88 protein-coding genes (1 of these 88 running past the window's edge) are annotated in these 115,343 nt (G+C 54.8%); 48 read left to right on the top strand and 40 right to left on the bottom strand.

From position 1 onward, the window contains the following. Positions 1 to 157, top strand: partial view of a hypothetical protein gene (locus OHL19_RS10960; protein ID WP_263357736.1) — the 3' end only. 332 nt of this gene lie to the left of the window's left edge; 157 of the gene's 489 nt are visible here — the last part of the coding sequence; the start codon falls outside the window, past its left edge; it ends in the stop codon at positions 155 to 157. 61 nt (positions 158 to 218) lie between these two features. On the opposite strand, the gene carB is transcribed toward OHL19_RS10960, so the two are convergent. Beyond that, complete coding sequence (gene carB / locus OHL19_RS10955; RefSeq protein WP_263357735.1) at positions 219 to 3,503, bottom strand: carbamoyl-phosphate synthase large subunit; 3,285 nt, start codon at positions 3,501 to 3,503, stop codon at positions 219 to 221. A 351-nt stretch (positions 3,504 to 3,854) separates the two neighbouring features. Further along, positions 3,855 to 4,988 (bottom strand): glutamine-hydrolyzing carbamoyl-phosphate synthase small subunit, encoded by a 1,134-nt coding sequence (gene carA / locus OHL19_RS10950; protein ID WP_263357734.1) that lies wholly within the window; start codon positions 4,986 to 4,988, stop codon positions 3,855 to 3,857. 268 nt (positions 4,989 to 5,256) lie between these two features. Here carA and OHL19_RS10945 point away from each other — a divergent pair, with 268 nt between their 5' ends. The 9 genes from OHL19_RS10945 to OHL19_RS10905 all read left to right on the top strand — a co-directional run bounded on the left by OHL19_RS10945 (position 5,257) and on the right by OHL19_RS10905 (position 14,111). Then, the gene (locus tag OHL19_RS10945) at positions 5,257 to 6,570 is read left to right on the top strand and encodes a tyrosine-type recombinase/integrase (RefSeq protein WP_263357733.1); all 1,314 of its coding nucleotides are present in this window, start codon (positions 5,257 to 5,259) and stop codon (positions 6,568 to 6,570) included. A gap of 1,024 nt (positions 6,571 to 7,594) precedes the next feature. Beyond that, complete coding sequence (locus OHL19_RS10940; RefSeq protein WP_263357732.1) at positions 7,595 to 7,876, top strand: hypothetical protein; 282 nt, start codon at positions 7,595 to 7,597, stop codon at positions 7,874 to 7,876. After that, the gene (locus tag OHL19_RS10935) at positions 7,869 to 8,789 is read left to right on the top strand and encodes an AAA family ATPase (protein ID WP_263357731.1); all 921 of its coding nucleotides are present in this window, start codon (positions 7,869 to 7,871) and stop codon (positions 8,787 to 8,789) included. Before OHL19_RS10940 ends, OHL19_RS10935 begins: the two co-directional genes overlap by 8 nt. Continuing rightward, on the top strand, positions 8,786 to 9,259 hold the full coding sequence (locus OHL19_RS10930; protein WP_263357730.1) for a lytic transglycosylase domain-containing protein: 474 nt from the start codon (positions 8,786 to 8,788) through the stop codon (positions 9,257 to 9,259). The genes OHL19_RS10935 and OHL19_RS10930 overlap by 4 nt, the downstream gene beginning before the upstream one ends. Positions 9,260 to 9,266: 7 nt before the next feature. Further along, positions 9,267 to 10,235 carry a hypothetical protein gene (locus OHL19_RS10925; protein ID WP_263357729.1) on the top strand — a complete coding sequence of 323 codons (969 nt, stop codon included), beginning with the start codon at positions 9,267 to 9,269 and terminating at the stop codon, positions 10,233 to 10,235. 11 nt (positions 10,236 to 10,246) lie between these two features. After that, positions 10,247 to 11,539 carry a TrbI/VirB10 family protein gene (locus OHL19_RS10920; RefSeq protein WP_263357728.1) on the top strand — a complete coding sequence of 431 codons (1,293 nt, stop codon included), beginning with the start codon at positions 10,247 to 10,249 and terminating at the stop codon, positions 11,537 to 11,539. 862 nt (positions 11,540 to 12,401) lie between these two features. After that, positions 12,402 to 12,836: a hypothetical protein gene (locus tag OHL19_RS10915; protein WP_263357727.1), complete on the top strand. Its 435-nt coding sequence runs from the start codon at positions 12,402 to 12,404 to the stop codon at positions 12,834 to 12,836. Between the two features lie 13 nt (positions 12,837 to 12,849). Next, on the top strand, positions 12,850 to 13,332 hold the full coding sequence (locus tag OHL19_RS10910) for a hypothetical protein (RefSeq protein ID WP_263357726.1): 483 nt from the start codon (positions 12,850 to 12,852) through the stop codon (positions 13,330 to 13,332). 41 nt (positions 13,333 to 13,373) lie between these two features. After that, positions 13,374 to 14,111 (top strand): hypothetical protein, encoded by a 738-nt coding sequence (locus OHL19_RS10905; RefSeq protein WP_263357725.1) that lies wholly within the window; start codon positions 13,374 to 13,376, stop codon positions 14,109 to 14,111. Between the two features lie 269 nt (positions 14,112 to 14,380). Here the strand turns inward: OHL19_RS10905 and OHL19_RS10900 are convergent, their stop codons facing one another. After that, complete coding sequence (locus OHL19_RS10900) at positions 14,381 to 16,642, bottom strand: hypothetical protein (protein WP_263357724.1); 2,262 nt, start codon at positions 16,640 to 16,642, stop codon at positions 14,381 to 14,383. 281 nt (positions 16,643 to 16,923) lie between these two features. Here OHL19_RS10900 and OHL19_RS10895 point away from each other — a divergent pair, with 281 nt between their 5' ends. Together OHL19_RS10895 and OHL19_RS10890 are read left to right on the top strand one after the other, a co-directional pair. Next, complete coding sequence (locus OHL19_RS10895; protein WP_263357723.1) at positions 16,924 to 20,310, top strand: TonB-dependent receptor; 3,387 nt, start codon at positions 16,924 to 16,926, stop codon at positions 20,308 to 20,310. 144 nt (positions 20,311 to 20,454) lie between these two features. Next, positions 20,455 to 22,839, top strand: coding sequence for a glucosidase family protein (locus OHL19_RS10890; RefSeq protein ID WP_263357722.1), 2,385 nt, complete (start codon positions 20,455 to 20,457; stop codon positions 22,837 to 22,839). Between the two features lie 413 nt (positions 22,840 to 23,252). Here OHL19_RS10890 and OHL19_RS10885 read toward each other — a convergent pair whose 3' ends face one another. The 3 genes from OHL19_RS10885 to OHL19_RS10875 are packed head-to-tail and all read right to left on the bottom strand — an operon-like array spanning position 23,253 to position 28,617. Further along, positions 23,253 to 26,438: an error-prone DNA polymerase gene (locus OHL19_RS10885; RefSeq protein ID WP_263357721.1), complete on the bottom strand. Its 3,186-nt coding sequence runs from the start codon at positions 26,436 to 26,438 to the stop codon at positions 23,253 to 23,255. Further along, positions 26,438 to 27,943 (bottom strand): DNA polymerase Y family protein, encoded by a 1,506-nt coding sequence (locus OHL19_RS10880; protein ID WP_263357720.1) that lies wholly within the window; start codon positions 27,941 to 27,943, stop codon positions 26,438 to 26,440. The genes OHL19_RS10885 and OHL19_RS10880 overlap by 1 nt, the downstream gene beginning before the upstream one ends. Positions 27,944 to 27,951: 8 nt before the next feature. Beyond that, the gene (locus tag OHL19_RS10875) at positions 27,952 to 28,617 is read right to left on the bottom strand and encodes a DNA recombination/repair protein RecA (RefSeq protein WP_263357719.1); all 666 of its coding nucleotides are present in this window, start codon (positions 28,615 to 28,617) and stop codon (positions 27,952 to 27,954) included. A gap of 301 nt (positions 28,618 to 28,918) precedes the next feature. Here OHL19_RS10875 and OHL19_RS10870 point away from each other — a divergent pair, with 301 nt between their 5' ends. Genes OHL19_RS10870 through OHL19_RS10860 form a run of 3 tightly spaced genes read left to right on the top strand, consistent with a single transcriptional unit; the run spans position 28,919 to position 30,538 of the window. Further along, positions 28,919 to 29,539 carry a DUF433 domain-containing protein gene (locus OHL19_RS10870; RefSeq protein WP_263357718.1) on the top strand — a complete coding sequence of 207 codons (621 nt, stop codon included), beginning with the start codon at positions 28,919 to 28,921 and terminating at the stop codon, positions 29,537 to 29,539. A gap of 3 nt (positions 29,540 to 29,542) precedes the next feature. Continuing rightward, entirely contained in the window at positions 29,543 to 29,971 is a 429-nt protein-coding gene (locus tag OHL19_RS10865) for a DUF5615 family PIN-like protein (RefSeq protein WP_263357717.1), read from the top strand. A 6-nt stretch (positions 29,972 to 29,977) separates the two neighbouring features. Then, on the top strand, positions 29,978 to 30,538 hold the full coding sequence (locus tag OHL19_RS10860) for a hypothetical protein (protein ID WP_263357716.1): 561 nt from the start codon (positions 29,978 to 29,980) through the stop codon (positions 30,536 to 30,538). Here the strand turns inward: OHL19_RS10860 and OHL19_RS10855 are convergent. After that, positions 30,526 to 31,725 carry a toll/interleukin-1 receptor domain-containing protein gene (locus OHL19_RS10855; protein ID WP_263357715.1) on the bottom strand — a complete coding sequence of 400 codons (1,200 nt, stop codon included), beginning with the start codon at positions 31,723 to 31,725 and terminating at the stop codon, positions 30,526 to 30,528. The genes OHL19_RS10860 and OHL19_RS10855 overlap by 13 nt on opposite strands. Positions 31,726 to 32,049: 324 nt before the next feature. On the opposite strand from OHL19_RS10855, the gene OHL19_RS10850 reads away from it, so the two are divergent. Further along, entirely contained in the window at positions 32,050 to 32,370 is a 321-nt protein-coding gene (locus tag OHL19_RS10850) for a helix-turn-helix domain-containing protein (protein WP_263357714.1), read from the top strand. 228 nt (positions 32,371 to 32,598) lie between these two features. On the opposite strand, the gene OHL19_RS10845 is transcribed toward OHL19_RS10850, so the two are convergent. Further along, a complete protein-coding gene (locus OHL19_RS10845) occupies positions 32,599 to 32,871 on the bottom strand; it encodes a helix-turn-helix domain-containing protein (protein ID WP_263357713.1) in 273 nt (90 codons plus the stop codon). 942 nt (positions 32,872 to 33,813) lie between these two features. Between OHL19_RS10845 and OHL19_RS10840 the strand changes: the two genes are divergently transcribed. The 4 genes from OHL19_RS10840 to OHL19_RS10825 all read left to right on the top strand — a co-directional run bounded on the left by OHL19_RS10840 (position 33,814) and on the right by OHL19_RS10825 (position 43,438). Next, positions 33,814 to 34,548 (top strand): response regulator transcription factor, encoded by a 735-nt coding sequence (locus OHL19_RS10840; RefSeq protein WP_263357712.1) that lies wholly within the window; start codon positions 33,814 to 33,816, stop codon positions 34,546 to 34,548. Positions 34,549 to 34,854: 306 nt separating this feature from the next. Continuing rightward, positions 34,855 to 37,851, top strand: coding sequence for an RNA polymerase sigma factor (locus tag OHL19_RS10835; RefSeq protein ID WP_263357711.1), 2,997 nt, complete (start codon positions 34,855 to 34,857; stop codon positions 37,849 to 37,851). 47 nt (positions 37,852 to 37,898) lie between these two features. Then, the gene (locus OHL19_RS10830; RefSeq protein ID WP_263357710.1) at positions 37,899 to 41,048 is read left to right on the top strand and encodes a TonB-dependent receptor; all 3,150 of its coding nucleotides are present in this window, start codon (positions 37,899 to 37,901) and stop codon (positions 41,046 to 41,048) included. A gap of 269 nt (positions 41,049 to 41,317) precedes the next feature. After that, positions 41,318 to 43,438 carry a prolyl oligopeptidase family serine peptidase gene (locus OHL19_RS10825; protein WP_263358366.1) on the top strand — a complete coding sequence of 707 codons (2,121 nt, stop codon included), beginning with the start codon at positions 41,318 to 41,320 and terminating at the stop codon, positions 43,436 to 43,438. Between the two features lie 134 nt (positions 43,439 to 43,572). On the opposite strand, the gene OHL19_RS10820 is transcribed toward OHL19_RS10825, so the two are convergent. The 7 genes from OHL19_RS10820 to OHL19_RS10790 all read right to left on the bottom strand — a co-directional run bounded on the left by OHL19_RS10820 (position 43,573) and on the right by OHL19_RS10790 (position 50,550). After that, entirely contained in the window at positions 43,573 to 43,710 is a 138-nt protein-coding gene (locus tag OHL19_RS10820; RefSeq protein ID WP_263357709.1) for a hypothetical protein, read from the bottom strand. 40 nt (positions 43,711 to 43,750) lie between these two features. Next, entirely contained in the window at positions 43,751 to 45,694 is a 1,944-nt protein-coding gene (locus OHL19_RS10815; RefSeq protein WP_263357708.1) for an asparagine synthetase B family protein, read from the bottom strand. A 9-nt stretch (positions 45,695 to 45,703) separates the two neighbouring features. Further along, positions 45,704 to 46,081 carry a lasso peptide biosynthesis B2 protein gene (locus OHL19_RS10810; RefSeq protein ID WP_263357707.1) on the bottom strand — a complete coding sequence of 126 codons (378 nt, stop codon included), beginning with the start codon at positions 46,079 to 46,081 and terminating at the stop codon, positions 45,704 to 45,706. Continuing rightward, complete coding sequence (locus tag OHL19_RS10805; protein WP_263357706.1) at positions 46,062 to 48,092, bottom strand: prolyl oligopeptidase family serine peptidase; 2,031 nt, start codon at positions 48,090 to 48,092, stop codon at positions 46,062 to 46,064. Before OHL19_RS10805 ends, OHL19_RS10810 begins: the two co-directional genes overlap by 20 nt. Beyond that, positions 48,089 to 49,459: an aminoglycoside phosphotransferase family protein gene (locus OHL19_RS10800; RefSeq protein ID WP_263357705.1), complete on the bottom strand. Its 1,371-nt coding sequence runs from the start codon at positions 49,457 to 49,459 to the stop codon at positions 48,089 to 48,091. Before OHL19_RS10800 ends, OHL19_RS10805 begins: the two co-directional genes overlap by 4 nt. A gap of 20 nt (positions 49,460 to 49,479) precedes the next feature. Continuing rightward, positions 49,480 to 49,734 (bottom strand): PqqD family protein, encoded by a 255-nt coding sequence (locus OHL19_RS10795; RefSeq protein ID WP_263357704.1) that lies wholly within the window; start codon positions 49,732 to 49,734, stop codon positions 49,480 to 49,482. Positions 49,735 to 50,013: 279 nt separating this feature from the next. Continuing rightward, positions 50,014 to 50,550 carry a helix-turn-helix domain-containing protein gene (locus tag OHL19_RS10790; protein ID WP_263357703.1) on the bottom strand — a complete coding sequence of 179 codons (537 nt, stop codon included), beginning with the start codon at positions 50,548 to 50,550 and terminating at the stop codon, positions 50,014 to 50,016. Between the two features lie 415 nt (positions 50,551 to 50,965). Here OHL19_RS10790 and OHL19_RS10785 point away from each other — a divergent pair, with 415 nt between their 5' ends. Beyond that, on the top strand, positions 50,966 to 52,747 hold the full coding sequence (locus OHL19_RS10785) for an ABC transporter ATP-binding protein (RefSeq protein ID WP_263357702.1): 1,782 nt from the start codon (positions 50,966 to 50,968) through the stop codon (positions 52,745 to 52,747). 112 nt (positions 52,748 to 52,859) lie between these two features. Here OHL19_RS10785 and OHL19_RS10780 read toward each other — a convergent pair whose 3' ends face one another. Next, complete coding sequence (locus OHL19_RS10780; RefSeq protein ID WP_263357701.1) at positions 52,860 to 54,290, bottom strand: PAS domain-containing protein; 1,431 nt, start codon at positions 54,288 to 54,290, stop codon at positions 52,860 to 52,862. A gap of 669 nt (positions 54,291 to 54,959) precedes the next feature. Here OHL19_RS10780 and OHL19_RS10775 point away from each other — a divergent pair. Beyond that, positions 54,960 to 57,491 carry a CHAT domain-containing protein gene (locus OHL19_RS10775; RefSeq protein ID WP_263357700.1) on the top strand — a complete coding sequence of 844 codons (2,532 nt, stop codon included), beginning with the start codon at positions 54,960 to 54,962 and terminating at the stop codon, positions 57,489 to 57,491. Positions 57,492 to 57,521: 30 nt separating this feature from the next. After that, on the top strand, positions 57,522 to 58,796 hold the full coding sequence (locus tag OHL19_RS10770) for a S41 family peptidase (RefSeq protein WP_263357699.1): 1,275 nt from the start codon (positions 57,522 to 57,524) through the stop codon (positions 58,794 to 58,796). A gap of 200 nt (positions 58,797 to 58,996) precedes the next feature. Here the strand turns inward: OHL19_RS10770 and OHL19_RS10765 are convergent, their stop codons facing one another. Then, entirely contained in the window at positions 58,997 to 59,206 is a 210-nt protein-coding gene (locus tag OHL19_RS10765; protein ID WP_263357698.1) for a hypothetical protein, read from the bottom strand. Here OHL19_RS10765 and OHL19_RS10760 point away from each other — a divergent pair. Then, positions 59,201 to 60,292, top strand: coding sequence for an aminoglycoside phosphotransferase family protein (locus OHL19_RS10760; protein ID WP_263357697.1), 1,092 nt, complete (start codon positions 59,201 to 59,203; stop codon positions 60,290 to 60,292). The two genes, OHL19_RS10765 and OHL19_RS10760, sit on opposite strands and share 6 nt — an antisense overlap. 16 nt (positions 60,293 to 60,308) lie before the next feature. On the opposite strand, the gene OHL19_RS10755 is transcribed toward OHL19_RS10760, so the two are convergent. Beyond that, on the bottom strand, positions 60,309 to 61,028 hold the full coding sequence (locus OHL19_RS10755; RefSeq protein ID WP_263357696.1) for a hypothetical protein: 720 nt from the start codon (positions 61,026 to 61,028) through the stop codon (positions 60,309 to 60,311). Between the two features lie 34 nt (positions 61,029 to 61,062). Continuing rightward, the gene (locus OHL19_RS10750) at positions 61,063 to 61,638 is read right to left on the bottom strand and encodes a sigma-70 RNA polymerase sigma factor region 4 domain-containing protein (protein ID WP_263357695.1); all 576 of its coding nucleotides are present in this window, start codon (positions 61,636 to 61,638) and stop codon (positions 61,063 to 61,065) included. Between the two features lie 252 nt (positions 61,639 to 61,890). Between OHL19_RS10750 and OHL19_RS10745 the strand changes: the two genes are divergently transcribed. Next, positions 61,891 to 62,562 carry a hypothetical protein gene (locus OHL19_RS10745; RefSeq protein WP_263357694.1) on the top strand — a complete coding sequence of 224 codons (672 nt, stop codon included), beginning with the start codon at positions 61,891 to 61,893 and terminating at the stop codon, positions 62,560 to 62,562. Positions 62,563 to 62,844: 282 nt separating this feature from the next. On the opposite strand, the gene OHL19_RS10740 is transcribed toward OHL19_RS10745, so the two are convergent. Both OHL19_RS10740 and OHL19_RS10735 read right to left on the bottom strand, forming a co-directional pair. Beyond that, positions 62,845 to 63,318 carry a MarR family winged helix-turn-helix transcriptional regulator gene (locus tag OHL19_RS10740; protein ID WP_263357693.1) on the bottom strand — a complete coding sequence of 158 codons (474 nt, stop codon included), beginning with the start codon at positions 63,316 to 63,318 and terminating at the stop codon, positions 62,845 to 62,847. A 404-nt stretch (positions 63,319 to 63,722) separates the two neighbouring features. Next, a complete protein-coding gene (locus tag OHL19_RS10735; RefSeq protein WP_263357692.1) occupies positions 63,723 to 64,259 on the bottom strand; it encodes a TetR/AcrR family transcriptional regulator in 537 nt (178 codons plus the stop codon). A 183-nt stretch (positions 64,260 to 64,442) separates the two neighbouring features. Here OHL19_RS10735 and OHL19_RS10730 point away from each other — a divergent pair, with 183 nt between their 5' ends. From OHL19_RS10730 to OHL19_RS10715, 4 genes are all read left to right on the top strand, one after another. Then, positions 64,443 to 65,069, top strand: a complete 627-nt coding sequence (locus OHL19_RS10730) for an FMN-dependent NADH-azoreductase (protein WP_263357691.1) — start codon at positions 64,443 to 64,445, stop codon at positions 65,067 to 65,069. 14 nt (positions 65,070 to 65,083) lie between these two features. Continuing rightward, positions 65,084 to 65,491 carry a hypothetical protein gene (locus tag OHL19_RS10725; protein WP_263357690.1) on the top strand — a complete coding sequence of 136 codons (408 nt, stop codon included), beginning with the start codon at positions 65,084 to 65,086 and terminating at the stop codon, positions 65,489 to 65,491. A 102-nt stretch (positions 65,492 to 65,593) separates the two neighbouring features. Next, positions 65,594 to 66,571 carry an SDR family NAD(P)-dependent oxidoreductase gene (locus OHL19_RS10720; protein ID WP_263357689.1) on the top strand — a complete coding sequence of 326 codons (978 nt, stop codon included), beginning with the start codon at positions 65,594 to 65,596 and terminating at the stop codon, positions 66,569 to 66,571. 442 nt (positions 66,572 to 67,013) lie between these two features. After that, positions 67,014 to 68,102, top strand: a complete 1,089-nt coding sequence (locus tag OHL19_RS10715) for an NAD(P)/FAD-dependent oxidoreductase (protein ID WP_263357688.1) — start codon at positions 67,014 to 67,016, stop codon at positions 68,100 to 68,102. 307 nt (positions 68,103 to 68,409) lie between these two features. Here the strand turns inward: OHL19_RS10715 and OHL19_RS10710 are convergent, their stop codons facing one another. Further along, on the bottom strand, positions 68,410 to 69,180 hold the full coding sequence (locus tag OHL19_RS10710) for an MBL fold metallo-hydrolase (RefSeq protein WP_263357687.1): 771 nt from the start codon (positions 69,178 to 69,180) through the stop codon (positions 68,410 to 68,412). Positions 69,181 to 69,439: 259 nt separating this feature from the next. Between OHL19_RS10710 and OHL19_RS10705 the strand changes: the two genes are divergently transcribed. Beyond that, complete coding sequence (locus tag OHL19_RS10705; protein ID WP_263357686.1) at positions 69,440 to 71,062, top strand: MFS transporter; 1,623 nt, start codon at positions 69,440 to 69,442, stop codon at positions 71,060 to 71,062. Between the two features lie 20 nt (positions 71,063 to 71,082). Here the strand turns inward: OHL19_RS10705 and OHL19_RS10700 are convergent, their stop codons facing one another. Next, complete coding sequence (locus OHL19_RS10700; RefSeq protein ID WP_263357685.1) at positions 71,083 to 72,000, bottom strand: universal stress protein; 918 nt, start codon at positions 71,998 to 72,000, stop codon at positions 71,083 to 71,085. A 467-nt stretch (positions 72,001 to 72,467) separates the two neighbouring features. Here OHL19_RS10700 and OHL19_RS10695 point away from each other — a divergent pair, with 467 nt between their 5' ends. The 7 genes from OHL19_RS10695 (at position 72,468) to OHL19_RS10665 (ending at position 79,894) form a co-directional block, all read left to right on the top strand. Then, the gene (locus tag OHL19_RS10695; RefSeq protein ID WP_263357684.1) at positions 72,468 to 72,695 is read left to right on the top strand and encodes a hypothetical protein; all 228 of its coding nucleotides are present in this window, start codon (positions 72,468 to 72,470) and stop codon (positions 72,693 to 72,695) included. Between the two features lie 204 nt (positions 72,696 to 72,899). Beyond that, the gene (locus OHL19_RS10690; RefSeq protein WP_263357683.1) at positions 72,900 to 74,630 is read left to right on the top strand and encodes an FAD-dependent oxidoreductase; all 1,731 of its coding nucleotides are present in this window, start codon (positions 72,900 to 72,902) and stop codon (positions 74,628 to 74,630) included. A gap of 35 nt (positions 74,631 to 74,665) precedes the next feature. Beyond that, positions 74,666 to 75,097, top strand: coding sequence for a universal stress protein (locus OHL19_RS10685; protein WP_263357682.1), 432 nt, complete (start codon positions 74,666 to 74,668; stop codon positions 75,095 to 75,097). Between the two features lie 431 nt (positions 75,098 to 75,528). Further along, entirely contained in the window at positions 75,529 to 76,263 is a 735-nt protein-coding gene (locus OHL19_RS10680; RefSeq protein WP_263357681.1) for an alpha/beta fold hydrolase, read from the top strand. Further along, complete coding sequence (locus tag OHL19_RS10675) at positions 76,260 to 77,174, top strand: alpha/beta fold hydrolase (protein WP_263357680.1); 915 nt, start codon at positions 76,260 to 76,262, stop codon at positions 77,172 to 77,174. Before OHL19_RS10680 ends, OHL19_RS10675 begins: the two co-directional genes overlap by 4 nt. A gap of 54 nt (positions 77,175 to 77,228) precedes the next feature. After that, a complete protein-coding gene (locus OHL19_RS10670) occupies positions 77,229 to 79,112 on the top strand; it encodes a copper resistance system multicopper oxidase (RefSeq protein WP_263357679.1) in 1,884 nt (627 codons plus the stop codon). A 92-nt stretch (positions 79,113 to 79,204) separates the two neighbouring features. Beyond that, positions 79,205 to 79,894, top strand: coding sequence for a copper resistance protein B (locus OHL19_RS10665; protein ID WP_263357678.1), 690 nt, complete (start codon positions 79,205 to 79,207; stop codon positions 79,892 to 79,894). 74 nt (positions 79,895 to 79,968) lie between these two features. Here OHL19_RS10665 and rpiA read toward each other — a convergent pair whose 3' ends face one another. The 3 genes from rpiA to OHL19_RS10650 all read right to left on the bottom strand — a co-directional run bounded on the left by rpiA (position 79,969) and on the right by OHL19_RS10650 (position 82,506). Beyond that, complete coding sequence (rpiA, locus tag OHL19_RS10660; protein ID WP_263357677.1) at positions 79,969 to 80,649, bottom strand: ribose-5-phosphate isomerase RpiA; 681 nt, start codon at positions 80,647 to 80,649, stop codon at positions 79,969 to 79,971. 31 nt (positions 80,650 to 80,680) lie between these two features. Continuing rightward, on the bottom strand, positions 80,681 to 81,028 hold the full coding sequence (locus OHL19_RS10655) for a DUF302 domain-containing protein (protein WP_263357676.1): 348 nt from the start codon (positions 81,026 to 81,028) through the stop codon (positions 80,681 to 80,683). A gap of 77 nt (positions 81,029 to 81,105) precedes the next feature. Further along, entirely contained in the window at positions 81,106 to 82,506 is a 1,401-nt protein-coding gene (locus tag OHL19_RS10650) for a dihydrolipoyl dehydrogenase family protein (protein ID WP_263357675.1), read from the bottom strand. A gap of 395 nt (positions 82,507 to 82,901) precedes the next feature. Here OHL19_RS10650 and OHL19_RS10645 point away from each other — a divergent pair, with 395 nt between their 5' ends. The 4 genes from OHL19_RS10645 (at position 82,902) to OHL19_RS10630 (ending at position 86,906) form a co-directional block, all read left to right on the top strand. After that, on the top strand, positions 82,902 to 83,789 hold the full coding sequence (locus OHL19_RS10645) for an alpha/beta fold hydrolase (protein ID WP_263357674.1): 888 nt from the start codon (positions 82,902 to 82,904) through the stop codon (positions 83,787 to 83,789). 63 nt (positions 83,790 to 83,852) lie between these two features. Further along, positions 83,853 to 84,566 (top strand): pyridoxamine 5'-phosphate oxidase family protein, encoded by a 714-nt coding sequence (locus tag OHL19_RS10640; protein WP_263357673.1) that lies wholly within the window; start codon positions 83,853 to 83,855, stop codon positions 84,564 to 84,566. A 21-nt stretch (positions 84,567 to 84,587) separates the two neighbouring features. Then, positions 84,588 to 85,292, top strand: a complete 705-nt coding sequence (locus OHL19_RS10635; protein ID WP_263357672.1) for a cysteine hydrolase — start codon at positions 84,588 to 84,590, stop codon at positions 85,290 to 85,292. Between the two features lie 105 nt (positions 85,293 to 85,397). Next, a complete protein-coding gene (locus tag OHL19_RS10630) occupies positions 85,398 to 86,906 on the top strand; it encodes an aldehyde dehydrogenase family protein (protein ID WP_263357671.1) in 1,509 nt (502 codons plus the stop codon). Between the two features lie 371 nt (positions 86,907 to 87,277). On the opposite strand, the gene OHL19_RS10625 is transcribed toward OHL19_RS10630, so the two are convergent. Both OHL19_RS10625 and OHL19_RS10620 read right to left on the bottom strand, forming a co-directional pair. Further along, positions 87,278 to 87,895 carry a carbonic anhydrase gene (locus OHL19_RS10625; RefSeq protein ID WP_263357670.1) on the bottom strand — a complete coding sequence of 206 codons (618 nt, stop codon included), beginning with the start codon at positions 87,893 to 87,895 and terminating at the stop codon, positions 87,278 to 87,280. Positions 87,896 to 88,111: 216 nt separating this feature from the next. Then, positions 88,112 to 89,077, bottom strand: coding sequence for a helix-turn-helix domain-containing protein (locus OHL19_RS10620; RefSeq protein ID WP_263357669.1), 966 nt, complete (start codon positions 89,075 to 89,077; stop codon positions 88,112 to 88,114). Positions 89,078 to 89,440: 363 nt separating this feature from the next. On the opposite strand from OHL19_RS10620, the gene OHL19_RS10615 reads away from it, so the two are divergent. Continuing rightward, positions 89,441 to 92,521 (top strand): AAA family ATPase, encoded by a 3,081-nt coding sequence (locus OHL19_RS10615; protein WP_317890567.1) that lies wholly within the window; start codon positions 89,441 to 89,443, stop codon positions 92,519 to 92,521. Here the strand turns inward: OHL19_RS10615 and OHL19_RS10610 are convergent. From OHL19_RS10610 to OHL19_RS10595, 4 genes are all read right to left on the bottom strand, one after another. Beyond that, positions 92,516 to 93,145 (bottom strand): response regulator transcription factor, encoded by a 630-nt coding sequence (locus tag OHL19_RS10610; protein WP_263357668.1) that lies wholly within the window; start codon positions 93,143 to 93,145, stop codon positions 92,516 to 92,518. The genes OHL19_RS10615 and OHL19_RS10610 overlap by 6 nt on opposite strands. A gap of 351 nt (positions 93,146 to 93,496) precedes the next feature. Then, a complete protein-coding gene (locus tag OHL19_RS10605) occupies positions 93,497 to 93,970 on the bottom strand; it encodes a nuclear transport factor 2 family protein (RefSeq protein ID WP_263357667.1) in 474 nt (157 codons plus the stop codon). 98 nt (positions 93,971 to 94,068) lie between these two features. After that, positions 94,069 to 94,551: a Dps family protein gene (locus OHL19_RS10600; RefSeq protein WP_263357666.1), complete on the bottom strand. Its 483-nt coding sequence runs from the start codon at positions 94,549 to 94,551 to the stop codon at positions 94,069 to 94,071. A gap of 671 nt (positions 94,552 to 95,222) precedes the next feature. Then, entirely contained in the window at positions 95,223 to 96,077 is an 855-nt protein-coding gene (locus tag OHL19_RS10595; protein ID WP_263357665.1) for a universal stress protein, read from the bottom strand. A gap of 207 nt (positions 96,078 to 96,284) precedes the next feature. On the opposite strand from OHL19_RS10595, the gene OHL19_RS10590 reads away from it, so the two are divergent. From OHL19_RS10590 to OHL19_RS10580, 3 genes are all read left to right on the top strand, one after another. Then, positions 96,285 to 96,983, top strand: coding sequence for a sigma-70 family RNA polymerase sigma factor (locus OHL19_RS10590; protein WP_263357664.1), 699 nt, complete (start codon positions 96,285 to 96,287; stop codon positions 96,981 to 96,983). Positions 96,984 to 97,253: 270 nt separating this feature from the next. Further along, a complete protein-coding gene (locus tag OHL19_RS10585; RefSeq protein ID WP_263357663.1) occupies positions 97,254 to 98,480 on the top strand; it encodes an MFS transporter in 1,227 nt (408 codons plus the stop codon). Positions 98,481 to 98,570: 90 nt separating this feature from the next. Further along, entirely contained in the window at positions 98,571 to 99,107 is a 537-nt protein-coding gene (locus tag OHL19_RS10580) for a class I SAM-dependent methyltransferase (protein WP_263357662.1), read from the top strand. On the opposite strand, the gene OHL19_RS10575 is transcribed toward OHL19_RS10580, so the two are convergent. After that, positions 99,104 to 100,165, bottom strand: a complete 1,062-nt coding sequence (locus OHL19_RS10575; protein ID WP_263357661.1) for a HoxN/HupN/NixA family nickel/cobalt transporter — start codon at positions 100,163 to 100,165, stop codon at positions 99,104 to 99,106. The two genes, OHL19_RS10580 and OHL19_RS10575, sit on opposite strands and share 4 nt — an antisense overlap. Positions 100,166 to 100,236: 71 nt before the next feature. After that, positions 100,237 to 101,268: a DUF4331 domain-containing protein gene (locus tag OHL19_RS10570; RefSeq protein WP_263357660.1), complete on the bottom strand. Its 1,032-nt coding sequence runs from the start codon at positions 101,266 to 101,268 to the stop codon at positions 100,237 to 100,239. Between the two features lie 544 nt (positions 101,269 to 101,812). Here OHL19_RS10570 and OHL19_RS10565 point away from each other — a divergent pair. The 3 genes from OHL19_RS10565 to OHL19_RS10555 all read left to right on the top strand — a co-directional run bounded on the left by OHL19_RS10565 (position 101,813) and on the right by OHL19_RS10555 (position 107,327). Continuing rightward, entirely contained in the window at positions 101,813 to 104,860 is a 3,048-nt protein-coding gene (locus tag OHL19_RS10565; RefSeq protein ID WP_263357659.1) for an AAA family ATPase, read from the top strand. A gap of 583 nt (positions 104,861 to 105,443) precedes the next feature. Further along, a complete protein-coding gene (locus OHL19_RS10560) occupies positions 105,444 to 106,268 on the top strand; it encodes an alpha/beta fold hydrolase (RefSeq protein ID WP_263358364.1) in 825 nt (274 codons plus the stop codon). A gap of 78 nt (positions 106,269 to 106,346) precedes the next feature. Beyond that, the gene (locus OHL19_RS10555) at positions 106,347 to 107,327 is read left to right on the top strand and encodes a hypothetical protein (protein WP_263357658.1); all 981 of its coding nucleotides are present in this window, start codon (positions 106,347 to 106,349) and stop codon (positions 107,325 to 107,327) included. Between the two features lie 545 nt (positions 107,328 to 107,872). Here OHL19_RS10555 and OHL19_RS10550 read toward each other — a convergent pair. The 6 genes from OHL19_RS10550 to OHL19_RS10525 form a co-directional block, all read right to left on the bottom strand. Then, positions 107,873 to 108,631, bottom strand: a complete 759-nt coding sequence (locus OHL19_RS10550) for a type IV secretion system DNA-binding domain-containing protein (protein WP_263357657.1) — start codon at positions 108,629 to 108,631, stop codon at positions 107,873 to 107,875. A 19-nt stretch (positions 108,632 to 108,650) separates the two neighbouring features. Next, a complete protein-coding gene (locus OHL19_RS10545) occupies positions 108,651 to 108,854 on the bottom strand; it encodes a hypothetical protein (protein WP_263357656.1) in 204 nt (67 codons plus the stop codon). Between the two features lie 10 nt (positions 108,855 to 108,864). After that, complete coding sequence (locus OHL19_RS10540; RefSeq protein ID WP_263357655.1) at positions 108,865 to 109,014, bottom strand: hypothetical protein; 150 nt, start codon at positions 109,012 to 109,014, stop codon at positions 108,865 to 108,867. A gap of 19 nt (positions 109,015 to 109,033) precedes the next feature. After that, positions 109,034 to 109,270 (bottom strand): hypothetical protein, encoded by a 237-nt coding sequence (locus OHL19_RS10535; RefSeq protein ID WP_263357654.1) that lies wholly within the window; start codon positions 109,268 to 109,270, stop codon positions 109,034 to 109,036. A 233-nt stretch (positions 109,271 to 109,503) separates the two neighbouring features. Next, positions 109,504 to 109,710, bottom strand: coding sequence for a hypothetical protein (locus OHL19_RS10530; protein WP_263357653.1), 207 nt, complete (start codon positions 109,708 to 109,710; stop codon positions 109,504 to 109,506). 379 nt (positions 109,711 to 110,089) lie between these two features. Next, positions 110,090 to 115,343 (bottom strand): Ig-like domain repeat protein (locus OHL19_RS10525; RefSeq protein WP_263357652.1); only part of this gene is annotated, 5,254 nt, incomplete at its 5' end.

Genomic DNA, 115,343 nt, shown 5'->3' with positions numbered 1-115,343 from the left:
CTGCGACGCAAGCTCGAAGCTCTTCCTTACATTTTTGAGCCCGACAGAGGACAGTGGGCTGATCGACGGTGAAGGGAGATTCATCGGCACGTGGCCCGCGGCAGCATGGATCGGATACGGCATCGGAGCCAGCTTCGCTTTGAAACGAAAAAAGTAATTGCCAGACAAGAAATCCGGAGCGAGAAGCCCCGGATTTCCTCTCTTCATCATGCTGCTATCTATTTTGCAACCGGATGCAGCTCCTGCAATGAGATTACCGAAGTATGCCGTCGTTGGATGGCGCCGATTCCTTCCGCCGCTGCCTGGGCTGCGGCAATCGTAGTGATCGTAGGAATGCGCGCCAGGACAGCCGCTCTCCGAATCGCCTTTTCGTCAAAGAACGTATCCTGACCGCGTGGCGTATTGATGATGAGTTGAATGCGATCGCCCTTGATGAGATCAACAACGTTGGGGCGACCCTCTTTCACCTTGAAGACACGCTCGACAATCAACCCCGCATGCTCCAGCACATTGGCAGTGCCTTCGGTTGCTACCAGGTGAAATCCTAGCTCTACGTATTTTGTCGCAAGGGCGGTCGCCGCTGGTTTGTCGGGATCATTCACACTGAAGAAGACAGTACCGCCTGTGGGCAATGCCTGGCCGGCGGAGAGTTGGGCTTTGGCAAAAGCTTCGCCGAAGTTATCTGCCACACCCATCACTTCGCCAGTTGATTTCATCTCCGGGCTCAGAACGGTATCGACGCCAGGGAATTTGGACCACGGGAAGACCGGCGACTTCACATAGAAGTACGGGCCTGGATCAAGGTCTTTTTTGTTATCGAGCTGAGCTGGCAGAAATTCACGAAGCTTACGGCCTGTCATCAAGCGTGAAGCAATCTTCGCCAGTGGCACACCAGTCGCTTTCGAGACATAGGGTACGGTACGCGAAGCGCGTGGATTCACTTCGATGACAAACACCTGATCGTTTCCGTCAACATCGCGTTGGATCGCGAATTGTAGATTGACCAGTCCGATAACTTTGAGTGCCAGTGCCAGTTTGCGCGTGTAGATGCGGATGGTCTCCAGCGTTTCAGGACGAATATCTACCGAGGGCAATACGCAGGATGAGTCGCCGGAGTGAATACCGGCCTCTTCGATATGCTGCATGATGGCCGCGATAACGACATCTTCTGAATCGCAGAGTGCGTCAACATCAACTTCGACAGCAGACTCAAGGAAGTGATCAACCAGTACGGGGCGGTCTGAAGAATACTCAACCGCTGTCGTCATGTAGCGAGCTACTTCTGCAGCATCGTAAGCGATAACCATTGCGCGCCCGCCCAGCACATACGACGGACGCACCAACACTGGATAGCCGATACGATCGCCGACGGCAAGGGCTTCCGCAACACTTGTCGCAGTGCCACCTGACGGCTGCGGAATCTCCAACTCTTCCAGCAGCTTGCCAAAGCGCTTGCGATCTTCAGCAAGATCAATTGACTCTGGTGAGGTTCCAATGATGGGAACGCCAGCCCTGCGAAGACGCTGCGCCAGATTTAACGGAGTCTGTCCGCCAAACTGCACAATCATGCCAATCGGTGCGCCGGAGGTTGCTTCATGTTCGTAGACAGCAAGCACATCTTCGAGCGTCAGAGGTTCAAAGTACAGTCGATCGCTCGTGTCGTAATCCGTCGATACCGTCTCGGGATTGCAATTCACCATGATGGTTTCGTAGCCATCTTCTTTTAGCGCGAAGGCCGCGTGACAGCAGCAGTAATCGAACTCGATTCCCTGCCCGATACGATTCGGCCCGCTGCCCAAAATGATGATTTTGGGTTTGTCCGTTGGTGGCGCTTCGTCTTCTTCGTCATAGCTCGAATAGAAGTACGGCGTGTACGATTCGAACTCCGCTGCACAGGTGTCGACTAGCTTGAAGATCGGGCGGATGCCATACTTGTAGCGCAATTCGCGAACCTGCTGAATGCCATCATGACCGTCCAGATGCCACTCATTCGCGATACGCTCGTCGCTTAGGCCGACGCGCTTGAACTTACGCAATTCCGCAGGAGTGACCGTCTCCGGCGAGAGAGTGCCAGCAAACTTTTGTGTTTCGCATATCTCGCGAATCTGGAAGAGGAACCAGGGATCCATGCCGGTGTAACGCGCTACTTCACGGACGCTCATTCCGCGCTCAAACGCGAAGCGAATATAGTTCAACCGTTCGGGTTGCGGAGTCACCAGACGCTGCGTCAATCGGCGTGGTTCAAGCTCCTCGCTGCCCGTCTTCTTGCCTGTTTCGAGCGAACGCAGAGCCTTCATCAGCGATTCTTTGAAAGTACGGCCGATGGCCATCACTTCGCCGACGGACTTCATTTGCGGACCGAGCGTGTCATCCGCTCCGGGGAACTTTTCGAATTGCCACTTGGGAATCTTGGTTACGACATAATCAATTGTCGGCTCAAAGCAAGCAGGCGTCATACGCGTGATGTCGTTAGGAATTTCGTCCAGCATATAGCCGACTGCGAGCTTCGCCGCGATCTTTGCAATCGGGAAGCCAGTGGCCTTCGAAGCCAGCGCTGAAGACCGCGAAACACGAGGGTTCATCTCGATAACCGTCATGCGTCCGTTCGCGGGATTGACCGCAAACTGCACATTGGATCCTCCAGTTTCGACGCCGATTTCACGCATTACAGCAATGGCCGCATCACGCATCTTCTGATATTCGCGATCGGTCAACGTCTGTGCAGGAGCGACGGTAATCGAGTCGCCGGTATGCACGCCCATCGGATCAAAATTTTCGATGGAGCAGATGATGATGACGTTGTCGCCTAGATCGCGCATGACTTCGAGCTCATACTCTTTCCAGCCGAGCACACTCTCTTCGATGAGGCATTCATGCACCGGTGAAAGATCGATGCCCCGTGCAAGAATCTCCATCAACTCTTCGCGATTGTAAGCAATGCCGCCGCCGGAGCCGCCCAGTGTAAAGCTAGGGCGGATGAGGATCGGAAAGCCGATCTTGCCGGCAAAATCCATACCGTCGCGAAGGTTGTTGACAAGCACCGATTTTGAAACATCAAGGCCAATGCGAACCATCGCGTCTTTAAAGAGCAAGCGATCTTCAGCCTTCTTGATGGCTTCGAGCTTGGCGCCAATCATCTCCACGCCGTATTTATCGAGAATGCCAGCATCCGATAAATCGACAGCCAGATTGAGCGCGGTCTGTCCTCCGACTGTTGGCAGCAGAGCGAACTTGCCAGAGCCCTCAGGCATCATGGCGCATTCGATACGAATGATCTCTTCGACATAGGCCAGCGTTAGCGGCTCGATGTAAGTGCGATCAGCCAATTCCGGATCGGTCATGATTGTTGCCGGGTTAGAGTTCACCAGCACCACTTCGTAACCGTCCTGCTTGAGCGCCTTGCAGGCTTGTGTACCGGAGTAATCAAACTCGGCGGACTGGCCAATCACAATCGGCCCCGAGCCGATCACAAGTATCTTCTGGATGTCATTTCTACGTGGCATTCTTCGTTACTCACTTCCAAAATCTTGGCTGGTGCTCTGATCATTTTGTTGCTGCTTGTTATTGCTAGCGCTCATTGCGAAAGAAATAGTTGATGCAGGCTAAGCCCGTACCCTTCTACTCCAGCGCTGAGATGCTCTTGCTAGGTCTGGACTTGTGCCCATTCCCACCGCCAACTGTGTAAGTTGGCTGGTTTCGAGATACCTTGATACCTCACTCCTCGGCAAAACGCACCAGTTCCCTCTCGGGCTGGTGCGTTTTAACCCCTGTCATGTAAGTATCAAACGGATCAATCAAATGAGGATCGGTAAGGCCACGCCCAGCTAACAAAGCTAAAACTGTGGCCAAATGCTTCATCCCTTCCACTCATCCATCATGTTGCGGAAGTCGCGGAACAGGTAGTGCGAGTCATGCGGCCCCGGAGCAGCCTCAGGATGGTATTGAACACTGAACAACGGCAGCGACTTATGCCGCAAACCTTCAAGTGTGTTGTCATTCAGGTCTACATGTGTCAGATCGACTTCATTGGCGTTTATCGTGTCAGGATCGACGGCGTAGTTGTGGTTATGAGCCGTAATCTCGACCTTGCCATTGATCATGTTCTTGACCGGATGGTTGCCGCCATGATGGCCAAACTTGAGTTTGTAGGTTTTGCCGCCAAGAGCCAGACCTGTTAGTTGATGACCGAGGCAGATGCCGAAGATAGGCGTACGTCCCATCATCTCCTGGATCGCCTTCACAGCGTAGTCGACGGGCTCCGGATCGCCAGGACCGTTCGAAAGAAAAACTCCGTCCGGCTTCAATGCGAGCACTTCATCGGCACGTGTTTGCGCTGGAACCACCGTCACGCGGCAGCCTTCGCGCGTCAGCATGCGCAGAATGTTCAGCTTGATACCGAAGTCGTAGGCGACTACGTGCAATTGCGGCCTGTCGAGTTCCAGAGACAGGAACGAATCGCCGCTTTCATTACGCGAGTCGGAACTATCAAAGCTGAAGGCCGTCTTGGTTGACACGACCTTGGCCAGATCGGTTCCATCCATCTTCCGAATGGACCGCGCCTTGGCTACCAACTTTTCAGGGTCGGTTTCGAGAGTCGAAATGCAGCCACGCATCACACCATAGGTGCGCAGATGCCGCACCAGGGCACGAGTGTCAATCTCGGCCAGCACCGGAACGTTGAAGCGTTCCAGGTACTCGTCGGCGACCTGCTCTGAGCGCCAGTTCGAGCTTACCGGCGAGAACTCGCGCACGATCAGTCCCTCAATGTAAGGCTTCGCGGCCTCATTGTCAGACTTGTTGGTGCCGTAGTTGCCGATCTGTGGATTGGTAAGGATGACTATCTGGCCCGCATACGATGGGTCAGTCGCGATTTCCTGATAGCCGGTTAAAGAAGTATTGAAGACTACTTCGCCGAGGCATTCGCCCGGTGCGCCGTACCCTTCGCCCATAAAAATGCGCCCGTCTTCGAGCGCAAGAGTCGCCTGCATCGCGTCTCCCTGGAGTGGATTCAATCGATTCTATCAGAAAATCGATATCCACTGCGTTATCAGTAGCTTGGCATTTGGCAAAACTTCTTTGCTGAAGATTTGCTGAAGGTTAAACACGCTGGCTATCACCGGGGATGGTGACTTCGAAGAACTTAATAGATTCTATCAGAAGTCCGCCATCTTCTTCATTATCAACAGTTTGACAGATTTGGCAGTTGCAAGTGCTTAACAATTGCGGAACTTGCAGGAAAAGAGCTTCGCCCCAATAATGACCGCGACTAATATGAACTCGATTGGACCGATCTCATCGTTCACTATAACAGTCTTCACCCGGCACTCCGGTGACTGTCCGAAGCGGCATGACCCGCAGTGGAAGCGCTGCCAGTGCCGGAAGTCCCTCTACATCCGTGAGCACGGAAAGACCTCCTATGTCTCGGCGAAAACCCGCTCCTGGGAGCAGGCCGAGCGTGTCGCTGCGCAGGAACGCGACAAGCGCGATCCCGTAAAGATCGAACTTAAGAAGATTGCTGATATGCGGAAACCCCTGCTCACGACCATGAAAGCTGCCTTGAAGCTTTGGCTTGACGGCATGAAAGGACCTGCGGACACATCGATCGCCGCTTATCGCTCGACAGCCGCACGCATTCTGCGCTGGGCCGATGCCACAGGGGTCATTCACGTGAGCGATGCGACGCCTGCACAGCTGGACGCATGGCGTGCTTCCTGGGCGCCCAATGCAGAACTTGAAGATAATCGCTTAGCCCTAACCACCCAGGCCACCCTCGTGATCCGACTCAAGTCCTTTTTCTACTGGGCCACAGCAATGGAGTACACCATTCGCAACCCGACGTTGTTGCTTAGGCCAATCACGCCAAACGATAGCCAGACGTGGCCGCTGACGCCGGATCAATTTGTTCAACTGCTTGCCGCAACCTACAAGTTCGATGAGCAGGCACGTAATAAGTCGGGAAGAGTCGGCCAGTGGCTCCGGGCGATCTTCCTCGTTCAACGCTGGACGGGACTGCGCGTCGGGGATGTGCTCTACTGCCCCAAGTCAGCGCTCACTGGCAATCGACTGCGTGCTGTGATCCGCAAGAAGATGAACCGGAAGCCGATGGAATCTATCGTTGAATTCGTATTGCCGGATCATGTCGTCGACACCTTGAATGCCCTGCCCCTCCGTCCTGAAGAACATCCCGATTATTGGTTCTGGTCTCGTAGGTGCTCGCCTCTCGTCAATACCAATAAGTGGGTGCGGAAAATAGATAAACTCAACGATTATCTGGACTTCAAGGATGAAGATGGCGATCCCTTAGAGTTTCGCTCCCACATGCTCCGCGACACCTTTGCCGTGGAGATGCTCCTGGCGGGAATGGAGCTTGCGAAGGTCAGCAAGCTACTCACTCACGAATCCGTGGCAACTACTGAGCGCTACTACGCGAAATGGACTCATGCCCGCAAGCAGCAACTTCAGGACGAAGCGATCGAGGCGATGCAAAAGATGGGCGCGATTTTCACGAATGTCCAACCCATCCCACTGCGAGGCAATGCGGCGCCTCTGGCTTCCACATCCATCAATTGATAAGTATTTCCCTTTCTAAATCATCTCTGTAGACGCAGAAATCTAAATAAACTTTTTAATGTTGTCGATAGCGCTCCAATCTTGCCTTCGAATCCTCGATTTCGGTCGACAGCCTCGGTGAGATGAGGAACGACTGCGTCTCCGTCTTTTCAATGTCATGGACGCTATGGGTTTTCCGTTGGTGCCTGTTGGAGCACACGCGTCAGTTCCCTCGAGCCGGCCTCACCAGCGAAATTTCTCCTAGCCACCCACCTCACGATCGAACACGGCTCGCGATTTCTTGCTCGAGACGCAGAACTGAAGTACATGTTGTGCAAAGGTGGGCCGTTGGCCCATCTCAACCCGACTTTCGCATAAAGCTTCGAGGTGACCATGGAAATCCACCAAGGACAAAGCAATCCCTTCCCAAGGGCCAAGGTTCCGTTAGAAAGCAACGGTGTCCTTGAAAGGCACTATACCGTTCTCGAACTGTCGAACCTCTGGGGTTTCAGCGACCGAACGATCAGACGGCTCTTCGACACCGAGCCCGGCATCATCAAGATTGACCGCCCGGAAACCAGAAGGAAGAGGCGTTACACCTCGATAAGAATTCCAGCGCGAGTGGCTCAGCGGGTTTATCAGCGGCTCCAGGCCTAGCGTCACTCCAGATCTTCAACTTCGTCTCCACAATTCGGATTGCGATTGACCCCCGGGGCCAGCCATCCTCATGTCCAATCTAACGGAGAACGGGTTGGGTTCCCGGTCGGGCCTCTGGAGTTTTTGCCCTCAGCCGCTTTGGATGCGGTTTTCTCTAGTTGTCCACTTGGGCAAAAGCCTTGGGCGATCATCCTCACTCATCAGCGGACCAAGGTCACGAGTGTATCTACCTCCAGGAACGGATCGCCCAATGGAGGCACAGACGTCCGAAAGCCCTTTCGGAGCCTTTGCAGCTACCTGATTTGCACCTTGCGTAAAGCTCCGACTCCGCAGATTTGACCGAGTTTTGGAATCGCCCCATCCTTGCTCCGCATTCCGAGGAGGAAATATGAGAAGGCGGACAAACCGGCTAGCAATCGCAGTATTGCTCACAATCGTCGATCTCTCAGCAGGCGACTACTACTGCGGCGTGATCTGGCAGGCTTTCGCGCAAGACCTATTAGCCCGGGCCGCCCTACTTGGGCTTCTATGCCTGTGGGTAGCAAGTGCGGCCGTGTTATGGCTCCATGTGGGCTATGACCTTCGCCAGACCCTACGGGAACGAGACAGGAGATTGGCCTTCAACTCAGCAATGACTGCCCCCGAACCAAGGAGCGACAGCCATGTTTGAATCGCTGGAAGATCTCGAAACTCGACTCTCGGCCACTGGTTATTTCATCGATCCCGTGATGATTCAAGTGGTCTACCTGGCGGCGAAGCTTCAAGTGCCGCTGATCCTCGAGGGGCCGCCAGGATCGGGGAAAACACAGCTAGCTACCTCTGTCGCGAAAGCGGCAAAGACAAACATGGTGCGGATGCAGTGCTACAAAGGCATCACCGACAAACAGGCCATCGGTGAATTCGACGAGAGTCTTCAAAGACTCTTTATGGAGTTCTCGAAGGAACAGGGCCTGAGTTGGCAGGAGGTCGTGAAGACGCTGAAGGGGCGTGATTTCTTCCGCCCCGGTCCGCTCATGCGCGCACTGGAATGCGAGCGGCCATGCGTGCTGCTAATTGATGAGCTAGACAAGGTACCTCAGGACACGGAAGCCCTTCTACTCGAGCCCTTGGCTGAACGTCAACTTTCGATCCCTGAGTTCGGTACAGTAAATGCGACAAGCATCCCGTTCACCGTAATTACCAGTAATGAAGAGCGCCCGCTCAGTGACGCGATTCGGCGACGCTGTCTGTACATTCGCGTAGAGCATCCGACGCCGGACCGTGAGGCGGAGATCATCGCCAGCCGCACTCCGGATGCAACTGGAAAGTTTCACAACCAGGTGGCCGGCATTGCCCTGGCCTTTCGTAACTACTCTCTCGAGAAACCCCCATCCGTATCCGAGATGATTATTTTCGCCAATGCCCTCCAACTACTGGGTATCGATCGCGTAACGCCCGAACTTCGCGATGTTCTACTGCCTTTCTTAGCCAAGACGGAGAAGGACCGCCGTCACCTGCTTCTTCGTGAGGGCTTCAGTAGCCTGCTTCACGATGGGGCTCGCTACGCCCACCAGATGGGACTTGAGGAAGGAGTAGAAGCATGAAACTCCTGCTCCCCTTGTTCATTGCGCTGCACCTGATCGTCGCGCGAGCCCAAAGCGTGCCTTCCTACTCTGAAAGCTGCGTTCAACGCTATGCAACGCACTATGGAGTTCCTCCGGAGTTCATAGCTGCCCTGATCGATGTTGAGTCGGGATGGAACCCTCATGCGCTCTCGAACAAAGGCGCAATGGGCATGATGCAGCTCATGCCAGCGACAGCAAGACGTTTCGGCGCACTTCAACCGTTCGATGGCAATCAGAATATCGCCGCTGGAACCCGTTATGTGACAACGCTGATGTGGGAGTTTCACGGCGACCTGCGATTGGTGGCTGCGGCCTACTACGCCGGCGATCACTGGGTAGGACAAAAGCGATTGAACTATCGCAATCCGGATGTTGTCGCTTATGTCCAGGCCGTTCGGAGGCGATATCTGATACGCAAATTCGCGGCGGCGAACCCGCCCAGGAGGTAAGACTACGATGAAACTCCGCTGGATTATCCCACTGGCAATTCTTTTTCCGTTACAGCTAAGTGCCTCGGAACCCGTGGTGGCAGCCCATATTACCACTGTCGTCATCAACCCTTACGACGTCACAGTTCTCCATCTTCGACCTGAGTTTGAGTCGACAATCCGCATGCCCGAGGAGGTCACGTCCGTCTTTCTTGGCAGTCCGCGCCTCTTCACGGCTGAACACAAGGAGGGTGAGCCACTTTACGTAGTCGTCAAACCCATCACTGCGAACCCCGCTCAATCAGACCTCCAGATCACAACAAAATCCGGTCAACACGTAACCCTCGAACTCATCAGCAACGGCAGTTCCGACAGCGCGACACAGCCAGTTGATTTTTTGCTCGAATATCGGCCACCTCCGAGTCTGGTGGTTTCCTCAGCATCCGAAACTCTCCCGTCCACACGGTCCGAAGACACGCCTCGACGGCCAACTACCCAACCACAGTCTCCGGGCACCGCTTCGCTTGGTGGCTCACCATCCTCTTCTGCGCTCGATGAAGAGTATGCGCAACAACTCCGTATTAACGACCCGATCTGGATGAAATGGAACGGGCAACAGATTGAGACGTCACTGGGGGACGTGCGGCAATGGAACAACCAGACCGTCATCTCCTACTCGATCTTGAATCGCTCCGATCAGGCGGTGGAGATCGTTCCCCCTCAAGTGCAGATCACGGGACACCAGGTCAAGAAGAAGAAAAAGGCGAAAGAAGGTAAAGAGATCATCGCCGATCAGTTGGAGATTCGGGATTATCGACTGAGCGCGACAAGGCTTGCCGCAGGCGAGCGAGCAGACGGCGTCGTGGTTTTTGACCGCCCCTCGTTCAAGGAATCGAACGAAAAACTATTTCTTCAGATTGCTCAGGCAGATCAGGTCGACCGTCCGATCCTGATTCGTTTGCCTTTCACGCCGCCGATCGCGGCCATTGCCCACTAGGAAGGATTGTCATGAATATCAACGAAGTGAATGGAAGCAGGCAGATCTCTGAAAATCCCGAACTAAGGGTGGAGCAGCCATCAACGGAAACGCCGCGTCCTAAGCCCCCCGAGCCGCCAGAGAACGAAACAATCGAAGATCACGTCGAGAGTCAGGAGAACCAGGACACTCCGAAACAGGACGAGCCAGACACCAAACCTGCTTTGGATCGAAAAAAAATGATCATGCTGGGAGGCGGCCTGCTCGCAGCTGTGCTCTTTTTTGTCATTACCGCAGTCATTGGGCGATCACCATCAAAGGGAGCGGAGTCTCCAAGGGTCTCTTCACAGGACCGACAAAAGGACATGAACAAGCCGAAGGGCAGCCTGGCACCGCTCATGGATACGGTGCGAAAACCCGATGCCGGCGATGTGGACGGACAACTTACGCCAAACGACATCAAACGCATGCGCTCCGAAGTAGGCGCCAACCCTTTTTCAACCGTCGACAGAAGCCAGAGCCAGCCTCCGGTTAAACCTGTAGTCAACGCTTCCCTCGGCAGTGTCCCATCATTCGCAGACACACAACAGAAATGGGAAGAACCACGGCCCTATGGGGAAAGTGCGCAGCCGAGTGCCGCACAGACCCAACAGCAACAAAACGCATTGAAGGAGACTTCGCTTGTATTCGTTCGGAGCGAGACCAAGAGTCAGGCGGGATCATCGAAATTGAATTCGAATGACGACGATGCACCGCTACTTGAAGTTTCTCCTGGTTCTCGGATTCTCGCGAAGCTTCAAGAACAGGTTTCCAGCGCTGATCCGACACCGGTTGTCGCGGTCGTTGAATATACCTACGCCCTTGGAGATCAGGTTGTGATCCCGGCTGGAGCTACGATCACAGGCCACATGCAACAAGTCGATCGTTATGGAGACGTGGGAGTGAAGTTCGATGAAGTCGACTATGGAGGCCGAACAGAAAAGATCGAAGCGGTTGGCAAAGGCCTGGACCTCGGCCCCATTAAAGGTGTCGTAACTGGAAAGGACACCGGCAAAAGCCTCTTGGTGCGGAGCATCTCCGGCATCGGTTCCACCCTGGCGATGGTTCTTGGGACAAACACGAGCTCGGCCTTCTCCGAGGATGATTTGATTCGCGAACGCCTGGCCGAAAACATAGGGACTGCTGGCGATTCAGAGATCATGAACATGGCAGCCAACAGCAAAATTGTCGTCTCGGTTCCCGCCGACACGAAGATCTACGTGGTGTTCACCAAGCATGAAGCGACCCAACCGACGCTGCACAAGGTGACCACGCTAAATCCATAGTTCATCGACGCTGTTCACCTCTGCCCTGGCGCTACAAGCCAGGGCATTTTCTTGTTCCATTCACGACTCGGCCGAAGGAGCTATCTCTCCCGAGATATGCTCCTCCACTCAACTTCGACATCGAGATGCCTGGCCGCCGCCAATCCATGCAGTTCCATATTCAGGATCCAAGTCGTGGCTGGGACCACCGAAGACGTGAGAGAAGTGAAACTTGCAATCCCGACAGACTCGGCGATACGACAGGACCCTATTCGCACAATGATCCGCATTCCCATTCCGCTGCACGTCCCGACAAATCACCATCGACGGCATTGCAATGCATATGCAGGTCACACATCCATGTTTCTGGTTCGTCCCGTGTTGCGGTCCAAGATCGAACGAAAGAAGTCACTGCGCATTTGCATCAATATCCGAATCGGTTTGGCACTGCACTCTCGAACAAACGACGGGGCGGATGGTCCACTACTCAATTCAATCGAAGATCGAACTCGATACACCATTCCGCCGTTGCATCATCGTCGACGGTTTTATGTCACTGCCCAATAGATGCATTGACGTCTCCAAGAACTAACCATAAGCAAGTGCGGAAACAGCGCAACTCCTTTGTTTATCGGCCTCATAGCTATGAATCCTGCGAGCGCATGGAGGCGTCGAACCCGTTGGGTTTGAGAACAACGGAAACAACTGAAGGGTTCTAGAGCCATTTGTTGCACACATCGATTCAAGCGAAGTTCTCCTCCGCTACTTCAACACACCAGATCGAGCAGATCGTCAATGGTGCGGTTTGACCGAGTTTTGATTCAGCCTCACTTTCTCTCTCGACGCGGATGCCGCGAGCAGCCGGGTCCAGGAGAGAAATCGTATGAAAACAGCACCTGCCTTCTGGTGGCGCAACCGTGTCACTGGTGAATCATCCACATCCGTCATTCATCGCCCCTCCGAGAGCAACTGGGTTCGCGCAGCTCTGATGTTTGCACTCGGGCTCATCCTCCTCGGAACCCTCACAGCCCCATTCGCAGCAAGTGCTCAAAACCTCGGAACATCCCCTCAATTCGGGCAGGCCGTGCAGGGCCAGCAAGCCACAACGGTCGAGGGAACGGTTTTGAACATAGTCAATTGGGGGTGCAACGTTATTGCACCTGTCATTGCTGTAGCTTGCTTAGGCATCGCGGGGTGGCATTTTAAGTCTGGTCGCGGCTATATGGGCTGGGGTGTCACGGGCGTTGCCCTGATGGTCATCAGCGGTCTTGGTCGCATGGCCGAGGGCTTTATTACACAGGCGCAAGGAATCCAGTAGCTGAGGTGACGAGATGCCTGTGCCGCAATTCTTACTAGATCTCCTTCAGTTGCTATTCGACCTCGCCGTGCCCGCAGCTTTCTGCACACTGGCAGCGGCTGGCGTGTCCCTACGGCATGAAGGCGGAACCAACTTCCATGTAAGTGGCCGAACTGGAAAGTGGGTGCTGTGGACTGTCATCTTATTAACTATTCCACAACTCTTGTCATGGATTGCGGCACAAGGCATCACCGTTCCCTCTGGCAGCGGATCGGTTGGAACAAGCTGGCTTGCCAGCATGGAAACTGTCTTCAAGAACTTCGTAAACCAGATCGTCGTGGCGAAATTTGTGCCTGTTGTCGCCGCTTATTTTGTTCTCAAAGCTGCGCTCGATGGAGCGACAGGCGAGAGCCCTCTTGGGTCCATTGTCGCTGCTCTGTTTCTTATGTCGCTTTCGGCCACCATGCAGCTCATGCAGGGCTGGAACTCCGGAGGCGAGTATGCCACGACGGACTAGCGGCAGAAAAACTCCAGGACAACCTGTTTCAACTGCGGGGAATGACGAAAAACTCAGATGCTTTTGCTGCGGGCACCGTCAATTACCAGGACTATGTTGTAGTCAAAGATGCGACTCCGACAATTCTGGTAGATGCGAGCAATCACTTATTTGAAAGCTTTGGACTCGCTCCGGATCGAAACAACCAATTGACCGGGACAGTGTCCTGCGTATCGACCATCGACATGAAGACTCTTACCACCGACACAATCAATTATTCGGTTCTTTATCAGGACCTCCCATTCCTAAGCCTCTCGACAGGGGTCCTGGTGACATTTCAGCAAAAAGAAGTTATCGGCACGACCTATGTTCCTTCCACTGATCCAACGACCGGTGCTCCCACCGCCACTGCAGAGTTTGGAATCACGGACTCTGCACGCGCACAAGTTTTCCCGATGGCGTTCGTCAATTTCCGAGCGGGTCCGTACCGGACATACCAAACCGTGCGGTGGGGTCGGACCAAAGAGGAACGGTTGATTGTCAGTGGTGCTCTCTCCGCCGGGATTGGCGTCAATTCAAATAGCGGAACGAATCAACCGGAATTCTTCGCAGGTCCAAGTCTGATGATGAACAAAATTCTCATAAGCCCCGGCGTGCACATCGGAAGGGTTCAGCGCCTTGGCAACAACTTCAACCTTGGAGAACCGGAGCCAACCGGGTTTTCAGGGAACCCACCTTTAAAATGGGAGTATCGGCCAGCGTTCTCAATCGGAATAAGCTTTCGTGTAGCTCCGTGGTGAGCAGGCAGTTACATTTCTCTTACCAGTGTTAGATATAAGCCTGTTGTTGGCGACGGCGACAGGTTGCCGAAGCTCACGGACTATCTCTTGGCCTGGTCCGGGCCGTCCCGACTCCTGGATTGGCTGCAGTCAATCCAGGAGTCTTCGGTGATCATTCGGGATAGGCCAACCTTCTGGGAGTTGATCCGCATGTGACGGCTGTCGATTCTCAGCCGCTGCAAATTCGGCTTCAGCGACCACGTTTAAGCAGAGAAAAACACGGCGTTTCGTTATTTCCACCAAAGTGTCATCAGATCGCTGTGCTGTTCTTCCTTTGCGGCAAATAAAATGGCCTTCTGAGTCGGCGAATAAGAGAGGCTAGGAAAACCTACAAGAGGGTCGACGGGCAATGTCATCACGCTTTTGCTAACGCCGGTCTTGAAATCGTAGAATCTTAGGCTCGAACGCTCTTTTGCGGTGTCTACGAAATAAATCCCGTGTTCTGTGACCGTCCATAATCTACCGAATCGAGATCTCTCGAGTCCTTGCACCATCGTCTCCTTGCCTCCGTTGGATGGCATCTCCCAGAGCCCATCTCCAGCGGTTGTAAAGAAAAGCGTTTTCGAGTCGGGGGAAATCTGTGCATCGGTCAACGAAGAGTGCGAAACAGGAGTGGCGTCTGCACCGGAGACTCTCATTTTCCATAAGCGCATGGATCCGTCGCGGTTCGAATCAAAATATATCCATTCCCCGTCGGGTGACCACGAAGGTTGTTTCTCCTCTGAATTTCCGGGGCTGAGCTCGCGGAGTTGCTGCCCATCTGCCGCAATCACGAAGACTGCAGAGTGACCGTTGGGCCGGGCATCGAAAGCGATGAGCTTACCGTCCGGGGACCATCTGGGACTTCCAACCGTTGCCGCCTCGAACTTCGTAAGCTGAGTGACTCGCTTGCCGTCGGCATCTGCCGTCCAGAGCTCCCATTTCCCGCTTCGGTCGGAGACGAACGCAACGTTTGAGCCGTCCGGCGAGAACTGAGCGCTGTGACTGCGCCGCGTCGCCGGGGCAATGGCAAGAGCAGAGGATGGGTGGTCCAGGCTCACTTTGAGAATATTTGAACGTAGAGCCGAATCTGCGTAGACCAGAAATTTTCCGTCAGGAGATACCGCAGGCTGAATCGCGGATTCTCCGCTAGTCTCGATGGGAAGAGCCTCTCCGCCGTTGAGCCCAATCTTCCACAACCCGTATGTCCCACCCCGGTTCGAAGAAAATATGATTGATCGCCCAGCATCTGACCAGGCGAGCCCTTGGATATCCATATGTTCATGTGTGACCTCGCGTTCCGTGTGGTCGGTCAAGGAATAGAGATAGATGTCACTCGAATCGTAACTTGTGAATCGGACAAACGCGATCCATCTGCCGTCAGGTGACGCAGCAGGACTTAGATCACGACGATCTGACAATGGATCGGTTATGGGACGGAGAGCACCGCTGGTGAGATTGTAGGCGTAAAGTCCCAGGCCCTGGCCAGAGGGGGCGACATCGGACACGAATAACTCTGTGCCGTCCGCGGACCACGCCGGTCCGGTGTCGTTACGGGTTCCTAATAGATCTTCACTCCAAGGCCGCGCACTTTTCAAAGAGAAGAGTATCTTCTCGGAACCGCCGGGAAATGGAATGAGTACGATCCGACTACCAGACGGAGATGCTCGGAGAAAAGCGAGCGAACCTCCGTCTCGATCCCAAGCTGGGTGAAAGTCCGAATCGTCATCCGTCGTCACTCGAAGAGGTTGACCTCCTCGTTGAATCACATAGATGTTGTAGGCATGGGGGCCGTTATTCCAGATAAAAGCTACGGACTTTCCGTCAGGAGAGATCGACGGTTGATAGGACTCTCCTGGGACTGAGGTCATTGGACCGATATGCGACGAAGCGCTTAGGGATTCAGAACGTTGCCAGTGCCACCTCAAGAGGAATAACAGGCCGGTGAAAAGCACGAACAGGCATAGCGATGCCAGGATCAACAGTGTTCTTCGTTTCGGTGAAGGATCTCGATCCTCGACGGGCTCTCTAGTCGTCTCGACCGAGCTGACCGGCAGGTCCACGACGTGTTCTTGGGTCTCTGAATGCTCAACGAGAACGTTAACTCGCCTTACCACGGGCGTGAATAACGGGACGTAGCCTCCCTTGGGAAGCGATATACGAACGGGATCGGATTGACCCAGTTCTTGAAAATACTCGTCCAGCTTTCGGCGCAGCCTTCTCGCCTCAGTCCGGACCACCGTATCGACTTTTGGATCGTACGTGGGAGCTTTATCGTAAACCGCAACGCCAATCGCGGTTTCCTTGATCTCGCCAGCGCGCCCTTCGAGCGCAGCTTCCGTCACGAACCGCAGGAATTTCGAGAGCTTTACGGAACTCTTGAATTGAGCGCAAGCCAACACTCGAGCCAACTGCTCTCGGACAAGCGAGGGATTAATGTCGTAGGGTGAATCCTCTTGACATGAGGCTCCGTCGCTGGAGTTCTCTCCTTGGGTGGGAGTCTCGAGTGCCATAATGCTGAGTCGCCAAGAACCTCCATCCTAATGAAGTTTGTTTACAGCCCCATGAATCAACTTCGGTCTATGACGTCCTTCCCACACATCTCCCTCTCCCTATTCGGTTGTCCGAGCAACAGAGATTGGCGCGAAACTCTTGTTTTTTGGGGGTGGCAGGGGGATGTCTCCCCACATCACTCTGAAGAGAAAGGAGCGGCGGATACTTTCGATGAAGTGAACTGATTCGTTTAGCCCTGGTTCGTCTTTTCGAAGTATCCCTACATGTCTGTGAGGCTCTAATGAAATTGTCCCATCGGATGCTCGTTATTCTCCGTCGATCGGCTCTCATCATCCTGCTCTTTTCCGGTTTTGCTCATGCCTGGAGTCAGAGCAGCATGACCGGCTTGATCGCGGATCCAAGTGGTGCCTCCATCCCTAACGCGCAAGTGGAGGCCCGAAACCTTAATACGAATATCAACCGAGTCGCCAAGACGAACGAGAAAGGCTACTACACGATCTCGGCGTTGACTCCCGGCCTGTATACCGTGCAGGTTTCGGCGGCAGGATTCACGGGAGTGAACAGGACGGGAGTCGATCTCGGTGAGAATCAGGACCTGCGTATCGACATATCCCTGGCCGTTGGGGGAGCTCAAACCACTGTTCAGGTGAACTCACAGGCCCCAGCCCTTCAGCAGGAGACCACAAATGTCAGCACGTCCCTCGAGCCGGAGGCGATCCAGAATCTTCCCTTGAACGGACGCAACATTACAGAGTTGGTTGCTTTGTCCCCGGCAGTCCGGGCGATCGGGAGCTTTGGAAGCTACACGCAATCTGCCAATACAGATGGACGTATATCGATTGCCGGATCACCACCCTCCTTTAACACCTTCCTCCTGGACGGGAATGCCAACGAACTGCCGACCGGAGGAGGACCAATGGTGCCCCTGTCGCCGGACGCGACTCAGGAAATCATCATCATCACTCACAACGCTCCTGCCGAGTATGGTCGAACCGCAGGGGGCGCCGTCAATTACATCTCCCGTGCCGGCGAGAATCAGTTTCATGGCTCCGCATGGGAGTTCGCGCAAAATGACGTCTTCAATTCCAATGACTTCTTCAGCAAGAGAAACGACAAGCCGATTCCTCCGCTGCACTTCAACCAATATGGCGCAGCGGTCGGAGGCCGCATCATTCCCAACCGGCTCTTTTTCTTCTCCAATTATGAAGGGTCAAGGCAGACGATCGGCTCGAACAGTTTCTATACGGTCCCAACCGATCGTGAACGGACGGGCGATTTTTCTCAGACCTTTAACTCTGCGGGACAGTTGATACCGATTTACAACCCACTCACTGGCTCCACCCAGGCTCCGCGCACACAATTTGCGGGCAATGTGATCCCTCAGGGACTTCTCAACCCCGTCGCTCTCAAGGTCTTGTCGTACTATCCGGAACCGAATGTGGGCGGAAATCCGTTCACAGGCGTGAACAACTATTTTGCCAATGGCGTTCAAACAACGACTCGGAACGCATTTGGTATTCGCCTGGACGAGTACCTCACGCCAACCCAGCGGCTTGCCGGACGTTACACATGGGATAGAGCAACCCTGATTTCACCCCGATACTTTGGTTCCAACAACGTCGCGGATCCGGGTTTCGGACCAACGATATACCCGAGGCACAGCATAGCGCTTATCTACACCAACGCGCTTAGCCCTAACCTTCTGGTTGAAACGCATGCCGGATTCAATCGCTTTGGCCTTGTGCGCAATCCGATCAGCCTTGGCTTTGATCCGGGAACGCTGGGCTTTCCATCCTCTCTGGCAACGCAAATGCAGTTGCTGGAGTTTCCTTTATTTGCCATGTCGACAACATCTTCGATCGGAAGTAATCAGTCCGATCCGTCGACCCAGGAAAACAACGCATACACCGTTGGTGGAGACGTCACCCTGGTCAAGAATACCCATACGTTCAAAGCCGGTGCGGAACTGCGGGACTACCAATGGAACTCGATCCAGGGATCCGGCGTGCTTCAGTTCAATTTCGACGCAAACTTCACGAAAGGTCCGAGTCCGACCGCCGCCGCAACCAACGGCTATGACCTCGCGTCCTTCCTACTTGGCGACCCGGCGAGCGGAACCCTCTATCGGCACCAAAACTATGCGTATTCAACGTACTACTGGGCGCTCTACGCTCAGGACAACTGGAAGGTTTCACGAAAGCTGGTTGTCGACTATGGACTGCGCTTCGACCACGAGGACGGCACCACTGACCGCCATAATGGCATCAGCAACTTCGATCCGAATCTTGGCTATAACGCGGGTGGAATGAACCTCACGGGGGGACTTCAGTTTGTCGGAGTCAACGGTGTCGGACGGGGTAACCGCGACACCACCTGGAATAACTTCGCTCCGCGCGTGGGCTTCGCCTACAGCTTTACTCCGAAGACAGTCTTTCGTGCGGGTCTGGGGCTCTACTATCTTCCGACGACGGGAGGGTATGTACGCCTGGGGTCGACCGGCTTCACAAGCCAGACCTCGTATGTGTCCACCGTCGACGGGAATCAGCCAAGCGGCACACTCAGTAATCCTTTCCCTCAAGGGATCGTACCGATCTCCGGTTCCTCCCTTGGGCCGCTGACAGGCCTCGGTACCAGCGTTACCGCAAACGTTCGTGATCTGAAAACAGGCACAGCCCAGCAGTGGAGCGCCAACCTCCAGCAGCAGGTCGGGAACTGGGCGGTTGAATTCGGGTACATCGGAACGCACGGATTGCATCTACCGGCGGACTTCAGCTTCCATCATTTACCTCAGCAGGATCTTGCCCAGGGGACAGCCCTCCAGCAACTTGTGCAAAATCCGTTCGCCGGCATTATCACCAATGGCTCCCTCTCAGCGTCGCAGATACAGCGCGGCCAGCTGGAGATGAACTACCCTCAATTCACCGGCGTCACGTCCATGACGAACTGGGCGGGATCGAACTATCAGGCAGCACTCGTGACGGTGCGAAGACAATTCGTGAATCAGTTCTATTTGCTTGCCTCCTACACTTACTCCAAGTTGCTCGACAACAATCTTGGAAACGGCGAGAACATTTATGCGGACAGTGGGAGCAACACTGTTCAAAACTGGGACAACCTCAAAGCTGAGAAGTCCGTCTCGACGTCGAACCTTCCCCAGCATCTGGTCGTCTCCGGGAATTACATCCTCCCGTTCGGACAGGCCGGAAGTCGACTCTACCGTGAAAGCATTGGCGGTTGGCAGCTCAATGGCATCTTCACCGCCGAAAGCGGGGACCCCATCAGCGTCACCGCGAACGCGCCAGCCTACGGAGGAGCACGACCGAACATCGTCGCCGATCCTACGCTTCAGCACCCGACAGTCAATACCTGGCTCAACAAAGCAGCCTTCGCCAACATACCTGCGTTTAGTTACGGTAATGCGCCGAGGGTGCTTCCATTCACTCGCTCCCAAGCCTACGTCAATCTCGATGCAGCAATCGCGAAGGAGATCTACCTTCGCGATGAGATGGGCGTAAATCTTCGCTTCGAAGCTTTCAACCTTTTCAACAGCACAACATTTGGTCTACCCGACAGCAATATCAACGATACAAACTTCGGCCAGATTACGACGTTGAGAACGGGAACTGCTCCAAGGGTTCTCCAGTTCTCCGCGCGACTTCACTTCTAACGCCGCGCCGAGATCGCCTCGCAATCTGGTGCATCGGGCCTCACTGTCCTTGCTTTTTTTCGGAGGACAGTGGGGAGCCCGTAGAAGTCTCCCATGTACATCTGCTCCTCCTTCACGCAAGACCAATTTCAGGAATTCAGTCTTTTGACGAACTCAGATATCTCTCGACGAACATTTCTTCAGGTTCTTGTCGCCGCTACGACGGCTTCCTATGGCCACAAGACGCTTGGTTTGCTGTCACCGCCGTCTCGTCACTCGGAAGGCTTACTGCACTTCACCAGAAGCGAGAACTTCGGCATTCGCGCGGACGGAACTGCCCTCAATTCAGGTAGCCGCTATCGCGAGTCGACTGAACACACCTCCGACCTTTCATTCGATATCTCAAACAACCAAATCTCCTCCTCCTTCACTCATAACGGCGATCTTCGCCGGGCATGCGTTTGTACCGGAGTTGACTCTCTACCGCTCAGCGAAGTCAAAGGTGGCGTATATTGCGCCAAGCGTCTGCTCTATGGAGGCCCCTGGGGCACACAAATTTCCGTCGAAGGAATCTCAAAGGCAGCCGAGCACGTTGAGGTTGCACTGATCGAAAACCTTTTTCCCCTGTTCTCGCACGAACAGGGCCAGCTTCGCTGCCACCGACTCGTATTCGCTCCCGTCGACGTTCGTAACGAGGCCCGCTCGCCGCGAGCGGTTATTCAGATCGTGCTCCTTGAAAACAGAAGCCCAGATCCGTATACCGTTCAGGTCTCGCTGACAGCCCTCCAGGAGAACTCGTTTGGCACACCGGCCGCACAACAGCCTCACGATCCAGGAACGAACGCAAAACCTCTCAAGCAACTTTCCATGGCGAGAAGCAGATTCCTCGCTATGGACCAGCAATCTATACAAGGTGCTGATGACATCTGGTCTGTATCGGTAGATCCGCACTCTTCATCTACCGTAGCAATTGCCTGGGTACTCGCAGAATCCGAGCAGGAAGAACACGAGACGATCGAGACACTTCGCGAGAAGAACGTCGACTCCTGGCTTGAAGACACACTCAATTTTCGTGGGCAAGCTTACGGGAAACTCACTATTCCTGAGTATGGTTTTGCCGGCGAAGCAATGGTTCGCTTTGCGGAGCTTTCTCGGCAGTCCGCGCTGCGTTCCCAGAACGGAACATTCTGTGGAGGCTTTCTTGGAAGCGACGTTGATGTCACTCCCGTGAACTGGGCAAGGGACGGTTACTATTCCGCGCTCGCGATGAGCATGTTCCAGCCCGGACTTTGCCGCGACTCCATACTCTACTTCCTAAAATGGGGCCATGCGCCGGAGACAACCGGACCCGGCCGTGGGAGGTTTCCGAACGCGCAAGCCGTCAGTCAGTCTTTGAGCAATTCAGTCTCTGGTCTTTCGATGGCCGGTGTCTACTATCGGGCAACCGGGGATCGTGAGTTTTTCTCGTCCAGACCGGAGATACTCGATCAGGCACGTCACATCTTTGATCAGGTCCTCTCCAGCCGTCGCGGTGCCCCGATGCTGTTTCCCTCACTTTACTTCTCAGATGGCGAAGCAAGAGGCGACTATCACACGGGCTCTAACGTTGCCGCGTGGTTCGCGTTCAGTTGCATGTCTACGATCGCGGCGAAGGCCTATCGTGACCAGCGGCTCGCCCACGAATGGTCTTCAATTGCTCGAGAGATCCGTGCGGCGATCGAAACACACTGCGTCGGCGATAGTCCCTACGGAAAGCGATTTTACGAGGGTGCAAATGCCGACGGCTCGTTAGTCGAAGGACATGACGGCGAAGAAAGCGAGACGACGTTGATGCCCTTCTATGGTTTCTGTGAGCCCGATGACATTCGCCTTCAGAACCATGCACATCTTGCCATGACCGCGGCGAATCCTCTCTACTCCAGCGAGCTCGATGCGATCTGGTGGTATAACTCCGACTGGCGTTCCGCCACATTTCCTGGTTTTACCACAGCGATGGCTGGGGCGAGTGACGAAGCGCAGCTTCAGGATCGTTTAGATCGTATTCGCTCCCTGACCGATTTTGATGGTTCGCTGTGGTGGTGGCCCTATCCTTACGGCAGCAAAGACAGAAATGCTCCCATGCGAGGAGACGGAGCACGAAAGTGCGGATGGGCCGCTGCTGTGTACTTATGTCGCTTCGTCCATGACATTCTTGGGATCTCGATCGATGCCGCTTCCCGTACGGTCCGTTTCGCACCATTCGCTCCGTGGAACCAATTCAACTGGAACCGAGCAAGGATTGGGACAACTCAGTTTGACTTTGCATATCGAAACAATGGACGAGTGCTCTCCTCGACCATCCAAAACCACAATCGGGACGCATATACCGCGTCGATTATCCTGACGCCTGGCAAGGGGCACTCACCCAACCATCTCTTCATCGATGGGCGCCCCTCTCCGCAGGAGCGCAAGATTATTGATCGGTGGGGACGGCAATGTGCGCAAGTCGATTTCCTGCTCAAGCCTGGAAAGCGAGTTGAGGTCTCGATGCAGGTCGATAGGTCGGAGTAAAGCTTAAAGCCATCCATGATCTCATCTGACTGCCAAACCTCTCTGTGTCCCGGAGACTTCCTGGAGGGGACGACTTTCCCTGAATGAGACTTCGATGTGCCCGTCCTCCGGTTCGCGGTCTGGATTTTCAGAGGAGAACATTGCAGGCAAAACGTGGCCGCCAGGTGCTAAGCGAAGCTTTCCAGCGACTGTGGTCCCGCACGACAGTGTCCGACTTGTCAGCTGTGAGCGAAATGGTGTGAAGAATGCTCTTCGTCGCACTATCTGCAATCCGGTTCTTTGAACCGGATGTCTCTTTCGACTGCCCGGGTCATTGATCTCATCGCCAGAGAATACGATGCGATGTGCTGTTGGTTGACGCACCACGCACAAGAACTCTGGATTTGCTTTCGCGCTCTCTGCGGTTGAGATTCTTATCGGAAGCTGCGAGAAGCCATCGGAATCCCTGTCACATTGAGCGGACGAATTCTCTCCGCCCGCACAGTTAAAACACCATCGACATTTTGCATCTTCCCTTCAATGAGCAGGAACCTGGCTCTATCCAGGAGAGGGCGGTATCGGCCGTAGAGATTTGGCATCACCACGGCGTTGGCGATGCCGGTTTCATCTTCGAGGCTCACGAACAACAACCCGCTGGCAGTTCCGGGGCGTTGAGTTGTGATCGCAAAACCAGCCACGGTCACCCGTGTCTTGTCCGGAGTATTCCGAAGCCGAATCGCTGTCGTGACCCCCATTTCATTGAGCGCCTTCCGGCTGTAGTACAAAGGACGGGGCCCCGTGGTCATGCTGGCTCCGCGGTAGTCGGCGAGCAGCCGTTCCTCGTGAGTCATCCGATCGAGCGGCGCGGTCCGGTCTTCATCTTTCAGCCCGTCAAAAAGCGGTCCCGGCGATTGGATCGCTCTCGCGACATCCCACAACGCAGTTCGGCGATGGCCCTCCGTCAGAGATTCGTAGGTCGAATTGAGTGCGCCAATCTCGGCAAGCGTCGTCAGCTCTTCGCCGCGCAGCTCAGGGACGCGTCGTAACAAATCGGCCACCGAGACAAACGGACCGTCGGCCTCTCGGGCGCGAACAATCGCCTCCCCAGCGACCTTCCGCATACCGCGAACGTAGCGGAAGCCAATTCGCAACTCGTGTTTCGGCACCAAATCGTTCGACAGTTCCAGAGTGCAGAGCCACTCGGAAGCGTTGATGTCGATGTAGTGGACCTTCAGACCGTGCCGCTGCGCGTCGCTGACGAGAGTATCGGGTGAGTAGAAACCCATCGGCTGCTGATTGAGAATTGCTGCCGTGAACGCGGCGCGATAGTGTTCTCTGAGATAGGCGCTCGCATAAGTGAGGCTTGCGAAACTTGCTGCGTGCGATTCCGGGAACATGTAATGTCCTACGGCCTGGATCAGCCGGATGATTTCATCCTGGACTGCCGAGGCAACATCCTTCGCTGCCATACGGCTGCGCATCAGAGACTCCATCGCAAGCACCTTTGCGACGGATCGTTTGCTTCCCATAGCGCGACGCAGCTGTTCCGCCTCGCCCCCAGTAAGATCAGCCATTACCATGGCGACGCGAAGAATCTGTTCCTGGAAAAGCGGAACGCCGAGCGTACGGAAAAGAATTGGCTCGAGCAGTGGATGAGGATAGGTGACAGGCTGCCGTCCCAGAACCCTCATGACATAGGGATTCACGAAGTCGCCGATGACCGGGCCGGGACGGATGATCGCCACCTGCTTGACGAGGTCGTAAAAGCACTTCGGACAAGTTCTGGGCAACGAACTCATCTGCGCACGCGACTCGATCTGGAAGACGCCTATAACGTCCGCGTCTTGAATCGCCGCATATACATCTGGATCATCGACCGGCAGATGAGCAAGATCGATGTCCTCCTCGTATCGCTTGCGGATCAGTGTCAGAGACTCTTCGAGCACAGCCATCATGCCCAGGCCAAGAAGATCGAACTTGATGATTCCGAAATCGGAACAATCGTCCTTGTCCCACTGGACTACTGTGCGGTTCGGCATCGTTGCGGGTTCAAGAGGGACTACCGCATCGAGCTGCCCCTGACAGACAATCATGCCGCCGCTGTGCTGCCCGAGGTTCCGCGGCAGATCCTGCATCCTCATCGAAAGATTGAGAAAGGTTTGGATCGTCGGATTCGTGAGGTCGAGGCCAGCCTGGCGGAAGTGCTCCTCGAGCGAGTCCGTAGGCGACCTCCATTCGAACGAAGTTACGGTCGCGGAGACTTCGGCCAGCGTGTCTTCCGTCAGTCCCAGAACTTTGCCAACCTCACGCGCTGCTGATTTCGCGCGGTAGGTAATTACGTTCGCAGTCATGGCGGCGCCGTGCCTACCGTATTTTTTGTATAGGTACTGGATTACCGCTTCGCGCTGATCGCCGCTCGGCAGATCCAGGTCGATATCGGGCCACTCACCCCGCTCTTCACTCAGAAACCGCTCGAAGAGCAGGTCCATGCCGACTGGATCGACAATCGTAATACCGAGCGAATAACAGACCGCGCTGTTTGCCGCGGAGCCTCGTCCCTGGACCAGAATTCCTTGTTCCTTGCAGAAACGGATCAGGTCCCAGACGATGAGGAAATAGCCGGCCAGGTCGAGCTTTTCGATCAGAGCGAGCTCTCGTTCAACCTGTTTGTGGGCGCGTTCTCTCAGGCTCGAATCTGTCTTGTATCCATAGCGCCAGTTCCAGCCCTCGCGTGTCCTCTCTCGCAGGAAGGAGATCATCGTTTCGCCCTCGGGCACCGGATAGCGCGGCAACTGGTAGCCGAGGTCCTTGAGCTGGAACTGCAGTCTCCCGGAGAGAGCTTCGGTGTTCGAGATCGCCTCAGGGAGATCGGCAAACAGCGCCGCCATCTCCGCGCCGGAACGGATGTAGCGCTCGGCGTTTCCCTGAAGTGTTGTTCCCGCGCCTTCAAGAGTGGTATGCAGCCGAATGGCTGTCATCACGTCCTGGATTTCGCGTTCCCGAGGAGTCGCATACTGCACTCCATTGGTCGCCAGCAGCGGCAAGCCAAACGTGCGGGCGATCGACACGGCTGCCTTGTTACGAAATTCCTGTTGTCGGTTGCGATGTCGCTGCACCTCGACGTAGACATTCTGTGGGCCGAACGTCTGCACCAGGCGTTCGACCGTGCGAACGCCTTCGTCATACCCGCCGCGCCCGAGAGCCGCCGCTAGCGGCCCTTCCGATCCGCCGGTAAGACACACGAGGCCACTGGCGAACTCTTCGAGTTCGTGAAAGACAGCGGCACCTTCACCTTTTTGGTTCTCCCTCAGCTTGTATCGGGTGATCAGCCGGCAGAGATTCTGGTAGCCTGTCCTCGATTCGGCAAGGAGGGGGTATCGGCACCGCGCAGCTTCTCCAAAGAGCGTGTCTTCAACAGAAATTTCCGCACCGACATGGGCGCGCAATCCCAGCTTTTCAGCCGCCATGTGCATGCGCGGCGAGCCATAGACGCCATCCTGATCGAGAAGACCGATGGCGGAGATACCGCGCCCAGCACATACCTCGGCGAGCGTTTCTGGTGAGGAAGCTGCTCCCAGGAAGCTGAATGCAGATCGGGCGTGGAGTTCGACATATCCCATCAGTCGTACTCTCCGTCGACATACCAGCGGCCTGTAACCAGGTCCCTGTAAGCGCGAACGACAAGACGCCCGCTTTCCGCTCGGTCAAGAACGAGATCCCATTCGTCACGACCCCAGTGCTCATGAGTCCACCATTCTCCCGAACGTCTCCATGGACCGGAGGCCTGCAGGACCCGGTATCCCTTCCCCTGGAAGCGAATCCGGCGCGGTGCTCCGCGGTTCTTCTCGACATCGGCCGGCACACTCGGACGGAAGATGCGCACGGCCGTGCGACTTACGGGAAGATCAGAAGGCTTTATTCGGAACATCCCCGGAGCGAATCTGGCCATGCGAAACGGAATCTGCATGTGCTGATCGATCAGTTCGGGAGAGCCTACCCTGCCCTCACCAACGAGATTCCGCAGCCTCGCCAGAGTGAGTTCCATTTTCTGCGGCTCCGGCCGTCTCGGAACAAACATCCCGTCCTGGACGGCACTCGGTTTCGCCGGTTCGGCCCGAAGGATCAACTTCGCGACTGGGGCACCTGGTTGATGCGCCTCAAGATCGAGCTGCAGAAGCTTGAGCAGAAGCGTGAGATCGACGGTCGGCACCGGCAGCTTCAGCGAGCGCGAAAAGAGTTTGTCCGTGGCGGTGACTCCGTCTGTTGCGAGGTCGAGGAACAGTTCGAGATGGAGTTCGCCGATCGCCAGGCTTCTACTCGAGAGGCGAAGGACAAGTTGTGCGAGAAGCCGGTGGAAGACGAAGGCCAGCGATTCGAGATCTTCGACCGCATGATCGAAGCTCATCTCTTCCTCGAAGATCGCGGGGGCGGACGTCGGAACAAGAATCCGGTTTGATTGCCCCTGGGCCAGCCTCTGTAAACGAAGCCCTTCCTGCCCGAGCCGCTGGGAGAGTGCTAAATGCGGCAGGATCGCCAGTTGACCGAAGGTGCGGATCCCCCAGCGATGCAGCGTCTTGAGAATCTCCGGAGCCGGATCCAGAATTTCGAGCGGAACGTCCTTCAGATGCTCGGCTTCCTGTCCGGAAGGAAGCACAAAGATGTTCTTCGTGGCTCTGGCCACATGGATGGCAGAGTCGATGTTCCGGGCAACACCTACCTTTATATATAGAGGGAGGCGCCGGGCCTCCACGCGTATGCTTCTGGCGATCTGCCCGGGAGTCCCCAACAGCTTTGAAAGTCCGCTGATATCCAGCACGCATAGATCGTCGGCGACCTCCTCACACCAGGGTGAGAATCGAGCCAGGCAATCGACCAGTGCCGCATGCGCTGCCTTCTCGAGCCCGAGCGAACGTTCCCGGATGCGAACGGCACTCTGGGCGCCAGCATCTGCCGTGGTCATGCCGACCCACAGCCCCAGCCGCTTTGCCCGAGAGTTCAAGGCGACGACGCGAACCTGGGGAGGAACGCCATCCACGACGGCGAAGGGTTTCGCCGCTACCTCCGGATCGTTCCGCAGAGCCGCCTGCGCCACGAAGTTGGGAACATACACACAGGCATAGAGCATGACCGGTCTCAACGATACGAATGGAGGTCTGTCGAGAACTCCCCGGTTTTGCGGACCGATTGGACCGGTTTGCGCATCTGGCCGCGCACAACCTCAGCGCGGGAGGACAGGGTTCTGATGACGCAGTCGCCATCAATATGTGTGAAGTGGGTGGTGCGCGATTTCTCGACTTCTACCCCTGCCTGCGAAAGATCGATGATGCTGGCGCTGCTGCTGCCCGCGTTCGACTGCTGCACCAGGATCACCAGGAGCGTCTGCGTTCCTTCGACCGCTCGACGTAACTGGAACCATTTCGCAAGCGGAATATTCCGTGCCTCCTTTGCGGACACGTTGGCCATATCGACAACCAGCATGCCGAAACCGCCACCCTGCAGCAGAAGAACCGCCGCAACAAGACCCTGCTCCAGCGCGGAAAGCTTCCGGCCGTGAATTCTGGGCATCCCGCAACGGACCCACAAAAGTTCGCTTAGCGCGATTCCCTGCCGAGACGCTGAAACCGGATCAAACGAATCGGTGACATCGATGACGGCTGCGGCTTCGCCTCCGCCAGTACAGCGCGAGAGCAGACCGTGCAGGAGCGTAGTTCTTCCCGAGGAAGGCGAACCGCAGACCTCCACCAGGGTTCCGCGGCGGAAGGCTTCAAGGCGATCTATATCGTTGATTCCACAGGACATCGACTCCTGTTCGACCCTTCGTCGAGGGGTAAGCGCAGAAGGAATCCGGGCTTCCAATATCCCTTCGATTTCTGCCCGTAATGTAGCTGCGCTCGCCATCTCGTGATTCGCTTTTTATTCGCCTTTCGGAGATTTGATTCTGCGTTCAAGGAGTGGGGTTGTCAACCTGTGAATTCCGCATCCGGGAGGTGCAAGCGCAAGCTGCCTATTTCGTGAGAGATAGGCAAAAGCTAAATAATGCGTCTGAAGCTTCAGATGCGTTTATAATAAGGGAGACACTGGAGGTTCCATGGGAGCCCTGATGGAATATCTGACAACCAGCGAGGCAGCGGTTGCCGCCGGGGTTTCGGTCCCGCAGATTCAGCGCATGATCGACGAAAAAATCCTGCCGGAGGACCTGTACCGTACCGCTCAGATGCGAACGTTTCGGACGGACGCCTGCGTGCTGATCGCGTTCTACTTTGAGACGGCCGATCTGCTGACTGCTTCGGCACGCCAGCGGGCAATTCGGAATGCACTCGAACACTGCCAGGCGGGGGATAGCTGGAAGAACTGCACCTTCGAAGAGCATTTCGTGACCGTCCGCTTCTCCGACTTTTCAAGAGAGGTGGACGACCGCCTTCACCAACTGGCGCGGGCTCGTGAAGCAGTCGTCGAAGATCCCGAGATTCTTGGTGGCACACCAGTCTTCAAGGGCACTCGTGTTCCGGCCTATGATGTTGCCGCGATGGTCGAAGCAGACGTTCCGTTGGAAGAGATCCTCGAATCGTACCCCAGCCTCAAGGACTGGCAGATCAAACTGGCTCTTGTATACGCACGGGCGGTCCCTCCCAAGGGCCGCCCGAAGCGGACCTCCTCCAATATCCCGGGAGTAAAGTCTTATCTCAAGAAGCGGCTACGGCCCTCCTCTATCGGAGGGTAATTTGTGCCGAAATTCCTGATCGATGAGTGTTTGAGCCCGAAGTTGGTAGAAGTTGCAGTGAAGGCCGGGTATCCGGAGAGTTCCCATGTCTCCTGGCTGGGTAAGGCGGGGTGGAAGGACTGGGAGCTGAAGCCCTTCATCCTCGAGGGCGACTGGACCTTTGTGACCCAGAACAGTGACGACTTCCGGGGACCGGCAGAAGATCCCGGCTCCAAGGGACAGTACGCCGATGCTGCTCTCCACGCCGGTCTCATCTGCCTGAATGGCCCCTACGGTATGAGGTGGCCGGTCCAGTGTGACCTCTTTCAGGCTGCCCTCGACGAACTCGCCGGCGGGGAGCAATTTGTGAACGAGGTCATCGAGATCAATCTTGACGATCCCGATGGGGATGTTGCCGTCCTGCGTTATCCGCTCCCGGCTGAAGAGCTGTGAGGCCTAATGAACGTAATCATCATCGCGATCGACCACTACCTGCAGCTACTCGAAGCTGATGAAGACTCAGAAGCTCTGCGCGCCTCGAAGACTCGCCTCCGAGAGATCCTCGAGGAGCGGTTTGGCCCGGGACAGATCACCGCAATCTTTGAGGAATCCTCCCTAACAAAGAAGTCGATCGCCGATCAACTTGCCCGCCGGCGTGATCCCCGGGTACCGTGGCAGAACATCTGTATGACCGTCGAAGAACGGAGAGCCGCGGGGATCTACGAGGCGCTGAACAATCGGCCAGGCCGTCGGGACGACAACATGGAATACACAATTCAAGCTCGGATTCCAGAGGATGAGGTTCGCGAAGACTACTTCGCCGATCATATTCTGGCCGCGGAGAAGACGCAGGGAGACGTACTCGTGCTCGTTGGCGATATGCACGTCGAACCTGTTGCGAACAGACCCCGCGCCAAGGGACACACGATAGAGATTCTCTCTGAACTCGTTCCGATCAGGCGGTGGGAAGATCGGGGAGCCATCGAGCGGCAATTGGAAGTTGAAGGTCAGTCCTCGTAGCGTGTACCGGGCATTTCGTTGATTGGCATTCTGAGGGTGGAACCTTCCCTCTTTGCCTCCGACTTGATTTGGAACTCATGCTTCACGCCGGTCTCTTCGTCTCTAAAATGTGCGTGGGTAGGATCGAATGTAAGACTGCCAAGCTGCTTCCGATCGACACCTTCGACGAAGAGCGAGTGGGGCTCGTACAGCGTATAGCGATCCTCCGAATACTCCTCAGCAAGCCGGACAATGCCCGCACATTGGAGAGTCACGATCTCGGAATCATGTTTACCGATGTAGTTGCGTTCAACCGTAATCGCCTTCGTCTGCCAGCGTTTGAATGGCCCAAGCTGTTCATCGAGGGACCATCCACCTGGAGTCAGACTATAGAAGTCAGGGTCGTGCCCTACCCCCTTTAGAAGCCCGCGCTGAACAAGAGCTTCGAGCGCGCCGAACCATTCCGAGTGGCTGCGAGGATCGCGTGTCTCCGGGAACGTATGCCTATTTACCTGGAGGCAATCTCTTCCAATGGCTTTGATATGCGTGATTCGCCCCGAATCACGGGCTGCGTTCCACAGAAGCTCCTGCTCTTTGGGAGCGAGATATTCCTTGAGACGGGTACCGACAGACTGGCCGAACCGGAACGGCTGGTCGCGGAGAGTTGCCGGTGCTTCCGGCCGGCTCGCCGGAGCCAGGTCCAGTTTCGAAAAGTCCGGCTTGGTCCCGAGCGGCGGCGGAGCAGGATTTTCTCCGTGCAGGGTGGCGACAAGGTTCATGAATTGGGTTTCGTCGTAGGGGTTGGCTGTAAGGTCGGCGCCCTGTCGTGTCTTGATCCATCGTGGCACAGAATTCACATCCCAACCGCCTAGACGAAGGACCGGGATGAACCTTTCCGTGTCCATGTCGTCGACGAACTCAGCGGCGATGATGGCGTTTTCGAAGCGAACACCGCCCTTTTTCCGGTATGACCGATCGACGTATTCCGGGGTGCAGACCACCAGAACGAAGTCGCTCTTGGCGACCGAGTCGGTCATGAACTTCGTTGCATCCATGCCCATCTTCAAATGCCAATGGTCGAGGATCACATCGACCCGATTTGCACGGAGCTTCGCGGCGAACTCCCGGACCCAGAGTTTGTGTTCGTTCGAGTCGTAGGAATAGGAAATGAATACTCGAGGAGCGGCTATCTCTGGCATGGTTTCCATTGTAAGTTCCCGGACGACTTCGGCGTCTGAACGGACGTTATGAGTCAATCGGCCGCCAGCCGGACCCAATCACCTCGATTCGAATCGCCTGCAGTGGAGGTCAATTTCGGACTGTGGAATCCAGTCCGCAGTCTCCGGATCGACCTTCGAGAGCTTGATGTACGTGACCTGCCCCGCATCGGCTGGACGCCGCAAGGACCCTGGATCAGCGAAATATCATAGATAAAGCGGTCGAAAGGATAAGGAAGTAGGAATTGCCAAGGGTGTTCAGGTCGACAATTGTCGACTGAACAATTGTCTACACCCAGCCATGATGCTGGGTAGATGGTTCAAACTCGGAAAAATACGGTCGCTCCTCTCGACTCGCTGCGAGCGATCATCCGAGAAAAGCGTCAGGCGCTCAACCTGACGCAGGAGCAGCTGGCCTTCCTCACCGGCTACGATCGTACATACGTCAACATGTTGGAAAGAGGCAAGCGGAACCCATCTTTCACTGCCATTCTCAACATCTGCAGCGTACTTCGCATTCTCCCGTCAGCCATGGTGCGGACAATCGAGCAAGAAGCCGGCTTCGAGTTCATTACCGACAAACAATTGGCTATCGGTCTGATTAAGAAGAAACAGGTAGCCCGGTTCAGAACTTAAGAATAGACAATTGGTAATGTCCGAATTGGAAGTGGCCAGGTATAGAAGCATTGCTGGACTGAGTAGTCGACAATTGTCTACTATGGGATAGATCATCTGCAGGCATTGCTTCGTTCCGAGGGAGGGCGAGCGCCCCTGCATTCGTCTGTACGGCCTGGTCGCTTCTTGACGCAAATCTGGGGAGGTGTGCGTTGATCTGCGGCTCGGCCTATCAGGACTTTCTCGTAATTATGATTGCGTCGGGAAAAAGTAGCTGACCGGCCTCTGGTAGATCTGCGCCAGCTCCATCAACTCCATCACATCAATACTGCGCTCACCGCTTTCACACTTGGTCATGAAGTTGGCAGAGCGGTTCATCAGGGCAGAGACCTGATGTTGGCTTAGGCCTGCTTTCTCGCGTGCAGCAATGAGCCGCTCCAAAAGCGTGTCATAAGCTCCCTGGAACTTTGCAGTCCTCGCTTTGCGCGATTTTCTTGTCTCTGCGGTCTGAACTTTCTTCACAGATGACAGTCTTGTCAATTCACGCTAAAGTACCTAATAAGGACTAGGCGATGCGCCTTTCCTTCGCACCCAAGCCGATAGCCCTTATCGTCCAAGAGGTGTGTCAGTGAATAGTGGACAATTGTCCACATTATTTAGAAACGCATCTGCAGGAGCAAGTTCGTTCCGAGGGAGGGCGGCTTACCTGCATCCGTCCTATGGATAAGCCAGAGATCGATGTAAATCTGGGAGGTGTACGTTAATCTCTGGCTTATCCGTTGGACATTTCGAGGAACCGGCTCACCTAGCCGACATCCTTTCGACAGCCATTTCACGATGTTGGACTAGAGGAGTTCGGAACGCAGATTTCTGGACTCCTCTGCTTCTTGCTCTTCAAAAGGGATTCTTCCCTGCCCATACCCGTAGCGGCTCCCCTCTAACGGCCAGACGTCGGCTCGTAGTCCTCGCCACCAGGCCGGGCATGCGTCGGTGTTGACCAGGCGCACATCTCTTTTCGACTTCCTCATCCTGTGGGAAATCAAGCCCGCTCCGCCCACTTATAGATCGCGGCCTCGCACCGTCCCGTGTCGCCCGACGTTCTCCCTGATATTCCGGCCCGCTCTCCTCCATGGAACTGAGACTAATTCTGGTCATTGCAGGTATGTAAGGCCAGACTTCGGTCATCAATTTCTTGTTGAATAGTCGTTCAGTTAGGCCTTATTCATACATGTCTAGGCCCCCATAAAATCGCTGAAGCGGCTTAGCGCCAAAAGCATTTTGAAAAAGTTGTGAATCATCACAAAAGGGAGTGGGAAGGTAACGCCCAAACTGGCATAGTATTACTACAGGGATTTGCCAATTTGATAGTCACTACTCGCTGCGGAGCCGCGGCAAATTGGTAGTCTCTCGCTCTCTTCCCTCAGAGCTTTGGACTTTTTAGCACACCTCCCGGTTTGGGGTCTTATGAAATCGTTACTCCTCGTCGATGACGAGCCAGTGATTAGTGTGGAGTTGCAGAAGGCGCTACAAAAGTCTCGCTACCATGTCGAACTCGCCGAGGATGTCGTCTCGGCACAGCGCTTGGTAGAAACGGGTCATTTTGACTTAATCATCATTGAGTTGAACGTCAAAGAGGATTCAGAGACTCCCGCTCATCCGGCTAACGGATCGGGCTTGGTGCGCCAGTTTCGCGCTGCCGGCGTAAACGTACCTATCTTGATTCATTCTTCATTGAGCGACGACTTCGTCCAGATGGCTTCGCTCGATGCCGGTGCGGACGAATATATCGTGAAGCGCAGTGCGTCGTTCCGCGTCCTACTGGCCCGCATTCAGGCGCATTTCCGTCGGGATGAGCGTCTCCTGCTTCCGAAATCTTCCCACACCCGATGGGTTGGTACACGAGACTTTCGCCTTGATCGCGAGGAGAGGAAACTCTCAGTGGGACATGTCTCGATCGAACTGAATGTCAGAGAAACCAAGGTCATGGATATGTTTACCTCAAATCCGCTCAAGGTCTTTTCCAACGACGAGATCCTGAAAAAGGTCTGGGGCAATGATATCCGTCGATCGCAAGCCACTCTCGAGAGCCTTCTGTATCGGCTGCGGATGAAGTTTAAGGAGCATCAGGTCCAGGACCTCATCGAAAACGTTCGCGACCAGGGCTACCGTCTCGCCGTCTCGAGCGTGACCCAACTGTAATCGTCAGCCTACTCCCCTCTTCGGAACTGTCTCCACCCCGGAATACAGTCTCGATGTCAGACGTCGCCCCAAGGTGTGAGGCGGGCGACTGGCCGTCACAGTGCCTCCCGGCGCACCCGTCACGGCTACATCAAAGCATCTTGCCCCCCTTCCTCAACTGACAGCTCTCCAGCACGACACTGCAAATTGCAGGGCAGTATTTTGCGCATTCTGCCAGTCGACTGAATCTATCGCAGGAGATGCTAGGTTTCTCCCATTCATCAAGTGCGACGCCTATCAGTCGTACATGTGAGTAGAGGAGAAACAGTGGGCTCGCGTCAGACTCTCAAAATAGAAAAGGTCGCCGATCACGAGGGCATCTTTCTCGATCATTACGCACGGTTGCTTGATCGTGCTCTCCGGCTGACCCGGGGTTCGAAACACGAAGCCGAAGATCTGGTGCAGGACCTCTACGTCCGCTTCGTGTTCTCTCCGGCGGACGTTGACGTTACTGATAGCGAGCGACTGCAAGGCTATCTTTTCCGCGCTCTGCAAAACCTATCGAATGATAGGCACCGTGGCCGTGGCCGTGATCCTCTTTCAAGCCTGCACACCGTCGATTACGACTCCATGGAAACGGCCCTCGCAGCCGCAGACAGAAGCCGGGTTCTCTATATCCGGAGTGACCTCGCCGGTATCTGCGAGTACGCGTGCTTTCGCCGCAAGTCTTCGAGAGCTGGCAGCATCCTGATTCTTCGCTTCTTTCTTGGATACTTTCCGTCAGAGATTGCCGCTCTGCTCAAGACGTCGCCGGCTGCTGTCCACAAGCTGGTTGAGAGCGCCCGTCTCGAAGCGAAAGCATTCCTTACGCGACCGGGTTCTCTTCACCTCCCGGGGCAGGATTCGGTTCTCAAAACGCCTTTCGCCAAACTCTGTCTTCCGGATGATCCGGCCGCTCTCCTGGCTCGCTTCCACACCAGCGTCTTTGCGGACAAAGAGGGTGACTGTTTCAACACGGATGATCTCGATCTCATCTACTCAGAGGGCTCAGAACAGCAACTAACCACACGGGAGGTTGCTCATCTTGTGAGCTGTCGCAGTTGCCTTGAAAGGGCAAATCACTTGCTTCAATTTCCTGAGCTCTCCAAGCGGTTTCCCGACGATCCCAACGACCGAAATAACAGCAGCAATCCTCCTTCGTCCCGCGCCCTAGGAAAGCGCACCGTGGAGAAGATGCGAAAGAAGCTTCAGGCCACTCGTGAACACAGGCCCAAGACTCTCGAGATTTCAGTTGACGGCTACGTGCTCGGGGCGCAAAGGGTCACTTCCGCTCTAAGCCGGTTTCAGATAGTTCTCGAACCATCGTTGAGGCCTCAATACATCTCGGTTCTAAGTGAGCAGGGCTACAGCCTTTTGTATCTCGACCTTCAAGTGCCCGAGTCTCGCTGGCTCTCTGCGCGTCGAACTGAGATTGAGTTGAGTGACGACCGATCTCTTCTTCTTGAACTGAGTCCTTTGGCCGGTTCCTCCGTGATCGACCTCACCTACTACGACCCTTCGCTCGAAGTCGACGATCACAGTTGGGTTCTTGAAGAGGAGAGCCTGCCGATCCTTGAGGCCCCGTCAGAGGAGCATCCAACTCCCGCTCCGCGTCCAATGCAGCCGCGACGTCTTTGGCAGTCCTTCATGGCTGGGCTCTCAGGCAATAGAGACCACCTTCCTATCGGCCTTGGTGCGGCGATCGGCATCGCAGCTCTTATTGCAGTTAGCCTTCCGTGGTTAGCGCAACGGCAGAAACATTCTCATGGCGTGCCGACCGCCACTACTCTCCTCGCTCAGGCGGAACGATCAGCTCAGATCGCCATTCCAGCAGGGGGAGCAACCCGCCAGACATTCTCTCTGGAAGTCAGAACCGATAGCGGCAAGCTCATCGAATCGGCGACCATCCAAACACTCCACGGTAGCTCTCCGGAACGGCGAGCCAGCCGCCTGATTGGAACGAACGACAAACTCCTCGCGGGCCGGTGGTCCGACTCGGCCGGGAGAGTCACCACCTACACGCCGAAAGGTGGAATGCGGAGGCAAGACGCTGGGACGTCGATTCAGCCAACCGTTGATGACGTGTGGTCTCATGTTCCCGAAGCTGCGGATTTCGATCGGTTGGCTAACAAGCCAGAAAACATAAGGGTTCAGCAAGACCAGCAGGACTATGAACTTGTCTACAGCGAACCGCCAAACACAACCACCACTTCCCTTGCCTATGCAGATCTGGTTCTTTCTGGAACTGACTTACATCCGACATCGGAGACCTTACGACTGAAAGAAGGCAAAGTCACCCGCGAATATCGCTTCCGGGAGCTCACCTACAACGTGCTTAGTGCCGATCAGGTCACAGAAAGCGATTTCGACCCTGAGCCCTCACTCAATGGGAATCGCTCCTCTGTCGATTTAAGGCCCGCTGTACCTGGCTCATCGGCTCACCTGGCGCTCGAAGCGCTCCAGCTTCTCAACAATCTGGGGCCGGACGCTGAGAGGACCGTAAACCTGGAGCGACATGAGGACGGAACAGTTGAACTCGACGGAGTCTTTCCAACCTCGGCGGAAAAGACATCTATCGTCCATGTATTCCGGTCTCTTCAAAGCGGCGCACTGTTGCAGCTCAATCTTCATGCAAGCGAAGAGGCAGCCTCATCTCCCCCAAAAGGCCAACCTGTTCAAGTAGAGTCCCTGCCACCTATTGCTGTCGAAACAGCGCATATTCCTTTTGACGCTGAGCTTCGTCCGATCCTGTCCGAGGAAGGATTAGCCGGAACACAACTTGAAGAGCGAATGCGACAAATCTCCAGCTCCATCGTTTCTCGCAGCGCTCAGCTACATCGAGACGGCTGGGGCGTCAGTCAGATTGCAGCGCACGATTTCACCCTTGCCGAACTTCAGGCAATGACACCAGAAGACCAAATGCTCTGGCTCACATTACTTGAAAAACACATCCATTCATTCGACGAGCAGATGACAGCTCTCCGAACAACACTTACACCTCTCTGGCATGATAAAAGGGCACGATACCCGGACCACTCCCAGAGTCTTCCTTCGCTTCACGACGCCGGCGAGCTCCAAGAGGCCGCCATCATCCTCAACCACGACAGTGAACGCTTGGACCGTCTCCTCACGGCAGGTTTTACTCTCTCTCCCTCCAGTCTCCCCGCAAACTACAACTTCGCAGATATCGGCCAGTTGATGTCTGACCTCGATACGGAGGAGAAGACGCTCCAAGGTACCATCGAGCGCCTCCATACCTTCGGGCAGGCTGAGACAAGAAAGTAATAAAGCTTCATCAACTTGATGTCGGCCCAAGAGGCCTTAGGAGACCCATGCTTTATTTTGAAATATCTTCACGCCAAATTGCATCCTGGATGCTCCTTCTGTTGCTGTTGTGCAATCATTCATCGACGGCGTTTGCCGATGCGAGTTCAGCAAGTCTCTCGATTACTGTCGCGGACCCTTCTGGTGCTGTTATTTCAAGCGCAACAGCGATCCTTCGCAATAGCGATACCAACCAGGAGCAACGATCCGTAAGTGGCAAGTCCGGCACTGCTAACTTTCCATTCCTGAAGCCTGGACGCTATACCCTCACTGTCTCCAAGGATGGGTTCTCAGACGTCACGGTCAATGGCATCCTCCTAGATGTGGGCGACGACAAGCATCTGCAGCTGGTTTTGAAAGTTGGAGCAGCAAACCAAACCGTAACGGTCAATGGCGGCGGCCTCAATATCAATACAACTGATGGCGCTGTGAGTACAGTCATAGATCGACAATTCGTAGCCAACATTCCATTGAATGGGCGAAGTTTTCAAGATCTGATTTCGATGACTCCTGGAGTAGCAACACAGAGCCCCCAGGACAACTCCTTGTCACCGGGGAACACCGGAGATTTTAGCATCAACGGCCAACGCACAGAGAGCAACTACTACATGGTCGATGGTGTGTCCGGGAATGTGACAGCAGGCGCCAGCGCTGGCAATGGTTTGATCGCCGGCACTGTCGCCGCGACTTCTGCATTGGGCACCACTCAAAGCTTGCTTTCTGTTGATGCATTGCAAGAGTTCCGCGTCGAAAGTTCATCCTACTCTGCCGAATATGGTCGTTCGCCGGGAGGCCAATTGAGCTTTGTCACTCGCTCAGGGACCAATGCATTACACGGAAGCGCTTTCGACTACTTCAGAAACGGATCTCTTGACGCAAACAACTGGTTCAACGACAGCTTAGGCGAGCCGAAAAACGAGCTTCATCAGAACGACTTTGGCGGCACATTGGGCGGACCTATTTGGATTCCCAGTGTGTATAAGGGACTGAACAAGACCTTCTTTTTCGGGTCATACGAAGGCTTGAGGATGACGGAACCGGTTGCAGCTTCGATCCAATACGTTCCTGATCTGTATCTGCGGGAGCAGGCTCCGGCTGCCCTGCAGCCGATCTTGAACGCCTATCCATTGCCAAGCCCCAACGGAGTGGACTATGGAACTGCGCAATCGCCAAGTCTCGCCCAGTTCTTCCAAGGCTATTCTGTACCCGGCAAAATCGATTCCACCAGTATTCGTGTAGACCATAATTTCTCGTCTGCCTTATCGGGATTCTTCCGCTTTGCTGATACCCCCAGTTCCACACAATCACGTTCTTTGTCTGCACTCACAACAGGCCAAGTGAACATCCAGACGTACACGCTCGGCCTTACCTACGTGTTGACGCCCACGGTCACAAACCAATTTCGGCTCGGATATAGTAGAAGCTTTTCTGGCAGTACTAGCACAGTTGATGCATTCGGTGGGGCGACCCCAATCGACCTCGGGAAGGCGATGGGTATTACAAGCGGCACCACGGGGCAGGACTTGGCCCCCGAGATGTATCTCTATTTCCCAAGCGCGGGGTCAAGCGTCTTGAAGATACCCGCAGGACTGGCTCAGCAGCATCAATGGAACCTCACAGATACGTTTGAGGTCTCGCGGGCCAAACAACATTTGAAATTCGGAGTCGATTTCAGAACGTTTACAACGTTGCAAGCATTTAGCCCGATTGAGGCAGCCGGCGTATTCGAAAGTGCGCAAAGCGTTTTATCCAACGTGGCAACTGAAACCGAGTACCTGCTCTTTGCCCGGTCAGAACCGGTTTTCAACCAGGTCGCACTCTTCGCACAAGATGACTGGCGGCTCAATTCGAAACTGAGTGTGTCCGCAGGCTTGCGTTGGGAGTTCGCCCCCCCACCTCATAACGCCTTGAGCCCGCAACCATACACGGCAACTGGCAGCCTGGCAGATCCGAGTAGCTTGGAGCTTGCCCCGGCTGGGACGCCAATGTGGCATAACTCATGGTTTAACTTTGCGCCAAGACTCGGGCTCGCGTGGCAAGCCCATAGTGCTGAAGATTGGATGACGGTAATTCGGACAGGCGGCGGTGTTTTCTTTGACACTAACAACGAGATTGCTGATAGCGGCTTCTCAGGGTTAGGAACTTTCGCGGAGGGGATTTATCCCTCGTCACCATTACCATTCACTGCTTCACAGCAGGACATCGGATTTGCCGTCGCCCCGCCTTACAGCGATTTTACGATTTTCCCAGCCCATTTCCAGCTTCCCTACACATTGGAGTGGAATGCAAGTATCGAGCAGGAACTGGGGAAAGGGAGTTCTGCAACCATCTCGTATGTAGGATCTGCCGGTAGGAGATTAAACGCAAGCCAAGAGCTAAATCTATCAACGGTAAACCCGTCTTTCGGATCAGGTATCTTTTACCCATTTAGCGTGACTTCAGACTACGACGCCCTCCAAACGAAGTTTCAACGAAGTATTAGCCACGGCATCAACGCGATTGTCTCCTATACGTGGTCTCACTCGATTGATTTCGGCTCCAACTTCAGCGCCCTACCGGTTACACGCGGCAATTCTGACTTCGACCTCCGGAATAATCTTCAGGCGGGCTTTACCTGGGAGCCAGCAAAGATAAAATCATCAGCCTTGGTCTCATCAGCATTGAACGGGTGGAGCTTGGACGGTCGACTCCTCGCGCGCACATCGTTTCCGATTACCCTCCAAGGCAATTTATCGACAGATCCCGCGACGGGCAGTGAATACTTTACAAACCTTAACCTCGTACCCGACCAACCAATCTACCTGCATAGCAAGCAGTATCCAGGCGGGCGAGCATTAAACCCCGCTGCTTTCGCGTATCCGGCTGGAGCCGATCCCGGTAACGCGCCTCGGAATTTCGCCCGCGGATTTGGGGCCTCACAAGTCAACTTCGCTCTAGCACGAGAGTTTCGATTATCGGAGCGTGCTCGTCTCCATTTCCGAGGAGAAGCATTCAATCTTTCTAATCATCCAAACTTTGGCTATATCGATCCGTACCTCGGCGATCCAACCTTTGGTGAGGCACTCCAAACCTTAAATCAGAGTCTTGGCACGGTTGCCTCCCAATACCAACAGGGCGGACCCCGTTCGATGCAATTCGCATTGAGATTGTCCTTTTGATTGAAGCGAGCTTCCTTCTTACTCCCTATCCAGCATAATTCCCGAGCGTCAACTAGCCTCACAGAGGAGATATGGTTCGTCATTACTGTTTCTTGAAGAAGACTATAGTCGTTGTCCTGCTTACATCGTGTTCGGTGTCGTTGCTTAGAGCAGCGACAAAGCAACCGTTGACTCCAGAAGCATGCACGGCGGTGCGGTACCTAACGGCAGGTGACGTAACGGATAGTTCGTCACTGCAGATAAGCCCTGATGGCACAAAGTTGGCATACGTGCTGCAAGTACCGGACGTGCAAGCGAACAACAACAAGGAAGAACTGTATGTAACGGCTATAGATGGCCCTTCACCGACCAATCTTTCTCCCTTGGCTAGCAGTCAGCGAATCGCAGCTGTCCGATGGTTGCCAGATGGTAAGAGTCTCTCGCTCTTGGTACGTCGAAGCGGCAAGATTGTCCTCGCTCGATTAGAGCTGGCAACGAAAACAGAGAAGATCATCTGGGAGGCAGACAACGACATCACTGATTATTCGATGGACGCCACTGGCGAAACAATTGCAATCGCAGCTCGCCTTGCTCACAGTGGACAGCCTTCGTCGCAGGCACATAAAGACAGTGACAAGGGCTATCGTGTCGACCTCGCCTCGACAGCCCGTTCCGAACGCCCTAGAAGGATAGCAGTTATACTTCGGCGTGGCGATAAGAACCAATGGCATGTGGCTCAGAAGGTGGAATTTGTTTCTCCGCTGACTGGAAGACTCGTTAGCGACATTACCGAAAACGCCTCGCTACATATTAATCTTTCCCCTGATGGCCTATATCTCGTCCTCGACAACGTCGAAAATTTTTCAGATGTGCCCAAGGACGGCATTTGGGGCAGCAGCCCTATCGTCAATAACATGCGGAACACTGGTCTCGAAGGCGTTGTTGTCAGCTACCTGTACGACCTGAGCACAAAGTCAGCCTCCATACCCCTAAAGTCGCCGCTCGTACGATCCATTTCATGGGCTCCCGATAGTAAATCGTTTCTTGCGGTGGCGCTGGCCCCAGCGCAAAGCACCTGGGAGGCATCCGATGTGACAAAAGGATCCCTAAACGACCACATCACACATATGTTCAGTATTGATATGCGGACCAACTCAGTGACGGAGGTGCTCGAAAGAGCTGAAAAACCGCCAATCGCATGGACCGGCACCGATCACATTCTGCTGCGGAGTGCAGACGGCAGGCTAACCCAGCTCCGTAACGTCAACGGGCAGTGGATCCGCGAGAGATCGATGCAAATTCCGATCGATGACTTGTCTCCCTATTCTGCTCTCACCTCCGATGGCCACCGCGTCGTAGTTGAGTACGAAAACGCTCGGACATCTCCCGAAATCATCGTGTTTGATCCGTCAACGAACGAAACAAAGATCGTTGCTAGGCTTGATCCACAAATGGATAAGTTTCTTCTGCCAAAATCGGAGGTAGTGACTTGGACGACTTCGACGGGATATAAAGCAAAAGGTCTCCTTCTCCTGCCACCCGACTACGACTCCAGCCGCCGCTATCCAATAGTGATCGAGAATGGCTCACTTCTTTATCACGGACAATTTGTATGCGACTCCGGCATCGATCACGTTTCTTCATGGCCGCGAGGTATTCTTGCGGACGATGGGATTCTCTACCTCATGAGATTTTGGCCAGGAATCACTGACTGGGAGAGTAACTATTACCCAAAGGGGCTTCCAGGATCCTTAGCAGAAGTCGCGTTCAAGCAAGATTTAGTCGAAAGCGCTATTGAGATGCTTGATCAACGCCAAGTGATCGACCTGCAGAAAGTTGGATTAGTCGGGTTCAGCCGTGGAGGGTGGTACGTCGAATATGCCCTAGCCCATTCTCGATTTCCTTTTAGGGCCGCGTCGGCCACGGATAATGTACTCTACTCAACGGGTGAGTACTGGATGAGTCACAACCAGACTGAGTTCCGTGCGCACGAAGGCCTCTACGGCGGTCCACCGTACGGCGACACTTTAAAAAACTGGCTCGACTACTCAATCTCATTCAATCTGGACAAAGTTCACACACCGCTTCTGACCGAAGTCATGGGATATGGGAAACAAGACAATGATCCAGACCGTCCTCCAGATAATCTGGCCATCCACGAGGAACTGCTAGTCGGTTTGAGCCGACTCCACAGACCAGTGGAATTCTATTATTACCCCAACGAAAAGCATCAGCCCGAACATCCGCAGGCTCGCATCGCAAGCTTACATAGAAACATTGATTGGTTTAGGTTTTGGTTGCAAGGCTACGAAACACCGACACCTCAGGAAGCGGACCAGTACAAACGATGGGAACAATTGCGCAACGACATTCTCGTCGGCCAAAGCGGGGGGGGACTTAGGAAACATTAGCAAAGAATCGTAATGTCTAAAATCGGGCTCCCTGTCGACTAACACGACGGGTGCTTAGATTAGGACCCTGAAAGATTGACTCTGACCGGTCGAAGTGCTTTCAACCGGTCAGAGCGTTGCTAGCCGGACTACTACTACTCGTCGCTGCGATAGGACGAGACAGAGGAGCCTGGAACATGGTTGTCAAGGTGGCCGATTGGCTTCGGCGATCCCATGATGATCGCTGAGGCTTTCTTCGTGTTGAGCAGTTGAGGCTTGATGTAAGTTGTCATTGCAGTTCTCCTTTGGTTTGATTTTCCACGCATCATCTGCTCATTGTCGGAGCCCATGATGCGGGAACTCGGTTATGGGCGCAGTTGCGCTCACAAAATCATTGGCACTAGAGCCTTCTCTGGTTACGTTCTCTCGATGTTGTAGCCAAGTCTCCAACGTAACAAATCGCAAGAGGGGGCCCCAATAGAGGATTTCATTGCCGGTTACGATGTTTTCGAGCGCGGTCTTGAGTTCCGAAGTATCTACATAACCTTCGGCTCCAAGCAAGGACTTCTCAATTGCACCCGCTATGAATGGAGTCAGGTCTCTTATGTTCGAAAGGGGACTCGACAGCAAAAAGGCTTTTCGGCGACGTTCCAAGATCTCTTCGGGGACGATTCCCTTCAGCGCCGAACGCATAAGGAACCTGCGTCTGCCAGGGCGAGCCAGTTCATCCTCTGGCAACCGCAATAAGAATGCAAGAAGGTCGCGATCTAGGTAGGGGTACCGGTATTCGTAACGATAAACTTCGCTCGGCTTGAGGTGTGGTTGTGTTCTGAGGGTCGACCACCAAGTCTCGTTGAAATCACATGCTCTTAGACTTCTCACAAATGGCATGAAACGAACTATAGGGCGCTCGGCTAGTGCACTGAGACAGTGGTGCCGCGCAGTCTCCGTGAGCCATGGGACGAGCGTAGTTGACTGCTGAGATGAACGCCTAAATATGTGCCGAATCCAATATGATCCTGTGCGCTTTGAAAGTTCGCAAGCCGAGATTCTTCGATCAAGGCACCATGCAATCATCCTCTGAAATCCCTGGAAAATTCGTCCCTTTGAAAGAAGCCCTGCGATCTCCGCTTCTGGATTCGCCAATCCACCTGTAAATTCGTCGCCTCCAATTCCCGAGATAATTGCTCGATGACCGTTCGCATGTGTGACTGAATAGAGCTCTATATCATTTCTGACTGTGCTCTCATCGATGCCTGGATAAAGGTAGCGTGAGCCAACGCCGGAGGGCCGGTTGAAGGAGGTTCTGAAACGGGATGCATCGATGTGAATTCCCGCTCGGCCAAGTCTACGTTCAACCAAAGTAAAGTACGGACGCTCGTTCCACGTGGGTTCCGAATCGTTGAAGTAGGAGAGGGTCTCGGTTGGACCCTGTGAGCCAGAGTGGCGACGACGCAGGCGGTCAGCCACACAAACAATAGAAGTCGAGTCCATGCCACCGCTGAGTTGAATTAGCGCCGGCGCGCCCGGTAGGGTGCGACGCTCGACGGATTGTTCGAGCAAATGAAGGAACTCCATCTTGTAGTCTTCTATCGAGCTCTTTGCGCCAAACTCCTCTGTGTTTGGCAGCCAAAACTGTTCTGTCTTAATCCCGCTCTTGGTCGCTGTCATAAAGTGTCCCGGCAAGACAACTCGTACATCGCGATAGGGGGTACTGCCATGAGATGGCAGCAGCGCGAGGTAGCTTGCTATGTACACGGGATCGAGTGCATTGAGAGCCGAAGTGTTTAGATAGGAATCAAGAAATGTCGCCCAGGTAATAGTCCCAGTGGCATCGCGAGAATAGTGGAGTGTCCGGGTGCCAGCATGGTCGCGCGCCAGATAAAGTGTGCGCATTCGAGAGTCCCACAAGATCAGAGCCCAATCCCCAATCAGGCGTACGAAGCAGTCTTGACCCCAACGCTCATAGGATCGCAGGATGATCTCGGAGTCAGGTGTTACCTCTGCTTGAAGATGAAACTCCCTGGCAAGGTCACGATAATTGTCTAGACGACCGTCGTAGATAATCACATTCCCCGCCTCATCCCGATTTGGCTGTACCTCAAGCCTTGAGCGCGCATGGGTATACTGGGCCTGGACTCCGAAACCGAGCTCGGGGGTGATCTGCATCCATTCACCGTCAGGAGCAAACCGTCGCGTGTGCTCTGCCATCGACTCCAGTTCTTCCCGGCGGATTGCTGAGCCGTTGGAACGCCATATTCCGAATAGGATATTCATAGAAATGCCTCACAGGCGGTCAAGGACCTGGTACATCTCATGCATGTAGGGCTTATCGTTGACGACGGCGCCGTTTAGCTCCGCCCAGGCGTGGTTCTCAAAAGTGCTGATGGAACAGCCGGTCACAAACTCTGCCGGCCAGCCAGATGCGCGAAGAACTGCGACGCCGGCCACAGAGCGCTGTAGACAAAAAACGGTCTTCGGATAGAAGACACAAGCAAGGTCCACGGATTTGCAAATGTGCTCATACGGGACTCTTCGGTCCCCCGCAATTTGTCTCGTCGTGCTCTCGCTGACAATTTTGTAAGCGTTCTTAAGGCCTGCCCTCCTCAGCGCGACGTCAACGGCAATCAGCATGAGGTAGCTTCTAAGAATCAAATACATCATGGAGTGCATCTCCTTCGATCGAGATTCCGAGCTGCTCGCAGAGGAACGCGATCTTGCGACAGAGCGACTGAGTGCGTTCGGTGAGGGAGAGCGTTGGCACGTGTCCCCAATCGATTCCATAGTCCAGCAATATGGGCCTCTGCTGTGTTTGGCGTTCTCGAATTGCAGCAACGATCTTCCTGGCGTGAGCGGGATTGCAGCGGTCGTCCGCGTCGCCGGAGACAACGAGCATTGCAGGATAGTCGACTGTGTCCTTAACGTTGTGGTAAGGCGAATAGGATAATAGAGCTCGAAACTCATCGAGGTCCTCTGCGGTACCGTACTCGGATCTCCACTTAGACGCCCTATCAAAGCGTTCATATCGGACCATATCTGTGAGAGGTCCCGTACACACCACCGCCTCGAAGAGATCTGGTCTCTGCACTGCCGCGGCCGCAACTAGAAGGCCTCCGTTAGAGCTGCCCATGATCGCGAGGTGCCTCTGGTCCGTAAGGCCCTCCGATTGGAGCCACTCCGCAGCCGCCAGAAAGTCATCGATTGCCGTTTGCCTATTTCTTCGGACTGCCGCAAGGTGCCACGCCTCCCCAAACTCTGACCCGCCCCTGATACTTGGCCTCGCGACTGTCACACCGAGCTCGACAATGAGCTTGATGAACCGAGAAAAACGTGGCTTCTCCGCAGCGCCGAAGCCACCGTATCCCATCATCACCACCGGTCGAATGCCCGATTCTCCGTCTTCTCTCGGGCCGATCAGTACCATCGGTATCCGGGTTCCGTCATGAGAGGTATATGAGCATTGGCGAACAATAGCTGAAATGCTTTGCTCGGAAACGTTCAAGAGTGTGGTGGTCGGCTCCGTTCTCTCGGACAGCTTGATCTCCCAGAGGCTCGGAGCTTCCGTGTAAGTCTCCTGAAGAAAGAACAAGGAACCGCTCTCATCGGAGAGAGACGGAAACACTTCCACGGAACCACGATTTGGTATGAGGTATTCGTTGAAGAGCTCGCCATTTAGACTCCACTGTTCGAGGCGCGTTTGCTCTTTATCCAAATAACTCACAAAGAAGCAGCTTGGACCAGTTGTGCATCTCTGAATCGGGCTGCACCTATGCGGAACAACTATGCCGTGCGTTTCTCCTGCCTCGTTGAGTTCCAGAATGCTTCCACCCCGAGAGTCATAGCGATCGATCAGGAATATTCTGCCTTGGGAAATCAGAGGCACGGCCCGATTTTTCATACCTTTGTAAACGGGCTTCCAGACATGTACGTTAGCTTCGTCAGTAACAAAGAAATCCTGCACCATCTCCTCTCCAAACGAGTCGGTGACCAGCGCGCCAAGAACCCCGTTATCTCCAAGCAAGATCAGATGACGTTTCGGAGTCCACGGGACTGTAAACACCGAAATATCCTCTGTAAAATCATTGCCGAAGCGGTGGTAACGAATCGAGAGCACGTCCGTTCGTTGAACGGGCTCCGCCGAGTAGAAGAAGCCTGATCCCAGTCTGTCGAACGTGAACCCCCGGCCATACGCCAAGGGAACGTAGTCTGGCAGAATAATGCCTGTCTGGACATCGACGACATGCACCTCCATAGCATCCGTTCCTTTGGCGCGAACTTTGTAGGCAAGAAGCGAAGCGTCACGGGACACATGCAAGATCTCCACCGATGTTCCAGGGCCAAGTGCGGCGGGATCCACCAGTATCTTTTCTGCTGCTTTCTCTACATCGCATACTCGAATCGAAGCCTGTTCTTCGCCGCGACACTGCTTCCGCGGGAAGAGGTATCGGCCCACCCGAGCAGCCTGATCCACGATCTCAACCGAGAGCGTGTCTCGAATGGCTTTTTGCAAGGGGTCGTACAGGTGGTTCCGCAGGAAGTACTCATTGCAAATCCGGGCCTGGCTATGAAGCCACTGATCGGTCTCCCGTGAGTTTCGGTCCTCAAGCCAGCGATACGGGTCCCGCACCTCGATACCGTGAATAACATCGATTACTCCTCCTGCGATCGCACTCATGACTGGATTGCCCCCTTCGAGGAAAGTTCTGCAGCGGCTCGGTCCATGCACCGTCCGAGCGTACGCGCGAAGCTCTGAAATGAAGTCTCGTCGCGCCGTTCGGACAGGAGCCACTCGCCACGACCGTATAGATAGTCGACGATTGTAAGTAGAGGCATGAGTGAGAAGGCCCTATCTATCTGGTCCCCGCTGAGCAGCCAAAGCCATTTGGCTCGGTAAGCTGCACGCAGGACTGGCGCCCATTCCTGATGTTCGTCATCACGAATAACGTGCTGGATAACCTGTTGCAAGGTCAGAAAGGGATTACCGATCCCCACCTCCGCCCAGTCAATGAAGCGGTATCGAACTCCATCGAAGAGGATGTTGTCGAGATTTATGTCCCCATTGACGAGACAAGGAGGAATGCCAAGACCGAGCATCGCGGTACACGCTTCGTCGACAACTTCTGAAATCTCTCTTAACCTCGCAGAGGAAAGGGGTTTAGACTTAGTCGAAACCTGGAGCTTCATAGCCTCATCGAGGAAATCGAACATCTGGCCGAGGTTCGTGTGTACATTGCGCAGGCTGCGGTCCATGCACCCTGCGGCTTTCAACATGTCTATCTCTCCGAGGCTCTCGATCTGTAAATCCGCCAACACTTCGACGGCGCGCACTAGTGTGGGCAGGTCTTGGCATGCCCCGAGAGACGTCCCTGCGTCTTCCGTGATCCATGCGTTCCAGTCTGAACGAGCTGCGATCAACTGCGGAAGAAAGTCAGGAAATAATTGCGACAGCCGGACGGTGACGTCGAACTCGTGTGCATTGGGAACTCCAGTAGCTTTAAGCCAGATTGCCTGGCCCTCCAACCGTTCAAACCGGACGAGCGCAAAGGATTCGCTCGCGTTGTATTGGCGGAAGACTCCTGAGAGCGTGGCCTTCCCATTTCCTGCGCTCTGTTCAATCCAGTCCCTCGCTTCAATAAGCCAACCGCGGCGTGAGAATGGCCCTTTTGCCGAACCATTGCCAGTGATCGTTGTGCGAAGCGCATCTCGCGTCCCAGGTGTGATCTCAGGGCCTTCGATTACATCAAGGTCGCAAATCGAGAGTTCTTCAGGTATTGATCCAGACTTCTGCCCGATGACCTCGGCGAGCACGCAATCGGGAGCTCCATTTTGCGAAGGCAGGAGCTCCAGCACAAGGCTATCGAGCCCCCATCTTTTTCGAACGGCCAGATTGATTTCCTCCGCGACCCTGGTCCATTTCGGGATCTCGACATGCGGCAGTTGAACACCGTGCACGCCTGATAAACCCATCAATCCGTCAGAGTTCGGGCCGATCAGTGCAAGCGCGTATGTTCGTGTTTCAACTTGATCTGGGACATTTGGCATTGTGGTGTTCGCTCGACTTCCTAGAGAGTTACAATCTTCTTCGCCGCCAACTGCTCGAGAAACTCGTTCACGTCAGCCGCTATCACTGAAACGTCCGCTCCGGTCTCTCGGGCAAGGTCGGCGACGACCTGATCCGTCGACTTACCCTCGAGTAGAAGTCCCCATATGTAGCCACCGAGCTCGTTTAATGTCGAGATCTCATCGGCCTCAATGTTGAGAATCATCGCGCCCTGCGCTGTAATTACAGATCGAAGCTCTGATTTAGCAATCAACATATTCAACCTCTCTGAGGCGCAAGGGTTCCTTGATCCGGGCCGACCTGCTTCGCAGCGGATGACTGTTCCCGGTCCTTAATGGATGTTGCTCTCCTTGAGTCTTTTTAGAATGCCGAGAAAATCACCGAGATAAGTCGGTCAGTATTCAAGTGACTCAACTACTGAAAAGCCAACTGATGAAGATGAGTGTGCTCCTGAGCTGAGAAACAAACAATTCGTATAAGTCGACAAAGTACACACACGCTGTTCGATTCCGCTCGGACACGCGGTAGAGTGTGGCTAGTCGTTAGGCTCGTTGCCCTCACCATCGCGCGCGTGGATGTCACGCTCGGTCAGGGCTTGTTCGCGTTCACGCCAATTTGTCGGTGACATATGTGTATGGTCGGAGAAGAACCGATTGAAGTCTCGAATCTCTGTATAGCCCAACCGCACCGCAATGTCTCCGATCAACTCGGCATGGACATAGCCCAGCATCGAGCACGCTGTTTCGAGCCGAACCTCATGGATATGATCCCGGACATTTTTGTTGTACTTCTTCTTGAAACGACGTTCGAATGTCCTCAAAGAGATGCCCAACTCAGGAAGGATGCGTTTCACATGCAGTTGCACGTTCGCGTGTTTTCGCTCGATCAAGTTGTAAACGAAGGTGGCAGGATCGCTCAGGTCTTCTCGCCGAGGATCGCCTTGAGGCATCGACCGCCAGTAGCGGATTTCCGCTATGATCTCTCGCTCGATTTCAGTAAGTTCTTCGTCTCCGTGCTTCGCCACCAATGCATCCCCAAGGCTAAATCTCAGCAGAGTTCCCAAGGTGCGCATGGAGTTGGACCCCAGCGCGTCTCTTTCCTACCACAGCTCGCGACATCGGCAGTTCGATTGGTACACGGCCGCGGCGAGTTGAAGCGCCACACGTTCCAACAGTATCGCCTCGCGCGGAAGGAATGACCAATCGCGCGTTCAGCAAGAGCATCCGGAAGAAACTATGTTGTGGAACGCTTATACCAAGCTCCAGTAGCAAATGAATGACCCCTAACCCGCACCGCCCGATTTTGAGTCCCGGAGTTACTACGCTCGATGCAATTCAGTTGAAGGAGAGTCACGGGAGCAATCCGAAATCCCGATTTGATCTCAGATGAGGTGGGAATGCCGTTCGCTTCAAATCCTTGATCCGGATACAGTACGCGAGTTTGCGTTCTACAAGTGTTTAACCATGCATCCACATTGAGAGCATCTGATGGCACCTCTCGGTACAGTCCGATGGCTTCTGGTAAAGGCGCAACCGCATGTGCGTTTGGTGACGCTCAGCGTGGCCGCGGCGATGATTGGCAGTATCGTCGCTACGATTGATCCGCTGCTGATGCGGCGCTGGCTGGATGTAACCTTACCGTCCCGCGATCTGCTCACGTCGCTTGGCATGGTTCTGTCGATCTCCCTGTGCTTTGTAGGCCGGTCTGCCGTCGGCGGCTGCTCTTCCCTGGTCAGCTTTCGGGTGAGTCAACGTATAGGTCTCGATCTGCGTACAGAGTTAGTGAGACATATGACGGCGCTCTCGGCTGATTGGCATGAGCGGACGCATGTAGGGGAAAAGCTTAGCCGGATCGAGCAGGATGTCGAACAGGTCGCGCAATTCGCCGCCGATGCGCTGAACACCATCCTGCGCTCGGTGCTGTTCTTTATCCTGAACCTGGTGGTCATGTTCAGCCTGAATTGGCGGATGACTCTCACGGTTCTGCCACTCTTGCCGCTGTTTTTGTGGGTCCGGGCAAGATACCGCAACCTCATTCAGCTCAAGGCCGACCGGACCCAGGCCGAAGTGGGTCGAAGCTCAGCCCACCTCGCCGAACACCTCGGAGCGGTTCCGCAGATTCAACTCCTGGGAGCGGAAGAACTATGCGCGACGCGCGCCATAAATATTCGCGATGAGACGGCGACTGCACAGTGGTCGCAGCGGAAGACCGAAATCGGTTTCAGCGTTACCGTTACCGCGGTGATGGCTTGTGCCATCCTATGCCTTCTTGGGATGGGAACGCACGAGTACCTCCGGGGAGCTCTTAGCATAGGCAGTCTCGTCGCCTTCTATGCTTACGTGACACGGATATTTGAGCCCGTCTCGTCCGTAATGGAGTTATACGCGCGCTCACAACGGATGCTGGCAAGCACCCGCCGCGTACGGGAGGTCCTCGAAACAGAGCCGACTGTGCAGGATTATGGAACAGTCCAGTCAGTTCCCTCCCCTTTGCGCCGCGGCCTCATCTGCGACTCAGTTTGCTTTTCCTATACCGATGCAGAACAAAGTCTCCACGATGTGTCGCTTTCCATTCGCCCGGGCGAACGGCTCGCCATTGTCGGAAGAAGCGGCTCAGGAAAGTCCACTTTAGCGCGTCTCTTGGCCCGTGTGGCAGATCCCACGAAAGGAGAGATCGCACTCGAAGCGATTCCTCTCCGAGAGTACCGGCTTTCAGCTCTCCGCGCCTCGCTCTGCTATGTGCCCCAATATCCTGCCTTGTTCTCCGGAACCGTCCGCGACAATCTTCTCTATGCAGCGCCATCGGCCACTGAGACCCAACTTGAGACTGCCATCGAAGCAGCGCAGCTAAAGGGCGTCATCCAGCGTCTGCCGGAAGGCCTGACCACCGCGCTTGGCCCCGAGGCTGCGCGTCTCTCGGGTGGAGAACGTCAACGCCTGGCTCTGGCGCGGGCACTCTTGAGGAATGCCAGCATCCTGGTTCTCGATGAAGCTACCTCCGCACTAGACGTCCCCACCGAGAATGCCGTACTCCGATCCATCGCTGACACTGGGGGCGCTCAGACGGTCGTTATCATTTCCCACCGCCTGCACTCTCTTATGTGGGTAGATCGGCTGGTTCTCCTTGACGGAGGGCAAATCGTCGCCGAAGGAAGACACCGAGACTTGTACCGTGATTCCAATCTCTATCGCGAGCTCTTTGACAAGGCCGACGAGACTTCGCTGGACAGCCCCGGAATCGGAGGGCAACTTCGCCTCAGCGAGATTTAGCGAATGACCACTTCCGCAGGGTAGCCAAAGGTCCTAGATTCTCGTTGGCTGTGTAGCTCAGGTTCCTGACGGAGTCTTGCGCGCCGCCACCTTATAACAGTTGCGCTCGAGATCAGGCGTTGGCATGCGGGAGTTCCGGAACCTCCGCAATGAATACCTCTTCAGGTAGCGGTGTCACGACACTGATCGTGTGAGAGGGTTTGCCGGCGGCATCCCGTACTAGTGATACGAACATTACCGTGCGAATGACAGCTCCATCCTTTCGTACCAGGCGTTTCCCAATTTGGAACTGCTCAATCTTTCCGGCCGCAAGGTCGAGGAACAGTGTTCGGCCACGCACAAGATCATCCGGATACACGAGCGTTGAGAAAGGGAGCTTCTTGAGTTCCTCGCAGTTATAACCGATCATCTCTTGAAATTTGCTGTTGATGGCGATCGGATAGCCCAAGGTGTTCACCTTGAGAATGCCAATTGGCGATCGCTCGAAGAGCGTCTGCCGTTCTCGGGTGCTCTGGAGAAGTTGATTTCGAAGCTCGGTTTCCCGTTGCAGGTCGTGGGCAACGCATGCTATCGCGCTTGGCGTTCGTGCATCTGGCCCATATACGGGATAGAATTCGAGCCTCACCGGGACCGCCGAGCTCTCTGCGATATTTTGGACATGTGCTTCCGCGGAGAAGTCGTTTCGTCCCGAAAGCAACGCTTCGTCGAAATCTGTGCGGATGCTCGCACGCTCGTCAACCGGGAAGTATTCCAGAATCTCCGTGTTGTAGAGATCTGTGGCTTCGACGCCCGTTGCCACGGAAAATCCGGGATTTGCATAAACGATCCGAAGGTTCGGGTCTAGCAAAAGAAGAAAGTTTGAACTGCTCTCTGCGAGGGACAGGATATGGTCATAGGCGATGCCATGAGCCATTGGCATATCTTCTGCGCCGATAATGATTCCCATCAACCCGGTCAGCTCGCGCTTGTCGTCGAATATAGGCAACCCGGAGATGTAAGCGCGAAACTGGGTCCCGTCTTTTCGAACCCTTACGGTCTCGATGTTGAAAAAGTGACGTCCCAGTCGCAGATCCTCTTCAATCTGTGACCACTCCAGCCTGCGATCTTCCGGCATCGGGGGCACCTCGCCTATCAGCTCCTCTTCGTCGAATCCGTAGATTCGGCAGAACGCCTGATTGCAATAGAGGACCCTCCGCCCGAGACCAAAATATGCAACGCCGACTGGAAGGAATCGCAACATTGACACGAAGTTTTCGTTCCTGAACGGGCAGTCCTCTTTACGTTTTGAAGGACCCTCACACTTGTTCGGGCTATTCAGTTGAGATCGACGCGAAGAGCCGTCGCGCCGGCGCGAACCTTTCACGAAGACCCATCCCCCAGTCGCGACGGCTATCGCAACCACTCCGGCCAATACCAAATGGAAGCGCAGCTCATAAACGAATAAACCGCTACCGGCGAGGAGGACCGTCACTGCGGGTCTTCTGTGCCTTTCGACGAATAACAAGAGTCTCGGCAGTGTTTCGCTTAATAACGCAAATGCCATGGATCGGCCCCTGGTGATAGTGACCGTGTGCCTGTCACCGTTACTGCATCCTCGATCTTGGAAAACCGGAGACGCATCAGCAACGCGAGATCTAAGCCCATAACTTTGGCCCCCTGGTCAATATCCAGTGAACAGCAAAGAAAAGCGACCCTCGCGCATGGATGAACTGAATCACCAGAGAGAGGGGTAGATCTGACGTCAACCATCAACGAACTGGGATCAAATCGATCAACGAAAAAATACAGCAGGACTGCGCAGGCGTAACTCTAGCACTCGATCTTAGAGGAGTCTTTCGAAAGACTGCTGTTGGTCACGAGTGGCTTTCGCAGTCGCAACATGCGGAAACTTTTTTCTCTTCTGCAGTGCATGGGCATCACCTTAGCACGGTGACAGTTGCTATAGCAACTCTGGGAGGAGTAGGAACGAGCCAGCTTTTATGGCCGATTTTCGAAGATTTTCACTGTTAGTTTGCGTTAACTCTTAACGAGAGGCGACCGATAAAATGACCTGCCATTTTGTCGCCTTCTACGAATATCAACCCCGGTCACGACGTGTTAGCCTTCGCCGTATCCCCAGTCGAGGAGTCACTCGCTCAGGAGGATTTGATTCTGTGCTGCTATGTCGAGACTCAGCAAACGTCTTACCCTTGCCACTGTCCTCGGAGCCTCAATGGCCTCAGGACTCGTATGTCTCTATCTCTTCCGAAATTCCGTAGGAGGCGCCGAGGCTCTCCTCGAACGGGCAGACAAGCTCGCGTGGAACAATGACTGGGTTGAGGCTGACCCGCTCTACGAAAAGGCTGAGTCACTCCTTACGACGCAGCACCTGCCATCGAAGGCGCTCTATGCGCACGTAAGCCGCTTCATTCTCCGGGCCGAGTCGGAGCCCATCTCGTCCCTATTGGTGGAGCTTCAGAGAGACGAGACGCGACCGGATGCGAACGGCCCTGATACCCACCTGAGGATCCTGCTCATCGAAGGGATGCTCGAGACGAACTACGATGCGGGGATGGCGCGGAAGACGTGGGAGCAGGTTGAGACCATCGCTCTCAGACGCGGTCGATATCGTCTGGCGGCCCGTGCCGTCGGAGAGCAAGGTATCGCCGCATTCCTGCAGGGAGACGTCGCGTCGGCAGGAAGGCTCGTCCGCATTGCATGGATAACGGCACGGTGTCTTCACGATCAGCCCGCGCACGTTCGCTATGCAAGCGTATATGGCGCTGGCCTGGTAGAACTCCAGCAGTACGAGAGTGCGATGCGGGTTCTTGACGAAGCCATCAACACCGCGACCAGCTCCCGCAGTGTTGCATATCCCAGTATTGCCATGGACTCGAAAATTGACGCATTGCGAGGCTTACATCGATATTCGGATGCCCTGGAACTCGCAGATGAAGCCATTGCGCGCCTTCCGTCTTCGACACTGGATGCGCACGTCTTCCAGATCCTGACATCCAAAGGAAAGGTCTATGGCGACATCAATCAATGGAATCAGGCCTCGCATGTTTACGAGCGCGCCTTGGCCTATGCAAGACATCTTGAATACTGGCGAGGCATCGCCGAGACCGGCGGCTTGCTCGCGGTATCCCTGGAACACGAGGAGAAATTGCCCGACGCGCTCAAGGCAGTCGATGAAGCCATTCATGCCAATGAAGAGCAACCCGATGAGCTGTATTATGCTCCCCGCAACTTGGCGATCAAAGCAGAGATCCTCGATAGGATGGGCCGGTCGCACGAAGCGCACTCCTTGTACGAACGGAGCCTAACCCTGATCGACTCACTAGTCGCGACAGCGCCCACCCCGGAAGTCGAGCGCGACCTGATCACGCAGTTGGGCGTTGTCTACACCTCATACTATCGATCACTTGCCGGCGAGGGCGACCTTGCGGGGGCCTTCGAGGTCGTAGAGAGGGAGCGCGGAAGGGTCGAGGCTCACGCGTTGGAGGATCACGCGCTGGTACTCCCTCATCCGATCTCTCCTGTGGAGCAGAAGATCTCGGACCTGAACGTGAAGCTCATTGAGAGTGATGAACCCGCGATTACCTTGCAATTAGAAGAGGCGCTTCGCACCGCAAATCTCTCGAGCGATAACACGACGCTCGCTATGCGCGCTGCCAGGCGTCCGTTTTCTGTGGCAAGTGTCCAGAATCATCTGGAATCCGGCGAACTTGTTCTCGAGTATGTTCTCGCCGAGCCAACCTCCTCTGTTCTCGCCATTACGCGCGGAAGCGTTCATAAATACGATCTGCCATCGAAGCAGGAGATCGAGCTGGACGCTCGACACTACGAAGCTACGATGCGTCGTCGCAGCGCAGATCGAGTGCTTGCCTCGCGGCTCTTTAGTGAGCTCCTGGCGCCTGTACCGGAGTATCGCTCGAACCCGGCCTTGATCGTCATTCCGGACGGGCAACTTCATCTGCTCCCATTCTCTGCCCTCATGGCGAACAACGCTTACGTGCTCACGACGCACACCGTCAGTGCAAGTCCATCGGCGACAGTTCTTTCCCTCCTGAGGGATCGCGAACAGGTCACCAGCAGCGATCCTCTGTCCTATGTCGGTGTTGCTGCATGGTCGGCCATGGATGAACAGGAAGAAGCTGAGGTCCGGTCCGTCTCGTTGCGTGCCCCGACTCCTGACTTCGAACCTCTGCCGGAGAGTAAGCAGGAGGTCGAGGAGATCGCCGGCGACTTTCCAGAACCTAACACATTACTAATAGGTCCGGACGCGACAGAGACCCGCTTCAAGCAACTTCCTCTGATGAAGTATCGCGTTTTACACTTGGCGCTCCACGGCTACGCGGATCTGGAATTCCCGGACCGTTCTGCGTTGGTGTTTTCACCCGAAAGCGATGGTCCGGACGATGGACGCCTGGAGATACGTGAGATTCGCAATCTCCGTCTCAGGGCGCGGTTGGTTGCCCTGTCATCGTGTAACACCGGCGTCGGCCCCATCGGTGCATCGGATATCGCGAACGTATCGAACGCATTCATCGAAGCGGGCGCGGAAACAGTCGTATCGACATTATGGGAGCTTCAGGACAGGACGGCTGAGCATCTGATGACGGACTTCTATCAGAAACTCGCGCAGCATCACGAGAAGGGGGCTGCGCTTCGCGAGGCGCAACTGGATTTCGTTCGGGCGGACCTATCGCCGTACTATTGGGCAGGCTTTGAAGTGGTTGGGGACCCCTCGGGGACGCTTTGAAACCGAAGCCAAACAACAAAGGAATGAGAAATGGCAGAGGAGCAACTAAACAGAGACCAGCGATCAGAGATTTTGAATATGCTGTCGGAGAGAGTCATCAGCAAGTTTTATGATCCGAATCTACGGGGAGTCGACTGGAAGGCAGCCGTAGATAGACACCGCGAGGCAATCCTGAGTGCCGAGTCCGCGGAGTCCTTTGAACTGGCAGTGGGCAAACTCCTCGCAGAACTCAAAACCTCCCACGTAGGCTTCTACAAACAACGGCCTCAGCGCGCAACGGCACGAATGGCGATCAGTGCGACCTACAGTGCAGAATCGATCGAGGGGCAGGATCGCTGGGTCTTTCAGATTGTCCATGAGGGTGGGCCAGGAGCCAGAGCTGGCCTCAAGGCCGGCGATGTGTTGCTCTCGGTAGATGGCCGAATCTACTCTCCACCCGAACATCCCAGTTTTCCATTGGGGAAGAAAACGATCGTGCAGGTGCTGACTAACGAAGGTCGTCCTGTCACCCGCAAACTGGACATCCCGATTGCGTCGAAGAAGAGGTTCCAGCTTCCATACGTGCAACCTACTCTGGTCGTGCCGAAGCGAATTCGCCACGATATCGGATATCTCCGCATCTCCATGTTCCCCGGCGTGGTCGGCGTGGATGTAGCGAACGAAATTACAACCGCAATCCGGCAATTGCATCCGGTGAACCGGCTAATTATCGATCTCCGTGGGAACTCAGGAGGAGGTTTGGCAGTCGTCCGGTTAATGAGCCTGCTTACACCCGAACGTCTTCCCATCGGCTACAGCGAGCACCGCAGCCAATCTGGAATGTCATCCGACGCCCAGAGATTCCCGGTTTTCGATTCAATACCGCAGCGCAAGCTGGTCTTGAAATGGCTAACCGTTAAATTCGGTTGGCGGATCGCAGCCGCAAAGCTGGGTCTCCGGGTGAAACCGATCCTGCTCCGCACCGAAGGACTTGAGCCGAAACCCTTCAGCAAGCGTGTGGTTCTCCTGGTCGACCGACACACCGCCAGCGCGAGCGAGATTGTGGCAGCATTTGCGCGGGAGAACGGTCTAGCGGTCCTGGTGGGCGAACCGACCTCCGGTCGGCTGTTGAGCGGCGACGACTTCAAACTCTCCGGCGGTTACCGCGTGGCGCTTCCCGTTGGCGTCTATCGCACCGCGCATGGATGGGTTCTCGAAGGCAGCCCGGTTGAACCGGACGTGCATGTTCCGTTTGATTCAAGCGCCGCAAGGTCCGGAGCCGACCCTCAATTGGAGAGAGCGGTCGAGGTGGTTTCAACCCTCTGACCGAGGACCATCCCAAACATTGTCGCCTTCTACGAATTGTGTTGGATCGGCCTGAATGGCACACTCACTTCGAGGCCGCATATGCGAGCGGAGTTCGGTAGTCTCCACGCGCCCTAGCGGCCCAATTGCGGATGCGCTTTTCGGACCCTGAATCCGATGAGTATCGACTCGTGTTGATCCAGAAAGTGCCGAGGCGAATACTAGCTGAGCACCGAAGCGGTGCGATCGCGCTTCCTCGTGTCCGTGTCCCCCGATGGACTCGCCCCGCCCGGGAGATCGTAAAGCTCATCCGTCAGAAGTGGCGAGTCGAAGGAATCGTACTCGACATACTCGGTGACCGGCCAGGATGTGGCAACCTCGTCTTGGTCGAACTCCGCGACACGCGTAGCCTGCACGGCTGCCTTTTGCACCCGACATCGCTCTCTGAGATCCGCGCGAACGCGCTGTCCTCTACCGAGCATGACACTCTCACGAGTGTGCTGACACAGGGTTCCACTGGACGTGGTCCATTCTCCCGGCTGGGATGGATCGACGAGGCGATCGAATGGATTCAGACCGAGACGCGGTCACGCGGACCTCAAACACGCTGGCGGTTGGATCAATTCAATGCCTCAGCAACCGGTTCGTTGATCCGATTCCAGAACGAACGAGGTGAAGCTTATTGGCTCAAATCCGGAGGCTCTCTGAACCGCAGTGAAATGGGTATCACCAGCACCATGGCATCGCTGTTTCCGGATTACCTGCCCGAGATCATCTCAGTCCATTCGGGTTGGAGTGCCTGGTTGATGCGCGACGAGGGTGTCTCTCTGGCAAATGCCTCAACCGATCGACGAGTCCTTGAAGATGTTGTCCGCCGCATCGCAGAACTTCAACGAGAAAGCTGTCAGCACACAGGCAGGCTGCTCGAGGATGGCTGTCATGACCACCGTATCTCTCGCTTGCTCGAACGGTTAGCCGGACTTATTCCCTACCTCGAGGATGCGGTGCAGGCGCAGGAGGTATCGACGGGGCCGCGCCTCCAACCAGCCCGCATTCGGCGCATTCGGGATTTGTTCGAAAAAGCAGCTTCTCGAATGCTGCGCCTGAACATCCCAGATGCGTTGATGCACTGCGACTTCAGTGTAGAGAACATCCTCATCTCACAACGCGGATGCCTGTTTACCGATTGGGCGCAAGCTAGTATTGGTGTGCCTTTCGTGACATTTGAACAGCTGCGTCTTCAACTCCTGCAGACCGGTGGAGCGTGCGGCCATGTCCATCGGCTCTCGGAGCTGTACCGCAGCCAATGGGCTGAACTGATCCCTGCTGCAGACATCGAGACAGCTTTCACACTTGTACCGCTGATCGCAGTGACCTGTGACCTTTGCTGTCGACCAGAGTGGTTGACAATGACTGGTCCTGACCGCCCGCTATCCCAGAGCTATGCGAGAACGTTGGCGCGGAGACTCGACCGTGCCGCGAAACTGATCGAGCAGAACTCTCTCATGTGTGCATGACCGATGACGCCTCGGATCAATTCAAGGACAGGGGGTAATAGTAAGTCATCTCTCCATCATGCCTCGTGCCGAGGAGATATTTACCTGCACGCAGGTCACGGAGATCGAGCGTCACATGTAGATCGGCATGGGGTCCGTTTACCTCCGCGTTGGCATTCACATCGCGGAGAGCCGGTGCGTTCCTGTTGGACTGGACAGTGACTCGATATGTGCCAGCAGGACTGTAGTACGGCAACTTCACATGAAGTTCCACGATGGTTCGACGGAGAGACACCTGAACCTCAGAAACAGACGACCCGCTCCCCCGGACCACGCCATCCCCACTCAGATCCACATCTACCTTTGCGATCGAAGCATTGGAGGTTGCTTGCCTGGCGCTCTCGATCTTCCGGAAACCAATACCCACCGCAATCACAAGACACGCAGCTATCAGAAAGCCCAGGGCTTTCGAGCGAGTCGACATCGACTGTGCGCGGGCTGTCGCGATCAGCTGCTCACGGCTCTCTCGCAGTCGCCTCAATTCGAGGGTACACTCCCTGCATCGTGTAATGTGTGTGTCATTAAGTTGGTCAAGTCCAACCGCGGCCGGGGTATCGACGAACCGCTTCAGCACATCGTCGCCAGGGCAGCCTAGCCTCTCAGGGTTGGGATAGTGCTCGACGACATATGCCTCCCAGCGCTCAAAGGTGAGCGTGTTGTTCTCGTCGTCCTCCCTGAAGCCTGGCAACTGATTCACGATTACCTTTCCTCTATAGGGGAATGTTTGTAACTTAACGTTTGCGCCCGCGAACCCTGATACCGAGCCTTCTACGAATGCGGTCTATCTCACGATGGCACCCCATACGAATGGCATCGATCGACTTGGATGACTCGACGGACACATCCTTCCACGAACTGCGTGCTCCGAAGCGCATCAGCATCGCATGGCGCAGGTCTTGCGGCGTCTCATCGAGAATTGTATCGAGGTCGATCTCGGCCTCCACCTCGTCCTCAAAGGATTTAGTGGGTGGCAGGAGGAATTCGATATCGTTGGCGGTACCGCGGAATGACAACCGTTGGTTTGCCCTCTTCCTCCTCCTCACTGCGTTGCGATAGAAGCGCTCCAGATGAACTTGAGCGGCTTCGACTTCGATGGGAGGAGAATCGGCAAGGTATTCGGCGGTCTGCTGAATTGCGATTTCCATTAATTCAGGTGCCAGTGTCTCGTCGCCCAGTTGGTTATGGGCAATCTGTTGCGCCTCCGGCCATGCACCGCGAACGGCAGCACGTACTACCGGAGCGATCCAGCGGCTCTGAGGAGCGAATCCGATGGCCCAAATAAGGTCAGAGGGAGACGGTGAAAACATTAGCTAATCCATGAAGGTTGACATATCACCTAACGGAAGCCAGGCTTCCAGTTTGATGCTTAATCACTTGCGATAGTAGCAAAGATCCACACAAAGACATCGTTTTGCAGATTGACATGTTCGTTTGTTCTCGATTCGACGGCTCTATAGACGAAGGGGGATGTCTGTTGCTCGCACTGACATATGTCTTGCATGACGACTCAATCAAACTCGTTGACACTGGCTACCGACTGGGGCCCGGAAGCACATGCCATGGCTGCGCAGGCTAGGGTCTTGTCGGGCAACAAACTTGAGGAACTCGTCGTACGGCTCCAGCGTCGCACCGGAAGGACAAAAGACCAGTGCTGGCGTTTTATTATTCAGCACGCGCTGAAGCGATCAACCGACCATCGTCGCTGGAAAGATGAAGAGGTTGAAGAGGTACGCGAAGAGCTCGTTAGAAAATCAATTGAAGAAGTCGCAAAGAAGCTGCATCGCACGCCACAGGCGATACGAAGCATGCTCAGACGGCACAACCTCAGCTTGCGTGACATCCGTTGCGATCGTTTCTCGATTGAGAGTCTCTCTGTAGCTCTACGGATTCGGAAGACTGAGATCCACCACTGGATCGACGTCGGTTGGTTGCAGGCAGCGGTGGAGATTCACGGTAGCAAGCGACTATATGTCATCACGCCCGAAGCTCTAAGCCAGCTCTATAAGAAACATCTGCCGGAGCTGCTCGCACGCGGCGCCCCGAATCTGGCCCTGTTCGAGGCGTACTTGCAATATTGCTACTCTCCGAAACACACGCTGGGCAGTCAGCTTCTTGATGTGCGGAGGGACAAAAAGGAACGTGCTGCTTTCGCGGCACTAAACGACTCTGAGGAGGACGAGGATGACGACGGAGACAGCGAACGCTATCGCTTCACTGGCGAAGAGCACTAACCGATGGCTAACGAAACAGGACCCCGGCCGGACTGAACGTTGTAGCCAGTGTGGATCGCCGCTCACCCCCTCACGCGCTACGCCGCTTGAAACCATCGGCAATGTCCTATGTTTCGCGGTCATGCTTGCTGTGGCAATTCCTCTTCTATACTTCGGGACCGAGTTCGTGAGGCATACATTCGAGCTCTCTTTTCATGAGGCCTTCTGGCTGCAACCGCTGGAGAGATGGAACCAGGAGTGAAGTCAGGGAGCGATCTGGAACGGTCAAGAGTCGAGAAGGACCTACTCTGAAAGCTTTTCAAAGATGGCGAGTAGCGTGTCAGCTTCTTCTCGGGTGAGCTTCTTGCTGAGGTACTGCCGTATGGCTTGAGCGTGCGCAGGCTGCGCCGCTTTGAGCACCCTCTTCCCAGCAGCAAGCATCACTACCTCCGCGGTGCGACCGGCGGGCTCGCGACGAACAAATCCCTTTGCTTCCATGCGGGTAAGCTGATGCGAAAGCCTGCTCTTGTTCCACTTCAACGACTGTAAAAGGTCCTGCTGGCCCAATTTCCCATCGCCTAAATCGTGAAGGCGACTTAACACGCTAAACTCCGAGCCCGAAAGCCCGCAAGCCCTCAGGACGCCGCTCTCAATGCGGCTGAACACGACATCGCTGAGTATCTTCACGGCACGCCAAAGGTTGAGCTCACGAGCTGTCAGATTGAACTTGTCCACGCACCAACGATAACGATGGATGGGGGAACCTACAACACCCACAATCTGGAAGCTGCTTTTCTGTCCTTCAGTCCGTTCAGGCAGCCTTCAGAGGACAACGATCAATTTGCCTGACTGTAAACGGATTAGCATCCCCAAGCAATTGTGTGCTTCTATTACGAGATGTCCATTAATGGATATACGTTATAGTCATCCGCTAACAGCGCTTGGTTGTGCGTATTGGCAGTGCCCATGCATTGTGAGGTCAGTCAGTTCTGTCAACACACAGGAACTCAAGCGGACTTGATTTCTGTGACGATCGGGTAGTTCCGTTACGTCATTTCGATTGAAGGATAGGCATCATAGATACGTGGCTGGCTTCACGTTATGGAGCTGGCGCACGCTCCGATAACAGCTGTGGCCCTCGATAAGCTGACCACAGTCCACAGGGAGCAAAACGAGCCACTCTACAGTCCGACTTTACTTGCCGCCTTAGAAACGTTCAGAAGGATCGGCTTGACCATACCCTCGATCTTCGCTGCCATCTCCTCGGCCGGAATACGATCCGATGTTTCAATCCAGCGTCGGGCCGCACCGAAGATTGCCCAGGCTGTCGTAGTCGCCACCATCGCTTTATCGAAACCGGGCACGTCCGGGTGGTTTTTTGCGCCTTCCATGAAAATCGCTTCCACGACTGGGATGATTGATCCTTCGACTGGCATTTTCTTCAACTGACTGGGGCAACCGGTGGTCTCGGCAAGATAGTCGCAGACGCCTAATGCGATTGCCCGCAATCCACCTTCACAGTCTGAGAAAGTTAAACTTCGACGCTCAACGAGTTCCCGGAACCGGGTCTCAGTCATGGCCTGCAACAAGGCATTCTTATCTGGGTAATGGAGATAAAAGGTAGCGCGATTCAGAGCGGCCTCGTCGGCGATGTCCTGAACAGAAATATGATCGAAGTCTTTTATATTGAGCAACCTAGCCAGACCTTCAATAAGCATGCTGCGGCTCCGCAGAATGCGTGGATCGACTGAATCCACCTCGTCCCCGAATCGGAATGAATCTGACATATCTAATTCAAGCATAGTCCCTCGCAGCGCGACAGTGTACTTATTCGACACATGTCTATCTTTTGAATCGACTAATGTCTATTAGTCATCAGATGTCGCATAGGGGGTTTTCTGATGCCTAAGCTTTTGCACGTCGATTCCAGTCCACTCCATGGTCGTTCCGTCTCACGTGAATTGACCGCCGCGTTTGTCACCCAGTGGAAGTCTTCCCATCCGCATGGGCTGGTAATTGACCGCGACCTGAACACGACTTCAATTCCGCCCATCACTGCTGAGTGGGTGGGTGCTGTGTATACGCCCGAAGAGGCGCGTACTCCGGAGCAGAAACAGTTGCTTTCGCTGTCGGATTCCTTTTTGTCAGAACTAGAGGAGGCTGATGAATATGTCTTCGGTGTGCCCATGCATAACTTCAGCGTGCCCTCTGTGCTGAAGCTCTGGATTGACCAGATCGCTCGTGTCGGCAAGACCTTCTCCTACACGGATGGAACACCAAAGGGGCTGATCATCGGCAAAAAGGCGACGTTCATCCTTGCAACTGGCGGCATCTACGACGCCCAAACCCAGATGGCCTCGTTTAATTTCGTGGAGCCATATCTTCGAGCACTCTTCGGCTTCCTCGGCGTGACGGCAGCGACATTTCTCACAGCTGGCGGCACCATGGCGCTGAATCATGGTCAGGATCGGGATACATTTCTCGCGCCCCATCTTCAGGCCGTGCAAACGTACGCGCAGACCCTCTAAAGGAGAGACAGCACATGAAAATTGCTTCGACAATTGCACGCTATCTGCTGGGACTGATGTTCGCAGTTTTCGGCCTGAACGGGTTTCTTAATTTTATTCCTCAACCACCGCCGGCCAATCCACTGGTGATGCAGTTCTTCGTGGTCGTCAGTACATCGCATTTCTCTGCGTTCTACTTCGCGGTACAGTTATTGGGCGGTGTCTTGCTTCTGTCGGGATACTTTGTACCTCTGGCGCTGGCACTGCTCGCGGCGGAACTCTACAACATCCTTGCCTTTCATTTGACTCTTGCTCCAGCCAGCATCGCTCCGGCCTTGGTCGCGTCCGTGCTTTGGATTCTGGTCTTTCTCCAGTATCGAAATAACTTTGCGGGCCTCTTTACAGCGAAGACTCCTACCGGGGAGAAGCAAACACTAATCTGATCTATCCCGAGTAAATCCCTGCGGCTGATGCGGCCACGAGACCAGCTCGCTGAGAATTCAGCCGTCATCCAATTCTATTGATTTGTAGACGGAGGGAGTAAGATGACGAACACGTTTGGTGCTACGTCGACGGCAGACGAGGTATTGTCCGGAATCAATTTGAATGGCAAGAGGATCCTCGTCACCGGAGTATCGGCCGGCATTGGAGTCGAGACTGCCCGATCGCTGGTTTCGCATGGCGCGCATGTTGTGGGCGCCGTGCGGGATTTGGCGAAGGCCCAACGGGCGACGACCGAAATCACAAAAGATGCGCAGGCACAAGGTGGCAACTTCGAGTTGGTTGAAGCCGACCTTGCAAAGCTCAGCAGTGCGAGAGCTTGCGCCAACGCATTGTTGGACAGTGGCGAACAATTCGATGTAGTAATCGCGAATGCAGGTGTCATGGCGACTCCACTTGAATACACGGTGGATGGGTTCGAGCGGCAATTCGGGACGAATCACCTTGGACACTTTGTCCTGATCAACCGGATCGCAGCACTCATTCGTGACGGAGGGCGCCTCGTTAACCTATCCTCCGGAGCTCATCGATACACAAATGTCGACCTCGACGACCCGAACTTCGCAAGAACTGAATACCAGCCCTTTGTGGGCTATGGACGATCGAAGACGGCCAACATTCTTTTTGGCGTCGAGTTCGATAAGCGTCACAGGGCCCGTGGTACGCGCGCCACGGCGGTCCATCCAGGACTCATCAAAACTGAGTTAGGGCGCCACATGGAGCCAGGTTCAATGGAGAAAATGATCGACCAAATGAACCAGCAGCTAGCCGCTGAAGGCAAAGAACCGTTCGTATTGAAAACAATTCAGCAAGGTGCGGCGACGTCAGTCTGGTGTGCTGTCGTGGCGTCGGGCGATGAAGTTGGGGCGGGCTACTGCGAGAATTGTCGCACCAGTCCAGTCATATCGGATAATCGCCCGCTCGGACCGCTAGATGACGGCGTTCGGGCGTACGCTCTCGACGCCGCCACTGCCGAGGCACTTTGGAAAAAGAGCGAGGAGATGGTCGGGGAGGAATTTTAGCGTTCCCTTGCAGATGCCCGACGCCGAGTGTGAGTGTCAGTAGTTAGCCGGCCACAGCATGCGTTGGGTAATCGTGCGTACCTTCTTCCTAATTCTGCTCGGGTGTTCCTCATGGCGATGGTTGCTATATTGGCTCCATCTCTAACGAAATCGTCTGTCCGTCAGTTCCCGTCTGAGAGAGGACCTTCAGTTTGTAACATGCTTCGGAAGAACCGCTACTTCAACGCGGGTGGATCCGCTGGCATAAACAAGCGAAGCCCGCACCGTTTATCTCGAAATCAACGAGCACCTTACGGATGCTTCCTCGACGCGCAGCGACTGCGAATGGAAGGTGAGATGCCGGCCATCGCGCGGGAATCTGTTTATAGGCTGCTGAACTTGCCCAAAGCTTATGCCGAGCGGCCGGCTCTCGCATGCTGGGAGTTATGAGGAAGGCGACGTCTTGAAACAGAGCTGTGATGTTCTAATTGTCGGCGGTGGTCCTGCCGGGCTAGCGGCGGCAATTGCGCTGCGACGCCGCGGAGCAGACGTATTACTGGCGGATTCGCAGCGACCTCCTATCGATAAGGCTTGTGGTGAAGGGTTGATGCCGGACGCGCTGTTCGAACTAGCTCAACTGGGCGTCGTGCCGCGCCCGAACGACGGTGCCCCGTTTATCGGGATTCGTTTTGCTGATGGGCATAGCACGGTATCGGCTACCTTTGATCGAGACAGTAGCAACGGAACCAGCAAAACGGGTCTCGGCGTCCGCAGATTAACGTTGCACAATCTGCTAATGGAATATGCAAGGAACGTTGGCGTTCGCATGTTGTGGGGTGCGCCTGTCGTCCTCAGTGTTTCGGCACCGCCAACCGTCCAGAGTAAGCCGTGCGCATATCGCTGGATAATCGGCGCTGATGGCCACGCTTCGCGTGTACGTTCGTGGGCAGCACTTGACGATCGCAGATTGCGTCATCGACGTTTCGGCTTCCGTGCCCACTACCGCATAAGACCTTGGAGCGAATACGTAGAAGTTCACTGGGCTGCTGCGGGACAGGCCTATATCACTCCGCTGAGTCAGGAAGAAATCTGCGTAGCAGTCGTCACGAGTTCTCGTGAAGTGAGGCTGCAGGACATTATCGATAGTGTGCCTCTGCTGCGTGCCAAGCTCTCGGGCCTCCAGTGCATTACAAGCGAACGCGGCGCGATCACTACCACCACACGCCTGCGTCGCGTCACGCGGGGCAACATTGCGCTTCTGGGCGACGCGTCGGGATCTGTCGATGCGATCACGGGCGAGGGCCTGGCGATTAGCTTTCGTCAGGCGAGGCTGCTGGCCGATGCTATCGGCTCGAATAACCTGGACAGCTATGCCTCGAAACACGTCACGACGTTGCGGCTCCCGCAAGCAATGGCATCCGCCATGTTGCTGATGGACCGACGACCAGGTTTACGTTCACATGCACTGCGCGCTTTATCGGCGTATCCAAAGTTGTTTCAAAAGATGCTACGGGTGCATCTGCATGACGGGTCACTGCGAAATCGAAGGTGAGTCTTTCGGTATAGCGAGGCCATCAAAATGGCCTGAAGGGAAGGTCCCGAAGAAGAGGTTCCGAGGGGGAGGATAGTTGAAGTTTTGACGCAGGCTTTCAGGGCTTCGCTCTCAATACGGCTGGAGATGACACCGCCGAGTATCTCTACAGCACGCCAAAGCTCACGCTCACGGGCCGTCAGCCTGATGTTGTCCATTCCCCCTACGATAGAGATGGGAAGTCGGAACTGACAATACTGGAAATTTGCACAGTCACCCGCTGCCTTTCGATGCACAGGGTCTCGAATGTCAGCGGGTGGGCGCAGTCTCAAATAGTCAAGTCGACTGGGACAGCTGGTTTTAGTGTGATGAGCCGATCATTCCCAACAAATTTGAAGGCTGTCTCCAATTCCTGCGGGCTCTGGATGAAATGACTCCAGCCATAGTTATGAACAGACGTAATCTTGGCATCCTTGAAGCGACTAGCTGCTTCAAGCGCGTCGTTGGAGTTCATGGTTACGTTGAAGGGGCCTCGCGGCTGAGCTGCACCAGCATAGAGGACAGCAAGACCAACATTGAACCGCTGCGCTACCGGCTCCAAACCCTCAAACCATACCGTGTCACCAGTGATGTAGATGTCCCGGTGGCCTTCAGTCGAGAGTACGAATCCGACCACATCGCCGATGATTGGCTCAATCCCAATTGGACCATGACGCGCGGGCGTCGCGGTAATGGTGAGTTTACCCCCATTCGGCAGCGGAATGGTGGTCGTCTCCCACGGGTGAAGGCCGATCGTCTCTCCTCCGAGTCTCTTTGCTCCGCTGGCGGTCGTGATCACGCGCCCCGCACTCGGGAGAAACGCTCTTCCAGCCTGGTCCAGATTATCCATATGATGATCGTGACTCAGCAGAACTGCGTCAATGGGCAGCAGCGACTCAGGTGTCACCGGTGGCGAATTATACTTCCTGAGATTTTCTCCTCCCAAAGGATAAAGCTGGGGCGGGTCAAAGGTGGGATCGGTAAGAAGACGAAGGCCGGCATATTCAATGAACAAGGTAGGGCCGTCTATCAGCATGATGCGAACTTTTACATTTTCCATATCGGTAGTCCAAGCCTATTGTGGCGACTTTCTCTTATCACACGAACTCTAAACTGACTCATAGCTCATCACAATCGGGTCCTTATGTTACGGGCTATCTGTTAATGGGTATCCCCTATAGTCCGTCACCGAACTGAAGGCATATGGTGATAATGATGGATTCTGTTGCTACACGGCGAACCAAACGACTTCGACCTTTGCCAGTTGGGGCGTCGGCTGCGCGTCCTTTCTCATTCGGGAGCATCCATGACTTGTGCCAATGATTCCGACTGCTAATGCTCATGTTTTACCCCCCTGTATTCACGTAGATTCAAGTGCGTCGGCTTCACCTTGTACCCCGAACGACCGCAAATGGGTATTAATTGCCATCATCCTTGGCTCGTCACTGGCGTTCATGGATAGCTCAGTTGTCAATGTTGCGTTACCGAGATTGCAAGCTGCCTTCCAGGGGACCTCAGGCAGTATTCAATGGATTGTCCAGAGCTACGCACTGTTCACTGCCTCTCTCTTGCTACCTGGGGGCGCTATCGGTGATCGGTATGGAAGGCGCCGGATCTTCATCTGGGGCATCGTCATCTTTGCGCTCGCCTCCGTGGCGTGCGCTCTTTCGCTTTCTTTAGCAATGCTTGTTGCATCCCGCATCATCCAGGGAATCGGAGCCGCGCTTCTGATTCCTCAAGGACTCTCGATCCTGTCAGCATCGTTCCCTGCGGATCAGCGTGGCAGGGCCATCGGAACCTGGTCCGCCTGGACAAGCGTCTTTGCCGCTCTCGGCCCCGTGGCCGGGGGCTGGCTCATCCAGATCTGGTCATGGCGACTCATTTTTTTGCTAAACGTGCCAATCGCCATGGTGGTCGTCTTGTTGTCGCCCCGAATCCCGGAAAGCCGATCGGCGGGCGACGGCGAGATGGCACGACCCCTCGATCGCCTGGGGGCCGCGTTGGCCACGTTAGCCTTCGCCGCGTTGATCTATGCTCTTTCGTTCGCCCCAGAGTTTGGTTGGCACAGCCCTAAGGTGATCTTGGTATTCATGACCGGACTGGTGCTGCTCGCTGCTTTTCTGTGGTCTCAGTCCAAGCGAACAAATGCGATGATCCCGCTATCGCTCTTCCGCATCCCACGCTTTCTGGCTGCCAACTTGCTTACCTTCCTCCTCTACGGGGCTCTGACCGGGGCGCTCTATGTAACGCCTTTCTACCTCATCCAGGTGCGTCACTACGCTCCCGTCGCTGCGGGCGCGGTCTTTCTTCCGCTGATCGCTCTCATGTTCGTCTTCTCTGCTCGTGTCGGAGACTTGATCCCCCGAATCGGCGAGCGTGTCTTGCTGGCGCTCGGCGCGGCGCTCGCTGGGGCTGGTTTCATTGCATTCGCTCTTTTGGACCAGCAACAAAGCTACGTCTTCGGCATCCTGCCCGGAGTACTGCTGCTTGGCGCTGGAATGACCTGTGCAGTCGCACCACTCACGACTGCAGTGATGTCCTCGGTCCTGGACCACCAAACGGGCATTGCATCGGCGGTAAACAATGCACTCTCCCGAATGGGTGGCTTATTGGCTGTATCGGTGCTGTCTCTGGTCCTGGCGCATGGATTCGCAGTCAGCCTGCAGAGGCAACTGGATCGCTCCGGTCTACCAGTCGAGGCTCGCAATCAAATGGTCGCTGGCAAGTCTCGAATCCATGACATTCCAATACCTGCGGGGCTGACGGAAGAGCAACGGATCAGAGCGACGTCGATCTTGGATATGTCATTTCTTTCAGGCTTTCGCCTTGTCATGTTCTCTTGTGCCTTCACTTCGCTTGCCGGGGCCGTCGTGGTTCTTGTGCTTCTGCGCAATCCGACTCGTGAACATGACGAGGAAGGCACTCAGCCTGCGACCGCGTAGAGCGCATAAACTTGGCACTTTTACGTAACGCTTTCGTCAGAACCGAGCTTTCGAAACGGCACAACCAGAACTGGGCACGGCCCCAGCTGCGTTACCCGGTAGGTAGTTGAACCGAATACCGCAACATCCAAAGTCCCGCGGCCCCTCACTCCCATGGCGACTATTTCAGGTCTCTCTTCGAAGGCGTACTTGATGAGCTCCTGGTATGGCTTCCCAAAACGCACTGCGGTCTTGATCTTCAGAGCGCTGTAGGATTCCTTCATAGAAATTAGTTGACGCAGATCCTCCATCGCTTTTGGGGCGGCCTTCTCGTCGGGATCTCCGAATAATCCGGTCTCAACCACATGCAAAAGGGTGAGCTCGGCATCGTACTCAGCAGCCACCGAGATCGCGTATTCGAAAGCGTCCGCTGAATTGGCCGAAAAGTCTGTGCAAAGGAGTATTCGTTTCAGGCGCCGGACGTGATGGGAATCCTCACCTGCCTCCATAGAGTCTTCCGGAGGCACTGCCAGCACTGGGCACGGAGCCGTACGCATAACCCGATCGGTGGTTGACCCAAGCACCAGACGATCGAAGCCTCGGTGACCGTGCGTCCCCATAACAATGATGTCTGGCCTCATGGCCTGCGCGGATGACAGGATTTGATCTGGCGCCATTCCTCTTTCGACGAGCAGTTCGGGCCGAACCTCGTCATGCGTGTGCATCTTCACGAACTCCTGCAGTCTCTCCAAACCGCTCATGTCCAGCCCCTCATAGAACGTTCTAAGGTCTGCAGCGGAAGCAGCATAAGAAGCCGAAGGATGTCGCCATAGCTCGACGACGTGCATTGCCACTAAATTTGCCTGATAGTGCTCCGCAAGCGATAGCGCATGACGGTAGGCTCTTATGGAGATAGAGGAGAAATCTACAGGGCAAAGAATCTGTTTGATTTTGAGCATGAAGCCTCTCCACATTACGTCGTGGATTGTTCTGGGACGCGCAAAGGCACCCTTTGTTCTCAAATGCGCTTCAGAAACCGATACCAGTCTCTAACAAGATAAACAGCTATGTTAAGGGAGCTACACGCTGAAACTCTGACCGAACTCTGGAGATTTTCCGGAGAATTCGATCCCCTCATTGAGTCCTCGCCTCGTCACGCGCTGCCGCGTAGACTAGCCCGCTCGCGCCGATGTGAGAAGCTTCCGGCAGGATCGCCAACGTCGATTCGCTCTCGGGCATCTGTGCCTCTCACACCAGCGATTCTTAAGACACACACTGGAACGGTAATCGTTGGAATCTCTCCAAAATTCGGCCAGCTTTTGGCGCGACTCTCCCCTAGCATGCGTGCGGGTGGGTCTCGATAAGTCCAGAAGGCGGCAAAAAGTGGACTGAAACTGCGTCTTCAGGCGCTGCCCTGGACGCTACCATGTCTTTGCCCTCCTGGAAGCAACTTGGGAGCAGGGCGTATGTTGTTTCCCATGCAGAGACGACCGAATCCTACGAGGCCTATTTGCCCGAAACGATAAAGCGGGAAGATCCGCAAGTCACTCCACTCTTTGCAACCGATTTCACTGCTGTTGCGTCGGCGCTGATCATTACCGTTCAAGAAGGCCAACTCCGCGACCTTCAGAATATCTCCACAGTTCCGCCATGATTGCAACGACCGGACTTCTCTAAAATTACCTTGGCATACCTTCAAAGCTATGCTGCTTTGCATAACGACCTGCCAGGGCAGGTCGTGACTGTCATTTCTACGACTTCGCAGCGTCGAGTGGTCTAGGCGATTGCAAGAGACAGCGGCGTTACAGACGAATCGTAGAATGCTTCCATTGGTAAACGAAAAGGAGACCCGAAAACCATGAGCGCCAATGGAGAAGCCTCCCAGGCATCGAGCAATGCAGAGCTTCGCCCGGATCTCGCGTTCGCCCCACTTACGGAAACGATGATCGAGCGAGTGAGATCTTATGGCAAGGAAGAAATCTTCCCGGCCAACACCTCATTGTTTACGCACGGTGCCCGCGAAATCGATATGTTCGTGGTGCTGGATGGCGAGGTCGAGATCTGCTTGCCGATGAAGAACGGTGAATCCAAAGTTATCGCAAATCACCGGAGATTTGCCTTTACCGGTGAGCTGAATCTCCTGACAACTCAGGGCTCTCTCGTGAACGCGACAACTGTGGGAGACACCCGGCTTCTTCGGATACGACGCAAGGACTTTCAAAGACTTATGCGCGAAGAAGGCGATATCGCGAACCTGATCACCTCCGGAGTCATCTGGCGTCGCATCGCCATCATTGCCGAAGAGATGGCCGGTGTTGCGGTACGGGGTCATATCAATGACGCTGAGACGACACTCCTTCAACGCTTTCTGGTGCGCAACAGCTATCCGCATCGAATGATTGAGGTGCCCACCCCGGAAATCCATCTACTCGGGGAAGACCTGTCCGATCACGACGACAAGCTCCCCGCAGTTCTTTTGACCGACGGCCGCATCTTGCATAGACCCACAATCACGCAACTCGCTGATGAGTTGGGGATCACCGAACTTCCCGATCCTGACAGAATTTATGACGTAGCAGTCGTCGGCGCCGGTCCTTCAGGTCTCGCGGCTGCAGTTTATGCGGCATCCGAGGGGCTTTCCACAATCGTGATCGAAAGCACGGCACCGGGAGGACAGGCAGGTACCAGCTCGAGGATAGAGAACTATCTCGGTTTCCCGACAGGGGTCTCGGGCCAGCGTCTCGCGAGCCGCGCTCAGTTGCAGGCACTGAAGTTCGGTGTGAGCTTTGCTATCTCGCGAGCGACCGTAACGTCGGAACAGGTCGACGGCATACACAAGCTGACTCTTGCAGGCGATGTGCCGGTTCGATCGAGAGCCGTTGTTGTGGCATCAGGGGCACAGTATCGCAAGCTCGCGGCTAAGAACTATGGAAGATTCGAAAATTGCGGCATCTACTATGCGGCGACCGCCATGGAGGCGGCGTTTTGCCGGGAAAAAGAGATCGTCGTTGTGGGAGGCGGCAATTCCGCTGGTCAGGCGGCACTGTTTTTGTCGGGCATAGCGAAACATGTGCATCATATACTCCGCTCAAATTCGTTGGCAGCTACGATGTCGCAGTATCTTATCTCGCGCCTCAAAAGCTCCTCCAACATTACGCTCTATACGCATTCTGAACTCGTGGAATTCGGAGGCGATTCCTCTCTGGAACTCGCCACCTGGGTCAATCGTAAAACGGGTGAGTCGATCACGAAGCCAGTTGGAAGCGTGTTTGTGATGATCGGAGCCGAACCCAATTCGGGTTGGCTCTTCGGCACGGTTCTACTTGATAAGAAGGGCTTCATCCTCACAGGAGGTACGGATGGTTTTGAAAACACTCCTTACGCGACCAGTATGCCGGGTATGTTCGCCGTTGGTGACGTCCGAGCGAAATCTGTGAAACGCGTCGCATCTGCTGTGGGCGAAGGGTCTGTCGTCATTAGTGACGTTCATCGCTATCTTGCCGATCACCGCAACAAATTCCCAGCGGAACCAAACTCCACCCTGGCAGCGTTGCGCTCCGCGAACTCTGCGGCTGCCGCACATGAATGACAGTCATCGAGCATCAGGGAAGGAAGGAAAACTCCATGTACGATCGAATTCTCATCGCATATGACGGCTCAAGGGAGTCTGAACGGGCTCTTGAAGAAGGCGTAAGGCTCGCACAGGTACTCGGCTCCCACGTCACTCTCGCAACAATCGCCGAACCTATGCCTGGTTACTACGGTCTTTCCGTCGTGGTTGCTCCCCAGGCCCCCGAGGAGTTCCGTCAGGACCAACTCTCGCGGCTAGGGTCATTGCAGGTCAGGGCAAGCGAACTTGCGAAGTCCCACGGTGTGACGATCGAAACGACTCTCATCGAAGCAGCCGAGGTCTCCGGTATTCTCCAAGCCGCGCATGCACTAAAGGCAAACCTGATTGTTATTGGCTTGCGACGCCACACCCAACATGTGGAGTGGGTCGGAACAGTTCGCCAAATCGCAAATGAATCACCCTGCCCGATTCTGGCCGTTGTTTAGTCTGCAGTTGTCACGGAATATTCCGACATAGATGGAGTGTCAGCACATGGACAACATGCCTCAACAGATCGCTGCAGAACGTCTTGGGAATCAGCGCTCTTTTCGATGCCGTCTCATTCTTCAGGAGTCAACACTATGACGTAGCGTTAACTATTTTGGCTATGCGGGGAGCTTCGACGGAGTTACTGTCGAGGGCTCTGCATTAGACCGCAATTGTGCGGTTCGGTATTTCGATCATGACGTTTTCACAGCGATCGCGACTATCGGACGGGACAGGGAGAACCTCTTGGCGGAAGTTCAATTCGAAGAGCATATTGCGAAATGAACCGAGGCTGTCTACTGGAACAAATCTCTTCTTCTGCCGGCACGAGCCCCGGAACGGGAAACGACGGTAGAAGGATGAGTGCTTAACAGTTCGAGAAAGGAAGTACATGTCGCATTTTGTTTTGGTCCACGGCGGATGGCGTGGAGGATGGATTTGGAAGCGAGTCGCTCAGCTGCTCCGTAAAGAAGGACACACGGTGTACACGCCGACGCTTTCGGGCTTGGCAGATCGAAGTCACCTGCTTCACGCGGACATCAATCTGTCCACTCATATTCAGGACGTCGTCAATCTGATCAAGTTCGAAGAACTTCACGACGTTGTGCTTTGCGGTCATTCCTATGCAGGTATGGTGATCAGTGGTGTCGCGGATCAAGTCAGCGAACGCATCTCTTCGCTCGTGTATCTCGATGCATGGTTTCCTCAAGATGGGGATTCGATCATGACTCTGTCACCGGAGATCTATCAGCTCATGCATATCAAGGAGACAGGCCGATATGGAGGGATCTCATGTCCCCCTATTCCCGCAGCGATACTCCACGTAAATGAGCAGGATCGCGCATGGGTCGACACGATGGCTACACCACAGCCTTTCGCGACGATGATTGAAGCAATTCAGCTAAAAGGCAATCACGTCAACGTCAGAAATAAGACATTCGTGTTGGCATCGGCCTGGGAACCAAATCCGTTTAGGCAGTTTTATGAGCGGTTGAAGGTTGAAGCCGAGTGGAAGATCGCTATGATCGAATCTGGGCACGATGCGATGCTTGATAAGCCGGTTGAGGTGGCGAACGTCCTCATCGAAGCCGCTTCGTCTACTGCGAAAGGTGTGATTGAAGCATGATCATCAACCACCGCGCAGAAGCTATAGCTCGTCCACTTGGGATTTACAGCGATCATTTCGTTCCAAACGATCCCGGACGCCATGTTCATGTGGTGATGGTGCATGGAGGTAGCCATACGGGTAGTTGCTACCTCATGACAGCAGAGGGCAAATCAGGGTGGGCCTATCGATTTGCCGATCGGGGCTACAAGGTAGTTGTGCCGGACTGGCCGGGCCACGGTCGGAGTGGCGCCCTTGATCTGCAGACGCTCACCAGCGAGCAGGTCTGCCAAAGTCTCGCTGGGGTCATCTCAGAGCTCGATGGCCCGGTGGCATTATTGACTCATTCCATGGGGAGTGCCTTCGGTTGGCGCGTGGCGGAGTTGTGTCGAGACAAGATCATTGCCATTATCGGTGCTGCACCAGCACCGCCCGGGAACATTCAACCCGAGCCAGAGATCCTTGCTGAAAGCGAAGGGAGTGTGACACTTCGAACTCCCTTTCGCACTCTGACTCTACAGAACGACGGCGCAACACGCGTTACGCCATCGTTCGTTATCGATAAGCTGGTGGGCAAAAGCCGTCAATTTCCACTTGAACATCTAGATGACTACACGAAGCTACTCACTCACACAGGATCGCGCCTGCTTTATGAGCGGCTGAATGTGCGGGGATCCCAGGTGAGAGTGCAGAATCCACTTTGCTTTCGCGGGATGCCCGTACTCATCGTGACCGGTAGTGACGACCTCGAGCATCCCCGCGAAGTCGACGAGCAGCTCTCGACATGGCTGAAAGCGCAGGGCGCTTCTTCGGAATTCGTGTGGCTGTCCGACAGGGGGATTTACGGCAATGGTCACATGATGATGATGGAGCGCAATAGTAATCAGATCGCAGACCTAATCCTGGAATGGTTGGATCAGATCACCCTCTAATGGGAACCCGTTATTGTGCTTGTGGCCGTCCAGACGTAACGTCGAGACATGCACATGACAAAAGATGTTACCCGTCGCCACTTCATGCAGAGGATGATCGCCGCTGGATTGGTGACATGGGTACCAGGCCGGGCAAATGCCGCCTTGAGTTCACATCCGCGTTCGGAATTGAAAGGCACTGAGTTCGATCTCGTCATTGATCGTTTGACGGTCAACTTCACTGGGAAGTCACGCATTGCGGTGGCAGTAAATGGTTCCATCCCCGCGCCGACTCTTCGTTGGCGCGAGGGAGACACCATAACAATCAATGTGACGAATCGGCTCAAAACCTCTACTTCGATTCACTGGCATGGGATGCGTATTCCAACTGACATGGACGGCGTGCCCGGACTCAGCTTCGAGGGTATTCCCGCGGGAGAGAAGTTCACTTACCGTTTTACAGTGAAGCAAAACGGAACCTTTTGGTATCACAGCCATAGCGGATATCAAGAACAGACTGGCATCAGTGGCCCAATCATCATTGAGCCAAAATATCCTGATGGGGATTCCTTCGACCGCGAGCATGTTGTCTTTCTCTCGGACTGGACAGACGTCGATCCTCACTCAATTCTCAGCAATCTCAAGGAAGACAGTAGCTACTACAACTATCATCGCCCCGCTCTCAATCAATTGTCCGGAGATCCTCACACAAAGAGCCTTTCGACTTCCCTGGCCCAGTACATGATGTGGTCGAAGATGAATATGAGTCCTACGGATATCGCGGACGTGTCGGGTTCGGTCTATACCTATCTCTGCAACGGTGCCCCGCCTTCGGTCGGATGGACGGGACTTTTCACTCCGGGAGAGAAGGTAAAGCTTCGCTTTATCAATGGCTCTGCGATGACGATTTTCGATGTCCGTATTCCGGGGCTGAAGATGAAAGTCGTTTCAGCGGATGGAAATGCAATCGAGTCTGTAACCGTCGACGAATTTCGCATCGGCACCGCGGAGACCTATGACGTTATCGTTACGCCCACGACCGACGCTTATGTGATCTTCGCTCAATCAGAAGATCGAACCGGTTATGCGCGAGGCGTTCTCGCATCGCACGCCAGCGTGACCCCGAACACGCCCGAAATGGACCCACGCCCTATACGAACGATGGCTGACATGGGCATGAGGATGAAAGGCATGGACACGCCGGGAATGGCTAACAGCGGCAAGACGGACATGCTGAGCATGAACATGCCAGGCATGGACGGTAAGGCAAGCGATCATCACGAGATGTCGTCTATCGCAGTGGAGACGGACAACAAAATGAGAATGGAGATGATGCCGCAGGAATCGACGTCCTCTCTCCGAAGTCGTTTCCCCCTTCCGCAGCCGGGCCCGGGCACTCAGGCGATCGGATCTGCAGGCATGATGCAAATGATGTTGCCAGAACACGTCAGCAACAAGTTCAACGTTGGGCCTGAGGTATCCGGGATTGCGGCAGTGACAGCACCAAAGTTCACAGATCCCGGTGACGGCCTTCAGCACAATGGTCGTCGCGTTCTCACCTATGCGGACTTGAAGGCTCGCTACCGGGGAGTCGATCGTCGTGCGCCGACGAGGGAAATAGAGCTTCATCTGACCGGCAATATGGAACGCTTTATTTGGGGTTTCGACGGGAAGAAGTTTTCAGAATCGCATCCGATCACCCTGTCTTATGGCGAGCGTGTGCGAATCATCCTGGTAAACGACACGATGATGGAACATCCGATTCACCTGCACGGCTTATGGAGTGAACTCGAAAACGGTAACGGAGAATTCAATCCCTACAAGCACACATTGCTCGTAAAACCGGCGGAACGCATCAGCTATCTGGTCACGGCAGATGCTCCGGGCCACTGGGCGTACCACTGTCACCTTATGTTTCACATGGATGCTGGCATGTTCAGAACGGTGGTCGTGCAGTGAAGAGTTCTGGAGATTTCTTTGCCCTCAAGTATTTCTTTCTTGCCGCATTAATATTGTGCGGCTGTGCTTGCAGACAGGCGACGGGGCAATCCGTGGACGCTCCGACCCCGCCTCAAACCAAGAGCTGGAATCCACCGGTAATGGATAACGGAGTCTTTGCACACTTTGTCTTCGACCAGCTGGAGGGCCGGTCAAATGCATCAGGTACGCGATTCCGCTGGGACGGTGAAGGTTGGGTGGGAAATGACTTCAATCGTCTTTGGGTGAAGTCCGAAGGCTTCGTTGACGGATCGTCGATGAGCGATGGCGACCATGAGTTTCTCTACGATCGTCCGGTTCCCCGGATGTCGTATTTTGACGCTCAAGTCGGCGTCCGCACAGATCTGGATTCTGATCCACACCGGATCTGGGCCGCGATCGGCATCGAAGGTCTCGCGCCGTACGAATTTGAATTCGCCCCGACATTTTATATTCGCAACGATGGTCGAGTTGCTGGCCGAATTGAAGGAGCATACTCCTTTCGCCTGAGACAACGTCTCGTGCTTGAACCCCAGGCGGAAGTAAACCTCTATAGCAAGGACGATCCAGCCAGAAAGATAGGATCGGGGTTCAGCGACATTGACGGAGGACTTCGGCTCCGCTACGAAGTCAGCAGGAAGTTCGCTCCGTACGTTGGATATACCTACGAGGGTGCGTATGGGAATTCCGCCACCTACCAGCGTCAGGCTGGCGACAGCACGCACGCGAGTTCATTTGTGTTTGGGATCAGAGTCTGGAAGTGATAGCACTTGTGAGAATTTCGCTTTTGAACGAGTGCTGTTGTCGACCCCACAATGTGAGGCTTGCGGAACAGCTCCTAGCGGTCCAACTCCTGTACGCCCTTCTCACCGGCGATCAAGGCGAGAGTGGCCATGCCGAGGAATAAGCCATGTTCGACGACGCCGACAATGCTGCGAATCTCTGCAGCCGTTTCCTCGGGATTGTCGATCTGCCCACAGTGGCAATCCAGGATGAAATTGCCTTCATCAGTAAGCCATGGCTTTCCACCATTGGCCGACATTCGAAGAAGCGGATTCAGCCTCAAATCCTTTAGCCGACGGATCACCAGCGGCGAAGCCAGTTGAATCACTTCGACCGGCAAAGGAAACTTGCCAAGCTTCGCAACAACCTTCGTGTCGTCAGCCACAACGATGAATTTCTTTGCAGCTGAGGCCACGATCTTCTCGTGCAGAAGCGCCCCATGACCGCCCTTGGTCAGAGCGAGCCCGGGGCCGATCTCATCAGCACCGTCGACATTCACATCCAGGACAGGTGTGTCCTGGAAGCTTGTCAATTTGATTCCAAGTTCTGACGCAAGCTTAGCACTCTCATCGCTGGTGGCAATCGCCTCGATGGACAATCCGTCTCGAACTGCCTTTCCTAACTCATGGATGAACAGGGTTGAGGTAGTCCCGGTCCCCAACCCTATCTTCATGCCATCGGAGACGAACTCCATTGCGCGTCTTGCTGCTAACAGCTTCGCCTGATCCTGCGTCATGTTTCACTCATCCAGTGGGCTCGTGCCCGGCTTAAGGTTTCACTGCCCCTTCGCAGAGTTCTTTGATCACCGCGATATTCCCGACGAGATCTTTTGGCAGATTATGCCTTTCGGTCAAGTAGTCGGTGCTGTTGTACGTCAGCCACACCTTACCCTCGGAATCTTCCCAGGCCAGTGCTTTGAGCGGCAAGTCGATCGCTACAGTTGGAGAGGCGATCATGAGGGGAGTTCCATTCTTTGGATTGCCCAATGTCAGCATTTCAGAGGCGGGCATCTTCAAACCGACGCGGGCGGCATCTCCTGAGTGATCTACCCTGAAATGGACCGGGACACCGTGTTGTTTGCAGATCTCCTCCAGGCGAGCGAGGGTCTCTTTCACCGAATGAGGGCTGCTAAGAGTAACCAGTCCAGATGTCATGCTTATTGCTCCCTGCGAGAGTTGGGTTGTGTGTCGTGTTACTTCTGTCCGAGACTCGAGAACAGGTACACCAGTCCTTCTGTCAGAGTGGGGTGCGTGACAATTAAATCTCTGAGGGCCGTGTAAGGCAGGCCGGCACTCATGGCCAGCTGAACCGGTGCCAGGAGTTCTCCGGCGCCTGCGCCTAAGGCGGTGAAGCCGAGGATGCGATCATCGTCACCGATGAGCGCTTTGAGGAAGCCTTCAGTCTCCCCAAGCGTTCGAGTGCGTAGCACCGCGGCCATCGGAAGCTTCGTCAATCGGTAGGAAATCTTTCGGCGTTTCGCATCATCTTCATGTAATCCGATGTGAGCGAGTTCCGGGTCCGTGAACAGCACGTAGGGCACCTGGCGGCCGGTGGTCACCCGTCTTCCGCCTTTGAGCTCGTCATAGACGATTCGGTAGTCGTCATAAGCAATATGTGTGAAGTTGGGGCTGCCGGCACAGTCTCCGACAGCGAAGACGCCTTCTGCAGTCGTCTTCAACGAGGCATCTACCTTGATGTGGCCGGTATCGGTTAAGTCGATGCCAGCCCTTTCGAGCCCAATGCCTTCTGTGTTGGGTGTCCGGCCAGTAGCGACGAGGAGATGCGTTGCTTTTAGAGATTCTTTGCCATCGGGATTGCTGATCCGTACTTCGACTGCGGATCCCGAGCGTCCGCTGACTGACTCAACTGCGCTGTCGAACTTAAACGCGACACCATCCGCAGACAGCATGCGCGTAAGTTCCGTGATAACGTCCTCGTCTTCGTGCGCGAGGCATCGCGAATTCCGGTCGATGACGGTGACCTTTGAACCGAAACGCGCCATCGCCTGCGCGAATTCAAGGCCGATATAGCCGGCACCAAGCACAATCAAGTGTTCAGGAAGTGTATCGAGTTCGAGTTCCTCTACGTGCGTCATCGGCTCTGACGCTCGCAATCCCGGCGTATCTGAAACGGTCGCGCGAGAGCCGGTACTGACGATCACCGTATCGGCGGTGAGAACTCGTGATCCTCCCTGCTGAAGGGCTACAGAGATCGCTCGTGGTCCAACGAACACTCCCTCACCACAAATGAATTCCACGTGATTGGAGGCAAAGCGCTTGTTATGAACGTCGATCAACGCCCGGACCATGGCCCGCTTCCTTTCGCGGACGACGCCCATGTCAACACCCGGTTCAGGCAACTTCATTCCAAACTCATTCAATCTTCGCGCGTACCAAGCAACCTTGGCTGAATGGATGATGTTCTTGCTCGGCAGACATGCAATGTTGGGGCAGGAGCCACCGATATAGCGCCTCTCGACAAGGGCCACGCGCTTTCCTTCGCTCCCGAGAGTCCAGCTAAGGTATTTTCCTGCCTCGCCACTTCCGAGTATCAGAACTTCGAAATGTTCCGAATCCATGATGCTAGATGCCATCTTTACCCCCAGCCTGAAACTTAGATATCAAACGAAAACTACATTGCGTCCACTCACCTAATACCACACCGCCCCTCAGAGTGCGGAGCCTCTTTCTCAGACTTGCCTGCTGGATCGAGGTGCACATTCGCCGTGAAATGTTCAATGGAACCTGCCATAGCCACAACCGCAAAAGGCGAACACAGAAGATTTGACGGCCCAAGAGATCCAAGTACCCGCCACTCATTCATTCATCGCCACATTATCCGAAAATGTAGGCGTCCACAATCAGGTGTAACCGCTAACGGAAGAACCTTAATGGGAAGACATGATAGGCAAGATGCCGGGGCTTTGTTTATGGTCTGGGCGAGGGCTAACGAATTATTTAGTCCACATCAAGTTCCAAGGAGCTACTCATGAGCGCACAAACCGTTTCTTCCAATTCCGCAACGACAGTGCATTACAACACTGCTCGCATCGGAGACGTCGATCTCTTTTACCGCGAGGCAGGTGCGAAGGGCGCTCCTGTTCTCCTTCTGTTGCACGGGTTCCCGACATCATCGAACATGTTTCGGAATCTGATCCCGCGTCTGGCCGGATCGTTCCACATCATAGCTCCCGACTATCCGGGCTATGGATTCAGCAGCATGCCCGATCGCAAGGAGTTTGCCTACACTTTCGAAAAGATGACGGATCTCGTCGAGCAGCTGACGATCAAGCTGGGTATTGAGAAGTACATCATCTATGTAATGGATTACGGCGCTCCAATCGGTTATCGCCTCGCGATTCGTCACCCCAAGAAGATTGCAGGCATCGTCGTCCAGAACGGCAATGCCTACGACGAGGGTTTGCTTGAGTTTTGGGATCCCATCAAGAAGTACTGGGGAGCAGCAACCGCGGAGAATCGCGCCGCCCTGCAATACCTGACCACGCCTGATGCGACGAAATGGCAGTATGAGAACGGTGTTTCGGACAAGACGTTGATCGATCCCACGACCTACACTCTCGATCAGGCCGGCATGGATCGTCCCGGTAACGCCGACATTCAACTCGACATGCTTTACGACTATCGGACGAACGTGCCGCTCTATCCGCAGTTTCAGGACTTCTTTCGTGAGTTTCAGCCGCCGATGCTGATTGTCTGGGGCAAGAACGACCACATCTTTCCGCCCGAGGGCGCGACACCCTATAAGCGGGATCTGCCAAAGGTTGAGACACACCTGCTCGAAACGGGTCATTTCGCGCTTGAGACCCATGGCGAGGAAATTGCCTCGCGCATCGAAGGATTTTTCGCGAAGAAATAGCTTGGCATATGTGTGGACGGAGCGAACGCTCCGTCCACATGTTTAGTCACATTCAGAGGTCATATGAAGTTCGGTTCGATCCTTTTCACACCTGTTGTCAAGAAGCTCCAGGAGCGTTACGGGAGCCGACGCCAGTATGAAAGGATTGCAGGCTCCAGTGCCGCGCGAGAACATTTCACGGCGTTCGAAAAAGAGTTCCTGTCTGACCGAGACAACTTTTATTGGGCGACGATAAGTTCCTCCGGTTGGCCCTATGTTCAGCACAGAGGTGGGCCACCGGGCTTCCTTAAGGTAATCGACGATCACACTCTCGCCTTTGCAGATTTTTCTGGGAACAAGCAATACATCACCACTGGCAACCTGCTTACCGATAATAGGGCCGCGATGATCTTTGTTGATTATCCCAACCAAGCACGACTCAAGGTCCTAGGGCGTGTGGATGTCCTTGAGAGAAAAGATGCTGCGGCATGGGTCGATCGTGTGAAAGTCGCAGGCTATAAAGCTTCGATCGAGAGAGTGCTTGTAATTCATGTCGAGGCATTTGATTGGAACTGTCAACAGCACATCGTGCCACGCTATACAGCTGATCAGATCCACGCTGCTGTGCACGAGATCGAAGAACGAGTCGTCGCGTTGGAAGCCGAAAATGAAAAGCTGCGGCGACAACTTGGTATTACTGAACCTGCAGTCACGGGGCAGAAAAGTCCCGAGACCAAAGATGAAACGAAGACGAAGGTGTCTCGTCGAGTAAAGGTCGAAGGCGCCGACAGTCCCTAACCCAAACGGAGGACAAAATCAATGAACGTCACAGTTCCTTCTCCCTCACCTGCCACTAGAGGCGGATTAGCTCTTAGCCGGTCGGACACGGCGGTGGTAATCATCGACCCGCAGAACGATGTCCTGAGTGACAAAGGCCTCGCATGGCCCTTGCTTCACGAAAGCCTCAGAGAAAATGACACCGTGGAAAACATTGAACGGCTTTTCAAGGCGGCGAAGTCAAATGGCTTTGAGGTATTCATTTCGCCTCACTACTTCTTTCCCGAGGACGAAGGTTGGAAATTCAACGATCCTCTCGAGTCGGTGGAAGCATCGGAGAAGATGTTCGCCCGGCGGGGCAGATTAAGCCTCGATGGCCTGGGTGGCTCTGGAGCAGATTGGTTGGAACGTTACAAGCCGTACATCGAAGACGGAAAAACCATCGTAGTCTCGCCCCACCGCGTCTGGGGCCCGGAAACGAACGACCTCGTCCTTCAACTGCGCAAGCGTCGGATCGTCAAAGTCATTCTGGGTGGAATGCTAGCCAACATGTGTGTTGAATCCCACCTTCGAGAATTGCTGGAGCAAGGATTTGAGGTGGCCGTGGTGAAAGATGCTACCGCAGCACCAAAGCATCCCGAATGGGGGTACGGCTATACCGCAGCGCTTATCAACTTCGCATTTCTCGCACACGCTGTTCTGACGACAGAAGAAGCAGTAAAGGCGATGGAGTTCAGCGCCTCTTAACTTAGAGGCTCGGTCTCAATGGAACACGATCATCATCGCCTTATAGTTCATGACCTGAACCACCACATCCAAGCACGTCTGGATCTACAGAAAGGAATATGAACCATGACAGTCAAAGTCGCCACCACGCCACGTTCTTCCTACAGTTCGACAGGGAGGTACACAGGATTTGACGGCCAATACATCAACGGCACCTGGCGGCCAGGGAGACACGGATCCATACTTGCTGACACTGACCCATACTCCGGTGAGACACTGGCAGAAATACAACAGGCGAACAAGGACGACCTCGATGAAGCATACAGTTCCGCTGCATCGGCACAGATCGCCTGGGCAGCCGCGACACCTATGACTCGTGCAGCCGTGATGTTCCGTTCAGCTCAGATCATCGAAGAGAGACATGATGAAATCGTGGACTGGATCATCCGAGAATCTGGGAGCACGAAGGCCAAGGCTGAGCTGGAATGGCAGTTCGTATATTCAGTGACTCTTGAGGCCGCCTCATTTCCACATCGAATGCGTGGGGATATTCTCCCGCTCGATGAGGCCGGCAAAGAAAGTAGGGTCTATCGATCTCCGCTCGGCGTCATTGGTGTGATCAGCCCGTGGAACTTTCCGATGTACCTGTCACACCGCTCTGTCGCGCCGGCACTGGCTTTGGGGAATGCCGTTGTTCTGAAGCCTGCAGAGGACACGCCCATCACCGGCGGCCTTTTGATCGCTAAAGTGTATGAGGAAGCAGGCCTACCGCCCGGGTTGCTGAACGTTGTGATTGGTCCTATAGAGGAAATCGGCGATGCGTTCTCGCTGCATCCGATTCCAAGACTGATCTCCTTTACTGGATCGACTCGAGTAGGGCGTCATATAGGACAGTTGGCAATATCCGGGCCACGAATTAAACGGGTTGCCCTTGAACTCGGTGGAAATGCTCCGTGTGTCATTCTGGACGATGCTGATCTTGACCAGGCAGTTCGGGCGACAGTAATCGGCCGGTTTTTGCATCAGGGACAAATCTGCATGAGTACAAATCGGATCATTGTTGACGCCAAAATACACGATGAGTTTGTTGATAGATTTGTGGCTCACGTCAAAACTTTGAAGTACGGCGACCCGAAGAATTCTGATGTCTCCTTGGGTCCCGTCATCAACCAAAAGCAGTTGAAGGCTCATCTGGCTCATATCGCAAGCGCCCGTGCCGAGGGAGCGACGCAGCTTCTAGGAGGCGATCCGCAAGGCCAGGTTCTGCCTCCACACGTCTTTGTGGGTGTCAGAAACGAGATGACCGTAGCGAGAGAGGAAATGTTCGGACCGATTGCCCCCATTCTTAAGGCGAACGGTGAAGCGGAAGCTCTACGGATGGCCAACGACACAGAGTTTGGACTTTCGAGCGCTGTGTTCACGCGCGACAGAGAACGTGGCGTGCAGTTTGCCTTGAAGGTTGAGGCCGGCATGACTCATGTCAACGATCACAGTGTTGACGATACCTCCACAGGACCGTTCGGCGGCGAGAAGAACAGTGGTCTGGGACGATTTGGCGGCGACTGGATCATCCACGAATTTACAAGGGAGCATTGGATCACGGTAAGACACGAACCTGCGGTGTATCCATTTTGACCATTGCTGCAGTTGTCAGGCCTCCGTTTTCGGAGGCCTGGCTTTACTTTGACTAATTACGTTTCAGCAATTACGAATTTCTCGAATTTGCGAAGGCTTTCCAGTAAAAACGCTCGTCGCCGTAGCCGGTGAGGGGCAGTCGTTGACTGTGAATCTATAGCCTGCCATTCGGGGAATGGGGGCTTGGACAAATCCACATCAGGGACGGACCACGCGAGCAAAGCTACTGCGGCCGATACTATCCCCAGAGTCACACACAGCTATCGCAACGAGACTCGTGATTCTTTCTGGAACTCACTCAGTGACAAGTGACCACCGGCGGAAAACACTCTTACTGCCGTTTGCTGAAAGAATCAAATGCATACCGCACTTCACCGGCCGACCTTCGGATCCGAGACCACCAACCTGAACTCGTCAGTATTGATGTCAAATAAGTAGCCGTAGATATTGACTGACCTCGGTATGCCGACCGATGCGCGCAGCAGCTTAACATCGTGCTCAAGTGACTCCCTAAGGTTGCCGATGGCGAGGCTCTCCTGCTCATATACCCCTGAAAGATCCTTACCTTGCTCGGCTTTGAAGGCATCAAGAAGACCATGGGGAGTGAAGCTGCTCGTGCCACAGAAGGTGTGGTGCACCACGACGATATTGGTCACGCCGAACAAATGATTTCCGATCGTGATCGAGCGGAGCGCATCGACTGCCCGCCCGCCCGCGACTACGACCGGCATGATAGTCGCGGTAGAACCCACCTTCATGCCGGCTTCGTCATAGACGACCTCTCCCGGATAAACCTCGTCGGGGAGAGTCTTAGCGAGCACGAAGGGTATCTCCGCCGCGCGGGCGTCGTAGCAAAAGATGACGATTGTCTTAAGCGGCACTGCATGTGTGAATGCCGCCCTTACAGTGGGTTCGTCATATCCAGGACTATGTGAATATACAAACCTCTCGAATTCATCATCAGTGCCGTATAGCGCATTCAGGTCCATGCTCCACCCCATTTCAATCGAATCATCCATTCGCCACAGTAGCGCTTCGATCGCGGGGAAACAATAGTGGATTCACATTAATGGTTTGCCTGTAATGAGTGGAGGGACTGAATACCTCGAAAAATGGGCGAACCGGAGGAATACGTCCGCGGCCTGTTCTTGAGAGCGTGCGAGGTATCTGTTAAGACGAAGCCTCGATAGTACGGGCGCCGATCGTTATGCGTTTCTTCGCCACGTCTGGGGTGTCACGCCTGTGATCTTCCGAAACATGCGCGTAAATTGACTCGCATCGGAGAACCCACTGATCTTTGCGATCTCGGCAATCGAAGTGCGGGGTAGCTGAAGAAGGGCCTTTGCGCGCTGAACCCGCTTCTTGAGAATGAATTGATAGGGGGTCTCTCCCAGAGAGTCTCGGAAAGAACGCGCGAAGTGAAAACGGCTTATGGAATTGAGCTCAGCCAGATCTTCCAAACGAATCTCTTTGTTCAGATTCTCTTCGATATATGTCAGTACCCGGTTGAGGTGCAGCCTGGATAGACCTCCCTTTGCTGGTGGGATGCGGGTTGAGAGTTCGCCATATCGGCGAATGAGAGCAACCGAAAGTGCCATACCCAACAGGTCGCCGTAGAGCCCACCCATGGACCAGCCCGATCTCATCTCCCGGTTCATTTCGACCAACAGCATCTCCAGCTGCTGGTCTCGAAACGCCCAGCGCAGGTTGAAATCACAGAAACCTTTGATTTCCATTTGTTCCGCTGCGTTCTTCAGCAGGGCGGGCTCGATTCCGGCGACGATTCTCTGGGCAGATCCATGCCAAATAACCGAATCTCGTGTGCCCGCCGGCAACAGCATCATACTGCCTGGCGTTGAGCGCAGCATTCCGGATTTGCCAGAACAAAACCACTCCATATCCACTTGGCCGCCGGTTTGCAAATGCAAACAGAGTGTCTCGTGGTCATGCACCGGGATCTCGCAACCCATATGGTGGTGTTTCTCCAGAATCAGCCCATGCCAGGGTGACTTCAGACTATCCAGTATCGGCTGGGCCTCGAAGAGGGGGACATGGCGATCGCCAATCCTGACGAATAATCGTTTGGCTTCGACCTGTTCCGAGATATGCGGGACCATCGCTCCACTGCTGGAGAGGTTCATCGAGCCGCGAGCTGTTGCACCTTGTTTCACGTAGACTCACTCGGAGGCTTCATATTCCAGCAAGAATCCTCTCGATTCAGCAAGAATACCCTATTGCCCTCTTGAGATTCCTTTCTCAGATCGAGAAGATGAGGTTAGCTGGTATTAGGGCAGACATCGCAGCCATCACGCCGTTTCAGTGATGGCCTCGTGACTGCATTTTCATTCCTCACAAGCGTGCATGTTCGATGATATCGCTGGCTCCATCGACTCTGTTTTCGACATCTGCGCTGGTAGCGCTTTCCGGAAAGTTCGGAAGCAGAAGGGAGCGATCGCTGCAACACCGGCATTCATAAGAACGGTTGTTTTGGACCGCTCTTTTGAAAAGAGGTCGCAGCGTTCACGGTGCGTTCCATGTACAGATTCTCACCATATAGCCTCGACTCAATTAACCAATGCCTGTTACGGAACTCTGCGGGAAAGGAGGAGCGGATTCACTTGCCGCCGAAGGCCTTCTCTGTTCTCCAATTTCTTGTTGCAAACGCTGGAAAGTTGGTCACGCACAACGAACTGATGGAGAAGGTATGGCCGGACACGTTCGTTCAGCCGGAAGTGTTATCTAGCCATATCCGTGACGTTAGAGCCGCGCTGGGGGACAGCGCCCGAAAGCCACGATTTATAGAAACCGTATCTCGACGGGGGTATCGCTTCATCACCAAAGTCGACCACAGAGAGGTAGTGAACTTACAGCAGACCTCCAACTCGTCGGGAAACCTTGTGGGTCGAGATTCGGCGTTTGCGAAGCTTAACCAGTGTTACCGTGCGGTACTTACCGGTATCCGCCAATTGGTCTTTGTTACGGGAGAACCAGGGATGGGAAAGACGGCGCTCTGTCGAGAGTTCCTGCGCCAGGCGCAGGGCTTGGGAGCGTCCTACACGACCTGGGGATACTGTATCGAAGGCTATGGGGTGCAGGAGCCATACTTCCCTATCCTGAAAGCCATTGGAGATCTGTGCAGGGACGGCGGGAAGCCAATCGTAGAGATCTTTAAGATGAAGGCTCCGACGTGCATCGTACAGTTCTCGGATCTGATCAGTCGTGAGGAGCGAGCAGCACTCGACCCCGACGTGCGGTCGGCGACGAGTGGAAGAATGTTGCGTGAGGTCCTGGATGCCCTGGAGTCGGTGGGCGAGTCTCGGCCGCTGATTCTCGTCCTCGATGATCTGCAATGGGTAGACCGTGCCTCAGTTGATGTCATTTCTGAGTTTGCCCGTCGGCATACGCCGGCGAGAGTGATGCTCGTTGGCACGTTTCGCCCACTCGAGGCGTTTCTGAATGGCAATCCGATCGCAGTTTTGAAAGAAGAGCTTCTTGCACGTCGGCTTTGTACTGAAATTAGCCTGTCTGGCCTGACCCAGTCTGACGTCGTCGAGTATATAAGCCAGCTGACTTCGCAGCCGGAACTCAGAACCGAACTGGCCAATCTTCTTTACAGACGTTCCGAAGGAAACCCTCTTTTCATGGTGGCCGCGTTAGAACACAGCCTGGAACAGGGTCTTTTGGTCAAGGAAGCGGGCGAGCTGCTCTTAAGGACTCCATTGGATCAACTGGATATGGACATTCCGCTAAGCTTGAAGCGCGTTTTGGAGGCCCAAATCGACACTCTCGAGACAAGGGAACGCAGAATTCTCGAGGTTGCGAGCGTAGAAGGATCTGTCTTTTCCCCTGCGGTTATCGCTCCTGCGACGGATCACACCTACCAGGAGGTCGAGGACATTTGTCATCAACTGGCGATCCGAAACCAAATCTTACGTGCAGCACCTGAGCATCAACTTCCCAACGGATCGACAGTATGGTCCTATCAATTCGTGCACGTCCTCTATCGGGATGTGCTTTATGACAGGCAATCTCCTGGCCGCAAGTCCACTCGTCACAAGCTGATCGGAATTCAGCTCGAAGAGATTCACAAAGGGCACCTGGAGGAGGTGGCAGCGGAAATAGCGCTCCACTTCGAACATGCTTCCGATTGGAAGCGAACGGTGCACTACCTGAGGCTGGCCGCCGAGAATTCGGAGCGGCGGTATGCCCATCGCGAGGCGATCGCTTTGCTGAAACGCGCCCGCGAGCTGGTGACTCGCATCTCGGAGGTGGATAGCCGAAGGATCGAGCTGGAGATATTGGAACGTCTGGCGACTTTATACGTTGCCTGTTTCGATCCAAGGTGTGTTGAAGCTTACGAGGGTCTATATGAGAGAGCCTCAGCATACGGCCACGCAGAAGTGTGCGCGAGGGCCCTGCTCAATCTGGCCGGATGCCTGTTGACTCAGGATGGGCAGCGTTCTTTCGAAACTGCCAGGCGCGCGTCAGAGGTGATCGCAACGCTCCCTGACTCCCTCCTTCGAACGCGCATGGAGATGACTTGTAACTTCATCTTTGCTTGTACATCCGGTTGGGATCCAGTTCAGGCCGATCAGTTACGACAGTCATTCCGGAGAATACGGGAGCAGGTCGATCCAGCAGAATTGGCTCCTCAGACGATCCAGTACGGGATCATCCAGTGGGCGTCGTCTGAGTATCAGGAGTCGCTTGAATCCCTTATTGAGGGTTTGACCGCTCTATCGAAACAAGCCTCCGAAGGTGATCCTTTCCTCAGCATTGATTATCAGAGGGCTCATTTCTACCTGCCACGGGCGCTCTTATTTGTCGGTGAGTGGGGTCAGGCGTTGGATGCTCTTGATAGATCTCTCGTCACTTCTGTGAAAAACGGGGACACGTTTGCCGCAAAAATTCTCCGGCTCAACCGGGCATGGGTTTACTTTCACGCTAGAGACTTTCATGAGGTAATTGCTACTAGTGAGTCGTTGGAGCAAATAGGTGAGGAGTTTAGCAGTTCTGCCGTAGCGCGAATGGCCCGCATACTGTCGGGGTCAGCGCATGTGGCGCTGGGAAATCGCGATCATGGTTCATCGATGCTGATGAAGATACAGAGCGAGATGGCCGAAGGCCTGATGGTTCTTGATTGGTGCTTCCGCTTGCCACTGCTCTCGGCACTAACAGAACTGTGGCTCTCCGAAGGAAATCTCGGGGAGGCGGAAACTGCGGCGAATCTTTTTTTGTCGCTCGCCCTGACTACAGAGAAGCATACCTATTCCGCCCTGGCGCTGGAGGCATCCGCTCGAGTGGCACTGGCACAGGGGAATCTCGTCTCTGCCGCTAGCTTTGTGTCTGACGCGCTTCGTCTGATTGGAGAGTACCAAATACCCCTGGCTGCCTGGCGTGTTCATGCGGTGGCGTCCCAACTGCATATGGCGCTCGATGACAGAGGATTGGCGCAAACCCACCAGGATGCAGCGAATGCAGCGATACTCACATTGGCTAATTCCTTGAGCCCCGAACATCCCCTCAGGAAGAAATTCCTAGCCTCCGCTCTGGTTGCGAAAGTTCTCGTAGACGATCACGAATATCAGAGGGAGCTGGCCATGGGCTCGCTATGACCACCTATCACGCAATGTAGCCAGCAACTCCAGACTCGGGAAATCCCCTGTATCAGAATCCGTGTCAGACCATACAGGGATGTGGAGTGTCGCAGCTATACGAACGAGTTCCGCGACCGAGTCTGCCTGCATCTTTCGCATCACCTGACTCCGGTGAATCTGAAGTGTGGTCTCAGAAATGCCAAGAACTGCAGCGGCCTGCTTGTTCATAAGACCCTTGGCGACGAGAGGCAGCACCTCCCGCTCCCTTGGCGTCAGAAGCTCATGTCGTTGTCGCAGGCTCTCCCTCGCCGCTCTATGACGTCGCTGCCTGCGATCCAGAGCGAAAGCGGTAAGCACGGCTTCGGCCAGGTCTATTGGATCGATCGGAAGTGTTAACAGCTCAACCGCACCGGACTTAAGTGCGCGGACAGCTGCTGCCACGTCTTCGTGACCGCAGATGAAGACAACCGGTGGGGAAGCTTCGGCTGCCAACCTGCACTGCTGAATGAATCCCTCGTGATCATGGCAATGAAGGTTAAGGATGAGGCATGAGGATTCGTCACGTCGGCTATACCTCAGGAACAGTTCAGGGGAATCGAAGCCCACCAGGTCCATGTCGATCAAACCTGCGAGTCGAGTCAAGGGCTCCCACAATATGGGTTCGACGTCGATCACGTAGGCGACGTCCCGAACCCGAGTTGGCCTAGGTTCGCAATATGAAGATGTCGACCCGTGCTCAGACCCCAGGCCGCCCTGCACTTGGGATGTGATGTGCATGGGTATACCGCCTTTTTTGAAACATAGTATTAAAAATCGCTATCAGTGCGACAACCTGATGCGTGAGGAAACTGTCTCCCTGCTCGCATCAGTGTTGTTCGCACCCATAGGTATCCGGTTTTGTATTCGACGCAGTTACATGAGGGATTCAGCGGCCGTCCAACTTGCCTCGTCATCTTCGGTAGTTGTGCTCCCCCATGGACGTTTTCCCGCGCCCTAGAGACCGAGATCGCTCAAGCTGGGGTGATCGTCAGGGCGCCGGCCCAATGGCCAGTGGAAGAGGCGATCGGACTCGTCAATGCGCACGTCGTTGATGCACGCATGGCGATGATGCATGATTCCTTCAGCATTGAACTCCCAGTTTTCATTTCCATACGCGCGATACCATTGCCCAGAATCATCACGGAATTCATAGGCAAATCGAACCGCGATCCGCGCTCCGTCAAATGCCCAGAGTTCCTTAATCAAACGGTATTCCAGTTCGCGTTGCCATTTGCGCGTCAGGAAACGCACAATCTCCTCGCGACCGTTGATGAATTCAGCGCGATTGCGCCACCAGCTGTCAGGCGTATATCCCAACGCTACATGCTGCGGGGTTCGGGTATTCCAATTGTCTTCCGCCTTGCGCACCTTCAGGATGGCGGTCTCACGAGTGAATGGGGGTACAAGCTGTTGCGTAGGTTCGCTCATTGTTTCTCCTTGTATTTTGCCGTTGATCGTGCCGATCAGAGGAGCAATCGGTCGACTCGGCTTGGGTTTACTTCAAAACTTCTTTCGGATGATCGTCTCTAGTCGGCTTCGATGGTCTCTGCAAGAAACCAAGTGCGACGCTCCGTCTGATCAATCCAGTTCTCGATTAGGCTGGCGGTAGCGACGTCATGGAATTCTTCGCAAAGGACGTGAGCGGACCGGAGCCATGTTGTTACGCTCTGGTTGTCGCCTAGCAACTCAGTAAGCATCGACTCTGCTGGAACCTGCTCTCTATCGCAGTCCTTGATTCTCTGGTGGCGGGTGATGTCGCCTATTGACTTTAACGTCGGCCCACCCAGCTTCCTGGCCCTCTCAGCGATCTCATCGGTCATCGCAAAGAGTTGATCGGCCTGCTCATCCAAGAGCAAGTGGTAGTCCCGAAAGTGCGGCCCTCGCATATGCCAATGAAAGTTTTTTGTCTTAAGGTAAAGCGCGAATATATCTGCCAGGAGCACTTTGAGCTCGAGGGACAAGCGCTTTACGGCATCAGGCGCAATTTCCAGAGTGCTATCAATTTGCATGAAATTCTCCGTCAACATTTCTCAACAATTGATTCCGAACCACGAAGTCTGACTAAGCCGATCGATATTCTTCAAGTACCGGCAGACGCACCGGCGCGGTACATACACCGCCGACCCCACGCTTTGGTCTCACGTTTAGCTCTGCAGGAACCCAGCAACGCTTGATTGACCTCATCCGCGCGTGTTGTGCACATGCCATTCGGTGCCCCGGGACGACTTTTAAAGTTGGCCTCTTGATGATGTAAAAACCATGAATCATACCGTCGCAAGAGACTGCAGTGAGTGCGGTCAACTGGGTCATGCCAAGAGTTCCTCCGAGGTCGAGAACGGCGAAGTTTCAAACCATGTTCATCCGTCTCGCGCCTGTTCAAATTCGTATCGTAAGGAGGAGTCTAGGCTTCAGGTGAGCTGAAACCCTGAAGGAAATGTGGAGGTTTTCCAGTCATTGTGTGAAGAGGCCGTAAATGAACGTTTCTTCGGTCCTCAGACGCAAGTTGTCCACCCAAAGACAATCAAATGAATAGAAGCCCGATGACACCCGCGATAGGCTCCGGCCCTATCTCTGTTCCAACGAGGCAGATTGTAGCCCCGTACAAAAACATCGATGATGGGCCGAATATTAGCCGGACCCGCGCCATTTGATTTACTGCGTTTCACAAGCTTCTACGGTCTTATTTCATTTGAGGCCCCACGCTTATCACAGGGCACGAGGAGACATGGTCAATCTGCAGGATGTGTCTCTGTGGAGTGAGGCCAGCTTCTCCGCTCCGGGTCCTTCCCATGATGACGAGGTCTGGTTTCTCTTCGGCCATGGCTCGCCGAATTGCGTCTTGCACGTTGCCGCCTGCTCTCTCAAATTTGGCGAAGGTGCCCAGGGAATCTCTCATCGTAGCTGCTCGCGCCTCAACAGCAGAATCTCTCTCAGCGGACGAGCCGGAGACGTACAAACAGGTCACGGTGGCATCAAACGATGCGGCTATTATCTTCAGAAACGCTATTATTCCTTCGTTCTCAGCATCCAGGAAGACGTCAGGATCAATGTCGAGAGGGCAAAGAATCGCCCGTGGTGCCGCATCGGTCAGGTTTTCATCATGCTCCGTAGTCCATACCGGCATTGGGCATTTGTCGAGCACCCCCGACACGATTGGATCCCGGAGAAATCGCGACGCATAACCATGATGTCCCCTGGGGATCATGATCAATTCGACGCTCTCGCTGACGGCTGTATCGCTGATTATCCCCAGGGTGCTCCCTGCGGCCACCGAAGTCGTCAACTTTACACCTGAGAGGTGCTCCTCGCAAAAAAACTCGATCAGGCGCTTCGCCTCCGCGATATAGAAAGGCGTATGTTCCTCGAAGTCGATGGCGTTCCGTTCAGGATCGTTCGAGAAGTTTGCCGGATCGACCGCGTGCATAACGATTACTTCTGCCGACAACCGGCTCGCCCAAACTTTTACCTGTTTAGCGGTGTTCGAGCTCCGTGTAGAGAAGTCGACGGGAAAGAGAATCTTGCGAACATAATCCATATGGGCTCCTATGTCCCGCTCACAACTTAGCCGATGTCGCTGCGTTGCTGCGATGACATCTGGTAGATACCTCTTTTCTGCAAGCGTGTCTATCACGGCTTTCCATTAATGGCTCTCAGGTAATGCGGACACACGATTGCCTCCAGCATGAACTCACGATACTGTCTGAGGTGGCACTACCCCCTCTTCGAACGGCAACCAGTTGAAATGAGATATGCGTCCCAATGTGAAGTCGCTAACGACAGCGTCACCGCTCTTGATTCAACCATCGGTGCCATCGGGGAATTCGAGCATCAGGCGGAAGTTGGTCCGGAATTTGCTCTCATACGGCGCGTTCGCCTCGGAGATCCGAGAGCGTTTGAGTTGTTGCTCGAACCTCACAAGAAGCGACTCGAACGAACCGTCTTTCAAATTGTCCGGAATAGCCACGATGTGGAAGATATCGTTCAGCAATGTTCCCTAAAAATCTTCACCAAGCTGGAACAGTTCCAGGGTCGATCGCAGTTTTCCACTTGGATAACTAGGATTGCGATTAATCAGAGCCTTATGCATCTGCGTAAAACCAAGACGCAGCCGATTTTAATTGAAGGTCCTATGAGAGACGAAGGTTCTCACACTTTTCCTGACCCGACAGATTCGTCCTTCACTCCAGAGGAGGCTTATCTTTCCACGGAACTAGTTCACTTGCTTTGGAAGCATATCGACAGACTTCCAGAATCGAGAAGGATTGTGCTCCGGAAGCTTTACGGGGAGGAATTATCAATGGAACAGACTGCGAGGATCTTGGGAATCACTCTTGCCGCCGCTAAATCTCGCGCACTGAGAGCACGTCGTGATCTCCGCAAAATCTTTGCGGGACAGGCCGCCCACCGCGGCCTGGCAGGCTCGTCATATTCAGGGAGCTAAAAAGTCGGAGATCTTCGACTGCATAACCGCTTAGGCCTCTTTTGGGGCACCATTATTCGCCCCCCGGAGCACAAATCAGCATGTCGAAAGAGACGATATCCGTCGGGGTTCCCAGTAACTCCAGAAAATCTTCAAAGTTCGGACAGAGTTCGTACAAGCGGCTTGCCTAGACTTAAACGAAGATTTCCGCGCGTTGGATGCTGCTCCAGCCGCGATTGCAGACTCGGACTACGGGGTCTTCTCGATACCCGATTGAAAAGAGAGACCACTATGGAACAATTGGAAGATTCCGCGACAAACATCACCACATCCAAAGGTTCCGTCGAGATTCCGCTGGGACTTGCGATCATTGCAATCATCTTTGTCGCGATCGACCTCAGGCCAGGCATCGTTTCTATCGGTCCAGTCTTACCCTCGATTCGCAACACATTTCAGCTCTCGCATGCGACCGGCGCGTTGCTCACCTCCATCCCCGATGTGCTCATGGGGTTGCTGGCCCTACCGACACCGTGGTTGGCAAGACGTTATGGAAGAGACCGCGCCATGTTAGGAGCGATCGTTCTACTGTTCTTGTCTGTTGGATCGAGGGCCTTTGTTCAAAATACTCCCGAACTTCTTCTCTGCACTGCCGGAGTCGGTGCGGGGATTGCCATCGCAGGAACGCTCATCGGCGGCTTCATCAAGGCGGAGTTTCCCACGCGTGTCGCACTCGCTATGGGGATATACGCTACTGCCCTTGCCGTCGGAAGCGTGGCGGCAGCTGCTCTGACCGGTCCGCTCGCGGGGGATAAACCCAATGGGTGGCGAATGGCAACCGGAGTCTGGGCTCTTCTCGGTGTGGGAGCGCTGATTCTTTGGTCGATGGTAAAGATACGCGCGGCCAAGCCAACAGGCGCGACGATGACAACCAACAGTTCGGTTCCGCCGCCTTTAGGAGAATGGAAAGCCTGGACAATAGCCTTTTTCTTCGGAGTGAACAACCTTCTGTTCTATGCTCTGCTCGCCTGGATTCCGACGATCTATCGGGAATTAGGCTACTCCGCAGCTAAGGCCGGGCTGATTCTCGCATGCTTTGCGATTTTCTCTCTGCTCGGCAATCCGGTCTTTGGTGCCTTAAGCCGGTCGCGTGACAGGCGCGTCTGGCTCGCGGTGAGTAGCGTCATCTGCTGTATTGGGCTGGTCGGACTATTTACAGCGCCGCAATTTGCTCCTTATCTTTGGGTTTCTCTCATGGCTTTCGGTCAAGCGGGAGGCTTCACCTTAGGAATGACATTGCCGTTGGACAACACAACCACCGCGCAAGAGACAGATGTTTGGAACGCTTTTACATTGACGTTCGGCTACCTTATCGCATCGTCTGGCCCGATTCTGGTCGGCTTGTTGCGTGATCACACCGGTTCCTTTCGAGTTCCGACCCTTTGTCTCGTTGCTGTGGGCGTTTTGATGCTATTGCTATGCGCGGTACTGCGTCCCCGAGCAATACAGCCCGGTTCTTGAGCCGTTCTATTAGCGGACCCAGCGCCGCCATCGTAGCTGTAAGCCCGATGTCGCTCCGGGCCGCAAATTCCGTTGGAATAAATTATCTAGATGAAGACTAATGATGCCAGAGAGTTCCTACGCACACCGCTCATCGAATGGGAGCAGCCTCAATCCTGGTGCGATCTTGGCAGCGGTACTGGCACCTTTACTCTTGCTCTCGCAAGTTTGCTGGTCCCCGGCAGCACAATTCATGCTGTAGATTGGGACCCACAGGCGTTGGAACAAATCCCTGAGCAGCACAATGGAGTCAACATTCGGAAGATCGCGGGGGACATGGCAAGTTCCAGCCTGCGCCTTCCGCCGGTCGATGGCGTTCTCTTAGCGAACTCCTTGCACTTCATCCGCGAGCAGCCCCAGTTTCTGACAAAACTCTTGACGGTGACAAATTGCTTTCTGATAGTGGAGTATGAACGATCAAAGCCAAATCGATGGGGGCCATATCCCGTTGCCTTTGGCAAACTCCGCCAACTTTGCTCTGATGCGGGGATAGGGCAAGTGGAGAAAATAGCCACACGTCCTTCGTTGTTTGGCGGCACTTTATACTCCGCCGTTGCCCAAAAGCCTAAGGCACTGGACTCTGATTAGCCAAGCCAGGGGCTAGCATCTGACACCTCGAGATCGTCGAGCCGTCGCCACTTGTAGAACGCAATTGAGAATATCCAGCTCAAGGCGAAGAATCCGACGATGAAATACCCGAGCATTCCAAAGTTATCGTTGAGCTTTCGGACAATGTTCCAAAACGATCCGTTGAAGTGAAATTGTCCGGCGAATAACCCTAAAGCCTCGATGCCGCCGACGACCACCGCCACAACGACCGAGACCGACGTGATGGTCATGTTGTAGTAAAGCTTTCGGATGGGCTTCACAAATGCCCACCCGTAGGCACCCAGCATAAGGACATTGTCAGTTGTATCGACAAGCGACATGCCCGCCGCGAAAAGGGCTGGAAAAACCAGCGTCGACAACATCGGAAGCCCCTTCGAGGCCTCTGTCGCGGAAATGCTCAAAAGTCCAATCTCTGTGGCTGTATCGAACCCCAGCCCAAACAGAAGCCCGAGCGGATACATATGCCAGCTTTGTCCGATTATTGCGAACATGGGTCGGAAGAATCGGGCAAGAAGTCCGCGGTCCGCAAGAAGGAGATTCAAGTCCTCCTCAATGTAAGGAGCTCCGTTGCGAACTCTTACGAAGACACGATAGACACCCCGCAGAACTGCTAGGTTCACGAACGCGATGCCAAACAGGAACAGGGTTGATACCAGGGTGCCGATTATTCCACCTAGGTTGCGAAACGCATAGACCTTCTGATGGAGTGCGAGAGCTGTTGAGGCAATAACTATCGACCCGACAAAGACAATTGTGGAGTGCCCGAGAGAGAACCACAGCCCGACTGTGACCGGCTGCTTCCCTTCCTGCATCAGCTTGCGAGTTACGTTGTCGATTGCGGCGATGTGGTCTGCGTCCACGGCGTGTCGGAGACCAAAGCTATAAGCCAGAAACGATGTCCCCAGCAGCACCGGATAATGACGAAATGCAATGATGGCCCATAGCCATGCCCCTACGTTGAAAACAAGCAAGAGACCATACACAGTGAGCGTCCGGATACGGACGCTCACTGTGGCTACTTCTGGCAAACTACGCATTTCAGCTCCGGCAGTGGATCTTGCCAACCGTTGAAGGTTCGATCGGCTTTTCTGGGTTCAGCCGTTTTGCCTTAAACCGCAACCGGAACGTAGGGGAAGGTCTTTCGTGGTTTCGACGTGACTGACTCTTTGCCGATCCCAAGCTGGATTGGAGTGTTTGCCGCAATGGAGAACATGACGTTGGGAGCATTATCCGTGAGGGAACGGCCGTTCCACTCGGCGAAGCCAAAGGATGCCGGTGTCCCAACGGTATACGGCATGATGTTGGGGAACATCCGGTGCGCGATCTTTTCTCCATAAGCCTGTGGGTCTTCTGAGGTTCCGTAGGCGGCAACTACGGATGCCATCTTCTTGCCAATTTCGCTTCCCCAGGTTGCGAAGTCGTCGGCCGGAAGACCGCCATTGAGACGATTGCCCAGGTCTTCGTTGTACTGGGTGAATAGCGGCCAAATCATCGGAAGACCAAAACGGTTGATAGGGCGCCATCCGCCCGCATCCGTTGCGAGGGTGGCAACCGCCCAAACGCCGATCTTCTTCTTGTCGCCTGCATGAGCGAGCAGGTCGGCATCGGGAATTTCCAAGACGATCGAATACACTGTGTGGCCGGCAAACAGGTTGTACGCCTTGCTCGGATCCCAACCAGCCAAGTCGACTTTGGTTCCGTCTTCAAATGCGTGACCAACGGCATGGAGGACATCCGGCTCGATCCAGAAAGGGTCCCCGGCATGACCGGCCCAGGCGCGCAGACCGGATGGAGTGCTCACGGTCTCATCCGTTGTCCCGTGGGCCACGACCTTACCAGCTGCGTGTGGATCGACCGCCTCTTTCCCTTCAATGCGACGAATGGTGTACTTCTGCTTTCCCTGCGCGTCGCGCTCCTCGAACGTCAGGCGGTAGGTGAGTTCTTCAACCGCGTCGCCGTTGAGATCGACCTTGAATTCGTACATTCCCTCCGGATGCCAGCCGGGAATCGGAGGCTTTCCGATTGAATGGCAGACATCAAGCACGAATGCAGTGCCGGTCTCCCCGCGGAAAACGTAGAGATCGGTGATGTCAAGACGAAGGTCCTGCCGGGCGATGGGTGAATCGAGATGATGAGACATACTTTCTCCCTTTGTGATTGCGGAATCTGGTGAACCTACCGACAGAGCCGAGGCGACCCGGGATAAACCCATCCCCGCCGCGACTACTGCGCTGCGGACAAGGACATCGCGGCGCGACATCCGTGTAATCTCTGTGGCCCTTGGTGCGGAAACATTCTCTCTTTCAATGGATCGCATCTGAGTATTGCCTCCCTCGATTCAACCGTAGACATCGGGAACGCGAGTCTCCGCCATTCCATATGTTGTTCAAGAATCTGGTCAGATGCTAAACCTGTGCCCTGTCGTTACTCTGGAGTAGTTCTGGAGGTTTTGTGGAGCTTCGAGGTAGGGCGGAGTTCGGACCGTTTGCTTACCTACAATCCCCGAGTTATTGATGCCTTTAGCTCGTCGATTCCTCATTCCTCTGTAACAATCTGACAACGGCCACCGCGCGTGCTCAGAGCGAGGTAGCCCTGCAGTTACGTAAAATTGAACACGAGAATGGGGTTTTCTGTTTTCGAGGTTAGGGATACGGCGTAACCCCGGTTAACGCGACCATTAATCTATGTTGGAATTTCCACCATTTCGAATCGACCTTGACGATCAATCCCTGATCTTTCGGGAAGATAACGGCCATGAGTCGCGTATCTCTTTAACACCCAAGGCGTTTGGCGTTCTCAGCTACCTCATGCGTCATGCGGGGCGGCTGGTAACGCACGAAGAATTGATGGATGCCGTATGGCCTGAGACCTTCGTCCAGCCGGAGATTCTCAGCGGCTACATACGTGATTTGCGATCAGCACTCGGCGACAACGCCAGAGATCCTAAGTTTATCGAGACGGTGCAACGCCGCGGATACCGCTTCATCGCAAGCGTGCAGGAAGAAACTCCGAAGCCCGTGCACTTTGCCATGGCTTCACACCAGATACTCGTCGGTCGAGATGCGGAACTCTCCGCGATAGAAGATCGATTCGAGGCTGTTCTTCAGGGAAAACGACAGTTGATTTTCATCACAGGAGAGCCCGGAATTGGAAAGACAACAATATGCCTTGGGCTAGTGGAGCGAGTTGCGAGGTCAAATGGCGATTTGGATGTAGCCTGGGGCCAGTGCATTGAAGGCTATGGTGGAAAAGACCCATACTTCCCCATGTTTCAGGCGGTGGGTGGATTATGTCGCGATGCTGGCGAGCCCGTGCGGGAGATCCTGAGGACAAAAGCCCCTACGTGCATGGTGCAACTTTCTGAATTCCTCACCGGCGAACAAAGGGACGAGATCCAGCGCGATGTCATCGGCGCGACCCCTGGGCGCATGTTGCGCGAGATTGTCGAAGCTCTTGAAACAATTGCCGCCAACCATCCGCTTATTCTGGTCATAGAGGATCTCCAATGGGCAGACAACCCAACAATCGATGTAATTTCCGCGCTCGCGCGCAGCCGACAACCCGCGAAGATTCTCGTGATAGCGACTTACCGTCCTCTCGATGTACTCCTTGCGGATAGCCCAATCAGGCGGCTGAAAGAAGATCTCGCAGCGCATTCGCTCTGCCATGAACTTGCGCTCGAACCGCTCACTGAAATCGAGATTGTCGAATACCTTTTTGCTGTAGGCGCCGAACCAGAAACCAGTCACCCGTTGGCCAGTGTCTTATATCGGTTGTCGGAGGGAAACCCGCTCTTCATCGTCGCAGCGCTGGAGCGTGCCATTGAGCGCGGATCCATTGTCCAGGAGGATGATCGTTTAGCACTGAAGCAGCCGTTGGCCAAGATGGACCTCGACACGCCGAAGAGCTTACACGGCCTTGTGGAAGCGCAGATTGATCAGCTGGGGGCCCTCGAACAGCAAATTTTAGAAGCGGCCAGCGTTGCCGGACCTAAATTTACAGCAGTTTTGGTGGGAGCGGCATGCGAATGCGATTGGAGAGATGCAGATGACGTCTGCCACAGACTGGCCCGCGGAAGACACATCATCCGCCCCATCGAGTCCGCTGAATTGGCAGAAACGCTCTCGCCAACGTACGAGTTTGTACATCTCCTATACAAAGAGGCACTTTATGATCGGCAGTCGAAAGGACGACGTTCAGAACGTCACAGACTGATCGGAGAAAAACTCGAAGAGCTTCACTCCAGCCGCCTCGGTCCAATTGCGGCCGAACTTGCCTATCACTTCGAACGCGCCCTCGATTGGAGCCGGACTATTAGGTACTTGAGTCTGGCTGCAGAGAACTCACTCGATCGATATGCTCCTCAGCAAGCACTCGATCTACTCCAGCGTGCCCTGGACTATGTGCCGCAACTGCCTACTTCCCAACGACCGGAGCGCGAGATCCAAATTCTCGGAAGACAGGCGAGCCTGTATTTTGCCCTCTTCGATGCTCGCTGCGTTGAAGCCCACAAATACCTGGCCGACAGGGCGGCGGCCTATGGGATGGCCGAAGTGGAGATCCACGCTTTGAGGGGCCTGGCAGCCTGCCTTGAATGGATCAGTTCAGAAAAATGTCTGGCGACCGTCGAACAGGCGTTGACTCTTAGTGCCAAGCTCGGCGATCCGGTCATCAAGGCACAGGTTCTGATGGATTGGTCCGTATGGCGGGCGTGGGCGGGAGACTGGAGCAGCAAAACGCTCGCAGACATTCATGAATCGTTTGACACTCTCCGGCAGATCGGCGAGCCCCAAATCATTGCACCCAGTTCGATTGCCTATGGAATGATCAAGTGGGGTTGTTCCGAATACCGGCAAGCTCAGCACTACATCGCAACCGGGATGAAGCAACTCGAAGAGTTTTCAGAAGAACAAAACCCTTATGTCAGTTCTGCATACCAACGGGCTCAGTTCTTCCTGCCGGCCAGCCAACTCTATCTCGGAGATGCGGGGATGGCACTCCGCCAAGTCACTTCCTTCATCGAAGCCGCCGAGAAGAATGGGCACGCCTTCCCGACCATGGTGCTTCATCTCAATCGAGCGTGGATACATTTCTTCGCGATGGATTTTGCCGGGACACTGAAAGCTGGAGAGCATTTGCCGAGCGAAACCGGAAACTTTGGTAGTAGCTCCAAATTCCTTCTCCGTTCCTGGCTCGTGTTGATGGGCCTGGCGAAAGAGGGTTTGGGTTTACATGAAGAAGCTCTAAGTCATTTGTCGAAAGCGCGCGCGGAAATGGAAGGCCACGCAATCATGCTCGATTGGTACCTCCGACTCCCCCTGCAGGCGGCTCTCACCGAGGTTTGGATCAGTAAGGAGGATGTGGCAAGCGCTCGTGAAGAATCAAACCTCTTCTTGGGCACCGCCTTGTCGAGTGCAGAGCTCACTTGGCGCGCTCTCGCGTGGGAAACAGATGCACGGGTATCGATTGCAGAGAAAAACTATGAGCGGGCGCGCCGATCCATTTCCGAAGCGCTGAGGCTTGTGAAAGAGCAGGAGATTCCTTTAGCGAGCTGGCGGGTTTATGCCACTGCTGCCCGACTCTATAGGGAAGATTACGGTCTAGCGGCGAGGAAGGCTCTTCTGAAGTTCGCAGACTCCTTCGCTGCCGATCATCCTCTCCGAGCAATATTCCTCTCCGCACGAGCCGCCGCCGAGATCTTGTCGGAGGGTGATGCAGCACTATTACCCTAGCCCTTTCGGGCGCAATTCCGTGAAGATAGAATGCTCCAATCGGAAAGACTGAGACTCATATTCCCAGGGGTAGTTGAAGACGTTAGGATTCACAGAACTCGGTCCCCTCAAATCCCTGTATAAAGCCCTGTGCTACTTTTGGTCGCCGGACGGGCGCGCCCTCAATATACGACGGCGTCCAGAACTCCTGCAGAAAAACTCCAGAAGGAGCACAGGACTCCGCAACAAACCTTAGATACATTGACCTGAAGGCATGTCGACTTGCTTCCCCAGAAGGAGCAAGAGTCGTTTTCTTGGCTCGTGAGGAACTATTGCGAAGGCTTGCGGTATAGCTGAGCGGTCTCCCTCAACAGTCGATCCATGTAGTCCTAAAGCGCACGACGAGAATCGGTTTCAAGGAGAGGCCATGGAAAGCCGAGTTGGTCCACCAAATGCAGTAGAGAAGAAGTGGACTCGCCGATCTGTAGTTATTGGAGGAGCGTTGATGGCTGCGGCAACCCAAATACCAGCTATCGCTCTAGCAAGTGAACTAAACACGTCGGGTGAATCCCACTCGGACGATAAGCAGCAAGGGGAAAAAAATATGAGCTTTGTCACCACTAAAGACGGCGTTGAAATCTTCTACAAGGATTGGGGATCAGGTCAGCCTATCGTGTTTCACCACGGCTGGCCTCTCAGTTCCGATGACTGGGATGCCCAGATGTTGTTCTTTGTTCACCACGGCTATCGGGTGATCGGATTTGATCGTCGTGGACATGGCCGCTCCACTCAAGTGTCTGACGGCCACGACATGGATCATTATGCGGCTGACTCGGCGGCTGTCTGTGAGGCGTTGGACCTTCGCAATGCCGTGCACATTGGTCACTCCACTGGTGGTGGCGAGGTAGCCGCCTACGTGGCTCGCTATGGCAAGGGGCGCGTCGCCAAGGCTGTGTTGATGTCCTCGGTGCCGCCTATTATGGTCAAGACTCCGAGCAATCCCGATGGCCTGCCCATTGAGGTATTCGATGGATTTCGCAAGAGCCTCGCTGACAACCGCGCACAGTTCTACCGGGCTGTGCCTTCTGGACCGTTCTACGGTTTCAACCGTCCCGGAGTGCAGCCGATTGAGGGCGTAATTGAGAACTGGTGGCGCCAGGGCATGATGGGCGGCGCTAAAGCTCACTATGACGGAATCAAGGCATTTTCTGAGACCGACTTTACCGAAGATCTGAAGAGCATTGACGTGCCGACTCTAGTCATGCACGGCGACGATGATCAGATCGTTCCGTACAAGGACGCAGCCCTGCTATCGGTCAAACTACTCAAACACGGAACCCTAAAGATTTACCCGGGGTTCCCCCACGGCATGCTGACCACGCATGCCGATACGATCAACGCGGATCTCCTCGAATTTATCCGCAGTTAGCTTTCCTATAACAAAAGTGGTCTCCCGCCCTATGGGTGGGAGACCACTTTTGTTGGGCTGGATCGTTTCGGATGGAAGATGACGATCAATCTTCCCGATTCCGAGAGCCGCAGAGACATTCGAAGACGACACATCGAGGCAACCACCATGAGCGCAACCATTACATCGCCCACGACATCCGCCGCTATCCAGGAGGCCGAAGAGCGCCTGCAGACGCTGCTTCCAGGTATCTACCGTGGCCGTACAGGCGAGGTGCAGCCCGTATCGATGGGCGCGGCCCCGTTGGCGTTCGATGTGAACGGCAACGTCGAGTGGGACCGCATGTGGGGCTCCTTCTGTGACCTCGCTATGGCGGGCGGGCCGCCGCACAAGGGCAAACTGCTGGAACCCGGCACTCCGGAGTCGATCCTCGCGGATCCCAAGCGCTACGCCGAAGTCTGCGATGAGATCGTACGTGGCATCGACCTCGCCGCCCGGTTGCGGGCAGCACCATCCTCTTCTCCGGGCTGGCTGCGCGTACACTGCGGCAGCCACACCATGGCCGAATGGATGTTGCGCGCGATCACCATGGAGAACGTCTCAGTGCGCCTAGAGGAGAGTGCGATCCTGTTGCCCGCGGGGCCAGCTTTTCGAGTAGAAAAGGAGATCAAGAACGTCATCACGGTCGCCGCCAAGACCATCCACTACTGGAGCGGTCACTTGATGCGCCTCCAGAAAATTGGGATCGCGAATCTCTTCGACCAGATCAACAGCGAAGCTCCGTTGCTTCAACCCGCATGGGCATCCGACGCAGAGAACACTGATGCTCGCCGACGCATCCAATCCGCACTCGAAGACGCGACCGGCCTTAGGAGCACGAACCATGGGTACGCCCAGTGGATCGGGCTGGACTGTGGCAGTGTCGCATCGGCGATCACCACCATGCGCCGCCTCGTGGCAAGCAACATCCTCTCCCGGCGAGAGGAAACTGCGATCTTTGTTCCCTGGAATCCCGTGGACGACCCCCACGGCACTCGCCTCGCCTACTCGATTAGAGAACTCCTTGCCCAAAATGCATAGAGCCATTATTTGAAGAAAGATAGCCATGCGCGCAATCCGGGGTATTGCGAAGAAATTCAATGCGAATCAAGATCGGAGCTCTACGATCCCTCACAAGCGGGAGACTCGTAGGGAATAAAAGAGAAATATTGTGTTCTTAATCAAGATGGGTGCTATGCGAGACGGTTGTCCCCTTATGCCCATTCAGGAGAGTAAATGGCAAACATTCTAGTCGCTGCAACCCCCGCTCCAGGTCACGTTAATCCGATGTTATCCGTGGCTGCACACTTATCATCCGAAGGACATTCCATTACCTTTCTTTCGGGAACGCTCTTTCGAGATCAGGCTGTCGCTCTGGGGTTCCAATTTGTTCCTCTCTCTGGAAAGGCCAATTTTAACTACGAGCGTATGGATGAAGAGTTCCCGGAGAGAGCTGCCGCAAAGCCAGGCCCTGATGCGATAAATGCCGAGTGTCGGTACACAGGCATTGATCCTGTTCCCGATCAGTACCGGGCCGTACAGCAGATTCTTTCCGAAGGTCAGGTGGACCTTATCGTGACAGACGTTTATTTCATGGGTGTATTTCCTCTGTTGCTGGGACCACGAGAGGCTCGTCCTCCTGTCCTGACATTCGGAGTGTTGCCCCTGCTCCTCAGCAGCCACGACATAGGCCCATTTTCAGGCCCCAATGCAAGTCCGGAAGGTCGGCAGCGCGATTCAGCCACGTGTTCTGGCTGCCCCGCTTCATTGCGCTCCCATATCTGCGCGAGCATCTGCCGGATCGCCGCCGATTTGCCCGTCCCGCTGTCGCCCACGATCAGGAAGTGCATCGCCTCCCGGTCCCTCGGCACACGAGCCCAGCGGCTAAGGTTTTTACGCAAGAGTTTGTCCGCCCAGGTTCGCTCTTCGTTGATGAACATGACCCCATCCGGCAACTGCGTCCTCAGCCCCTTCGACTTGCCCAGCTTCGCATTCAGCTCCGCTGTCGTGACCAGCTCCGGCCCCCGCAACCGACGCCCATGCTTGTACAGCATCCGCCGCGCACGGTCTTTGGGAACCGCCACGAACAGCGCCAGAACGAAGAACGCCAGCGAGAGATAGACCGGCTTTTGGTAGAACTCCCAGGCTTCATGATCCGCGTACACCGCCTCGCTCATCACCCGGTGCAGGCCACGATCATTGAAGCTCGCAGTCACCCTGGTCAGCCGCGCGATGCCATTCTTCACGCCTTCGTCCGTCAGCCGGTACCCCGGCCTCTTGTCCAGCGATGGAACCTGCTCGATCTCGTCGCCGATCACAAGCCGCTGCTGGCCCTTACCAACCACCGCCTCCAACAGCGTGTACTTACCCGCCGAAGTCGCCGACGCTTTGGCCCGCGCCCCGCTCTTCAGGTAGTCCGACAGGTACAGCCGCTCCGCCGCCGTCCAGCTCCGCTCGTATTCGAGCGTCAGCATCCCGGCGAAGAACAGGAACGACACGAAGATCGCTCCCCACGTCCACACCGGCCTCCGGCTCGGCCATGCCTTGCTGTACTCCTTGCGTCCCCATTCCGCCATCGTCACTCCTCCTCTGGATTGGTGTCCGCTGCTGTTTCAGATGCCGTTTCCGCCTCCGGCCCGGTTACCCGCGCCGCCGTCCGAACTGCCTCCATGCGCTCCCGCGCTCGCTCGATCTTCGACCCGTCGGCCCGCTCGATCAGACCACGCATCTCCGCCTCGCCCACCGGCTCACCCTTCGCTGCCCGGAAATGCTGGCTTATCAGTCCATGAGCCATTTTGCTGGCGAACCATTTGCTGGATATCAGGAGTGATCGCCTTGAAGGTCTGTCCTTTGTCCCAATGGACGGTCCCGATATTCAAAGTGAAGCTTCCATTCGGTCCAACCTCTTTGTTCGCCATGCTGTTCATGATGTTGAATTGGACGTGGTTGGCGTTTACCTCCGTCAGATTGTGGGTCGGGTCCATGCTTGCTGAAAAACCTGACGATACCCAAGCTGACCCGTCGGCGACGTGCGATCCCTCATGGCCAACAAGGCCCCCGCCGAGGTCTTCTCCAACTGCACCTCGATTGAAAGTTACGTTGATGTTTTGGCCGTTTGGATTGTCGGAACTCTTGTTCCCATTTGCGACTCCGCGGCATGTGCCACCGCAGTCGGAGACGAACTTGCCCTGCACGCCGCTGAAGATGCCGCTACCATTCAGGTCTGTTTCCGCGCTGTCGTGTATGAACTGCCCCCGCCAGAGACCGATCCGTCTCCAGATGAAAAGTGGAAGCCCGATTGATCGAACGTTCCGCTGTAGCTGTTGCCGTTTTGATCTACCAGCCCACCATTCGCGTCGTTGCTGATAACCGTCGCCGTAAACGAACTCTTGCCGTTTGCGTCTGTGCTAGTCGTGCCGAACATATTGTTCTGGCATGTCGCTGAGTTCTTGCCGCAGCCCGTGATGTTGAAGTCTAGGCCGGTCGGATCAGTCGCTGGCTGCTCAGATAAAGATAAGGCCGGATGAAAGCCGCGAACGAAGCCTACGGCACTTGATTACCGGGAAGCTCTAGGATGTTATCCCAATCAACCACTGCTACCCACATCCCCTCCTCTTCGGAGTAAGTAACGGTTCCTTCAGCCTCAAGTTCGAAAGAGCACAGGATCATCTCAGCGCCTTCACCGAGGACGATTCCGAGCCGATTTAGGTCCTGTACAGTGCCAACCGTGTTCAACCGTACTCTGCCCAGTCGATCACTATTGTTGAAATCGACGAACACTCTGGGTAGTTGTGCATGCTCGATCATTGGGGTTTTACCTTAGTAGGATTTGGAATCGTCGGCGTCAAAAGCTTGCTGGCTGCACTAGGTGCAAGCCCCGTTACTGTCGCGTGGTTTGGGCTTCGGCCAGATGTGGAAACTACGTCTCCTCCGGCCGCCCTTACTTGGCCAACTGTACAGCAGCCCACTTGGCCATTTGGCACCCCTTTCGCCAGTTCCCCGACGGACTGCCCTGGCGCACTTTCTGCTGAAAAACCTGTGACCCCCGATGGGTGTGTTCCAGTTCCCGCTGCGATCCCCTCCGCGCTGTTGCCCCCGCCGGGTGCACCGGAGCCTCCCCGGACTACGTTGGCGTCATCGGGAAGAGGAGCAGATGGAGAAGCGGCGGCAGCGGGGGCAGGTCCAGTTGCTGGAGCAGACTGGTCAGAGGAATTACTAGAGCTCAACGCATTGACAATGCTGTTGGCAAGTTTATTGGCAATCGCACCGCCCGTCGCTCCTCCTAAGAGGCCTCCGCCAACTCCCCCGCCGAACGTTCCGCCTCCGGGCTCTACAAACGTGCCGGTAAGTGCGCCTGCTGTTGCTCCCGCTTCAGCTCCCAAATAGGTACCAAAACCGGTAACCGCCCCCACAAACAAGTCCTTTATGTCACAGCAATGCCCATCCGGGTCGGTTCCACTGAGCGGGTTGTTGCGCGTGTAGTTGTAGAGATTCAGGCTCTGCGGATCGTCCATTGTTGCGTATGGAACAGGCTCTTCCTGAGCACTCCAATCCGGCGACATGAAGCGGCCCATGCTGCTCGCGTAGTATCTGGCCCCGAAGTAGTCGAGTCCTGATTCTGTATCACGTTCTTTGCCGGTGAAGTGATGTTCGGTGGGGGCCTGAATTGAGCCAGTGCAGGAGAGGCCATCGCCGAATGGCAGGCTGGAGCAGGTTTGTTCCAGTACGCCTGCATAGTCGGTCTGAACACGACGTGTACCCAGGGGATCAGAAAGATGGAAGTGAAGTCCATCGGGATCATAGGTGGCGATCAACTGGCCTGCCGCGAAGACATTGGTGTGCGCCCAGGCCATGCTGCCGCTGGTGGTATCCAGTTCTGTCAACTGCTCCCCACCTGGACCAATCACATAATCGTTGGTCGGCTGGAAACCATTCGTGCTCACATCGCAACTCATGCTAGAAATGCTGCCTTTGCCCACCCGCTGTCCCTCGGCGTTGTAGACATACCCCGTATAGGTTGTGAGACCCGCCACGGGTGCACTCGACACCGCACAGATGCGTCCTTCTGCATCGTACAGATAGGTGTTCACGCCGTCGCTGGTCTCATCGCCTGATGCGTCGTATAGAGGACCTGCTGGCGCCTGAGCCGTAGCCATTAGCTGGTTGTTGGGTGTGTATTTTGCCAAAGTAGAGGAAATGCTGACCGTTGGACCGGATGCAAATGTACATGTCGGCGATCCAGCTTGAAATGCCGTATTCGAGGCCCCCTGAACGGTTCGATTACCGAAGCTGTCGTAGCCCCAGCAGTAATACTTATCGGGATTATTAGACTGCTCCGCCACCGCACCAGCCAGACGATTCAGAGTGTCATACTCAAAGCTCCACTGGCCCATCACCGAGTCCTTGTAGCTTAGGAGATTGCCAACCCCATCGTATCCTCCTGCTGAGGGAGTGGTAAAGGAATAGACTGTTGTGGCGGCAGTATTCTGGTTTTGGCCAGCGTCGAGAGTGCCACTGAGTGGCGAAGCGCTAAAGGACGGCTGACCGAAGTCGGTGTTGTCATAGCTGGTCTGCACGCTGTAGGAATAATCCGTCGCCGCACCGATTCCCTTGGATTCCAGATAGATCTGGTCGCCAACTGCGGAAACGCTGACAAGAGAGGAGCTTGCCGCTGTGGCGAGATTCTCTGCAAGCGAACTCGGTGTAGCACTGCTGCTATAGTCTATCGAAGCAATTACACTTCCGTTGACCGATAAAGAAACAGTCCCGTTATCGGCAAGCTGGGTGAAGATCTCGCCATTGCTCTGGATTCCTCCTACCGTCACCACAACAGGCCCGCTGGCCGAATTTTGCGGCACAATAGCTATGATTTCGGATGTAGACCAACTACTCACTGTGGCCGCTACACCATTGAAGGTAACCTCTCCCGGCGTTGATCCAAAACTGCTTCCAGTAATTGTTACCGCTGTTCCGACCGTTCCAGAGGAGGGAGACAGGCTGGCAATCACGGGGATTATGCCAACTATCTCTGATAGGGCGGTGGAGCTTGATGCTGGATAGGAAGAATCTCCGCTGTAGGAGGCGGTGATGGAGTGTGTGCCAACTACTAATGAGTTCGTAGTGAATGAGGCAACTCCACCGGAGCCGGTCTGTGCGGATGCGGTAGTTGTAATGTATGGACCTTCGGCGGAGGAAGCTTCAACCTGTGCTCCCCATACATAGAACGTTGCGTTCGGCACTGAATTATCTATTACCTGGAAGCCGCGTACCTCATTTGTTTCACAGGTCGCTACATTCGATGAAATCTCGGGAAAAGTGAAAGTATATCTTTGCCACGAAGTAGTGAGACTTGCGTTTCCCGAGACACAGTCATTCAGGCCGAAAGACACCGGCTCTCCGCCATGCTGGCCACGGAGCCAAACACTAACGGTATAAGTTTGCCTCGCTGTGAGACCGGTAGGAATCGTATCGATTGCCCCCCAGGCACCTGAGCCTCCGCATGTAAGAGAGTTAGGTACCACGATGCCAGTTGCCGTGTTCGTTCCGTCAGGAGCCGTAATGGCAGAAGTATTGACAGTTACATTTGATGTAGACCCACAATACCAAGACCATGAAACGCCTCCGAATTGCTGAGAGTATGGAAGCAAATTGGTCGTGCTTATTGGACTTACCGCAGCGCTCCCGATAGTAGTGCCGTTGTCCTTAAAGGTGACAGTTCCAGTAGGCACTCCACCCTCGGTATTGACCAGAGCCCGGAAGGTAACGTTTTGTCCATACGTCACCGGATTGATGCCTGAGCTTACCTGTGTGACGGAGCCGTTCTGGTATACGGTTTGGGTGATGGAACTGGAGGTCACAGCCACATAGTTTCCGTCTCCAAGCCATCCCGCTGTAATCGTGTGTGATCCGGAGGGTAAAGTGCTGGTAGCGAAAGTAGCGGTGTTACTGCTAATCGGAGCCGTGCCGATCGATGTGCCCCCGTCGTAGAACGTGATTGAGCCAATGGGTCCACTGGAGATCGTCGCGGTAAGGGTCACCAATCCGCCATCGGTAGAGGGAGTGCCCGATGTAGCTACACCGAGTGTTGGTGTTGCTTTGTTCACCATCTGTGTAACAGCGCTGGAGGTGAGCGGCGCATAGTCTGCGTTTCCTGCCCAGCTGGCAGTAATGCTATGGGTGCCGACAGCCAAGGTGCTCATTGTGAGCGTGGCAACAGAACCATTGATATGACCGCTACCGATAGTCGTGCCTGCATCATAAAATCTCACCGCACCGGTGGCTCCGCCAGAGATCGTCGCAGTGAAAGTTACCGATCCGTTGAAGCTGGACGGTGTGCCTGATGTGGACAGAGTTAACGTTGGTGTTGCCTTATTCACCACCTGCGTAATGGCGTTCGATGTGATCTGTGCATAGGTTGTACTTCCTGCCCAACCTGCAGTGATGGCATGAACACCTGGAGTAAGCGTGCTTAGCGTCACGGTTGCGGTCGTCCCACTGATGGTACCTGTGCCGATCGAAGTTGTGCCGTCGTAGAAGGTGATTGTGCCAGTAGGCCCACTCGAGATGGTTGCAGTGAGGATTACCGATCCACCATAGTTCGATGGCGTGCCTGAGGTTGCCACGGTCAACGTTGGCCTTGGCAGGTTCACGACCTGTGTGATGGCGCTGGAGGTGACAGCACTGTATGTTGTGTTCCCGGCCCAGCTGGCGGTAATAGAGTGAGTGCCCGCCGCCAGAGTGCCCATCGTCAACGTTGCAGTGGTGCCACTGATCGTGCCTGTACCGATCGATGTACCCGCATCGTAGAACCTCACCGTGCCTGTCAGACCACTGGTGATCGTCGCAGTGAAGGTCACCGATACGCCAAACGTAGATGGTGTGCCCGAACTTACCACTGTCAGCGTCGGCGTAGTGTTGCTGGAGGTGAGACCCACAGGACTCGATGTACTTGCGGTATATGGACTGATCCCAGGATAGCTGGCTACGACGTTGTGCTCCCCCGCGCTGCCTGTGAAGGAAATTCCGCTAGCGCTGTAGTTGGAAATCTGTGCGTCGAGCAGAATAGATAACTGATCATTGATAGCCACCACATCGGGGAGGCCATCGCCATTCAGATCCGCAACTGCCACTCCATTACCAGCAGCCGCATAACTGACCTGAGGCTGAAAGGTTCCATCGCCATTGCCGAACAAGATCGCTGTAGTCCCGCCGCTAAGATTCCCGCTGGGAGCCACGATGTCCGGGTTGCCATCCACGTTGAAATCTCCAACAGCCACTGAGCCTACATTCGATCCAACCGTATAAGGCACCGCTGTCTGAAAGGTGCCGTCTCCGTTGCCGAGCATAACGGAAACAGTGTTGCCGCCATGATTGGAATAAACCAGATCCGGGATACCGTCCTGGTTGAAATCGGCGGCTGCAATGGAACTTGATTCAGCCGGAGAATACGCAGCCAATGACTCGAACGTGCCATTTCCATTGCCTAGAAAGATCGCTGTCTCACTACTGGCGGCAGTTCCACTGGTAATACTGACCGCAACATCCAGAATGCCATCGCCGTCGAAGTCCGCAACCGCAACTGCCGATGGAGCGTGACTGCCGACAAGAGTTGTTATCTGTGCCTGAAAGGTTCCATCGCCATTGCCCAGAAGAACGGAAAGGGTGTTGTTGTTGCCATTAACAACCAGCATGTCGGCAATGCCGTCGCCGTTGAAATCTCCAACGACAACTCCTTCAGGAGAAACTCCCGCTCCATACACCACCTGTGGCTGGAACGTTCCATCGCCATTACCAAGGAATACTCCGACAGTGTTGCTGCCTGTATTGCTGACTGCAAGATCGGGAACACCATCTCCATTGAAGTCGCCCACTGCAATGAAACCGGGATTGGTACCCGCCGCATAGCTTACCGGTGCCAGAAAGCTTCCATCCCCGTTGCCGATGGAAATCGAAACTGTATTGTTGTTGTAATTCGTGTAAACAATATCCGGTATGCCGTCGCCATCCACATCCGATGCAATCGCGACGCAGTTGGCGTTATTGCAGTTCGAACTGTTG

It is taken from the genome of Acidicapsa ligni (assembly GCF_025685655.1).
Lineage (GTDB): Bacteria > Acidobacteriota > Terriglobia > Terriglobales > Acidobacteriaceae > Acidicapsa > Acidicapsa ligni.
Note: the sequence above shows the minus strand (reverse complement) of the source record. Positions and strands in the feature narration are given on the sequence as shown.

Bases quoted from the DNA above. Each gene is read 5' to 3' on its own strand.
- carB (WP_263357735.1), bottom strand. From the start codon at position 3,503: ATGCCACGTAGAAATGACATCCAGAAGATACTTGTGATCGGCTCGGGG.
- carA (WP_263357734.1), bottom strand. From the start codon at position 4,988: ATGCAGGCGACTCTTGCGCTCGAAGACGGGCGCATTTTTATGGGCGAA.
- OHL19_RS10945 (WP_263357733.1), top strand. From the start codon at position 5,257: ATGACCGCGACTAATATGAACTCGATTGGACCGATCTCATCGTTCACT.
- OHL19_RS10940 (WP_263357732.1), top strand. From the start codon at position 7,595: ATGAGAAGGCGGACAAACCGGCTAGCAATCGCAGTATTGCTCACAATC.
- OHL19_RS10935 (WP_263357731.1), top strand. From the start codon at position 7,869: ATGTTTGAATCGCTGGAAGATCTCGAAACTCGACTCTCGGCCACTGGT.
- OHL19_RS10930 (WP_263357730.1), top strand. From the start codon at position 8,786: ATGAAACTCCTGCTCCCCTTGTTCATTGCGCTGCACCTGATCGTCGCG.
- OHL19_RS10925 (WP_263357729.1), top strand. From the start codon at position 9,267: ATGAAACTCCGCTGGATTATCCCACTGGCAATTCTTTTTCCGTTACAG.
- OHL19_RS10920 (WP_263357728.1), top strand. From the start codon at position 10,247: ATGAATATCAACGAAGTGAATGGAAGCAGGCAGATCTCTGAAAATCCC.
- OHL19_RS10915 (WP_263357727.1), top strand. From the start codon at position 12,402: ATGAAAACAGCACCTGCCTTCTGGTGGCGCAACCGTGTCACTGGTGAA.
- OHL19_RS10910 (WP_263357726.1), top strand. From the start codon at position 12,850: ATGCCTGTGCCGCAATTCTTACTAGATCTCCTTCAGTTGCTATTCGAC.
- OHL19_RS10905 (WP_263357725.1), top strand. From the start codon at position 13,374: ATGACGAAAAACTCAGATGCTTTTGCTGCGGGCACCGTCAATTACCAG.
- OHL19_RS10900 (WP_263357724.1), bottom strand. From the start codon at position 16,642: ATGGCACTCGAGACTCCCACCCAAGGAGAGAACTCCAGCGACGGAGCC.
- OHL19_RS10895 (WP_263357723.1), top strand. From the start codon at position 16,924: ATGAAATTGTCCCATCGGATGCTCGTTATTCTCCGTCGATCGGCTCTC.
- OHL19_RS10885 (WP_263357721.1), bottom strand. From the start codon at position 26,438: ATGGGATATGTCGAACTCCACGCCCGATCTGCATTCAGCTTCCTGGGA.
- OHL19_RS10880 (WP_263357720.1), bottom strand. From the start codon at position 27,943: ATGCTCTATGCCTGTGTGTATGTTCCCAACTTCGTGGCGCAGGCGGCT.
- OHL19_RS10875 (WP_263357719.1), bottom strand. From the start codon at position 28,617: ATGTCCTGTGGAATCAACGATATAGATCGCCTTGAAGCCTTCCGCCGC.
- OHL19_RS10870 (WP_263357718.1), top strand. From the start codon at position 28,919: ATGGAATATCTGACAACCAGCGAGGCAGCGGTTGCCGCCGGGGTTTCG.
- OHL19_RS10860 (WP_263357716.1), top strand. From the start codon at position 29,978: ATGAACGTAATCATCATCGCGATCGACCACTACCTGCAGCTACTCGAA.
- OHL19_RS10855 (WP_263357715.1), bottom strand. From the start codon at position 31,725: ATGGAAACCATGCCAGAGATAGCCGCTCCTCGAGTATTCATTTCCTAT.
- OHL19_RS10850 (WP_263357714.1), top strand. From the start codon at position 32,050: ATGGTTCAAACTCGGAAAAATACGGTCGCTCCTCTCGACTCGCTGCGA.
- OHL19_RS10840 (WP_263357712.1), top strand. From the start codon at position 33,814: ATGAAATCGTTACTCCTCGTCGATGACGAGCCAGTGATTAGTGTGGAG.
- OHL19_RS10830 (WP_263357710.1), top strand. From the start codon at position 37,899: ATGCTTTATTTTGAAATATCTTCACGCCAAATTGCATCCTGGATGCTC.
- OHL19_RS10820 (WP_263357709.1), bottom strand. From the start codon at position 43,710: ATGACAACTTACATCAAGCCTCAACTGCTCAACACGAAGAAAGCCTCA.
- OHL19_RS10815 (WP_263357708.1), bottom strand. From the start codon at position 45,694: ATGAATATCCTATTCGGAATATGGCGTTCCAACGGCTCAGCAATCCGC.
- OHL19_RS10810 (WP_263357707.1), bottom strand. From the start codon at position 46,081: ATGATGTATTTGATTCTTAGAAGCTACCTCATGCTGATTGCCGTTGAC.
- OHL19_RS10805 (WP_263357706.1), bottom strand. From the start codon at position 48,092: ATGAGTGCGATCGCAGGAGGAGTAATCGATGTTATTCACGGTATCGAG.
- OHL19_RS10800 (WP_263357705.1), bottom strand. From the start codon at position 49,459: ATGCCAAATGTCCCAGATCAAGTTGAAACACGAACATACGCGCTTGCA.
- OHL19_RS10795 (WP_263357704.1), bottom strand. From the start codon at position 49,734: ATGTTGATTGCTAAATCAGAGCTTCGATCTGTAATTACAGCGCAGGGC.
- OHL19_RS10790 (WP_263357703.1), bottom strand. From the start codon at position 50,550: ATGCGCACCTTGGGAACTCTGCTGAGATTTAGCCTTGGGGATGCATTG.
- OHL19_RS10785 (WP_263357702.1), top strand. From the start codon at position 50,966: ATGGCACCTCTCGGTACAGTCCGATGGCTTCTGGTAAAGGCGCAACCG.
- OHL19_RS10780 (WP_263357701.1), bottom strand. From the start codon at position 54,290: ATGGCATTTGCGTTATTAAGCGAAACACTGCCGAGACTCTTGTTATTC.
- OHL19_RS10775 (WP_263357700.1), top strand. From the start codon at position 54,960: ATGGCCTCAGGACTCGTATGTCTCTATCTCTTCCGAAATTCCGTAGGA.
- OHL19_RS10770 (WP_263357699.1), top strand. From the start codon at position 57,522: ATGGCAGAGGAGCAACTAAACAGAGACCAGCGATCAGAGATTTTGAAT.
- OHL19_RS10750 (WP_263357695.1), bottom strand. From the start codon at position 61,638: ATGTTTTCACCGTCTCCCTCTGACCTTATTTGGGCCATCGGATTCGCT.
- OHL19_RS10745 (WP_263357694.1), top strand. From the start codon at position 61,891: ATGGCTGCGCAGGCTAGGGTCTTGTCGGGCAACAAACTTGAGGAACTC.
- OHL19_RS10735 (WP_263357692.1), bottom strand. From the start codon at position 64,259: ATGCTTATTGAAGGTCTGGCTAGGTTGCTCAATATAAAAGACTTCGAT.
- OHL19_RS10730 (WP_263357691.1), top strand. From the start codon at position 64,443: ATGCCTAAGCTTTTGCACGTCGATTCCAGTCCACTCCATGGTCGTTCC.
- OHL19_RS10725 (WP_263357690.1), top strand. From the start codon at position 65,084: ATGAAAATTGCTTCGACAATTGCACGCTATCTGCTGGGACTGATGTTC.
- OHL19_RS10720 (WP_263357689.1), top strand. From the start codon at position 65,594: ATGACGAACACGTTTGGTGCTACGTCGACGGCAGACGAGGTATTGTCC.
- OHL19_RS10710 (WP_263357687.1), bottom strand. From the start codon at position 69,180: ATGGAAAATGTAAAAGTTCGCATCATGCTGATAGACGGCCCTACCTTG.
- OHL19_RS10705 (WP_263357686.1), top strand. From the start codon at position 69,440: ATGATTCCGACTGCTAATGCTCATGTTTTACCCCCCTGTATTCACGTA.
- OHL19_RS10700 (WP_263357685.1), bottom strand. From the start codon at position 72,000: ATGCTCAAAATCAAACAGATTCTTTGCCCTGTAGATTTCTCCTCTATC.
- OHL19_RS10695 (WP_263357684.1), top strand. From the start codon at position 72,468: ATGTCTTTGCCCTCCTGGAAGCAACTTGGGAGCAGGGCGTATGTTGTT.
- OHL19_RS10690 (WP_263357683.1), top strand. From the start codon at position 72,900: ATGAGCGCCAATGGAGAAGCCTCCCAGGCATCGAGCAATGCAGAGCTT.
- OHL19_RS10685 (WP_263357682.1), top strand. From the start codon at position 74,666: ATGTACGATCGAATTCTCATCGCATATGACGGCTCAAGGGAGTCTGAA.
- OHL19_RS10680 (WP_263357681.1), top strand. From the start codon at position 75,529: ATGTCGCATTTTGTTTTGGTCCACGGCGGATGGCGTGGAGGATGGATT.
- OHL19_RS10675 (WP_263357680.1), top strand. From the start codon at position 76,260: ATGATCATCAACCACCGCGCAGAAGCTATAGCTCGTCCACTTGGGATT.
- OHL19_RS10670 (WP_263357679.1), top strand. From the start codon at position 77,229: ATGACAAAAGATGTTACCCGTCGCCACTTCATGCAGAGGATGATCGCC.
- rpiA (WP_263357677.1), bottom strand. From the start codon at position 80,649: ATGACGCAGGATCAGGCGAAGCTGTTAGCAGCAAGACGCGCAATGGAG.
- OHL19_RS10650 (WP_263357675.1), bottom strand. From the start codon at position 82,506: ATGGCATCTAGCATCATGGATTCGGAACATTTCGAAGTTCTGATACTC.
- OHL19_RS10645 (WP_263357674.1), top strand. From the start codon at position 82,902: ATGAGCGCACAAACCGTTTCTTCCAATTCCGCAACGACAGTGCATTAC.
- OHL19_RS10640 (WP_263357673.1), top strand. From the start codon at position 83,853: ATGAAGTTCGGTTCGATCCTTTTCACACCTGTTGTCAAGAAGCTCCAG.
- OHL19_RS10635 (WP_263357672.1), top strand. From the start codon at position 84,588: ATGAACGTCACAGTTCCTTCTCCCTCACCTGCCACTAGAGGCGGATTA.
- OHL19_RS10630 (WP_263357671.1), top strand. From the start codon at position 85,398: ATGACAGTCAAAGTCGCCACCACGCCACGTTCTTCCTACAGTTCGACA.
- OHL19_RS10625 (WP_263357670.1), bottom strand. From the start codon at position 87,895: ATGGACCTGAATGCGCTATACGGCACTGATGATGAATTCGAGAGGTTT.
- OHL19_RS10615 (WP_317890567.1), top strand. From the start codon at position 89,441: ATGTACAGATTCTCACCATATAGCCTCGACTCAATTAACCAATGCCTG.
- OHL19_RS10605 (WP_263357667.1), bottom strand. From the start codon at position 93,970: ATGAGCGAACCTACGCAACAGCTTGTACCCCCATTCACTCGTGAGACC.
- OHL19_RS10600 (WP_263357666.1), bottom strand. From the start codon at position 94,551: ATGCAAATTGATAGCACTCTGGAAATTGCGCCTGATGCCGTAAAGCGC.
- OHL19_RS10595 (WP_263357665.1), bottom strand. From the start codon at position 96,077: ATGGATTATGTTCGCAAGATTCTCTTTCCCGTCGACTTCTCTACACGG.
- OHL19_RS10590 (WP_263357664.1), top strand. From the start codon at position 96,285: ATGAGATATGCGTCCCAATGTGAAGTCGCTAACGACAGCGTCACCGCT.
- OHL19_RS10585 (WP_263357663.1), top strand. From the start codon at position 97,254: ATGGAACAATTGGAAGATTCCGCGACAAACATCACCACATCCAAAGGT.
- OHL19_RS10580 (WP_263357662.1), top strand. From the start codon at position 98,571: ATGAAGACTAATGATGCCAGAGAGTTCCTACGCACACCGCTCATCGAA.
- OHL19_RS10575 (WP_263357661.1), bottom strand. From the start codon at position 100,165: ATGCGTAGTTTGCCAGAAGTAGCCACAGTGAGCGTCCGTATCCGGACG.
- OHL19_RS10570 (WP_263357660.1), bottom strand. From the start codon at position 101,268: ATGTCTCATCATCTCGATTCACCCATCGCCCGGCAGGACCTTCGTCTT.
- OHL19_RS10565 (WP_263357659.1), top strand. From the start codon at position 101,813: ATGTTGGAATTTCCACCATTTCGAATCGACCTTGACGATCAATCCCTG.
- OHL19_RS10560 (WP_263358364.1), top strand. From the start codon at position 105,444: ATGAGCTTTGTCACCACTAAAGACGGCGTTGAAATCTTCTACAAGGAT.
- OHL19_RS10555 (WP_263357658.1), top strand. From the start codon at position 106,347: ATGACGATCAATCTTCCCGATTCCGAGAGCCGCAGAGACATTCGAAGA.
- OHL19_RS10545 (WP_263357656.1), bottom strand. From the start codon at position 108,854: ATGGGGACGCAAGGAGTACAGCAAGGCATGGCCGAGCCGGAGGCCGGT.
- OHL19_RS10540 (WP_263357655.1), bottom strand. From the start codon at position 109,014: ATGCGTGGTCTGATCGAGCGGGCCGACGGGTCGAAGATCGAGCGAGCG.
- OHL19_RS10535 (WP_263357654.1), bottom strand. From the start codon at position 109,270: ATGGACCCGACCCACAATCTGACGGAGGTAAACGCCAACCACGTCCAA.
- OHL19_RS10530 (WP_263357653.1), bottom strand. From the start codon at position 109,710: ATGTTCGGCACGACTAGCACAGACGCAAACGGCAAGAGTTCGTTTACG.